The sequence below is a fragment of the Aestuariispira insulae genome (assembly GCF_003385955.1).
GTDB lineage: Bacteria > Pseudomonadota > Alphaproteobacteria > UBA8366 > Aestuariispiraceae > Aestuariispira > Aestuariispira insulae.
Map to the genome: position 1 here is coordinate 511,760 of NZ_QRDW01000002.1, position 83,616 is coordinate 595,375.

Consider the following 83,616-nt stretch of genomic DNA (forward strand, 5'->3'; position numbering starts at 1 on the left):
GCCTCGGTCCATGATATGGAGAGCCGCCTGAAATCATTTGAAAATGACCGGTTGGCGGTCGTGATGCTGATGATGCGACGGCATGAAAAGGATTTCCTGATGAGGCTTGACCCTAAATATGTCGATCGGATGGGCGTGCGGGAGGCGGAGTTTCTGGATGCCTTGAGCCGATCAGATATCCCTCAGGCGGATCAGGCTGAAATTGCCGGTTTGATGGCAAGCTATCTGGAGGATTTTCGCGCGCTGGCGGCGTTGCGCCTGACGGTGGAGGCGGAGACCGGCAAGCTGAGCGCGCTTTTTGCGCAATCGGAACCCCGGTTTGACGCTCTCTTGGCCGATAGCGAGGCAAGGTTGCAGGCAAGCCAACAGCAGGCGGAGAACAATGCCGCCTTAACCAAACAGATTATCGCTGTTTCCATGACGCTTACCGCATTGCTCGTAATGGGGCTCTGTCTGGTGATCGGGCGGGGCTTCTCGCGCCCAATTCGCGATATGGCGGCCGTGATGACCGATCTGGCGGGCGGTAATAAGCATGTGGAGATCCCAGCCGTCGATTATGCCAACGAATTGGGGGAGATGGCGCAAGCGGTTCAGGTCTTTAAGGAAAATGCCATCCAGATGGAAAAACTGGAGGCAGACCGGAAACTGGCTCAGAAAGCGGCTGAATTGGAAAAACGGGTTTGGATGGCCCAGATGGCCGACGAATTTGATGAGAGGGTCGGCGGGGTTATTACGGCCGTGACTGCGGCCTCCGGCCAGGTGTAGGATTCAGCACAGCATATGTCGGCTTCCGCCACCCAGACCAACAGCCAGGCCGAGACGGTTGCGTCCGCCGCGGAAGAGGCGAGCAGCAATGTTCAAACCGTCGCAGCCGCTGCAGAGGAGCTTTCAGCCTCAATCGCCGAGATTGACCGTCAGGTCCAGGAATCGACACGGGTGACGTCCGAAGCGGTGGAAAAGGTCCGTCAAAGCGATGAAACCGTGCGGGATCTGGCTGTTGCTGCGGAGAAAATCCAGGAAGTGGTCGCGATGATTTCCGAGATCGCGGAACAGACCAACCTGCTGGCCTTGAATGCCACCATTGAGGCCGCCCGGGCGGGTGAGTCCGGAAAAGGCTTTGCCGTGGTGGCATCGGAAGTGAAAACCCTGGCCGGGCAGACCGCGCGGGCAACCGATGAAATCTCGGCCCAGGTCCGTACGATCCGGGGCCGCAGTCAGGATGCGGTGGATGCGATCAACGGTATTTCCTTCACCATGAATAATGTCAGTCAGATCTCCAACGCCATTGCGGCGGCGGTCCAGGAACAGACCGTCACAACCCAGGAAATCGCCCGCAATACCCAGCAGGCGGCCCAGGGCACGGAAAAGGTTTCGGGCGTTATCTGCGGGGTGACCCAGGCGGCAGGCAAATCCGGGCAGATGTCTTCGGAGATGCTGGATGCTTCAGACGCGCTCTCAAAACAATCGCATATCCTGCGCAATGAGGTGGACCGGTTCCTGTCGGAAGTCCGCCCGGAGGAAGAGAAGGAAACGGTCATAGCTGCGGCAGACTGACAGCCTGTCTCTCTCAATGAATTTATCAGTTTGTATGGTAAGACCTTGCCACACTGGGCCCGGATTTCCGGGCCCGTTTTTTTGCAGATTTCTAATCCTGGGCCTATTTCTTACGGCAATGCCCAGCGGTGGGCTGGACAGTGGCTGTGCGACAGGGTAACTAAACCCGTTAATTTGCGGCGATGCGGCAAAAAACGCAGGACGAAGCAAACAGGCCTCAAGACTAAGCAGAAACGGTAGTGTCAGCCATGATCACGGCAAATGAAATCCGCACCACTTTCCTGAATTATTTCCAGAAGCACGGGCATGAGATCGTTGATTCTTCACCTCTGGTGCCTCGGAATGACCCGACCCTGATGTTCACCAACGCGGGCATGGTCCAGTTCAAGAATGTGTTCACCGGCCAGGAAGCCCGTGATTACAGCCGTGCGACCACCTCGCAGAAATGCGTGCGCGCCGGGGGCAAGCATAATGATCTTGAAAATGTCGGTTATACCGCGCGCCATCACACTTTCTTTGAAATGCTGGGCAATTTCTCGTTCGGGGATTATTTCAAGGATGATGCGATCAAATTTGCCTGGGATCTGGTGACCGGCGAATATGGCCTGCCGAAGGAAAAGCTGCTGGTGACCGTCTATTCCGAGGATGAAGAGGCTGCCGGTATTTGGAAGAAGGTCGCAGGCCTGTCTGACGACCGGATCATCCGCATCCCGACCTCGGATAACTTCTGGCAGATGGGCGATACCGGCCCCTGCGGGCCTTGTACCGAGATCTTCTTTGATCATGGCGAAGGCATCCCCGGCGGCCCTCCGGGCAGCCCGGATGAAGATGGCGACCGCTTCATCGAGATCTGGAACCTGGTCTTCATGCAGTATGAGCAGCTTAACCCTGGTAACCGGGTCAACCTGCCGAACCCGTCCATCGATACCGGCATGGGCCTGGAACGCATCACCGCCGTCTTGCAGGGCAAACATAACAACTATGATATCGACCTGCTGCGCCATATCATCGAGAGCTGCGCGGATATCACCAATGTGGACCCCGATGGTCCGCAGGCGGTCAGTCATAAAGTGATCGCCGACCATCTGCGCTCGGCCGCCTTCCTGATCGCTGACGGGGTTCTCCCGGACAAAGTCGGCCGCGGCTATGTGTTGCGCCGCATCATGCGCCGCGGTATGCGCCATGCCCATATGCTGGGCGCGCAGGAGCCTTTGATGCATAAACTGGTGCCGAGCCTGATTGACAAGATGGGCGGGCATTTCGGAGAGCTGAAACGGGCCGAGGCGCTGATCACCGAAACCCTGAAACTGGAAGAGACCGGTTTCCGCCGCACGCTGGACCGCGGTCTGCATATGCTGGAAGCCGAAACCGCCAAGCTGGGCGATGGCCAGGCGCTGGACGGCCGGGTGGCCTTCACCTTGTACGATACCTACGGTTTCCCGCTTGATCTGACCCAGGATATCCTGCGCGGCCAGAACCGGGCGCTGGACGTGGCCGGTTTTGACGCCGCCATGGAAGAACAGAAAGAAGCCGCGCGTTCCAAATGGAAAGGCTCCGGCGAACAGGCGACCGACGCGGTCTGGTTTGATGTGCAGGACAAGGTCGGCGCGACCGAATTCCTGGGCTATGAAACCGAAACGGCTGAAGGTGTTGTCACCGCCATCGTCAAGGATGGTGCGCCTGTGGAAGAAATCAGCCAAGGCGACGAAGCCATCCTGCTGGCCAGTCAAACCCCGTTCTATGGCGAATCCGGCGGCCAGATGGGCGACAAGGGCCATATCGAAGGTCCCGATGGCGCGCTGTTTGAAGTGACTGACACGCTGAAGAAAATGGGTGAGCTGCATCTTCATGTGGGCAAGGTGGTCAAAGGCGGTTTCAAAACCGGTGACGAGCTTTCCCTGCATGTGGATGGCGATCATCGGGCAAGGCTGCGGGCCAACCATTCTGTGACCCATCTGGCCCATGAAGCGCTGCGCCGTGTCCTGGGCGAGCATGTGACCCAGAAAGGTTCGCTGGTAGCGGCTGACTTCATGCGTTTTGACTTTGCCAATCCGAAAGGCATGACACCGGAACAGATTGCCGAGGTCGAAGCCATCGTCAATGCCCAGATCCGGGCCAATATCGAGGTTGCCACCCGTTTGATGACGCCGGATGCGGCGATCGAGGCTGGTGCCATGGCGCTATTTGGCGAGAAATATGGTGACGAGGTCCGGGTTGTCTCCATGGGCTTGGAAACCGAGGCGGACGGCAAGGATTATTATTCCACCGAGCTGTGCGGCGGCACCCATGTGAAACGTACCGGTGACATCGGCTATTTCAAGATCATTTCTGAGGCTGCCATTGCCTCCGGCGTGCGCCGGATCGAGGTGGTGACCGGCCAGGCGGCGATTGATTTCGCCAACGCCAAGGAAGCCAGCCTGAAGGAAACGGCCTTCATCCTGAAAGCGCAGGAAGCCGACGTTCCGGCCCGTGTGGCCAGCCTGGTGGATGAGCGTAAGAAGCTGGAACGCGAGGTTTCTGAGTTGCGCCGCAAACTGGCCGCGGCAGGCAGTGGCGGCGGGGCGAGCGCTCCCGAAGCCAAGGAAATCAATGGCGCAAAATATGCAACCCGCCTGTTGGATGGGGTTCCGGCCAAGGAATTGAAACCCTTGGTCGATGCCTTGAAAAAAGAGCTGGGCTCCGGCGTGATTGCTGTGGCTGCGGTCAATGACGGCAAGGCCTCACTGGTGGTGGGCGTGACCGATGACCTGACCGACCGGTTCAGCGCGGTGGATCTTGTCCGTGTGGGCTCTGCCGCCATGGGTGGCAAGGGTGGCGGTGGCCGCCCCGACATGGCCCAGGCCGGTGGCCCGGACGGGGCGGTTGCCGGCAAGGCGCTGGAAGCCATCGAAGCGGCCATGGCAGGTTAAGCATCAGACAAAAGGGCAGGGGCATGCAGTTCCAGGGCACGAAGGATTATGTGGCAACCGAGGACCTCAAGGTTGCGGTCAATGCGGCGATTACCCTGGAACGCCCTTTGCTGATCAAGGGCGAGCCCGGCACTGGCAAGACGGTGTTGGCCGAACAGGTTGCCAAGGGCCTGGGCCGCGATCTGATCGAGTGGCATATCAAATCCACCACCAAGGCCCAGCAGGGCCTTTACGAGTATGACGCAGTCAGCCGCCTGCGCGACAGCCAGCTGGGCGATGAAAAGGTCCATGACATTGGTAATTATATCGTCAAGGGCAAGTTGTGGGAGGCTTTTGAGCGCGATCAGGCGCCGATCCTGCTGATCGATGAGATCGACAAGGCCGACATTGAGTTTCCCAACGATCTGCTGCTGGAACTCGACCGGATGGAGTTTCACGTCTATGAGACCCAGCAGCGCGTGGTCGCCAAACAGCGGCCCCTGGTGATCATCACCTCCAACAATGAAAAGGAACTCCCCGACGCCTTTTTGCGCCGCTGTTTCTTCCACTATATCCAGTTCCCGGATGCCGAGACTATGGCCAAGATCGTGGCTGTCCATTATCCGGACATCAAAAAGACCCTTCTGCGTGAAGCCTTGAATATGTTTTTCGAGGTCCGCGAGGTCCAGGGTCTGAAAAAGCGTCCTTCCACCTCGGAATTGCTGGATTGGATCAAGCTGTTGATGGTTCAGGATATCGACCCGACCGTGCTGCGCGAGACCGATCCTTCTAAGGCGATCCCGCCGCTCCATGGCGCGCTGCTCAAGAACGAACAGGATGTGCATCTTTTCGAACGCCTGGCCTTCATGGCCCGCCAGCGGCGTTAAGAGGCTGGCGGCCCACAAAAGACCGCCAGCAAACCCGTCAGGCATAGAAAGGCGAATACATATCACGACTGGCGGTTTCGGTAACTGAAGCGTCAAAGACCCTTGTATAGAAAGCGGCATTCAGCTTGCGCGCTGTCTCCGGAAAGCTTTTCAGGGCGAAGGCTTTGGCATTTTCCACTGTATCAAAAGCATCGATGCCGCCGATGGTGTTGGTATGCAAACCGCTCAGCCAGGTCTTGGTGATCAGGCCGGGCTCCTGTTTGAGGATCCGGTTGCGCTTTGCCCAGGGAAACCTCTTGAAGGGCATGTTGAGCTGTACTTCCGTATAGACGAATGCCCCTGGCTTTGCCGATGGTTCAACACCGAAGAATGGTGATCCCAGATCCATGCTGGCTTCGCGAACAATAGGGGCATCAAAGACGCGGGTGTTATGGGCGGCATCAAAGCTGCCGGCTTCCTCCGGAAAATAGCCGGTGACGAAATTCTGCGCATTTTCAATGCTGTCGAAGGCATAAATCCCGCCAAGGGAATTGGTTTTCACGCCTGACAGCCAGGTTTTGTTCAGGAAGCCCGGCTGTTTTTTGATGTCTTCGTTGATCTTCGGCCAGGGAGCCTGATCAAACGGGACAGAAATCTGGACTTCGGTATAAACAAAGGCACCGGGGGTGCTGGCGGCAGAGGAAATGCCAACAGCACTTGCGGCGTTGGAACCAAGGATCGACACTGAGCCGACCGTCACCGCCGCCGCAGACGAGGCGGCAATCAAGCCAAGGGCTTCGCGGCGGTTCAGATCATTTGATTTTTCATTGTCAGTCATGTGAGAAAATCCCGTTCTATCTGTCGGTTTGATAAAAGCTTGCGAAATGCAAGTTAATTAAATGTTGGGCGATTGCTTTCAAAATGCAAGTGATAAATTGCCAGTAATCGGGGAGTTCGCCCGTATGGGAACGGGAAATCCGCAGAAATACTTGCATTTTGCAATTAAAATAAATATCTGTTGGATATGAGAAACACTGACAAACAACGCCAATCCGGCTGTCCGGTCGCTTTTGGACTGGATACCTTCGGTGACCGATGGAGCCTGCTGGTGATCCGGGAACTGATGTTCAACGGCAAATCCACCTATGGCGAATTCCTGGAGATGGAGGAAGGCATTTCCACCAATATCCTGGCGGATCGGTTGAAACATCTCGAGGCCGAAGGGATCCTGGAAAAGGAACAGGATCCTGAGAACCGCCGCAGTTACCGCTATCGCCTGACGAAAAAGGGCCGGGATCTGGCACCGGTGATGATCGAAATCATCGCCTGGAGCGGCCGACATGATAAAAGGCCCTTTGCGCTCAGAGCAATGGTTGAGAAGGTGGCGAGGAACCGGGTCCAGGTGGAGCGGGAGGCTCGTTCTGTCGGCTGATCACTGCACCAGATCCAGGAAGGCACGCAGTAAGGAAAGTGCATGCCTGCGATCCAGATAGAGAAGATAATCAGTGATTTCTTGTTTAGGTTCCACCAAGGGCAGGGGGTGCAAGATGTCGTCCTCTGGAAGCTCACCTGATAAGACGATCCCAATCCCCAGCCGCTGGCGCACCAGTTCTTCGACCGTTTCCCGGCTGCCGGCTTCGATGACGCTGTGTGGGGTGAAATCGTGTTGCTTGGTAGCCTCTTCAAACAATCGACGGGTTACGGACCCTTTTTCCCTCAAAATCAAAGTTGCCTGTTCCAATTGCCACAGATTGATCGGCCCGTTTTGTGCGGCCATGGGATCATCGCGATGGCAAAAGGCGATCAATTGATGCTGTTGGAAGGGAAGGCGGGTGATGCCGTCCATTTCGGGGGCTTCGGTCTGGATGGCAAGATCGGCCTGTTCGGCCAGCAGCATTTCCTCAACATTCTGGAAATTGCCGGGCAGAAGCTGTATCTCGATGCCGGGATAGCGCTTGCGGAACCGTTTCAGCAACGGCGCTATGCCATAAGGGCTGCCGATGGCCAGGCGCAGCTTGCCGGTTTTTAGATCCTGCGCGCCTTCGAGATAATCCGCGGCTTCCTCTTCCAGGGCGAACAGGCGCTCGGCAATCCCAAGCAGATGATCGCCCGCATGGGTCAGGCTTATCTTGCGGCCCCTCCGGTGAAACAGGGGCACACCATGGCGCTCTTCCAGGGCGGAGATACTGGCGGTCACTGCCGGCTGGCTGATACACAGCCGTTCCGCGGCCCTGGTGAAGCTGCCGGATTTTGCCACCGCATGAAAAGCTTTGAGCTGGGTCAGGTTCATGAATAATTTCAAATTATAATTTAAATAACTTAAATCAATTTGTCTTATGTGAATTCTTTCCGCAAGACTGCATTTCCACAAACCCTCCCGATGAAAGGATTTGTATGATGCAGGAAGATACGGCCCCCGCCGGTGCCGAAGGCGATGTGAACTCTTCCCCCAACCGGGCCACCTGGGCGGCGGATTATATTGAGCCGGAGGCAAGGGCGCTGCTGGACCGGGATGAGGCGGCTTTTCTGCATCAATCCGTTTCCACCCCCTGTCTTTCGGTCATAAAGAAAGCGGAGGGTATCTGGATCGAGGATGCGTCGGGTCGCCGTTACATGGATTTTCACGGCAACAATGTCCATCATATCGGCTATGGCCATCCAAGGCTGATCGAGGCGGTGACGAAACAGATGGCGGATCTGCCTTTTGCCCCTAGGCGGTTTACCTGTGAACCGGCGGTGACTCTGGCAGAGAAATTGGGCGCGATCACGCCGGGGGATTTGTCCAAGGTGCTGTTTGCCACCGGTGGATCAGACGCGGTAGAGATCGCGCTCAAGATCGCGCGGATGAAAACCGGGAGGTTCAAGACATTAAGTTTCTGGGATGCGTTCCATGGGGCCGGGTTTGGGGCCAGCTCGGTCGGTGGGGAAGAAATGTTCCGCGGCGGCCGCCACGGGCCGTTGTTGCCGGGCACGGAACATGTGCCGCCCTTTGGCGATTACCGCAATGCCTGGGGCGTGCGCGAGGGCAGCGCGGAGATCTGCGCCAATCAGATCCGATATATCCTGGAAAAGGAAGGGGATATCGGGGCCTTCATCGCAGAGCCGACCCGGGCGGTGCCCTATATACCCGATCCGGGTTTCTGGCAGGCGGTGCGCCAGGCCTGTGATGATCATGGCACCTTATTGATCTTTGATGAGATCCCGACGGGCCTGGGCAAGACCGGACGCATGTTTTCCTGTGAATATGAAGGCGTGGTGCCGGACATCCTGCTGCTGGGCAAGGCGCTGGGCGGCGGCATGCTGCCAATCTCGGCGGTGGTGGCAAAGCCGGAGCTGGATGTCACCGGCGACTATGCCATCGGCCATTACACCCATGAGAAAAATCCGGTCACCACCAGGGCGGCCCTGACCACGATCGAGATTATCGAGGAAGAAGGCCTGGTCGAGCATGCGGCGGAACTGGGCGGCTATGCGCTGGAACGGTTGCGCGAAATGCGGCAGCGCCATGCGCTTATCGGGGATGTCCGGGGAAGGGGCTTCTTATTCGGAGTGGAATTGGTCATGGATCGGGACAGCCGGGCACCGGCCGGAGAGGCAGCGGATCAGGTTCTGTATGCCGCCCTGGCCAAGGGGCTCAGCTTCAAGACCACCATGGGCAATGTCCTCACCTTCACCCCCTCCCTGGTCACCAGCCAGAGCGAGATGGATCTCGCCCTAGATATTATTGAGGCAAGCCTGGGTGAGGTCGGACAGAGGCTGGGCTTTCACTGACAAGCTGGCGCAGGCCGGAGATCTGAACCAAGGCGAAGGCCAGGACGGCAAGCGCAGCCGCAGCAGTGAAGGTTAGTCCGGCCAGGGTCAGATAATCGGGCGCCAAGGCAATCAAGGCGGCGCTGCCCAGCACCCAGCTGAAATCGGCGGCGATAATCAGCTTCGACCAGAGCGGTGCCATGTTCCCTTGCCGGGCGGCGGCAAAAACCAGACTTGCAAAAATGAGGATCAGGAAACCCATGATCCGAATGACATCTGCCGGACCGGCGGCGAAAAGAGTGAATTCTTCTGCCACAAACCATTCCGCCAGCACTGCCGGCAAGGTCAGGAAGATCAGGCCGGAAACCAGGGAGAAGGATGAATTGGCATAAAGGGCTTTTCTCAAAAGGGTTTTTTCACTTGTATTCATCCTGTTAAATCCTTGGATTAATGAAGATTGTGCTATTGCTAACCGGAGGAGGGTATGATCTCAATTACCTGTCGGGTTATTGTCTTGATTACGTATAGGCGGGCATAAAGGGGGCATGATGATGAGCAATTTCGGTAATCTTGTTAAATCCTGGCGCGCCAAACATGGCGTCAGCCAGCTTGAGCTGGCAATGCGCTGTGACGTAAGCCAGAAACATATCAGCTTCCTGGAAAACGGGCGCAACCGGCCCAGCCTGTCCATGGTGCTGACCTTGTGCGAAGGATTGAATATCCCGCTGCGGGATCGCAATCAGATGCTGATGACGGCAGGATTTGCCCCGCAATATAAGGAAAGCAGCCTGGATGCTCCGGAGTTGGAAATGGTCGATCAGGCATTGAACATGATCCTGCAGGCCCATGAACCCTTTCCTGCCGTGGTGATGGATGGCGGATGCAATCTGGTCCGGGCCAATAGCGGGGCCTTGAAGATGCTGATGTTCCTTTATGATGTTGATCATGTACAGAATCTGCCCGAAGACGGTGCCAATCTGATGCATAATCTGTTCAAGCCGGACGGCTATCGCCGTTATGTTGTCAATTGGGAGGAAGTCGCGGTCAAACTTTTGCGCCGGATGCAGGGTGACGTTCATGCGCTGGGTGGCAATGACGAGTTGCAGGAACTGGTGGATGAGTTGGCCTCCTATCGTGGTGTCCCCCGCAACTGGCGGCAAGTAGCGCCTGGCGACTGGGAAGTGCCGATGATGACCATCGACTTTGAGAAAGAAGGTCACCGGCTGAGTTTCTTCACCACATTGGCCACTCTTGGCACGCCTCAGGATATCAGCTTGCAGGAAATCAAGATCGAATCCTTCTTCCCTGCTGATGAGGCCACCTCAGCCTTTTTCATGAATAGCTGACCACAGAAAAAGGCGGCTGTCGAACTGTGGTAAAAAAACGGTAATCAAACTGTAAATGATCACCTCTATCGTCTCGCAATTCCATTCACAGGTGCCTCGGGATGTTCCGCAGGAATATCGCATTAAAAACAAGGCATCATCCCAGCGATCAAGGGTAGAGGACTATGACCAGCGAGAATTTCAAATACGAATCCATCGATGATTTTGATGAGGCGGTGAACCCGCCGCCGGCGGAAACCGATTTCGATCGTGTCGTAGAGGCCCGCATGAGCCGTCGTAACTTCCTGGGCGGTGCTTTGGCCATGGGCGCGGCCGCAGGTCTGTTGGGCAGCACGGCACTGACCCGTTCCGCTGAAGCGGCGACCTCCCGTCTGGCGTTCGATCAGGTTGCAGCCAATTCGCTTGATACCATCACTGTGCCGGCGGGTTACAAATGGCATGTCCTGGCCAGCTGGGGCCAGCCATTGTGGAGCAACGGCGAGGAATTCAATCAGGCGAGCCGCGGCACCGGCAGCAGCCAGGAACTGGCGTTTGGCGACAATACCGATGGCATGGCGCTGTTCCAGAATCAGGGCCGTAACATTCTGGCGGTCAACAACGAATATACCAACCGTGATATCATTTATGGCAACCGGGAAAGCAAACTGCCGGAAACCGCTGATGATGTGCGCAAAGGCAAGGCGGCACATGGTGTGACCGTGATGGAAGTGGTTTCCAAGGATGGCAAATGGGAAGTTCTGAAGGATTCGCCGTTCAACCGCCGCATCACCGCTGACAGCCCCATGGAAATCACCGGTCCGGCCCGGGGCCATGACCTGCTGAAAACAAAGGCGGATCCGACCGGTACCCAGTCTCTTGGCACCTGGAACAACTGCGGCAACGGCCGCACACCGTGGGGCACCTATCTGACCTGTGAAGAGAATTTTAACGGTTATTTCTCTTCCTCGGACGAGAATTTCGAAATTCCGGCGGCATTGAAGCGCTATGGCGTCAGTCACAAGGACTGGGGCTATAACTGGGCGATGACCGATGAGCGATTCGACATCTCCAAAAACGTGAATGAACCGAACCGCGCCGGCTACATCGTGGAAATCGATCCGATGGATCCGAAATCCACCCCGAAAAAACGCACGGCCCTTGGCCGCCTGAAGCATGAAAATGCCGAACTGGTTGTGGCCAGCAACGGCCATGTGGTTGTCTACATGGGCGATGATGAACGCGGTGAGTATCTCTATCGCTTTGTTTCCAAAGACAAATACACGGTGGGTGGTGATCATTCCAAACTGTTGGAAGAAGGCACCCTTTATGCCGCGAAATTCAACGATGACGGCACGGGTGAATGGTTGGCCCTGACCCCGACCACCACCGGCATGAAGGACATGGCCGAGATCTGCATCCATACCCGCATGGGCGCATCGGCTGTGAAAGCCACCACAATGGACCGTCCGGAATGGGTTTCCGCCAACCCGAACAAGGTTGAGGCTTATTGCTGCCTGACCAACAACAAAAACCGTGGCAAAAAGCCCAATGCCGGTGGCGATGACACCTCCGTCAATGCGGCCAACCCGCGCGAAGCCAACAAATATGGTCAGATCGTTCGTTGGGAACCGATGAATGAAGACCATTCCGCTGACAAATTCACCTGGGACTTGTTCGTCCTGGCCGGCAACCCGAAAGTTCACAAGGATGATCGCAAGGGGTCTGCAAATGTGAATGAAGATAATATGTTCAACAGCCCGGACGGTCTGGCATTCGACAGCACCGGCCTGCTGTGGATCCAAACCGACGGCAACTATAAAAACGAAGGCGATTTCGAAGGTCAGGGCAACAACCAGATGCTGGTTGGTGATCCGGAAACCGGCGAAATCAAACGTTTCCTGGTTGGACCGAAAGGCTGTGAGGTTACCGGGATCACCTGGTCCGCAGACCGTCGCACGCTCTTCATCGGGATTCAGCATCCGGGTGAAAAAGACACCGGCAGTCATTTCCCGGATGGTGGTGATACAACGCCGCGCTCCTCGATTGTCGCGATTGCCCGTGAGGACGGTCAGACCATCGGCTAAGTCCGGACGGACCCAATAGAATGAAGAAGGGGCGGCTGATTACAGCCGCCCTTTTTTTGCCTGGAAAACTTGTTCCGGATAGGAACCGGATGTCAGTCAGCAACCCGCATGGGCGGCATCTGAACCAGGCCGGCCTGTGGGGTGAAGGCGCTCAGATCTCCCAGCACTGATTCGGCCTGGCTTTTTACCGTCTGGTGGATCGCTTTGGTGGCGATCCATTGCAGCGGGTCGTCAGATCCCAGAAGCATCTCCAGGCGTTCCAGCGCGCTTGGCTGAGCGGGCAGGACCGTCCTGGAAAGCGGGCTGTCTTCTTTCAAATTCATCAGCCGGGTGAGTGCGCGCTCTGCTTCGGCCATGCCACCCAATTCATCAACCAGGCCGATCTGAATGGCATCTTCCCCGGTCCAGATCCGGCCACGGGCAGCTTTGTCAATCTGAGGCATGCTCAATTCCCGATCCTTCGCGGCCTTGCTGGTGAAATCCTGATAAACGAAATCCAGAAACTCTCTGAATTTGGCCAATTCGGTTGGGGTGAAGTCGGAAACCATGCTCCACATGCCGGCATTTCGGCCGCTTTGCACCCGGTCCCACTGAATGCCCAGGCTATTCCATAGGCCTTCGGTGACGAATTTACCGGAATAGACGCCGATTGATCCGGTGACCGTGCCAGGCCGGGCCACCACATAATCGGCGGCCATGGCGGCAAAATAACCGCCGCTGGCGGCAACATCCCCCATAACCGCAACCACGGGCTTGCCCGCGTCCCGCAACTGTTTGATCTCGCGCCAGACCATGTCCGCCTGGGGATAGGCACCGCCGGGGCTGTCAATGCGCATCAAAACCCCTTCGATGGTGGCATCCTCGCGGGCCTCGCGCAGGGCCTGGGCCACTTCATAGGGGCCAAAGGTACTGTCATTCCAGGCACCGTCGCCGCCTTCGTCCGGCATGATGGTACCGACACCGTAAATCAGGGCAATGTGAGTTGCCGGTCGGAAGTTGCCGTTTTCATCCTTTGGCTGGAACCCGTTGGCGGCCAGATATTCGCCAACCGTCATGGCATCCAACAGGTCCATATTGAACCGATTGCGGATTTCCGTTTCCCATTCATCCGGATAAGCCAGTTTGTCCACAAGGCCGGTGGTCCAGGCATCATGCGCTAGATAAGGGCCGTTATCGATCAGGCTGGTAACTTGGCCGGTCAATTTGGGCCGGTCCGTTTCCAGATCGCGTACGATCTGGGCCATCCAGCCGTCGACCATCCGCTCCATGCTTTGCCGAACCGGCAGGGACATGCCGGTTCTGGTGAGGGATTCCGCGCCGCCTTTATATTCATGGCGTTGTTCAAAACGCGGGGTGATGTCCAGTTTCTCTAAAGCCCCGGCGAAATAGGGGCTTTCCAGGGCCAGGCCGGTCAGGCCGACACCGCCGGAGGGTTGAACCCAGATTTCCGAAAAGGCACTGGCTAGGTAATAATCAAGCATGCCCCCACCGAAACTGCCCAGATCTTCCGAATAGATCAGCGCCGGTTTCCCGGACTCGCGGAATCGAGAGATCGCCTCACGCAATTCTTGGGTTCTGCCGACACCAAGCCCGGTCTGGCCCAATTCTGCCACGACAGCCTCGATCCGATCATCGTTCCGGGCATGCTCCAGGGCTTCAATTACATCCAGTAAAACAGGTTCCTGGACGGAAGAGGGCAGGAAGCCGCCGCTGTCGCGCTTTTCACTGAGCGGGGTCGACAAGTCCAGCATCAGCACGGTCTTGTCCGGGACTTCCGGGGCCGCTGGCTGAAACCGGGTGGCCGCCACAATAATCCCCGCCAGACCGAGCGCCACCAATGCGCCGATCGATGCGAAGAGCCAGAGGAAAAAACGGCCGAACTTTGCCATGGGTCTTCATTCCTTGAGTTGGTATTATTGCCGAAGGGCGTTAAAGGTCTCGTGTTACCGGTTTTTTGTGTGGTATTCGCGGTTCGGCATCATGTCTAATCCATGTGCCATCCTGTTGGTATAGTTGAAAAAACCGATGGTTTCACAAATGTCGAAATAGGATTCTTCATCAAAGCCAGCAGATAGGAGCGCCTGCCGGTCGGCCTCGGTGGTCGCCGCGGGCGTCTCGGTCATTTTCCAGGCAAAATCCAGCATCGCACGCTGTTTAGCCTCCAGCGGGGCCACCCGATAATTCATCACAAGCATTTCCCCCAGTTCCGGATCGCCGCTCAGTTCCCGCACGGCCTGGCCATGGGCGACAAGGCAGTAGTAACAGCGGTTGCAACTGCTCACCACCACGGCAATCATTTCCCGCTCCAGTTTACTGAGTTTCGATTCCGCCAGCATGACCTCATTATAATGGTCAATGAATTTGCGCAGACGTTCGGGGCGGAAGGAATAGGATTTCAACACATTGGGCACCAAACCCAGTTTTTCCTCGCAGATCGAGAGATATTTCTGCAAGTCCGCGTCCAACTCGCCGGTTTCGGGAATGGGCAGGATATGAATATGGTCAGGTTGCGGCATGGGACCCCCGGCTAGATTGGTTGATGATCCAGAAAAGAATATAAGGCAGGTCGGGTGAGAATATAACCACCTGCAGGAAACAGGGGCGTGTTAAATCTCGGTTAATCCGAGGCGGCCTTGCTGGCGATGGCAATGCGTTTTTCGGCATTGTCCAAACCAATTGACATACGTTCCAATAATGCCTTGGGCATGATTGGTTTGGTCACCACGGTATCAGCCCCGGATTTAAGTGCCTCCATAATGGCGGTCTCATCCTCAACCCCGGTGACCATGATGATGGGCAGATCACGCGGCAATCCATCCTTGCCGTCGCTGTTGCGCAGCATCTGGACAAATTCGATCCCGCCCATGGGCTTCATGCGGATATCAACCAACGCCATGTCGGGCGCAAAATCGGTCAGCACCTTGATCGCTTCACGACCGTCGCCAACCTCTCGGATATGCGCGACCGCAACGGTTTTCAGGATGGATCGGATCAGCCGGCGAATGGGTTCATGATCGTCCACGACCAGGATCTTCATTCCCTTGAAGCGCGACAGATCCATAAAAATTAACCTCCTAACCGATTGATATCTGGAATTTTAGCGGTGATTCTTGTCCCCGGCCAAGGGGTAAGTTGGTCACTTTTGCGGGATCGGGTTTCGAGAATCACGATCGTTTGGCATGGATGAGAAATTCCACATTGCCCTGCGGCCCGGTGATCGGACTTTCCGTCAGCCCCTGAACCGACCAGCCGTCCAGGCTGTTCAGCCAGTCGCGCACATCGTCACAGGCTTGTTGATGCAGGGCCGGATCCCGGACAACACCGCCTTTGCCAACCTGTCCCTTGCCGACTTGAAACTGCGGCTTGATGAGGGCCAACAGCCAACCGCCGGGTTTGACCAATGCGAGGGCGGCGGGCAGCACTTTTTCCAGGCCGATGAAACTGGCATCGCAGACAACCGCATCAATTGGATCGGGTACGGTCTCTGCATCCAATGTCCGGGCATTGGTGGATTCCATCACCACAACCCGGTCATCGGTGCGCAGTTTCCAATGCAACTGGCCGCGGCCAACATCGACCGAATAAACCTTGGTCGCGCCATTTTGCAGCAGCACATCGGTGAACCCACCGGTTGAGGCCCCGACATCCACAGCGATCAGGCCCGTTGGATCGAGGTCAAATTCATGCAAGCCCTTTTCCAGTTTCAACCCGCCGCGACTGACCCAGGGATGGTCCTGGCCACGCACTTCAAGCGGTTTGTCATCGGCGAGCTTGTCACCGGGTTTGGCTATCTTTTGTTCGCCGCTAAAGACCTTACCCGCCATCACCAGGGCCTGGCCCTTCGTGCGGGTCTCCACCAGACCGCGATCCACCAGTAACTGGTCGACACGGATTTTCTTGGGCTTGGCAGGTTTGGCAGTCTCAGTCATCGAACAATCGCTCATCAGCAGTCTTGAAATAGAAGCGGATCATATAGGCGAGCGCCGCGGTAACCAAGCCCAGTGCCATGCCCCACCAGATTCCGATCACACCGGCCTCCAGATAAAAGCCGAAGAGAACTGCGGCGCTGATACCGATGCCCCAATAACAGACCAGCCCGATCATGGAAGCGGCCAGCATATCGGAAATGCCATTCAAGGTGCCGGCCATGATCAACTGTAGGCCATCCGTGATCTGGAACAGGGCCGCGACCGCGAGCAATGATGCCGCCAGCATCAATACCTGCTGAGCGTCAGGGGTTTCCGGATCCAGGAAAACCTGGGACAGCTCATAGGGAAAAAAGGTGAAGAGCAGGGCAAAACAGCCCATGAAGCCAAGCGCCATGAAAAGCGAGCTCAGGCACGCCCGGCGAATTCCGGAGACATCTTTGCGGCCCATGAAAAAGCCCGCCCGCGTGCTGGCGGCACCGGAAAAACCGAGCCCCACCATATAGGCAATTGATATCCATTGCAGCGCAATGGCATGGGCGGCGACCTCGATCGGGCTGAACAGGCCCGCCAGTAGGGTGCCAGTGGAAATCAGCCCCTCTTCGGCCAGGCCGGAGGCGATCATGAAGGCAACAGTGACAATATTCATGGCGATGGCATGGGCAGCGGTTTCATTGGGGCCGATGCTGCCCGCGGTCAGAGTGGCGGCGGAAAACATGCCCTGTTCCAGCATGAAGCCGATGCCGATTGGAACACCAAGCTTAAAAATCTGACGATAGAGGGACCAATCCGGACGCCAGAGACGACCCAATATGTGATAACGCCGATAGGGCAGACGGGTATAGAGGATCGACAGGCAGATCAGGAACATGGTGGCATTAACCAGCAGGCTGGACAGCCCCGCGCCCGGTAGCCCCATTTCCGGCAGGCCCAGATTGCCGAACAATAGACCGTAATTCAGCACTGCATTCAAAATGATGCCCACAATCGTGATATAGAGTGTCGGGCGTGCCCGGCCCAGCGCAATCATGAAACAGCGCATGGCATCATACATCAGGGTGAAGACCATGCCCCACATGAAGAAATGCATATAGCCGGTGGCCCGGCCGATCAGGCGCTGATCCTGGAACAAAATGTTCAAGACCCAGTCAATCTGCCAGAGCAGGATCATGGCAGGAACCGCCAATGTCAAAGCGACCCAAATTCCCTGGCGAACTGCCCGGCGCGCCATGCGCGGATCGCCGGCACCCAGGGCCTGGGAGGCAAGCGGTGTCACTGCGATCACCACGCCCATGCAAAACATGTAAAATCCGTAATAGACACTGATTGCAACGGCGGAAGAGGCCAACTCTTCTGCACCCAGTCGCCCGATCATCAAAACATCAGTGGTGCCGATGGCGATATGGCCGACATAGCTCAATGCCAGAGGCCAGGAAATCCCGAGCAGGCGACGCACTTCCCCGCGCGCTTCGCCAAGGGGCGAACCGAACATAGAATAGAGGGGCGCAGGCGCAGTCATGACCTGACTCCTTAAACAAGAGGGACAAACAGTTTTTGCTAGGGTTGAAACGAGTCCGGGCGTTTTGCCGGGCCGGGCAGGCTAGCAGAATGTGATCAAAATTGTAAAGAGGGAGAAAATGCCAGAATCACTGCTCAGTAACCCAGATACTGTTCACCAAACACCTTCGGATAACAGCCGACATAGTCCCGTTAGATCCGTTTCAGCGTGCCTTGGCGGAATATAGATAGAAGCTGGTATTTCCGAATCTCAGAAGGGCAAAAAACAAAGAGTGCCCTTTTAATCGGCGGGGGTTTGGGCCGCCTGGCTCTGGGCACCGTCCGGCTTGCGGCTGGGTTTGCTAAGGATATACCAGGCAATGGCGGCCATCACGACGGCGGCGCAGGAAACCGCCCAAAGCGGCACCTTGAACAGGAAGATCATCATCACCAGGGATCCGGCCATGGCGGCACTGGACCAGATTTTTCCCCAGATCGGCACGACACGATATTGATCCCAGTCGCGCAGGATCGGGCCGAAAGATTTATGGCTGTAGAGCCAGTTATGGAATTTCTCGGAGCTTTTGGAAAAGGCCCAGAGTGCCACGATCAGAAACGGGACCGTCGGCATGATCGGCAGCAGGATGCCGACAAAGGCAAGGCCCACAGCGATGAAGCCGATAAGAAGATAAACGAGGCGCAGGCTCTTTCGGGTCATTTCACCCCATGGCGGAAAGCGAGACTATCCCCAAATGAAGGGAAGGCAGCCTTGAAATGCAATGATCTGTCGGCAGAAGCGATCAGTTTCTGATCCTCTTGTCTTTGGTATCAAGCGCTTGTTCGATTCCCAAGGCCTGAAGCGCGGCGTCACAGATGGCCGCAGCATCCAGGCTGGCTTTGGCATATTGGACGTCCGGCTTGTCATGATCCAAAAACATGTCCGGCATGTAAAGCGGCCGGACTTTCAGCCCCTGTGTCAGGTCATTCTTCACCAGGAAATCGGTGACAAGTGCACCAAAACCACCAATGGAGCCCTCTTCAATCGTGATCAGGACATCATGTCTTTCTGCCAGTTCACGGATCAGGTCTTCATCCAGCGGTTTGGCAAAGCGTGCATCGGCCACCGTGGTGCTGATGCCCCGGGCCGATAGTTCTTCTGCGGCTTTCAGGCTTTCCTGCAACCGGGCGCCAAAGGACAGGATCGCCACGGTATTGCCGTCGCGCACGATCCGGCCCTTGCCGATTTCAAGTGGTTCCGGCTTTTCCGGAATATCGACGCCAACGCCCTCGCCACGGGGATAGCGGAAGGCGATCGGCCCTTGGTCATGATGGGCTGCGGTCGCGGTCATGCGCGCCAGCTCCGCCTCGTCACTGGCGGCCATGACCACCATGTTGGGCAGGCAGCAAAGATAGGCAATATCAAACGCCCCGCAATGGGTCGCGCCATCGGCACCGACAAAACCCGCACGGTCGATGGCAAAGCGCACCGGCAAATTTTGGATCGCCACATCATGGACAATCTGGTCATAGGCGCGCTGCAGGAAGGTGGAATAAATGGCTACGAACGGGCGGTAACTCTCACAGGCCAACCCGGCGGCAAAGGTCACCGCATGCTGTTCGGCGATCGCCACATCAAAGGTGCGGTCGGGGTGGCGTTTTTCGAAAATGTTAAGTCCTGTGCCGGATGGCATGGCCGCCGTGATGGCGACGATCTTGTCATCCTCATCAGCCAGCTTGGTCAGGGTCTCGCCGAAAATGGCGGTATAGCTGGGGGCGTTGGCTTTGGCCTTATGCTGGGTGCCGGTGACCACATCAAATTTGGAAACACCGTGATATTTATCGGCGGCTTCTTCCGCCGGGGCGTAGCCCTTGCCCTTCTGGGTCACCACATGGACCAGGAAGGGGCCGCGTTCTTCGCCGTCGCGCACATTACGCAGCACGGGGAGCAGATGATCCAGGTTATGGCCATCAATCGGGCCGACATAATAGAAGCCCATCTCTTCAAACAAAGTACCGCCGGTCATCATGCCGCGGGCAAACTCCTCGGCGCGCGCAGCGGCTTTTTCCATGGGGTCGGGGAATTTATGGGCAATCTTTTTCGCCACTTCCCGAAGCGATAGATAGGATTTCGACGATAGCAGCTTGGACAGATAGGCGCTCATGGCACCGACCGGCGGCGCGATCGACATATCATTGTCGTTCAGGATGACGATCAGGCGGGAATTCATCGCGCCCGCATTGTTCATTGCCTCATAGGCCATGCCGGCACTCATCGAGCCGTCGCCGATCACCGCGATCACATTGCCATGCTCGCCATCCAGGCTTTTGCCAACCGCCATGCCGAGGCCGGCGGAGATAGAGGTGGAGCTGTGCCCGGCGCCAAAGGCGTCATATTTGCTTTCGGCCCGTTTGGTGAAACCGCTCAAGCCCCCGCCCTGGCGCAGGGTGCGTATACGGTCGCGCCGTTCGGTCAGGATTTTATGCGGATAACATTGATGGCCCACATCCCAAATCAGGCGGTCCTGTGGGGTATCAAACAGGTAATGCAGCGCAACTGTCAGTTCAACGACCCCTAAACCCGCGCCCAGATGGCCGCCGGTATGGGACACCGCATGAATGGTCTCTGCCCGCAGGTCGTCAACAAGAGCATGCAGCTGATTTTCATCCAGCTTGCGCAGCTCTTCGGGGCTGTTGACCAAATCCAGTACCGGTGTTTCCAGTTTCACCTTATGACTCCTTGGCCCTGAGGCCGGACGCGAGGCTGCAGAATGCCTCTAATTACCTTAACAAATTGCCAATCAACTGCGACGATCCACGACAAATCGGGCAACTTCGCGGAGGAAATCAGCCTTTTCGTCGAAAATCGCCAAATGGTCAACCGCCTGGTCGGCCAGCATGCGGGCCTGATCGCGGGCGCGTTCAACGCCCATAATGGAAACGAATGTGGCTTTTCCTGCCCCTGCATCCTTGCCAACCGCCTTGCCTGTTTCCGCCTCGCGCCCTTCCACATCAAGCAGATCATCTGCGATTTGGAAACAGAGGCCCAAATCCTGGGCATAGCCGCGCAGGGCCTCGCTGGCTTTTTCCTGGGCGTTGCCCAAAATGGCACCGGCCCGGCAGGAAAATTCGATCAATCGGCCGGTTTTCAGCCGTTGCAGACGGGTAATGGCATGAATATCCAGTTCCTGATCCTGGGCGCGCAAATCAATCATCTGACCACCGACCATACCATGGCCGCCGGAAGCCCGTGCCAAGGCGTGGACCAGGTCACAGCGGATCCGGGCATTGGCGTGGGTGTCCGGATGGGAAAGAACTTCGAAAGCGAGTGTCAGCAAGGCGTCGCCCGCCAGAATGGCGGTTGCGTCATCAAACTGCTTGTGAACCGTGGGCAACCCGCGCCGCAGATCATCGTCATCCATGGCCGGCAGGTCGTCATGGATCAGCGAATAGCAATGGACCAGCTCGATCGCGGCGGCGGCGCGCAGCGCGGAGGATGGCGAGACCGAAAACAGCTTGGCGGATTCGAGCAGCAGGAACGGTCGGAACCGTTTGCCGCCGTTCAGGCTGCCATGCCGCATGGCGGCGATCAGCTGCTGTTCCGGCGCTTCATGGACGGCCAGCAGCCGGTCCAATTCGGTTTCCACCTTGTCCGCCGCGGCGGCCATTGCATCTTTGAGTGTGAGCATATCCGTCATCAATACCTTCAATAGAGCGAATCACAAAGGAGAAACCGCCCAGCAGTGCGGTGGTCAGGCGATGATTGATTATTCGATTTCGGCGGAAACGGCCTGGGCCTTGCCGTTGGAATCGAGGGAGATTTTCTCCACCCGCATCCGGGCTTCCGCCAGTTTGGTTTCACAATGACGCTTTAGTTGGGCACCGCGTTCATAGGCATTGATGGATTCATCCAGGGAGACGTTGCCCCCTTCCAGGTCTTTGACGATCATTTCAAGCTGCTTGAGCGCGTCTTCGAAACTGAGCGCGGAAATTTCCTGGGGAATTGCATCTGCCATTTTATAGAACTCCGGATCTGAAACAGGCGGCGAGTGTAATGCCTCTCTCCAGTGAGGCCAAGATGGTTATGCCCTTCATGTGCAAGGTTTTTTAACCGGGACATGGAAGGCTGGCGCAATCATTATATTTAAAATTAAATTCCGCTTTTGTTTCAGCGGTTTATTGCTACACTCGTCCGGCATTTTTCTGACGCGGGTCGCATTTTTCGGGCTCGGCCTTTTGCCGGGCAGAGAGTCCTTGGGGGAGGGGGCAAAAATGACCTTGTTATTCACGCATGATAATTGCCGCCGCCATGATATGGGGGCGGGCCATCCGGAACAGCCAGCCCGGATTGATGCGATACTGCAGGCTTTGTCAGGTGAGGAGTTTCAGGATCTGGAGCGCCGGGAGGCGCCGCTGGCGGATCGCGCGACGATCCGTCTTGTGCATCCGGGCCGCTATGTGGATGACCTATTGGATGCTGTGCCCGATGACGGGCGGCATATGCTGGATGTGGATACCAGCCTGTGTCCGCGATCGGGCGAGGCGGCGCTTCGTGCGGCCGGTGCGGTCACAGCGGCGGTGGATGCGGTGTTGAAGGACGAGGATCAAAACGCCTTTTGTCTGGTCCGGCCGCCGGGCCATCATGCGGAACCGGACCGGGCCATGGGGTTTTGTCTGTTCAATAATGTCGCGGTCGGTGCGGCCCATGCCAGGGCCATATATGGGGTCGACCGGGTGGCGGTAGTGGATTTTGACGTGCATCATGGCAATGGCAGCCAGGCGATGTTCGAGGGGGAGGCTGATTGGTTTTATGCCTCGAGCCATCAAAGCCCCCTTTACCCGGGAACAGGGCGGGATTTTGAAACCGGGGTGGCCGGCAATATTTTGAATGTGCCCTTAAGTCCCCATACGGGATCCGATGGATTTCGCGCGGCGTACCAGGGTAGGATCTTTCCGGCATTGAAAGAACACCGGCCGGACCTGATATTCATTTCGGCCGGTTTCGATGCCCATCGGGATGATCCCCTGGCCCAGCTTGCTTTGACGGATGACGACTATTTCTGGGTGACGCAGGAATTAATGGCCGTGGCGGATGAATGTTGTGGGGGCAGGATCGTTTCAACCCTGGAAGGGGGCTATGATCTCGCCGCGCTGGGACGGTCTGCAGCAGCGCATATCCAGGCGCTGATGGGGCGGGAATAGGCCTGTTGACCCGGATTTGTGCCGGGGCAGAGTAAATGACATATAATAGGTGGATAATATCCGTGTGGAACGGGTCAGTGAAGGATGGGATGATGACGGTATCTGGATTGAAACGGGTGATGGGGGTGGCCACGGTTGCCGCGGTCGCAATGCTGTTTGCTGCCCCGGCACTGGCGCAGGGCAAGGGATTTCCTGCCCTTGTGGATGTGGATACGGTGATCAGCCAGCCCTTGTCCCAGACCATGCCGGTGATCGGGCGGTTTGTTGCGCGTGAGCGCGGTGTGGTTTCCAGCCTGACCGCAGGCCCGGTTGCGGCGGTAGAGGTCGAGGTCGGGGAGCGTGTAGAAGCGGGACAGGTGCTGATTCGTCTTGATGATGCGGTTATCACTCAGGAACGGAATCTTGAGGCGGCCGCTGTCAAGCAGAGCCGCGCCGAGCTCTCGACCGCGAAAGAGGCGCTGGGCCTGGCACTGCAGGAACAGAAACGACTTGAGCGGTTGAAAGGATCTGCGGCTTTCTCCCAGGCGCGCCTGGATGACAAAAAGAAGGAAGTGGCGCGCCTGCGGTCCGAACAGGCGGAAGCTGAAGCCGCGGTCGCGAAGTCCCAGGCCAGCCTGGCGCTGGCCGAAATTGATTTGAAACGGACCCGTGTTCTGGCGCCCTTTAACGGTGTGGTGATCGAACGGCACACAGAAAGGGGCGCATATCTGAGTGCTGGCGGCAATGTGGTCACCCTGCTCAATGATGAGGATATGGAAGTTGAGGCGGATGTGCCGGCGAATCGGATTGCGGGCCTGACGCCAGGCCGTCTGGTCGAGATAGAATTGGTGGCGGGCGAGAACCAGCAGGCCATCGTACGTGCGGTGGTGCCGGATGAAAATGTTTTGACCCGGACCCGTGCGGTCCGTTTCACACCGGCGGCCAAGGCAACTGAACCAGGCGCACTTGCGGCGGGGCAGTCCGTGACGGTCTTTATTCCCGTCGGCACCGCCCGCGAGATCGTATCGGTTCACAAGGATGCGGTCCTGCCCCAGGGCGGCCGGAACCGGGTTTATGTTGTGCGCAACGGTGTGGCCGAGATCCGGGAAATCACCTATGGCGAGGCTGTCGGCGACCGGTTGGAGGTGCTCTCCGGCCTCGAACCCGGCGATGTCACGGTGATTCGTGGCAATGAACGCATCCAGCCCGGCCAGGAAGTCACCTATCAGGGCATGCCCGGCAATGGCACAGGCGGTTGATCCGCAAAGCAGTCCCTGATCTTTAACCGTTAATCTTTAGGCGTTGGCGTCATGAATTTGATTTCCCTTTCCATTCAGCGGCCGGTCGCGGTGATCGCGGCGGTTTTGATGGCGGTGATGTTCGGGGCGGTGGCCTTGACCTCCATCCCGATCCAGTTGGCGCCGGATGTATCCCGTCCCGTGATTACGGTCAGCACCAACTGGCCGGGGGCTGCCCCTGCTGAGGTGGAGCGGGAAATCGTCAATGAGCAGGAAGATGTGCTCAAAGGGCTGGAAGGCATGAAATCCATGACCAGTTCGGCCAGCAACGGGCAGGCGCGCATTACGTTGGAGTTTGATGTCGGCCAGGATATGGGGCGGGCCCTGCTGTTGACGGCCAACCGCCTGGATCGAGTCAGCGGCTATCCGGACGAAGCGGATGAACCGACCCTGGCAACGGTCGGATCGGAAGATAATGCCATTGCCTGGTTTCGGATTCGCAAAACGGATAATGAAACCGGTCCGGCGATTGGAACCTATCGCGATTTCGTGGTCGATGTGGTCAAAGAGCGGATCGAGCGTGTTCCCGGCGTCAGTGAGGTCAATGTTTATGGCGGCGGTGAACGGGAGATGCAGGTGGTGGTCGAACCGGCCCTGCTGGCGCGCTATGGCCTGACCGTATCCAATGTGCTGGATCGATTGCGGGCGGCCAATGCCTCTGTCACCGGTGGCAAGGTTGATGAAGGCAAGCGCCGCTATGTGGTGCGCACGGATAATGAATTTTCCAGCCTCGATCAGGTGCGACGGGTGGTGTTGCGTTCTTCTCAGGACAGCGTGAGTGGCCGGACGGCGCGGGTGACCGTTGGCGATGTGGCAACGGTCACAATGGCTTACAAGGAACCCGGCGCAGATATTCGTTCAAGCGGTTTTGAAGCTGTTGCTGTTAATGCCACACGGGAAACCGGGGCCAATGTAATCGAGGTGATGACCGCCATTCGTGCCGCCGTTGCGGAACTGAATGCCGATGCGTTGCCCGATCGCGGGTTGCTCATGGAACAGCTGTATGATGAGACGGTCTATATCAATTCCGCGATTGATTTGGTGACCCAGAATATCTGGGTCGGTGGCATTCTCGCTGCGATCATCCTGTTGGTGTTTTTGCGCTCAGTCCGGGCGACCCTGGTGGTGGCGCTGGCTATTCCGGTGTCGGTTGTGGCTTCATTCGTGGCCATGGCGGCTATGGGCCGGTCGTTGAATGTGGTCTCGCTTGCGGGGATTGCCTTTGCTGTTGGCATGGTGGTGGATGCAGCCATTGTGGTGTTGGAAAATATCTACCGCCTGCGTCAGCAGGGCCAGCCGATCGGCAAAGCGGCCTATCACGGTGCCGCCCAGGTCTGGGGGGCGATTTTGGTTTCCGCCCTGACTACGGTGATGGTCTTCATCCCGATCCTGATCATGGAGCTGGAGGTGGGGCAACTATTCCGCGACATTGCGGTGGCGATCTCGGTCGCGGTGCTTTTGTCGCTGCTGGTTTCCATCACGGTGGTTCCGGCGCTCGCCAATTGGTTACTGTCCCATGATATCGCTGATCCGTCCCGGCGGCTGGTCAGCCTTCCTCTGGTGGATGCCTTCGGTAAGGCCTTCATGAAACTGGTCAACCGATTGACACGCGCCATGGTGAGCAGCCGCCGGCTGGCGTTGGTTATGGTGGTTTCTGTCACCGCGGTCGCGGGAACGGTCACATATATGCTGATCCCAAAATTGGAATATCTGCCTGAAGGCAACCGGAATTTTGTTTTTGGCATGCTGTTCCCGCCGCCAGGTTACAATCTGGAAACCATGAAAGAGATGGCGGGGCGGGTCGAAACAGCGGTCCGACCGCTCTGGGCCTCGGAAACCGGTCCGGAATCCGCGCCGGGCGAGCCGCCGAAAATTGAGAATTTCTTCTTTGTGGCAACCAATAACCGTACTTTCATGGGCGCGAGTGCAGTAGATTCCCAGCGGGCTGGTGAATTGTTGGGGCCGCTGACCGGGCCGATTTATCGAGAGCCCGGTACCTTCGGATTTTTCACTCAACCATCCATTTTCGGTCGGGGTGTTGGCGGGACGCGTGCGGTGGATCTTGATATCACCGGGCCGGATCTGGAACAGGTGATTGCGATCGCTCAGCAGGCGGCAGGAATGGTGTCCCAAATCCTTCCGACCAGCGAAGGGAACCAGCTGCGTCCTCGCCCGGGGCTGGAGCTGGGGGCGCCGGAAATCCGGGTCGAGCCGGACGCGGTTCATCTCTCGGATAACGGTGTAACGGCGCGTGAGTTGGGTCTGACCGTGGATGCCTTCAATGATGGGCTGCGGGTCGATGAGATCACTTATGAGGGAAAATTGATTGATTTAATGCTGACCGGCCCGGACCGCTATGCCAGCCGCACCCAGGGAATCAACAATCTGCCCGTGGTAACCTCGTCGGGCACGATTTTGCCACTTAGCTCGCTGGCCAGGATCGATGTGACGGCGGGACCGACAGAAATTCGCCACACAGAACGTGTGCGGACGATTACATTGACCATCCGTCCAAACAGCGCGATCCCCCTGGAAACCGCTCTGGAAAAGATAGAGGCGGAGGTGATCAAGCCCCTGAAAGCGCAGGGCCTGCCGGATGGCGTCCGGTTGCAAATGACCGGCACGGCTGAAAAATTGGCGGCGACCTGGGCGGAACTGCAAGTGGATCTGCTGATTGCGCTGGTGATTGTCTTCCTGGTGATGGCGGTCTTGTTTGAGAGCTTCTTGTATCCGCTGATCATTATGTTTGCGGTGCCGCTGGCAACGGCGGGCGGGTTGATCGGCTATTCCATTCTGGCGGAATTCCGATTCCAGACATTCAACATGCTTACCATTCTGGGCTTTGTGATTTTGATCGGGATCGTGGTGAATAATGCGATTTTGATTGTACATCAAACCCTGCATCACATAAGGGCCGAGGGAATGGCTGCGGCGGAGGCGATTGTGGAGGCGACCAACAACCGGGTGCGGCCGATCTTCATGTCCACCCTGACCAGTGTCGTTGGCATGCTGCCGTTGGTGGTGTTCCCCGGGGCCGGTTCTGAAATTTACAGCGGTTTGGGATCTGTTGTGGTGGGCGGTTTGGCGCTGTCCGCCGTGCTGACTTTGACCATTGTGCCGCCGCTGATGACATTGATCATTGGCTTGATGGAGCGCCCGACCAAGACCGCGCCTGCTGTTGCCGACTAGGGCCTCGCAAGGGGGCGGCAGACGGACAAATGCAGGCACGCATTGGCATTAGTGAACTATTCAAGTAGTCTGATGTTGGCGGCGGGGTGAGGCTGCCGATGAAAAACAGGGTGTAAACAGGCTTAGGCGGGGTGTCATGAAGCCTTCGGATATGGAAGCGAATGTCAGGCAGGCCAGCCTGCTTTTGAAGGCCATGAGCAATGAAAAGAGGCTCATGGTCCTGTGTTATTTGTCTCAGGGAGAAATGTCTGTTGGGGCATTGGAGAAAGTGATCGGTGTCAGCCAGTCGGCACTGTCGCAGCATCTGGCGCGGCTGCGCCGGGATGGATTTGTCCAGACCAGGCGTGAGGCTCAAACCATTTATTATTCCCTAAGGGGCGAAGAAACCATCGCCGTGATTGGAGCACTGCACGATTTATACTGTGCTTCCTGACATTTAGGTGATTGGTAATCCTGAGCCTGAATATGGTTCGTATTTTATCTAACTTCCTGTTGGTTTTTTTCCGTTGAAATCGCCTAGGGGGCAGGTAAAGTTTTTGAACGCCTCGGGCAAACCTATTGGAAAAGAGTGAAAATTTTCGTCCTTTTCAAGGAATAGGGCGCATCGTTCAGAAAATTGCTGTATGATAGGCGGATGGATTTTGGGGCATTGATGCAAGGAAAGACCATAGTATGGCGGGAAGCTTAAGCGCAGAAGATGTAAAACGCCTGATGGAAGATCCTTCCGTCGACAACCGGGCGGAAACGGCCACCAAAGTGGCCAGCCGGTTCGGCGATGGCAAATTATCAGATAATGAACGGGCGCTCGCGCAGGATATTTTCCGCATCATGGTCCGTGATGTCGAGGAACGTGTCCGGGTGGCGCTGGCGGAAAATTTGAAAGCCGCGCCGAATATTCCCAAGGATGTGGCCGTATCCCTGGCCGAGGATGTCAGCGATGCCGTGGCCCTGCCGATTATTCAGTTTTCCGAAGCGCTCAGTGATGAAGAATTGATCGCAATTATCCGGACCCAGTCCGTGGACCGCCAGGTGGCGGTTGCCTCTCGGACGGATGTCTCGGAGGCGGTGGCGGACACATTGGTTGAAGAGGGCGACAAGCGCGCCGTTGTCACCCTTGTTTCCAACGATGAAGTCAGTCTTTCGGAAGGCACCTTGAACAAGGTGGTCGACCAGTATGGCGATGATGTCGAGGTTCAAAGCCCGCTGGTGCATCGCTCCCAATTGCCGCTCAATATTGCCGAGCGTCTGGTGACCAAGCTGTCGGAAGACCTGCAGCATCATCTGGTCACCCATCATGAGCTTGGCAATGAAACCGCGACGGATCTTATCCTGCAGGCGCGGGAACGGGCGACCATAAGCCTGGTTACGGCGGGTGCAGACGAGCATGATGTAGAAACCCTTGTGCGCCAGCTTCACACGAATAAGCGGCTGACCCCTTCCATTATTCTCCGTTCCCTCAGTGTTGGCGATTTGGCGTTTTTTGAAACATCGCTGGCGGTGATGGGCGGGATCCCGCTCAACAACGCCCGGATCCTGATCCATGACGAGGGGGAGTTGGGGTTCAAGTCGCTGTTCAGCAAGGCGGGCCTGCCAAAGCAGCTTTTTGGCGCGTTCCAGACTGCCGTGTCGCTGGTCCGGGATGCGGAAGGCGAACGCTATGACGGCAATCCGGACGAACAGATGCGCCGTATGCTGGAACATATCCTCACTGTTCACGAAGATATTGTTGATGAATATGGCGGCGAGAATGTCGAGTATCTGCTGGCTAAGTTCAATGCCTTGGCACAAGAAGGGCAGGCCAATCAGGCTTGAGTCTTTTCGCCGGTTCGTGACCGGTTTATAGTTTGTTGAAGGGCCGGCCTCGACCGGCCCTTCGGCTGTTTGCTGTTTTTCCTTTTTTTCGCCACCTTCGATACCTACATTGCAGATCATGATTAAGAATAGCTTGCTGAATCGGGTTGCGGCCCTGTCCCTGATTTTTCCTCTGGTATCCCTGCCGGTCGTGCCCGGTAACGCGGCTGACGTGCCGCAGAGCCGGGAACAGATCCAGCTGTCTTTTGCGCCGTTGGTGAAGAATGCATCACCTGCGGTGGTGAATATCTATGCCAAGAAGATCGTACAGCAGCGCCGTCGCGGTGCGCTTTTTGACGATCCGCTGTTCCAGCGTTTCTTTGGCAGGCAAGCCCCTCTGGGACGGCAGCGCCAGCGGGTGGAAAACTCCCTGGGTTCGGGCGTGATTGTGCGCGAGGGGGGCATCGTCATCACCAACCATCATGTGATTGGTGATGCGCAGGAGATCCGCGTGGTAATGGCGGACCGGCGTGAGTTTCCCGCTGAATTGCTGCTCAAGGATGAGCGTACAGATCTAGCGGTTTTGCGTCTGGTTGGCGCGCCTGAAGATTTGCCGGTACTGGAATTCGGTAATTCGGAAGGGCTGGAAGTGGGCGATCTGGTGATTGCCATCGGCAACCCGTTTGGGGTCGGCCAGACGGTCACCAGCGGCATTGTTTCAGGCCTGGCCCGTACATCTGTCGGGATCACGGATTTCCGATCCTTCATCCAGACCGATGCGGCGATCAATCCCGGTAACTCGGGCGGTGCCCTGATTAATCTTTCCGGCAAAGTGATTGGCATCAACACGGCGATCTATTCCAAGACCGGCGGCAATATGGGGATCGGTTTTGCCGTGCCGGCCTCCATGGCCAATGCGGTTGTGGAAAGTGCCATATCCGGTAAGCCGTTGGTTCGGCCCTGGCTCGGCTTCAGCGGTCGGGATGTGGATTATGAAACCGCCGAGGCGCTGGGCATGGACAGGCCTGGCGGGGTTTTGGTTGAATCGATTTATGACGGCAGCCCCGCTGCGGATTCAGGCATCCGGCCCGGAGACGTGATTCTGGAGGTGGATGCGCAGGAAGTGGAGGATGCGCAGACGCTCCGGTTCAAACTGGCAACCAAGGGTGTCGGCGGCCGGTCGGAGCTCGGCATTCTACGTTCGGGCGACCGGGAAACCATCGGCTTTGATTTGATTGCACCGCCGGAAGACCCGCCGCGTGATACCTATCAGGTGGGAGGGCACGGCCCGCTTGCCGGGACGGAAATTGTCAATCTGTCACCGGCTGTGGCGGATGAGGTCGGCCTGCCCACTGACCAGAGGGGTGTCATGGTGATGCGCGTGGCGGGACGGTCGCTGGCCAACCGCCTGCAGATCAAGCCTGGGACAAAAATCCTGAGCGTGAACGGCGAAGAGATTACCTCGGTTGATGATGTGCGCGCCGTTGTTGCAGACCCGCCAGGCGAATGGCATCTGGTGGTGGAACAAAATGGCCGCAAACGTGTAATTGAGGTCCGGTAAAATGTCGGACTCGGACGGATTATTCGGCGGTGGCTTCTTCGAAGCCGATGCGCCCCGCCCCCTGGCGGACAGACTCAGGCCCAAGACGCTTGAGGAAGTTGTGGGCCAGGACCATCTTCTGGGCGAAGAGGGGCCGATCCGCCGGATGATCGATCAGGGGCGTTTGACCTCTATGATCCTGTGGGGAACACCCGGCTGCGGCAAGACCACCATGGCCCGGCTGCTGGCGGATCAAACCGACCTGGCCTTCGAACCGTTGAGCGCGGTATTTTCGGGTGTTGCGGACCTGCGCAAGGTTTTTGACCGCGCCCGGGACAGGCGCATGGGCGGCAAGGGCACCTGTCTGTTCGTGGACGAGATCCATCGTTTCAACAAGGCCCAGCAGGATGGATTTTTGCCCTATGTAGAGGATGGCACGGTCATCCTGGTGGGAGCGACCACGGAAAATCCCAGTTTCGAGCTGAATGCGGCTTTGCTGTCGCGCTGTCAGGTCTTTGTGCTGAACCGGCTGGATGAAGAAGCGCTCAACCTGATGGTTGGCCGGGCCGAGGATTTGGAAGGGAGGCCCATTCCGCTTAACGCGGAGGCGCGCGCCAGCCTGCTCGGCATGGCCGATGGTGACGGTCGCTATCTCTTGAATATGGTCGAGGCGCTTTATGCGCTGGGTATTTCCAAACCCATGGATCGGGATGAACTGGCCAAGGTGGTCCAGCGCCGCCTGCCGGTTTATGACAAGGGTCAGGACAGCCACTATAATCTGATGAGTGCGCTGCATAAATCCCTGCGTGGTTCTGATTGTGATGCGGCGCTCTATTGGTTCGGGCGGATGCTGGCCGGGGGAGAAGACCCGCTCTATATTGCAAGGCGCCTGATCCGGTTCGCCTATGAGGATATCGGCATGGCCGATCCGGCGGCAGCCGTGCAGGCGCTGGCCGGATGGGATACCTATAAGCGGCTGGGATCACCGGAAGGGGAATTGGCCTTGACCCAGGTGGTGATCTATCTGGCGACCGCGCCGAAATCCAATGCGGCATACAAGGCCTTCAAAACCTGCCAACGGGTGGCCAAGGATACGGGATCGCTGGCACCACCGAAACATATTCTGAATGCGCCGACCAAGATGATGAAAGATCTGGGCTATGGAGCCGACTATGCCTATGATCATGATTCCGAAGACGGGTTTTCCGGGCAGAATTTTTTTCCTGAGACGATGAAACGGGAAAATTTCTATCAGCCGGTGGAGCGCGGTTTTGAACGTGAAATCCGCAAGCGGCTTGATTACTGGGACAAATTACGCAAAAAGCGCAACCAGAGTTAACGCAGACCAGGGATGTATCGGTTCACATGAAGATGATCATGGCCATTGCCGCCGGCGGCGCGGTGGGGGCGGTTGCCCGGCATTTTGCCGCCCATTGGGTGGCGCTGCATACCGGTGCGCCCTGGGGCATTTTCGCTGTGAATATCCTTGGGGCCGTGATCATGGGCGCGCTGGTTGAAATCTTCGGCCTTTTCTGGTCGCCTGCGCCGGAGATGAGGGCATTTCTGGCCGTCGGTATCCTTGGCAGCTTCACAACCTTTTCCACCTTCGCGCTGGATTCGGTTCTGTTGCTGAACAAGGGGCATTGGGGAACGGCGATGACCTATATGGTTCTCTCGGTTGTCTTATCCGTCGCGGGCCTGAAGCTTGGCATGCAGGCCACCAAATATTTGATCCTGAATTGATCGCCGCTGTGGCGTGTTTATGTATAGTTTTTAAGTGAGGCATTATGAGTGGGGTTCAGACCCGTTACGTCGCCCGGAACGAGGCCGATATGCGTCTCGACCGCTGGTTCAAACTGCATTTCCCGGAACTGCCTTTTGGCAAGCTGCAAAAGATCGTGCGCAAGGGCGAGGTCCGGGTCAATGGCAAGCGCGCCAAGACCAGCCAGCGCCTTGAAGTGGGCATGGCGATCCGTATTCCGCCGCTGGGGGATGCGGCGACCACGAAGGCTCCAAGCGGTGAAAAGCCGAAATATGTGCTCACCGATGCGGATCGGAAGCTGGCGCAATCCCTGGTGATTTATAAGGACAAAGATGTTCTTGCGATCAACAAACCCTCGGGCCTGGCGGTGCAGGGCGGCACCAAGATGGAGCGCCATTTGGACGGCATGCTGGAAGCGTTGACATATGATGCAGAGGAAAAGCCGCGCCTGGTGCACCGTCTGGACAAGGATACCAGCGGCGTGATGCTGCTGGCCCGAAACCGGCAGAGCGCATCGGACCTGGGCAAGGTCTTCAAGGGGCGGGAAACCCGCAAGATTTATTGGGCAATACTGGTCGGCCTGCCGGAAATGGACAGCGGTACGATCACCCTGCCGCTCGCCAAACTGCCGGGCAAGGCCGGAGAGCGCATGGTGGTGGATACCGAGGAAGGCAAGCCCTCTGTAACCGAATTCCGGGTGCTGGAGCGAGCGGGCAAAAGGCTTTGTCTGGTGGCGCTCTGGCCGAAGACCGGGCGCACTCATCAGTTGCGTGTCCATATGGCGGCGCTTGGCACGCCGATCCTAGGCGATGGCAAATATGGCGGCCAGGACGCCTTCATTGATGGCGACGAAATTGAAAAGCGCCTGCATCTTCATGCGCGCGAGATTGATATTCCTGGCAGCAATGCCCGGGTGAAGGCTCCCTTGCCGGATCATATGAAAACCACATTTAAGTTGTTTGGTTTCGATGGGTCCGACTGGTTGAATGAAGATCCGTTTGAAGATCTGATTGATTAACGCCTAGGCAGGTTTCTATGGCCCTATCCACGTTGCGTTTCGTGGTTTTTGATTGTGACGGCACCCTGGTGGATTCTCAGTATGGGATCTTTGCCGCCATGGCATTCGCCTTTGAACAGGCGGGGTTGCCGGCTCCCGCCCGGGCCGATGTGACGGCCCAGGTGGGATTACCACTGGAAGAGGGGGTGGCCAATATGCTGCCGGGTGAGAGCGCGGACCTTCACCGGAAAATCGGCCATGATTTCCATGCCGCCATCTATGAGCATAAGCTTCCGGCCACACGGCAGGCGCGTCTTTTCCCCCATTGCCGGAAAATACTGCATACCCTCAATGACGAAGGATATGTGCTGGGCATCGCCACCGGTATGGGGCGGCGCGGGTTGGAACGCACGCTTGGTGAACAGGATCTGGAGGGATTGTTCACGGTTACGAAAACCGCTGATGATGGCCCAGGAAAGCCCAATCCCGCGATCTTGCAAGATGCCATCGCGGAGGTTGGAGCGGACCCAAAAGATACGGTGATGATCGGGGATACGGTTTTCGATATTCAAACAGCTGTGAATGCCCGCACCCTCGCAATTGGCGTGGACTGGGGATATCATGGTACCGATGCCCTGAAACGGGCCGGGGCGCGGATGGTTGTTAGTGATTTCCGGGAGATCCCGGATTGCCTTGAAAAGATTTGGGTTGGCTGAGATGAAAAAATTTTTCAAGATTATCAGTGGTTTGTTTGTGGTGTTCCTGGCCATGGCCGGGATTGCGGTCGCCGTGGTTTTGAACCTGGATTACAACGAATACCGTTATCTGGTGGAAGCGGAAGTGCGCGAAGCCACCGGCCGGGATCTTGAGATCCGGGGCCGGATGGATGTGGATCTATCCCTGACGCCGTCCATCCAGCTGAATGATGTGCATTTTGCCAATGCGGATTGGGGCAGTGAAAAGGAAATGGCCAGCCTGAAACGGCTGGATGTCAAACTGGACTTGATGCCGTTGATCCTGGACGGTGTTGTCGATATCCATACCATTGAAATCGCCGGTTTGCGCATGCTGGTGGAAAAGGCGCCTTCCGGTAAAACCAACCTTGAATTTGAACCCGCGAAAGGCGGTGGTAAGTCCTCTGGTGGCAGCCAATCTTCCGGCGGCGGTTCCGCCGGTGAGGCAGGTCTGTCTCTGCCGATCCTGCGCAATGTGGACCTGTCCGACGTGAAGGTACGCTACAAGGATCTGGCCGCGGCGGAGGAGCGCTCACTGGATCTCGCCAATCTTCTGATTACCGGCAAGGGACCGTTTGATCCCCTGGCGGTCAGCCTGGAGGGCCGCGCGGATGATATCCCGATCACCTTTGCCGGTGAACTGGGCGCGCCCAATGACATGCTGAATGCGGACCGCCTATGGGTGATTGACCTGGCCGGTGATCTGGCCGGGACCAAGATTGGCCTGTCGGGTGGCATTGATGAGCCGGCCACCGGCCGCGGCATGAATGTGTTTGTCTCCGTTGAAAGTGCCGAGATCGGTACGCTTTCCCGGATTACCGAGCCACTGACCGGGGAAAAGGTCCCGGCGCTTGGCCCGTTGAATCTCTCCCTGCTGTTGAAGGGGGATGCGGACCGGTCTTTGGCAGCCAATGATATTGCAATCGACCTTGGCCGTGATCAGCTGATCAAGGCACGCATTAATGGCGATGTAGCGGATATTTTTTCACAAAAAGGGATTGCGCTGAACGCAGATCTGGCGGTGGCTTCCACCGAGCAGCTGGGTCGTGTATTGGGGCAGGAATTGCCGGATCTTGGCAGAGTGAAGGCGGCTTTCAAGCTGTCCGGCCAGCAGGAGCGCCTGGCCCTGAGCAATCTTGATCTCAATCTCTCCGGCGGCAACATCCAGGGCCAGGTCTCCGGTACGGTGGCGGACCTGCTAAAACAAACCGGCATTGCGTTGGATGTGAACGCGCAGGTGGCCAGCCTAGCCGATATCACGGAAATTCCGGATCTGGTCCTACCTGATCTGGGCCGGGTCACCCTGACAGGCACAGTAAGCGGTGATGTTGACGGCAACTTGGCAGCGAGCGGCGTGGACCTTCAGGTCGCCAGGGGCAAGGATTGGAACATCCGCACCACCGGCAGCATTGCCAATGTGAAGGATGTGCAAGGCATCGCGATGGATGTCGATATCGAAATTGCGGACACCACGCGCCTGCCGAAAATTGAAGGCGTCGAAATCCCGGATCTGGGCAAGGTCTCCGCCAAAGGCCGCCTGACCGGTGATCTGGACAAGGCCATTGCGCTGTCCAACCTGCAGGCGGAAGTGAAGCGGCGCAATGATATCGCTCTGGTCGCGACCGGATCGATCGGTGACCTGATGAAACAGCAGGGGATTGATCTGGATGTGAAGGTGAAGTCCTCCAATCTTGGTCAGATTGCTGACATTGTGCAGACCTCTGTGCCGGCGTTGGAAAATCTTGCGCTCGCCGTGCTGGTTTCCGGTGACAATGGCGGCACGATCCGGGTGCCGAGCCTGGATCTTTCGGTTGGCAAGAGCCAAGTCAAAGGCCATATCAATGCTAATCTGGCCGAGGATCGTGTGGATGTGGACGGGGCCTTGGACAGTCCTGTCCTTTATCTGGCGGACCTGAAAAAGCAGATGGTTGAACCGCCGGTTAAAACAGGCGGCAGTGATACGGCGAAAGCGGTCACAACTTCCAGCAGCAAGCAGAAATCCAGCGAAGCCGAAGCACGGGTTTTCTCAGCCGAGCCATATGACCTGGCGTTTATCAGGAAATCGCGCGCGCGCTTTGACATGAATCTGGAAAAGCTGATCATGCCCAATGGCGAGGTCCATGCGATGACCTTCAACCTGGAAGCCATGGACGGCCTGATCACCATTTCCAATATGGCGCTCAAGGACCCGGAGGCGGGGGTTCTTTCCGGCAGTTTCACCTTTGATGCCCGCAAGGATATCCCGACCATGACGGCGGTGGTGAAGACCGATGGTTATCCGATGGAGAATTTGACCAAATTCACCGATTATGACGGCCTGATCCAAGGGCCGTTCCTGCTGGATATCAACCTGCAGGCGGCGGGCAAGTCGCCTGCGGCCATGGCGGCCAGCCTGCAGGGCCATATGAAGGCGTCTGCGGTAGATGCATTGGTCGACCGCAAGAGCGCCTTGCAACTGATGGCCGGTGGGCCGTTGCTGGCTGCGGTGGTGCCGGGCGAAACCAGCGCACCATTGTCCTTACAGGAAATTGTCAGCGTGGTCCCCAATCTCTTGAGTGCGGCAACCCGTGACAAAGAACTGCCGGAACAGTTGAAGTTGCATTGCATGGTGGCGGATTATTCAGTCACCAAGGGCGTTGTGAATACCAATAACCTGTTGCTGGACAGCAAATATTTCACCAGCACGGGAACCGGCACGGTAGATCTGGGGCGTGAAACCCTGGATTTGACCATCACGCCGCAGCGCTTGTTTGGTGTATCGGAAGTAGCGGTCAGCCAGCATGTGACCGGTACCCTGAACAATCCGGTTTCCAGCACCGATGTTCTGGGGTCTGCGCTTGGCACGCTCGGGAACTTACTGAAGCTGCCGATCAATACCATGCAGGCGGTTGGTGTGCCGGTGGGCGAGGAAAGCCCCTGCGTCAACCTGCGGCCCAGCAACCAGAAAAAGCAGCAGGCCACCCAGCCCGCGGCCCAGCCGCAGCAGCAGGAGCAGAATGCGGAGCCCAAAAAGCCGAAAGAACAGTTGAAGGATGCGGGTAAGGAATTATTGAAAGGCCTGTTTGGCGGATAATTTCAACGGCTTGCCGGATATTGGCAGGATTGAATTGAAAAATGCGGTCGCCAATGGCAAAAAGCGGCCGCATTTTTCTTTTCCCATCCGGAGCCAGAACCGTTGAAAAAGATCTTCAAACTCGCCGAAACCAAGCCGCTGGAGAATGGCAGCCATACCGTGACCCTGGATGGCCGTGTTTTGAAGACACCGGCCAAGGCGGCCTTGGAACTGGCCAGCCTGGCCCTAGCAGAGGCGGTGGCTGAGGAATGGAATGCGCAGGAAGAGAAAATCGACCCCGCGACCATGCCCATGATGACCTTGGCCAGTACGGCGATCGATCGGGTGGGCACCCAGATGGATCATGTGGCGGAAACCATCAGCGCTTATGGCGGAACCGATCTTCTTTGTTACCGCGCGGATGAGAACCAACCCGATCTGCATGAAAAACAGGTCAAACAATGGCAGCCCTGGCTGGATTGGGCGATGACCGCTCTGGATGCGCCGCTCACCTCCACGAGGGGGATCATGCATGTGACGCAACCGGAAGAGAGCCTGGCCGCCCTGTCGCGTGTTGTTGCGCAATGTAACGCCTTTGAAATGGCCGCATTGCATGAGTTTACCACCATGACCGGATCACTGGTGCTGGGGCTGGCGGTGCTGCGTGAGGAAATAAGTGCTGCCGATGCTCTGGAGGTGAGCCTCTTGGATGAGCTGCATCAGGCAGAGCTGTGGGGCGAGGATGAAGAAGCCGCAGCGGCGCGCGAAAAACGGCAGGGCGACATGGCTAATGCCGAACAGTTCCTGAAACTGGCCCGGGCCTGACGCCTTTCATCAAAGCGATTCGCGTCTGCTGAGGATCGCTGACCGCTAAATGCAGCAATCATACCCTTTTGCTGTTTGCGTCCCCGCTCTTGGCGGAGGCCGTCGGTGCATGTGAGTCCTTCAATGCAGATATTGTAACTGTCTGTTAAAATGGAATTTATTTGTTTTTCCATACGCATGCGTATGTTTTTTCTTGCGTTCTTCAATCCGGTTGCGTAAATAAATCACAGAAAACCATACGCATGCGTATGTTATTATGCTCAACTTGGGCGGCTGACTATGCCATCATGGCGGCCCAGACAAATTACGATAAATCGCACCGAGCGGGAGAGTGTTCATGGAAGAAATCATCCGGCAGCTTGAGGAAAAGCGGGATGCCGCGCGCCTGGGCGGCGGGCAGAAGCGCATCGATGCCCAGCATGCCAAGGGCAAGTTGACGGCGCGTGAGCGGATCGAGTTCCTGCTGGATGAAGACTCTTTTGAAGAATGGGACATGTTCGTCGAACATGACTGCACCGATTTCGGTATGGAAAACAACAAAGTGCCGGGTGATGGCGTGGTTACCGGCTATGGCACGATCAATGGCCGGCCGGTATTCGTCTTCTCCCAGGATTTTACCGTTTTTGGCGGTTCGCTCTCGGCGGCTCATGCGCGCAAGATCTGCAAGGTCATGGAACAGGCCATGAAGGTGGGGGCGCCGGTGATCGGATTGAACGATTCCGGTGGCGCGCGCATCCAGGAAGGCGTGGCCAGCCTTGGCGGTTATGCCGATGTGTTCCAGCTGAATGTGCTGGCGTCTGGCGTGGTGCCGCAGATATCCATGATTATGGGGCCTTGTGCCGGCGGCGCTGTTTATTCCCCCTCCATGACCGACTTCATTTTCATGGTCAAGGACAGTTCCTACATGTTCGTGACCGGCCCGGAAGTGGTCAAGACGGTCACCAACGAAGATGTCACTCAGGAAGAGCTGGGCGGGGCGATGACCCATACCTCGCGCTCCGGCGTTGCCGACAAGGCCTTCATGGATGATGTGGAAGCCCTGACCCAGCTGCGCCGCTTCATGGGCTTTGTGCCGTCCAACAACCGGGAGAAAGCCCCGGTCAAGCCGACCGCCGACCCGGCCAACCGGCCGGAAATGTCGCTTGATACATTGGTGCCGAAAAACCCGAACAAGCCCTATGACATGAAGGAACTGATCTTCAAGGTCGTGGATGAGGGTGATTTCTTCGAGACCCAGCCGGAATATGCCGCCAACATCATCACCGGCTTCGGTCGCATCGAAGGCCATCCTGTCGGCATCGTCGCCAACCAGCCGATGGTCCTGGCGGGATGTCTGGATATCTCCAGCTCCATCAAGGCGGCGCGCTTTGTGCGCTTTTGTGATGCTTTCAATATTCCGCTGGTGACCTTTGTTGATGTGCCGGGCTTCCTGCCCGGAACGTCCCAGGAATATGGCGGTATTATCAAACATGGCGCGAAGCTGCTTTATGCTTATGCCGAGGCCACCGTTCCCAAAGTCACCGTGGTGACCCGGAAAGCCTATGGCGGGGCCTATGATGTAATGAGTTCCAAACATTTGCGCGGGGATGTGAATTATGCCTGGCCCAACGCGGAGATTGCCGTGATGGGCGCGAAGGGGGCTGTAGAGATCATTTTCCGGGCCGACCGGGATGATCCGGAAAAGATCCAGGCGCGCACGGACGAATATCAGCAGAAATTTGCCAACCCCTTTGTCGCCAGCGCCAAGGGCTTTGTCGATGACATTATCCGGCCGCATAATACCAGGCCACGCCTGGCCCGTGCCCTGCGTATGCTGAGGAACAAGAAACTGGACAATCCCTGGAAGAAACATGGGAACATCCCCCTGTGACGCCATTGCGCCTGCATATTGGCGGCAAAGAGCCGAAAGCGGGCTGGACGATCCTGAACGCGCAGCCGGGCGATCATGTCGATATCGTCGGGGATTGCCGGGATCTTAGCCAGTTTGCCGATGGCAGTGTGGCGGATATTTATATCAGCCACACCTTGGAGCATTTAAGTTACGCGGGGGAGTTGGTCCCGACCTTGAAAGGGTTTCACCGGGTCATGAAACCGGGGGCCAGGTTGTTGATCAGTGTGCCGAATATGGATGTTCTCTGCCGGATGATCACCCATGAAGGAACCGACACCAAGATGCGTTACCAATTGATGCGCATGCTGTTCGGCGGCCAGGTGGATGATTGGGACTATCATAAGGTCGGGTTCACGCCGGACCTGCTGGCGGCCTTCCTTGGGGAGGCCGAGTTTGAAACTGTTGAACAGGTCCCATTTTTTGGCCTGTTCCAGGATGCCAGTGAATTGAAGATCGGCAATGTGCCGATCAGCCTGAATGTGATCGCCTATCGGTGATCATGCGGGTGAATGACGAGATATAGCAACAGGGGCTCAGGGAAAGATATGTTCAAAAAAATCCTGATCGCGAACCGCGGTGAAATTGCGTGCCGGGTCATCAAAACCGCCCGCAAAATGGGGATTGCAACCGTTGCCATCTATTCAGAGGCCGATGCGGATGCTTTGCATGTGAAAATGGCCGACGAAGCGGTTTGCGTGGGCCCGGCGCCCAGCGCCGAAAGTTATCTGGTGATTGATAATATCCTGGCGGCGATCCGCCAAACCGGGGCTGAAGCGGTGCATCCGGGCTATGGATTCCTGTCCGAAAACCGGCATTTTGCCGCCGCGCTGAAAAAGGAAGGTGTTGCCTTCATCGGCCCGCCGGAAGGCGCGATCCAGGCCATGGGCGATAAGATTGAAAGTAAGAAGATTGCTGAGGCCGCGGGCGTCAACACCGTGCCGGGGCATCTGAAAGCCGTTTCCGACCCGGAAGAGGCAGTGCAGATTTCCAACGATATTGGCTATCCGGTGATGCTGAAAGCCTCTGCCGGGGGTGGGGGCAAGGGCATGCGCCTGGCCTGGAATGATGATGAGGCGCGCGAGGGCCTGGTCTCGGCCATGAATGAGGGGCGTAATTCCTTTGGCGATGATCGTGTTTTCATCGAAAAATTCATCGAGGAGCCGCGCCATATCGAAATCCAGGTAATGGCCGACAGCCATGGCAATGCCATTTACCTGGGTGAGCGGGAATGCTCGATCCAGCGCCGACACCAGAAAGTGCTGGAAGAAGCGCCAAGCCCGTTCCTGGATGAAGAAACACGCGCCGCCATGGGCGAACAGGCGGTGCAATTGGCCAAGCAGGTGGATTATTGTTCCGCCGGCACGGTGGAATTCATCGTCGATAAGGACCGCAATTTCTATTTCCTGGAAATGAATACCAGGCTCCAGGTGGAGCATCCGGTGACCGAACTGGTGACTGGCCAGGATCTGGTGGAATTGATGATCCGGGTGGCCGATGGGGAAAAACTGCCCCTGGCCCAGAAGGATGTCACCCTGACCGGTTGGGCGCTGGAAGCCCGGCTTTATGCCGAGGACCCGGAGCGCGGCTTCCTGCCCAGCACCGGGCGTCTGGTGGATTATCTGCCGCCGGAAGAAAAGGATAATGAGGTTCGGGTCGATACTGGCGTGGTCGAGGGCGCGGAAATATCCATGTTCTACGATCCTATGATCGCCAAGCTGATCACCTATGGCGATAGCCGCGAGCAGGCGATCGACAATATGCGCGAAGCGCTGGACCGTTATTATGTGCGCGGGCTTTCCACCAACCTGGCCTTCCTGGCACAGCTGTGCCGCCATGAGCGGTTCCGCAGCGGGGCCATGACCACCAACTTCATCGCCGAGGAATATCCGGACGGCCTGACCCCGGAATTGCTGGTGCCGGAAGATCCCAAACTGTTTGCCGCGATCGCCGCTGTCATCCAGTCCCGTGTTGATGAGGAAGACGGCAATATCTCGGGCCGGATCACCCCGGCGGCCCCGCTTCGGGCGACGGAATATAGCGCCTTCCTGGGCGACCAGGACCGACCGGAGCTGGAACTGGTTGTCAATCGGGTGGAAGATCGCGACCGGATCGAGGTGGAAGGCCGGGTGATAGAGGTCTCCAGCGGCTGGAAACCGGGTGAGGGACTGTTCCGGGGGCTGGTGGATGACCGCAAAGTGGTGATGCAGATCGACCGCCATGACAGTGGGGTGATTTTGACCCATGACGGGGCCCGCACCCGGGTGCAGGTGGTGCCGAAACGCCTGGCCCATCTGGTTCGGCTGATGCCTTACAAGGCCCCGCCGGACATGTCGAAATTCCTGATCTCGCCCATGCCGGGCCTGTTGGTCAAACTATCGGTCGCGGAAGGTGATCAGGTCAAGGCCGGGGCGGAATTGGCGGTGATTGAGGCGATGAAGATGGAAAATGTCATGCGCGCCAGCCAGGATTGCGTGGTCACCAAGCTTCATGCCAATACAGGTGAAAGCCTGGTTGTCGACCAGAAGATCATCGAATTTGAATGATCGTCCGTGCATTGTTGGAAAGTGGCCCCGTTCCGGATCCGGCGCGGGGCCACTTTACGTCTGTTAGATCCAATCATCTTCCGGTGCGGTGCGATCGCCACCGGCATTGCCGGTATTCAGGGTGCCTTTCGGTTCGATCAAGAGGATTTGGGCTTCCTGTTCCGCAAAAGGCTTATGCTCGACGCCCTTGGGCATGACAAACATCTCGCCAGCCTTAAGGGTGATCGCCCCGTCACGGAAATCGATCCGCACCTCGCCATCCAGCACAATGAAGGTTTCATCGGTTTCCGGATGGTCATGCCAGATGAAATCCCCCTCGATCTTGGCCAGCTTGAACAGATAGTCATTCATGGTGGCGATGTTTTTCGGGCTCCAATGGCGGTCGATCAGCTTTTGTTTGTCCGCCAGGTTGATTGCTTGATAAGGCATGGTGTTTTCCTTCCTTTGTCCTGTGTATTTCTTATGGTCTGGCTTGTGCCTGCTCCTTATGTACGGATCCTTGTGATTGCGGAACAGATACAGATTTTGTAAATCTCATACGGAACAGATTGAGGGATGACCGATGCAGGGCGAAAACAGTTTCAAATATGAGGCGGCAGCCGCGCGCATCCTGGACATGCTTTCCAGTGGCCTGTTGGGCATCGGTATGAAGGCGCCATCCTTGCGGGAATTTTCCCGGCAATCCGGCATTGCCATGTCGACCGCCATGCAGGCCTATCGCCTGCTGGAGGACCAAGGCGTTCTGGAATGCCGGCCGAAATCGGGTTTTTATGTGCGTGGCTTGGGCGAGGGCGGACCGGATCTGCCGCGCCCAGCCGGCCCGCCAAAAATCATCGATCTGATCGACAAGTCTGGCTCAATCCAGAATCTGCTGGTCCATGCATCGGACCAAAAGCTGCTGCCATTGGGTTGTGCCATACCAACCACGGAAATCCTGGCCTCGGAAAAGTTGGACCGCTGCCTGGCGCGTGCGGCACGGGTCGGCAGCACGGATTTCAATCTCTATACGGTACCCAAGGGCAACCCGGATCTGAGCCAGGAACTGGCGCGGCGGGCTTTGGAATGGGTCCAGGTGGTCGACCCGGAGGATATGGCCATCACCTGCGGCGCAACCGAGGCAATCTACTTGGCACTGAAATGTGTGACCAAACCGGGGGATCTGGTGGCGGTCGAATCGCCGACCTAATTCGGACTTTTGCAAATCATCGAGAATCTGGGTTTGAAAATCCTGGAATTGCCGACGGATGCGGGAAAAGGCCTGGATCTAACGGCGTTTGAAGCGGCACTTTCCCGGCACCCGGTCAAGGCCTGCCTGTTTGCTTCCTGTTTCAGCAATCCGTTGGGCGCAGCGCTTTCCGAGGCGGACAAAAGGCGCGTGCTGGCGATCCTGGCGGAAAAGGGTGTTCCCCTGATCGAAGATGATGTTTACGGCGATCTTCATTTCACCGGCAATCGGCCAAAGCCCTATATGGCGCTTGGCGGCGAGGCGGATGTGATCTATTGCGCATCCCTATCCAAGACACTGGCCCCCGGCTACCGGATTGGCTGGGTTGTGAGCCATCGGCATATCCATCAGTTGGTCGAATTGAAGCTGGCCATGACGTTGAGCGGCGTGACCTTGGCGCAAATGGCGGTGGCGGATTATCTAAGTCGCGGCGGCTATGATCAGCATTTGCGCCGCCTGCGCCGGATCTTTTCGGGCAATATCACGAAAATGAGCCAGGCCATCGCGCATTATTTTCCGGACGGCACCCGGATCAGCCGTCCGCAAGGTGGCTTTGTGCTCTGGGTGGAAATGCCGGAGGGTTATCGGGGGCGTGATTTATTTGCAGATGCACTGAAGCGGGGAATCTGCATCTCACCAGGTGACGTCTTTTCCGCTGCTGACAGGTTCGAAAATTGCATCAGGATCAGCTGCGGCCATCGCTGGGGCGATCATATCGCCGGTGCTGTAAAAGCACTCGGGGGCCTCATTCAACGGTGACGGTCAAGAGGTAAGCGGCTGTAGAAGTTGACGTATCTTTACAAAAGTTTAAAAGCTTTGCGCGAAAGTAGTAACAAGGCTGCGCAATACATCTCCGTTTCTAATTAGACGGTTTTATGTAGAAGTGAGTGGAACATGGTTAAGACAGTATCCGTTATCATCGAGGGTAAGGTACAGGGCGTTTGGTATCGCGGCTGGACCGAGGCCACAGCCCGGGAGCTGGGCTTGAGCGGCTGGGTCCGCAACCTGTCCGACGGATCGGTCGAGGCGCTGTTTTCCGGAGCGGAAGCGGCAGTGGAAGATATGCTGGAACGCTGTTGGCAGGGACCGGAACCGGCGATTGTCACGGCGGTTAACGCGAAATCGGGCGAAGCGCCAGAAACCGATGATTTCGTGGTGCGCAGCACAAAATGACACGGAAGTTGCCATTATTGGCAACAGGCATGTCATTCATTCAGTAAGAAACTGAAATCATTCAATGATTCTTGAGAGCCGCTTTTGCAGCTCGCGGATATTGTCGTTGGTGACATCCAGGCTGCGCAGGTCCATGCCGGTGGCCAGGACATCGGCCATGTCGCGGATCTGCTCGGTTGTGCGGCGCACATGATTATGGCCTTTAGCGGTGAGATCCAGCAGCTGAGAACGCTTGTGCCGGGGGTTGTTGATGAACTGCGCCAATCCTTGTGCCACCAGATCATCGGCGATCTTTTGCATGCGCTGGCGGGCCACGGGGCGGCGCTTGGCCAATTGCGGTACGGTTTGCGGTCCTTCGATCTGGATGGTGCGCATCAGGGACCAGGTGCCGCTGCCCCAGCCGGCTTCTTCGCTCACCTGTTTCCCCGCGGCGCGAAGCTTGAAGAAAGTCGCCATCAGATTGCTGATCAGATCAAACATGGCATCCCCTTCCGGGGGGTGGCGGCGGCTAAACTCAGTCATATGGACAGCACCCATTACTTTTTTATTGTGAGATGACAATTATGCTGTCGATTCGCACATTCTTGGCAAGTGGATGTGTTATCCCAGTTCGAAACTGGTGATGCCGAAGGTATGGTCCCAGGGCAGGTCTGGCATGCCGCCCTTATACATGCGTGCGGTCTCAAAACAGGGCTCAAGGCCGTATCGCTGGGCCAGGGCCATGGCGGCGCCATTGGGTTGGGGCACGTCCAGATAAACCTGCTCACCGGGATGCAGGGCGCAGAGGGAGCGAAACAGCTGGTCGGCGGCAGCACTGTTTTCCGCAAAGAGCGGCCCGATCTTGAAACCTTCGCGACAGGGGCGGATGGCTCCAAAACCGAGCAACCTGTCACCATCCTTGAGCGCATGGGCGGTAACCTTGGGATGTTTGATCCAGGCTGCCAGGAAGGCTGCGCGAGGCCCGGCAAAGAATGCACTGTCATAGGCGGTGATGGCGGGATCGGCATAATCCAGGGGCAGGATGTCGGCTTCGGTGGGGGCTGATACGGTCACCTCTCCGCCAAAGCGGATGTTATTCTGTTCCAGCCTAAATCCGGACTGGGCATAATTATCCTGTTGGTCGACAACCCCGTCCAGGCCAATCACCCGGTCGCCCAGATAATCAATCGCTGCCTGCCAGAGGCGGTAGCCATAACCGAACCCCCGGAAATCCGGATCGACTATGTAAAAGCCGATAAATCCAAATCTGTCGCCATAGCGCACGGCGGAGATGGAGGCGATCATGCGGCCGTCCAACCGGCCTGCCAGAAAACCCTGGTCATCGGCGGCAAAGAAAGCATCCGCATCGGCCAGGCCCGGGTTCCAACCCTCTCTTGCGGCCCATTCGACCATCCGGTCCACTTCCTCACGGCTGGCAATGCCGATTTCATAACTCATGACAGCAATCCTTATCCTCACCAGTCAGCCGAGATAGTCCCGGATGGCGGGATCGGCCGGTTCCACCAGAATATCCGAAGGCGGGGTAAAGGCCAGTATCATTCCATCGCGGATGAAGGCGCATTGGTCGGCAATGCGCAGGGCATCTTCCGGCGCATGGCTGGCCATGACCACAGTGAGGCCAGAATCGCGCTGCAAAGCCTGGATCAGATCCAGCATGCGCGCGCGTCTTCCCGGATCAAGTGCGCTGAAGGGTTCATCCAGCAGCAACAGCGGGCGGCGTCGAACCAGCGAGCGGGCAATAGCGACCCGCTGGCGCTGGCCGCCGGACAGCGCACCTGGCTTGCGTCCGCCAAGGCCATCCAGGCCAACCTGTTTCAAGGCCTGATCAATCTTGTCCCGGTCCGATGGGGTGAGTTTTAGGCCTGGATGGATGCCAAGCCCCACATTATCCGCCGCGGTCAGATGCGGGAACAGATTGTTTTCCTGAAACAGCATGGTGACCGGACGCTCATTCGGGGCCAGGGCGGTGATGTCCACGCCATCAAATCTGATCGTCCCGGACAGGGGCCGGTCAAATCCCGCGATCAGGTTAAGCAGGGTTGTTTTGCCGCCACCGCTGGGTCCGACCAGAGCCAGGCATTGGCCGGATCCCAAGGACAGGTCAAATGCCATCTGCATGGCATCATAATCAAAGCGGAGTGCGGTGATCTCAAGCATGTTTCCGGCCTCCCAGGCCGCGTTCGATCAGTTGGAAAATCACGAAAGAAAGCAGGATCAGGACCAGCGCCGCAACCGCCGCCTGATCCATGCGATAGGCTCCCATGGAGCGGAAAATATAGAGCGGCAGGGTGGTGAAATCCTGGCTGCCAAAGAGCGCGATCACGCCAAAATCACCAAAGGAGAGTGTGGTGGAGAGGGCGAGGGCCAGAGCAATCGGGCGACGAAGAACCGGCCATTCGGCCAGACGAAACCGGTTCATCCCCCTGAGATCCAGGCTGCGGCACAATCGGTCCCTTTCGTTGCCAATCTGGTGGAAGGCCGGGCCAACCACCCGCAGAACAAAGGGCAGGGCCATGCAGCCATTGATGACCACCACCAGGAAAGGCCCCATGGAAAAAATATCTGTATATCCCCGTAACAAGATGAAAAGGCCGGTCGCCAGCACAAAGGGTGGCACTACGAGAATGAGTGCTCCGGTATTTTCAACCAGCCTGGCGCTTCTTGTCCGATAAAGCCGGATGGCCAAATGACGGCTGGTGAAAAGGATGGCCGTGCCCAGCGTCAGTGCCAGCATGCCAGCGGGCAGCGCGACCGCCAGGCTGGTTGCGGCGGCCCGGTAAAATGCGGGATCCTGTAAAACTTCGGGCAGGCGGTCATTCATACCACCCACCGCAACGGCAGCCAGCGGCGGCAGGACCAGTCCGGCGGCGATCAGCAGAAAGGCACCGTCGAACCATCGGGCGAACCGGCCGTCGGGCAGGGGCGCACGGAGCTTCCTGTTCAGCGCCAGTTCGCTTTCCGGATTATGGCCGCGCCCCAGCAGCAATAACGCGGCCCCGCCGCAGAGCATGATCTGGATGAGGGCCAGGGCGACCGCGGTCGGGATATCAAAATCGAACCGCAGAGCCTGATAGATGGCAACCTCTGTGGTGGTGGCCTTTGGTCCGCCACCCAGCGCCAAAACCACGACAAAGCTGGTGAAACAGAGCATCAGGACCAAACCGGCCAGGCCGGGCAGGGCGGAACGCAGGGCCGGCCATTCGATCAGTCGGAAGGATTGCAGGGGCGTCATATCCAACTGCTGGGCCAGGCGCCAGCTTTCGGCGGGAACCGCTTCCAGACTTTGCAATAAGCCACGGGCCACCAGCGGCATATTGAAAAACACATGGGCCAGAAGGATCCCGCCTAGGCCATAAAGATAATGGCCCGCATCCAGGGAAAAATAGCCAAGAATATGATTAAGCCAGCCGTTTTTGCCATGGATCTGTATGATGCCGAGCACGGCCACCAGGGTCGGCAGGACCAGACAGATGCCAAACAGGCGGATGAAAAACCCACGGCCGGGAAACCGTCGCCGGTGCAGCGCGCGGGCAACCGGAATGGCGATGACGACACTGACCAATGTGGAAAGCCCGGCTTGCAGCAGGGTAAAACTGGTCACCCGCTGGATATAGGGGTCGGCGAGCAGGCGGAAGGGATTGGCTGAGCCGGATAGTGCCAGCAAGCTGGCGATTGATCCGCCGATCACGGCCAAGAGAAAGCAAATGGCAAGCGCACCGGGGATCAGGGATCGCCCGGCGCGCCATGCTGGATCTTTCATCGGTTTCAAGAAGGATCCCTTACTGGCTCATGGCATTGAGCCATTCGCCGGTCCAGTCCTTGCGCTTTTCGGCGACTTCCTCCGGCGCGTGGATAAGGGATTTCGCCGGCTTCACCAGGGACCCGAAGGAATTGGGCAGGCTGTTGGTGTCGGTGACCGGGTACATCCAGTTGCCGGTCGGGATCACGCTCTGGAAGCCTTCGGACAGCATGAAGGCCAGGAACTGGTCTGCCAGCGCCTGGTTCGGGCTGTTTTTCAACTTTGCCGCCACTTCCACCTGCATGTAATGGCCCTCTGCAAAGGCGGCAGCCTTGTATTTTTCTTCGCTCTCAACCTCGATGTGATAGGCGGGCGAGGTGGTATAGCTCAGCACCATATCTGCTTCGCCTTCCAGGAACATGGAATAGCCTTCATACCAGCCTTTGGTGGCGGTGACGATCTTCCCGGACAGTTTTTTCCAAGCCTTGGGTGCTTCATCGCCATAGACCTCGCGGACCCAGAGCATCAGGCCGAGCCCGGGTGTGGAGGTGCGTGGATCCTGGATGATGATTTTGAGATCATCAGGAGCCTCAATCAGGGCTTTCAGGCTGGTGGGCGGTGTGTCCATCTTTTTGGAATCATAGATGAAGGCAAAATAGCCGTAATCAAACGGGATGAAGGTTTTATCCTGCCAGTCGATCGGCAGGGACAGGCCTTTGGCGGCAACATTGGTCTCGGCAAAAAGGCCGGTTTCCTTTGCCTGCTTGACCAGATTGGTATCCAGGCCAAGCGCAATGTCGGCTTTGCTGCCGCTGCCTTCCAGCTGGATCTTGGAGAGGATGGAAATGGAGCTGTCGACGGCGACCCAGTTGAGGGTGCAATCGCATTCCGCTTCGAAATTCTTCTTGATCTGCGGTCCAGGTCCCCATTCGGCAGTAAAGGAATCATAGGTGTAGACCGTCAGGGTCTTTTCGTCCGCCTGGGCGGCGGTTGCAGCCAGGGCCATCAGGGCCGCCAGGCTCATAGTCTTCAGGGATTTCATAATCGCGCTCCATACGGATGAAGGGTATGGGGCGGCGGAGTGGTCAGGTTTTGGGCAGATACAGCTCAATTCCCTCCGCCGGCATGACCCGGTTCAGGTTCGACGGGTTGGCCAGATCAGCCTCTCAGCGCCGTCAATGGCGCACCCCGTTGAGATGGACGCACAATAAACCTGCCGAGGTATGAGGGCAAGCCAGCTTTCAGAAGCGAGATGATGTGAGTATAGTGTGCTCCCCAAAATTCCAGAACCAAGCTTGGTGTCTCATGAAAAAGAAACTCTCCCCCCAGATCCAGAAACAAATCATGGATGCTTTCGGCCTTCGGGATCATGGACGTTTCGGGGAGAGCCGTAAACTGGCCGAAAGGATTTTGCAGCAGGTTCCCCGTGAGCCGCACTGCCATTATCTCTTGGGGTCGCTTGCCCTGCAGGCGGGTGATCTGCCCGGGGCAGAGAAATCTTTCCGAGCCGGCATTGACGCCGATAAGAAAGGCCATATGAACCAGGGGGGCATGGGGCTTTTGCTTTTGCGTAGAAATGAGGCGGGTGAAGCTTTGAGATGGCTTAAGCTTGCACATCAGAAAGCGCCGAAAGATCCTTCGCATTTATGTAACCTGGCATTGGCCAACGAATTGACGGGGCAGCCAAACAGAGCGATCAATCTGTTCAGGAAGGCCGTTACGCTGGCCCCAAACTATCTGCCGGCAATCTATCATCTGTCCCGATTGTTGCTGAATGACGGGCAATATTCGGAATGTTCTGTTTTGCTGACCGAAGGATTGAAGCGGTTTCCGGCAGACGAAGGTCTTCTTTCAACCGCGGCGAATTTGCAATCAACATTGGGAAACCTGGAAGAGACAGAGAAACTGTATCGCCAGCTCAACACCCTTGCGCCGAACAAGGTTGAGGTCCAGCGGAAATTGGTGGCGATTGCCATTCAGAAAGGGCAGTTGGAGGAAGCGGAACAAGGGTTGAGTGCGTTGTTGAAACGCAATCCCCATGACCTTTTTGCGCTTGCCACAGCAATCCGCCTAAAGCGGGCCGATTCTATTCTCGCCGAAGGTCTTCGAGCAGCGATCGATGGAGCGCTTGGGCTTATAGAATGTGGGAAGGGGCAAAAGGACTGGTCTGAGGACGAGTTTTACCATGCGTTTGTCGTTGCGGATTTTGCGGATGAAACCCAAGTCGCTTTTAAGGCTCTTGAACAGGCAAATAAGATCAGGCGGGAAGCCTTGAAGAAATATGGTCATAGTTATGATCGTCGCGATCAGGAAAGATATGTAGAGGCGTTGAAGGCTTTTCCGGGGTGGCGGCAGCTATTGAACGAAGCGGTCGGTAGCCAGGACGAGAGACCGGTTTTCGTTGTCGGGATGCCCCGAAGTGGCACAACACTTGTCGAACAGGTGGTTTCCGCACATGCCATGGTGGCTGGGGCTGGCGAGCGCGAAGCACTAAAATTGGCTGTTCATGCTATTGCCCCTCAGCCAGCGGGGATTCAATGCAGTTCTAACTGGATGGAGAATTTGTTAAAAGCCACACCGGAAAAGCGACAGGAAATCGCGGCCGGTTATTTGACGGAGTATGACAAAGCATTTCCTGGTGCCTTAAGGGTTGTCGACAAGATGCCCCATAATTTTACCTATCTGGGTTTTGCGGCTGCCCTTTTTCCAAATGCACGATTCATTCATTGCCGTCGGTCCAAAGTGGCGACTGGATTTTCCATTTTCCAACAGAATTTCGCATCCAATTATCTTTTTGATACCGATTTGTCCGATATTGCTCATGCCCAGAATATTCAGGAAGAACTTATGGATTTCTGGAAAAGCCTCATGGGAGAGAGAATATATGACGTTAGCTACGAGTCTCTGGTCTCAAATCCGGAGCAGGAGATTCGATCTCTGATCAATTTCCTCGGCGTGGCGTGGGATGATGCTTGCCTGAAACATCATGAGCAGAAAAATACCGTCATAACAGCGTCTCAGCACCAGGTGCGCCAACCCATCAATATTGCTTCGCGGGATCATTTCCATCGTTATGCGGATTTTCTCGGGCCGTTGATGAATTGACTTGAAACGGTCTTTGTTAGTCGCTGATGGTGATCATACTGAATGCGGCATTTGGTAGGAAACCATGTTCATGCCATCGATCTGTCTGTTATCCACTGGGATCAATCCGATTTTTTCAGCGACTTTTTGCGATGCAAAATTTTCTGGATGAATGTCTGCAACAATTTTATTCAATCCCAGGGAATAGACCGCATGATCGAGCGCTGAAGCGGCAGCCTCAGTGGCGTAACCCTGTCCCCAGTTTGCTTTTGCAAAACGCCAACCGATTTCAACCTCGTTCTCGAACCAATGATAGGGAAGCAGCAGGATCCAGCCTAGGAAACAATCCGGCTGCCGAAGCTTTGTGACAGTCCAATACCCCAAACCATCGGGGTAATCAGACCGCATGCGCTCCAGGATGAATGCGCGATGCTCGTCCGGCTCATCCCAGGGGCCATCGACAAATTTTGTCACTTCCGGATCCCGGTCCATGGCTAGGCAGCTTTCCAGGTCATCCAGAGTTCTCGGACGCAGGAGCAACCGTTCGGTTTCAATATGAGGTAGGGTCATCTCTGTTATAGGCTCCGGCAAATGCAGTGAGGTGGGCTTAGGTTAATATGCGGGGGAGAAGGGGCTTTTTCCAGGAAATCAAACCGGATTTGAAATTGGAACGGCGGGGCTGCAGGAGATTGGTTCCGTTTGCCACTGGGATCATGTAGAATGCCGATCATCCGAGATTGCGCTGCCAAATGCTGGAACATACACATGTCAGTCCTGATCCGCATCGTTACGTCTGCAATCTTGTTGCTTATTGCACTATGCTCATTTTCCTGGGCGGATGATCTCTGCAGCAAAAAGCTTAGAATAAAATCCACCAATCATTAAGCCCCCTTTATTTCCACCACGCCGGATGGTGCTGTCGTGGGGTTGGATATTGAGCTTGTCACGGCGGTATTGAACAGGATCGGCTGTCGGTTTTCCTTTGTGCCACTTCCTTGGAAACGGGCATTGGTTGAGTTGGAACTGGGGCGGGTCGATATTGTGCCTACAGCCTCCTACCGAGAGGAGAGGACCGTATTCTCTCTCTATTCAAACCCCTATCGTTATGAAACTGTTGGTTTAGTGGTGCGCAACGGTGAAGCGAACCTCTATCCGGTTGAGCGGCTGGAGGATTTCCTGAAATTGCGGGTCCGGATCGGCATTTTGCGTGGTGCGTGGCGCGGCGATGCTTTTGAGGCATTTGAAGCCGATGATCGGGCTGGCCATATCCTGATGAATCTCAATACGACGCAACAGGCCATACAGATGCTGTTACGCAATAGGATTGATTTCTACGTTGAAATGCCGGCCATCGTTTTAAGTGAAGCGGCGGAAATGGGACAGGAAGCGGGCCTGGAGGAGCATCCGTTCGTGATACATAAAGATCCCGTGCATTTCATTTTCAGTAAGAAAACAGTTCGTCCCGAACTGGTGAGACGGTTTAATGCAGCTTTGTCGATCCAGTTGCAGCGGAAAGAATATAAGGCCGCCTTTGGCAGTGCGGCCTTAAATGAGAAACCTGCGATGTGACTTAATTTTTACCGGCGGGCGTTTTAATGGTCTGACGTCATATAACGCCCAAGGATTTTTTCCAGACTGCCATCTTCGCGCATTTCATCCAAAATCTGTCGGAAGACCACAATGATCCGCCGATCGGTTCGTTTGTTGAAAGCGAAATAATATTCCCCCTGTCCCAATATGTAGCGGGCGGTCAGGCTAGAGCGGTTGCCGGATTGGTTCAGGTGCCAGGAGACTACAAGCTGATCATAAGCCCAATAGTCCACCTCGCCGCTATTCAGCAGTCCGATGGCTGTTTGCGGGGAACTGATCAGTTGAATGCCGGTCGGATCAAATCCCTGTTCCAGAAGCAGTTGATGGCCGACATCGTTATTAACCGCCGCTATGCGTGCACCCGATAGCTGATCAAGGGATTGCAGGGGCTGATCGTTGGATTCCCGGCCGATCAGAACGATCGAGGTTTTGGCAATAGGCCCGACCCAATGAAACTGCTGCTCCCGGTTTTTTGCGCGCACCATGGCGAAAAGAGCACTGTTGGGTCGGTTTTGAACGGTCACATAGCCCTGGTCCCATGGCACGACCTTGATGCTGTCCCGGTTTTGATTTGCCCCGGCGCGTTTCAGCATTTCTTCCATCAGATCAATGGATATGCCCGTCAGGCGGCCGTCCTGGATAAAATTTAGAGGCGCATAATCTTCCGTATAGAGGGAAAGCTTGTCGATTGTTTCATGGCCGTTGGCTGTCAGCGGCCAAACCAGGACCGTCGCGATGATCGAACGTTTCAGCTTCTGAAACAGGCGCATGGGGCTCTCCTCGAAAAACGGCAATCAAGTATTCCACCAAAAAGTAAAGGGCCGACTAACGGGGCCTTATTCGGTTCGGAAGGCGTCCGGAAATGTTTTTTCCAGGGCGGCATCCAGATCATGCATGGTTACCGGCAGACCGAGGTCCACCAGGCTGGTCACGCCCAGTCTCTCATCACCAATGCCACACGGCACGATGCCCTGGAAATGCGATAGATCCGGTTCCACATTGATGGCAATTCCATGAAAACTGACCCATTTGCGCAGGCGTACGCCGATGGCGGCAATCTTATCCTCATAACCGTTGCCGCGATCAACCCAGATGCCGACTCGGCCTTCACGGCGTTCACCGGCCACATTAAACTCCGCCAGTGCCCGGATCACCCAGTCTTCCAGGGCCGAGACATACCATCGGACGTCCGGCTTGCGTTTTTTCAGATCCAGCATCACATAGGCAATGCGCTGTCCCGGTCCGTGATAGGTATATTGGCCGCCACGGCCGACGTCATAGACCGGGAATCGCTCCGGTTCCAGCAGGTCTTCGCGCCGGGCGCTGGTACCGGCGGTATAGAGCGGCCCATGCTCCAGAAACCAAACACATTCCGGGGCAGAACCGTCTCTGATCTGGGCTGCACGGTCATCCATGAAAGCTGTTGCCGCCTCGTAATCCACTAGGCCGGGACTGGCTTTCCACTCGATATCTGAAAATAATTCACTCATGATGGCATTTATATGCAACAGACGGGCTTGATCCGCCAGACCCATTCTGTTACATCACCATCCGCCCGAGGGAATTCGGGCCTACCAAATACGATGCGGTCGTGGCGGAATTGGTAGACGCGCAGCGTTGAGGTCGCTGTGGTAGAAATACCGTGGAAGTTCGAGTCTTCTCGACCGCACCAAAAACCCCTGATCCGGGCAATACCCGGACAGGGGTTTTCTCTTTTTTTGCGGAATGTTATTGGCTGTTCTTAAGCCAATTCATAAAAAACTTTATCCGAATGGATTGTACCAGAGACCTGTTTCATCCAAGGGGGTTTTTTCCGGGAGATAAGGGTTTCTCAACTCGATCAGCCTGCGACCCGTTAAGTTGAGTTCCTCTATATGCTGCCCAAAATGCTTCAACAGTAATTTTTCCAGCCGGCCATCTTCTTTCAGCCGCCTCAAGCCCAACTCCACACGCGCCGCCAGATCAGGTGCTGATCCGGCAACAAAGAAATAGACCGGGAACGGATAATGCAGCAGCAAAGCCCTGTCAGCGGCCAGATTGGGATAGCGGGCGCGGCGGCTTTCCAACTCGGGCAGGATCTCGTTTACGCCGCGTGGAAAAAAGTCGAAGCGGGATTGGGCCAGCATGCCAAACAGACTGTCGTAAGTTGGCGCTCTTTCAACCTTCAGGCCGTTGGCCTCAAGAATCGGTATGTCGTTCCAGCCATTGCCCTGGCCAAGGGTGTATTGGGTCAGGTCTGCGGCGGTTTGGACCGTGTCATACTTAGGTTGGTCCTCCGCGCGTATCATCAGCACACGATAGCCAAGCAATCCTTTCATGATTGGGATCCGGATGGGCAGGGCGTTGCGCTCCAGATGATCGCTGGTTGGGGATCGCATGATATTGATCCTCATGCCGGACAAAATCTCGCGCTGGGTCCGCTTTGTGGTCATGACCAGTTTTGCCGTCCGGATTTCATATCGTCCGAAAAAGTCGCTCGAAGCCTTTAAAGCAAGATCGAGAAGTTCCCGGTCATAGCGGTAGCGTACATCCTGTTCCGATTTCGGCTTGGGCAGGATGGCAATATTGTCGGCAAGGGAAGGGGCGGCCTGAAGCGTCAGACAGAGCGCAGGCCAAATGAGGAACCGAAACAACAAGACAGCAACTCGCACCAATACAGATTTCCTTCGAACTTCATATGCAGTTATCACCGTTGCGGTTGCGCAACAAATGAAATTTTATGGCTTTTGGCATCAGACTTGAAGGATGCATCACCGCTCCCGCCTGCCGCCATTCCCGATCACATAATCGGTCCGGCACAATAAAGGACGGTCCTAAATTGCGATCCAGGTCGCCATATTCTGCCGCATCATGTCAGCAATTGGCATCCGAAACCTTATCAGACAGGAGATGATGCGATGTTTGGGCTGAAACAAAAAATTCTGGCACTTTTCTACTTGGCGGCTTTCAGCCCGCTGGCAATATTCACCGAAACAGCGGCGGGACCGACCCAGGCGGAACGGTTGACCATGATCCTGGAAGATCCCGCGCTTGCGTCAGCGCTGGCTCTGTCCAAAGGCATCGTTGTTGTGCCTCGGGTAACGCAGGGGTCCCTGCTGATGCTGCAGGGGGCGGTTGGCAACGGAGCGGTCATCATGCGTGATGAGGGGAGCGGTCTTTGGTGTGCGCCTGCCGCTGTCCGGTTTTTGTCCGGCGGCTTTGAGGGCAGAAGCATCGGGGTCGGGCGAAAGGGGCCGGTGATCCTCTCTGTGCAATCTGGTTTTGTGGCGAAACAGCTATGGGCCAGGTTGGATCTGGTCAGCGACACCGTACGCATGGACGATATGCCTGGAGGGGATGCAGAGGCGGATATTCTCTATCTCGGGCCGGATCCAATCCGCGGCTTTGTCATCAATTCCGGCAGCAGTTTCCTGGATGATCTGTTCGGCAGTGCAGAGATTGAAACACCCTGTTCTTATTATGCGCTGGCGGATGTGATGAAGCTCTTGGATTGATGGTGATGGCGTCTGGGAGCATCCCTTTTGAAACAACCCAGCATATCACCATGCGTGAAAAGCATGAATGCGCCGGAAAGCCCCTGTTTTGCGTCTTTTTCTTTTCGGCAAAATGCTTATGGTAGGCCGGACAAGGGATAATCAGCCGCCGCCGGTTGGCAGGCAGGCGAACCATCAGAGAGAACGAGGTCCAACGTGGCGGAAGATATCGAAAAGGAAGCGCTTTATTATCACCGGATGGCTCCGGCCGGAAAGCTGAGCGTTCAGGCGACCAAGCCGCTGGCCAACCAGCGCGATTTGAGTCTGGCCTATTCCCCCGGTGTGGCTGCGGCTTGCAACCTGATCAAGGATGATCCCAACGAGGTCGCCTCTGTCACCGCGCGCGGCAATCTGATCGGTGTGGTCTCCAACGGCACGGCCGTTTTGGGGCTGGGCAATATTGGGCCGCTCGCCTCGAAACCGGTGATGGAAGGCAAAGCGGTTTTGTTCAAGAAATTTGCCGGGATCGACGTATTCGATATCGAGGTCGATCAGACCGATGTCGACAAATTCTGTGATGTGGTCGCCGCCCTGGAGCCGACCTTTGGCGGCATCAACCTGGAAGATATCAAGGCGCCCGAGTGTTTTGAGATTGAAAAACGCCTGCGCCAGCGCATGAATATCCCGGTCTTCCATGATGATCAGCACGGCACCGCGATCATTGTCGCAGCGGCGGTCTATAACGGCCTGGAAATTGTCGGCAAGAAATTTGAAGATGTGAAGATAGTATGTTCCGGTGCGGGAGCAGCGGCACTGGCTTGCCTGAACATGTTGGTTTCCATGGGCGCCAAGCGTGAGAATATCACCGTCTGTGATATCGAAGGCGTGGTCTATAAAGGCCGAGAAGCCCTGATGGACGAATATAAGGGTGTATACGCACAAGAAACAGACGCGCGCAGCCTGGATGATGTGATTGGCGAAGCGGACGTCTTCATGGGGCTGTCCGCGCCCCGGGTGCTGAAACCCGAAATGGTCAAGAAAATGGCCAAGGATCCCTTGATCCTGGCACTGGCCAATCCGACCCCTGAGATTCTTCCCGAGGAGGCGCTGGCGGTTCGGCCCGATGCCATTATGGCCACCGGCCGCTCGGACTATCCCAACCAAGTCAATAACGTTCTTTGCTTCCCCTTTATCTTCCGTGGCGCGCTGGATGTTGGCGCGACCGAGATCAATGAGGAAATGAAGGTTGCCTGTGTGAAGGCGATCGCGTCGCTGGCTAGGAAAGAAGCTTCTGATATTGTCGCCAATGCCTATAAGTCTGACGACCTGTCCGGTTTTGGCCGGCAATATCTGATCCCGAAACCCTTTGATCCGCGCCTGATCCTGGAAGTTGCACCGGCGGTTGCAAAAGCGGCGATGGATAGTGGCGTTGCCACCCGCCCGATTGAAGATATGGAAGCCTATGAGCAAAAGCTGAGCGGTTTTGTCTATCGCTCGGGGACGGTGATGAAGCCGATTTTCGACCGGGCGATCCGAAATCCCAAGCGAGTGGTCTTCACCGAGGGTGAGGAAGAGCGCGTCTTACGTGCGGTCCAGTTCATTGTTGATGACGGCATTGCCAAACCGGTTCTGGTCGGGCGGCGCGATGTGGTCGCCAATCGTATCGAAAAGCTGGGGCTGCGCCTGAGAATTGATGAGGATTTCGAACTCTGTGATCCGCAGAATGATCCGCGCTACCGCGAATATTGGCAGCTTTATCATCAGCTTTTGGGCCGGAACGGCATTTCGCAGGATTTTGCCCGTACTGTTGTGCGCACCCGAACCACGGTGATCGGCTGTTTGATGCTAAAACGTGGCGAGGTGGATGCCATGATCTGCGGCACCATCGGTCTTTTTGGCAAACATCTGCGCCATGTTCAGGAAGTGATCGGTACCGCGGAAGGCGTGCGGGATTTGTCGACCATCAATATGCTGGTTTTGAACAAGGGTATTGTTTTCATCTCCGACACCCATGTGACCGAAGAGCCGACAGCCGTCGAGCTGGCGGAAATGGCGGTTCTTTCGGCGAAAGAGGTGAAGACCTTTGGCATCGAGCCCAAGATCGCCATGCTGTCCCATTCCAATTTCGGCTCTTCGAAAAAGGCATCTGCGGTCAAGGTGCGCGAGGCGGTGGAAATCCTGCAGCGGGATTATCCGGATCTGGAGGTCGAAGGTGAGATGCATGCGGATACGGCGCTGAATGAAGAATTGCGCGAGAGCTTCCTCTCCGATTCGAAATTGAGCGGTGAGGCCAATCTGATGATCATGCCGAATCTGGATGCCGCGAATATTTCATACAATATGCTTAAGATGCTGGGCGACGGATTGTCTGTCGGGCCGATCCTGGTCGGGGCGGCGCAGCCGGTCCATATTCTCACACCGTCCTTGACGGTGCGCGGGATCGTCAATATGACGGCAGTAGCTGTGGCGGATGCGCAGAAACACGAGATGGATCAAAGCTGATCCGGACATAAAAACAACCGACCGACAGGGGAGGGGCCCGTGGACGCAACAGAAACTGCGCAGGAAATTGATGTTGATGCGCTGGATCGATACGGCCTCTCCGAGGAACTGATCGACGATATCGAAGTAGGCCTGCTGGAAAGCAAGCCGGTCGATTACTTCCAGGCCTTGCTGGAACCCCTCCACGCGGCGGATATTGCCGATCTGCTGGAGCAATTGTCGGGTGGCGAGCGTGAACAACTCATCGAACTGATGGGGGATTTGTTCGATGCGGAAGTCTACAGCCATCTGGATTATACCGTCCGAGAGGATGTGGTCGAGGATCTCGATACCGAAAAGATGGCCGAGATCGTCAATGATCTGGCCTCCGATGATGCGATCGACTTCCTTGAGGATCTCGATGAAGAAGAACAGCGGGAGCTGCTGGATGCCATTCCGGCGGAAGACCGCGCCTTTTATGAAAAACATCTCTCTTATCCGGATGAATCCGCTGGGCGTCTGATGCAGCGCGAAGTGGTCACGGTGCCAAGCTTTTGGACCGTGGGGCAGACCATCGACCATATGCGCGACAAGAAAATCGAACTGCCGGATGATTTCTACAACCTGATCATTGTGGATCCATCTCACCATCCGGTGGGTATGGTGAAGCTTTCCAAGCTTTTGCGCACCAAACGCCCGACCCCGATTGCCAATATCATGTGGGAGGATATGAAGATCATCCCGGTCAATATGGACCAGGAGGATGCGGCCTATCTGTTCCGGCAATATGGACTGGTTGAAGCTCCTGTGGTGGAAGAGGGCGGCCGCCTGGTCGGGGTGATCACGGTGGATGATATCGTCGAGGTTCTCGATGAAGAGCATGAAGAGGATATCCTCAAGCTTGGTGGGGTGAAGGAGGATGACCTTTATTCCGACGTGGTTGAGACAACCCGTCTGCGCTTTTCCTGGTTGCTGGTCAATCTGGGCACTGCGATTGCGGCCAGTCTGGTGATCGGACTGTTTGAAACAGCGCTGGAAAAGGTGGTGGCCCTGGCCATCCTGATGCCGATCGTGGCGTCCATGGGCGGTAATGCGGGCACTCAGACCCTGACGGTTGCCGTGCGCGCGCTGGCCACCAACGAACTGACCACCTCCAACGCCTTCAGGATTGTCGGCAAAGAGGTTCTGGTCGGCGGCATTAACGGTATCTTGTTTGCAATCCTCATGGGGCTGGTCTCCTGGGCCTGGTTCCAGGATCCCGCCCTTGGCGGTGTGATCGCCTGTGCCATGGTGGTTAATATGCTGGCAGCCGGCCTGGCCGGCACCCTGATCCCGTTGGGGCTGGAGAAGCTGGGCAAAGACCCGGCCATTGCCTCGACTGTCTTCCTGACCACCATCACCGATGTGGTCGGTTTCTTTTCCTTCTTGGGGTTGGCGGCCTGGGTGCTTTTGTAACGGTTTGAAAAGGCGGTAATCTTAGCCATCTGGCAGGGTTGTTGCTTGTCTCCTTACCATACAGAAGGAGATAACCCATGGAACGCAGCAATGCAGAAGTAATGCGCGTGGCCACCCAGTTCGAGGCAATGCGCCGCACGGTTTCCGTTGATCCCGACAATGCCGATATGACGCGGCAAAAGGGCCGCGAAGAATTCTATAATTCCTTTATGGGCCGGTATGGCCTGCCGGGATCGGCGAAGGATCCGGCAATCACAGATTTGCCGGGCCTGGCGGAGGCCTATGATCTTTCCAGCATGTCTGTGCGCGAGGTGATCGCGCTGGCGGGGGATTTGATGAAGGCCGGTATGGGCCAGGGGTTGGAAACCAGCCTGCTCGGATTTGATTTTTCTAATCTGCCCTTTGCCGAGGATCCGATTTTTCACCAATCGCCACTATTTTTCATCAACAGCACGCTCGGGCTGCCCGGACGCCGGGACCGTAGCTATGATTGGATCATGGAATATGAGGCCCAGCTTAAGCATCTGACGGAAGAAGGTGGCGATGCCAGGGCGATTGACGCTACCCGCAATGTGCTGGGTCAGTTGCGCAAGCTTCAGGCGGAACGCAATATGTATGCGGCCATGGGCCTGGATGGGGGTGATGACGAGGATGTCGGCCAGGATGGTTTTTATAACCAAGGCCTGTTATCCCCGGCGCTGACCATGCTGGCGGCAGAGATGGATCGCTGACACCTCTGGCGGCTTGCTCCAGTTAGATCGGTTGGTGGTGGGGTCAAAAAACACTTTACGTTAACGTAAAGGTAAATTAATGTTCCTGTCACAGGGCGCACATGCCTGCGCAGACAGGAAGGATTTCATGGCTTCGGAATATACGATCCGCGATCTGGCCTCCGAGTTCGAGGTGACCACCCGGACCATCCGCTTTTATGAGGATCAGGGGCTGTTGATGCCTGAACGGCGTGGCCAGCACCGGATATTTTCCTTGCGGGACCGCATTCGTCTGCGCCTGATCCTGCGTGGCAAGCGTTTGGGATTCTCATTGGCAGAGATCCGTGAAATCATCGATATGTATGACGAGCAGCCGGGCGAGGTGGGGCAGTTGGAGCATTTCCTGGAGAAGCTGGAAATGCGCCGCGCCGATCTGCAGGAAAAACTGAATGATATCGAGATGACGCTCTCTGAGCTTGATGCGGTGGAGGCTGTCTGCCGTCAGCGCCTGACCGACATGAAAAAGGGGAAGGCGGCAGAATGAGCGATGAAATCCTGACTTTTAAGGGAACCGTCTACCCCTGGCATTGCGACCATATGGGGCATATGAATGTGATGTGGTATGTGGGCCGGTTTGACGAGGCCACCTGGCATTTTCTGGCGGAATTCGGCCTGAGTAATGAGGCGTTCGAAAGCCGCAATATCGGCATGGCGGCGCTTGAACAGACCGTTCAATATAAGCGCGAATTGCATGCCGGTGCCCAGATTGAAATCTGGTCCCGCCTGATCAGCGTTACGGAAAAAGTGATCGAGTTCGAGCACCGCATGGTGAACAGCAATTCCCGTGACGATTGTGCCTTCATCCGCAACACGGCGATTTGTCTCGACCGGATTGAGCGCCGGGGCTGCAAATTCCCGGATGAGATATACATCCGACTGCGTGCCGGGCTGGAGGCTGCGGGCCATGCCTGACTTCAAGACCCGCAATCCGGATTTCGCCAAACGTGTGGCGGAGAGCTTTCAACGTCAGAGCTTCATGACAACGCTTGGCGCGGAATTGACCTCTGTGGAGGCCGGGGGCGTTGAGATCCGGTTGCCTTACCGGGACGATCTCTGCCAGCAGCATGGCTATTTCCATGGCGGCGTGATCGGAACGCTTGCGGATAATGCGGGCGGCTATGCGGCCTTTTCCCTGATGGGGGCGGAGGATTCGGTCCTCACTGTTGAATATAAAATGAATATTGTCGCGCCGGGCGATGGAGAGCAACTGGTTGCGCGGGGCCGTGTCTTGCGGGCCGGTCGGACCTTGACGGTCTGCCAGGCCGATGTCTTTGCCGTCAAGGACGGGCGGGAGAAGCTCTGTGCCACGGCGCTTTGTACCCTGATGACCATGGCGGGGGCCTCAGACGGGCCGTCGCCTGCGAAGAGCAACTGAATTTTTTTTGATGATATGATCCTTTGGAGCTCCAGACATGATCCCCAATGAATATCCAAGCCTGAATTTCGATCTGGGTGACACCGCCGAGATGATCCGTGACACGGTCAAATCCTTTGCCGCGGACGAGATTGCGCCGCGTGCGGCTGAAATTGACCAGGTGAATGATTTCCCCGCCGACCTGTGGCAGAAAATGGGTTCCCTCGGCTTGCTGGGAATCACTGCGAAAGAGGAATATGGCGGGTCCGGTATGGGCTATCTCGAGCATGTGATCGCGATGGAGGAAATCTCCCGTGCCTCCGCCAGTGTGGGGTTGAGTTATGGCGCGCATTCCAATCTCTGTGTGAACCAGATCCACCGAAACGGCACGGAAGAGCAGAAACAGAAATACCTGCCGAAACTCATATCGGGTGAGCATGTGGGGGCACTGGCCATGTCCGAGCCTGGTGCCGGTTCCGACGTGGTTTCCATGAAGCTGCGCGCGGAGAAGAAAGGCGACCGCTATGTTCTGAACGGCACCAAAATGTGGATTACCAACGGCCCGGATGCCGACACATTGGTGATCTATGCCAAGACCGATCCGGAGGCGGGCAAACGTGGTATTACTGCCTTCCTGGTGGAGAAAGGCTTCAAGGGTTTTTCCGTGGCGCAAAAACTGGACAAGCTGGGCATGCGCGGTTCCAACACTGGTGAATTGGTGTTTGAGGATTGTGAGGTTCCTGAAGAAAATATTTTGGGGGGCCTTGGCAAGGGCGTTAATGTTCTGATGAGCGGCCTTGATTACGAGCGCGCGGTTCTTTCCGGCGGGCCGACCGGGATCATGCAGGCGGCCATGGATGTGGTGCTGCCCTACATACATGAACGCAAACAGTTTGGTCAGGCGATCGGCGAATTTCAGCTGATGCAGGGCAAGATCGCGGATATGTATACCACGATGAATGCCACCAAGGCCTATGTCTATGCGGTGGCCAAGGCCTGCGATCGGGGCGAGACCACCAGGAAGGACGCCGCCGGTGCGATCCTCTATTCAGCGGAAAAAGCGACCTGGATGGCGCTGGAGGCAATTCAGATCCTGGGTGGCAACGGCTATATCAACGAATATCCGACAGGCCGCCTTTTACGTGATGCCAAGCTCTATGAGATTGGCGCAGGCACATCCGAGATTCGCCGCATGCTGATCGGCCGGGAGATTTTCGAAGAAACACGTTAAGGGCGGTTACAAAAGGGGCGGTGTTTTTTGGATTTCGCCCCCCTTTTTTGCTATAATACCTGGAATCGTGGGCACACGAAGACCGGTAACGTCACACAGGAGGCCAGCGGCAGATGAAAGCTTGGGAAAAATTGGAACGTCGGGATAGTGAAGATCGCCGCGGTCTGCAACGCAGCTTTGGTGGACAGGACCGCCGCAGCGGCATTGATCGCCGGGAACATCCGGAAGCCTGGGATACCTATTGGAGCGCTAAAGAAAGCGTGAATGGGAAAACACAATAATCATTGGATGAAACCGCATTTGCCTGCCTATAGTCTTGTCTGGATGTCAGGATCAGGCGGGAATAAGTGATGATACGGGGACTTTCCTTCAAAATACGTATCTTGCTGATCCTGGTCAGCTTGGGAAGCATGTTTCCCGGCACGGGAATGGCGGAAGAGATCCGGCTTGTCGGGGCTGATATAAAGTCGGCCCTGGAAAACCGGACGGCGCTTTATGATGATGGTGCCAAACAGTATTTCGATGACAGGGGCGGCACGCTCTATGTCAGTGCATCCGGTCGGCGCGAACAGGGGCGTTGGCGGGTTGACGGTGATGAATATTGCTCTCACTGGGGGCGGGGCTGGGACTGTTATGAAATGACCGGTTCCGGCGATCGGGTCAGCTGGCGGGCGAGTTTTGGTAAAGAATACAAAGCGGAAATGGTGGCAGGAAACCGGCTCTAGGGGGCCTGGCGTCAACCGCGGGGATTGACTTTAACGGGGGTGGGAATGCCGACAATTTTGATCACGGGTGCCAATCGTGGGATTGGCCAGGCTCTGGCGACCAGTTATCAGGCCGCCGGTTGGAAGGTTTATGCCGCCAGGCGTTATGGCGGTGCGGTTGTGCCGGAAGGCACGCATCCCGTGCGCTTGGATGTGGGGGACGAGCATTCCATCAAAGCGCTGAAGGATCAGCTGGGGGATGAGCCGATTGATGTTCTTTGGAACAATGCCGGTGTCTTCCTGGACAAGGGCAAGGATCTGGCAAAGCTGCCGGATGAAGACTGGCTGGAAAGCTTCCGGGTGAATTGCGTGGCCCCCATTCGACTGGCGGAGATGTTGATCGACAATGTGGCGGCGTCTGACCGGCGCGTGATGGCCTTCACCAGCACAAAGATGGCTTCCCTGGCGAGATATGGCCAGGGCTCAATTGCCTACCGGTCATCAAAAACGGCCTTGAATATGGCGGTGCGTTGCCTGTCCCACGATGTGGCGCCGCGCGGTATCTCTTGCATTATGCTGCATCCGGGCTGGGTGAAAACGGATATGGGCGGGGAGGCCGCTGATATTGACGTGGAGACCAGTGTTTCTGGCATGCGCAAGACCGTCGATCAGGCGGGCCCCGGTCAGCAGGCGGATTATAACGGCCGCTTCTTTGATTATGATGGCTCGGCCATAGACTGGTAACCGTTTCGAACAAAAGGTCTGATCCCGATGATCCTTACTGAAGAACAGCAGATGGTCCGCGATATGGGGCGTCAGTTTGCCCAGGAACAGTTGGCCCCGAATGCCGCCCGGTGGGATGAGCATTCAGAATTTCCCGCCGATGCACTCCAGGCGATGGGTGCGCTTGGCATGATGGGCATGCTGGTGCCGCCGGAATATGATGGGGCCGGCACCGATCATGTGGCCTATGCCATGTGCCTGGAACAGATCGCGGCCGGGGACGGATCGGTTTCGACCATCATGAGCGTTCATAATTCCGTCGGTTGCATGCCGATCCTGAAATTTGGCACGGAAGAGCAGAAAGAACGGTTTCTGAAACCGATGGCCCGGGGCGAAAAGCTGGGGGCCTTCTGCCTGACCGAACCCCATGCGGGATCGGATGCCTCCGCGATCAAGACCCGAGCACGTAAGCATGGCAATAAATGGGTGCTTAATGGAACCAAGCAATTCATCACCAGCGGTAAAAATGCCGATGTGGCCATTGTCTTTGCGGTCACCGATGAAGCGGCGGGCAAGAAGGGGCTGAGCGCCTTTATCGTGCCGACCGATACGCCCGGATACACGGTTGCCAGCGTGGAAAAGAAGCTGGGTCAGAAAGCGTCAGACACCTGCATGCTGGTTTTTGAGGATATGGAGCTGACCCCGGACCTGATGTTGGGCGAAGAAGGGCAGGGATACCGGATAGCGCTTTCCAACCTGGAAGGCGGCCGGATCGGGATTGCTTCGCAGGCGGTTGGCATGGCCCAGGCGGCGCTGGATCATGCGGTTGCCTATGCCAAGGAACGTGTGACCATGGGCAAGCCGATCATCGAGCATCAGGCAGTTGGTTTCCGTCTGGCGGAAATGGCGACCCAGGTTAATGCCGCGCGCCAACTGGTCCTGCATGCGGCCAGTCTGCGGGACGCCGGCCAGCCCTGTATCGAGCAGGCATCGATGGCAAAACTGTTTGCGACCGAGATGGCTGAACGGGTGGTGTCGGATGCGATCCAGGTTCATGGCGGCTATGGCTATCTGAAGGATTTCCCGGTCGAGCGGATCTATCGCGATGTCCGGGTATGCAAGATTTATGAAGGCACCAGCGATATCCAGAAAATGGTGATCGCGCGCGGCCTGTCCGCGGATTGAATAAGAGGGAGTTTCCAATGTCAGATCCCATCGAGTTTTACTATGACCTCTCATCTCCCTATGGCTATATCGGCGCCCATCTGATTGAGGATGTGGCGGCGCGTCATGAGCGCGAGGTTTTATGGAAACCCTTCATGTTGGGAGCCGTTTTCAAGGAAGAAGGCACCCAGCCACTGGTTTTCTATCCAAAGAAAGGGGCCTATGCCCGCCATGATATGGCCCGGACAGCAAGGTTACACGGCCTGCCGCTCAATTTCCCGGAAAAATTCCCCCAGCTAACGGTGAATGCCGCCAGGATTATCCTATGGGCGGGCCATCAGGATCAGGCAGAGCGCAAGCGCCTGTCTCTCGCCTTTTATCACGGGATTTTTGGGGAAGGGCACGATATCAGTGACAAAGCGGTGATCCGAAACATATGCGAAACCCACGGCATCGACTGGGCGGAAGCGGAGGCGGCCATGGCTGATCCGGCGATCAAGGATCAGTTGAAGGAAGAAACTCAGGCTGCCTTGGATCGCGGTGTTTTTGGTGCGCCCTATTTCATCGTGGGTGACGAACCATTTTGGGGTGTCGACCATCTGCCGCAGCTTGAAAAATGGTTGGAGTCGGGCGGCTGGTAGTTAGGCCGGGCGTAACTGCGCGCTGACTACTGATTCGCAATAGACCTCCTTTCAAACCGGTCGGTTATCCAATCATCTGACGGGTTAAGCCAGCAAGCCGTTTGGCCTGTATTCTGGCATCGGGTTTGAGATAGGGGGCGGTGACGCAATACCCTTCCAGCAGGGCAATAAGAAGATCCACGATCGCGGTGACATTGCTTTGGTCGGTGTTGTCGGGAAGAATGTTGGCCAACCATTCAAGCAGCAAGCCATGTAGTTTGCGGTAATGTCGGCAAAGCTGTTCCCGGCAGGTTTCGTCCCGATGTGAAAGCGCCCAAAGCTCCTTGAAGACAATGGCGCACTGCTCACCGGTCTCCAAGGTCAGCATCTTTTCAAAAGCATCTTCCAGACTGGCTTCCGGAATTTTCTGCAAATTGTCGTGACAATCTCTAAAAAAATCATCCAGAAACCGGTCGGCCAGCACTTCCAGGATCTCCGGCCTGGTTTTGAAATGATATTGCAGATTGCCCAGGCTGATCCCGGCTTGGTCGGCGATCATGCGCATGGACATGTTTTCCAAACCGCCGCGGTGTAACAAGGTCATGGCCGCCGACAAAATCTGCTGGCGCTTTTCTTCTGCTTTGGAACTACGTCTTTGTTTTTGAAGTGGTTTTTCAGAATTCATAACTAATTCAGTTTTGTATGTTGTAAAATAGGTCGAATGACCTAAATAAGGATCATCTTAACTCATTCAGCGAGGGAACTATGAAAGGATTGATCCGAGAAGAAAAGGGTCGGATGGCTTTGGTTGATAACCTGGAAAGTCCGGAGCCCGGCGAAGGGGATGTTCTGGTGCGGGTTCATACGGCCAGTGTTAATCCCTATGACCGGGAGAGTGCAGACGGTGTTTATGATGGTTATTATGATGAATTTGGCGTTCAGGAGCCGGTGCGGACGGGGCTGGAATTTTCCGGTGAAGTGGTTAGCCAGGGCGCGGTTTTTGGCGCGGGTGACAGGGTCTATGGTTATGTGCATCTCATTACCGGCTGGAAAACCCATGCGGAATTCATCACTGTACCGGAAAGCTATCTAGCCCCTATTCCCGAGGGCCTGAAAGAGACAGAGGCGGCAGCATTACCGCTTGGCATTTTGACATCGCTCAATGTGTTTGAAGATATGCGCCCCGTAACGGGTGCGGGCAGGGTGTTGATCATCGGCGCGGCCGGAGGCATCGGTGTATATGCGGTGCAGGTGGCCAAGGCGCTGGGTTACGAGATCACGGCCCTTTGTTCCCCTGTGCAGCGTGATTTTGTTGCTGAATTAGGGGCGGATCATTTACCGGATTTTGATCCGGAGACCTTGGACGGCCTGCCCGGCAACTATGATATCATCCTTGATCTGTCGACGCGTTTTCGCCTGGATCAATGCGAATCACTGTTGTCCAATGTAGGCAAATTCGTGCCGGCCCTACCCGATGATGCCAATGGCGGCAATTCTGAAAGCGTTAAGGTTGGCTATCTCATGGTCATGGAAGGCGACGGCAAACGCCTGGAGAAAGCGGCTGATTGGATCGCATCCGGCGATATCAAACCAGTCATTGATCAGGTCTATTCCTTCTCGGATCATCTGTCGGCATTCGACCGGCTTAATGTTCGGGGTAAAAAGGGCCGGATCATTATGACTTGGGCGAAATAGCGGTGCATGTGCAAAGGACGAGATAAGGGACAACCCTGTCTCGCCCTTTGCTATTCTTTCCTGGATGATGGGGACAAGAGCGTCGATTGCCTAAAAAATCGATAGAGGCGACCGATTTCTCTCGTTGGGCTGGCTCCAATTATCCTCGCAATAAAATTACCCGTTTTCCCGATTTTATCTTTACGTTAACGTAAACTGCGGATAGAAAGTCAGAAGAAGATTGATGGCAGGGCGGCGTATCTGTGGAATGATCTCCATGGCGCTGGTCCGGGCATGTTTGAGAGGGAAAACAGATGTCGGCAATCCATTCCAAGATCAATCCGAGATCCGATGATTTCGAAGAGAACCGGAAGGCCATGCAGGCCCTGGTGGAGGATCTCGAAGCCAAGGTGGCGGCGATCAAGCAGGGTGGAGGCGATAAGGCGCGCGACAAACATCTCTCACGGGGCAAGCTTTTGCCCCGGGACCGGGTGCGCATGCTCCTTGACCCGGGATCCCCCTTTCTGGAGTTTTCTCAACTGGCTGCTCATGGCATGTATGACGCCAATATTGCGGCGGGTGGGGTGATCACCGGGATCGGCCGGGTCGCGGGCCGGGAATGCGTGATCGTGGTGAATGATGCCACCGTCAAGGGCGGCACCTATTATCCGATCACGGTTAAGAAACATGTGCGCGCCCAGGAAATTGCCGACCAGAATAACCTGCCCTGTATCTATCTGGTGGATTCAGGGGGCGCCAACCTGCCGAACCAGGATGAGGTCTTCCCGGACCGGGATCATTTTGGACGGATTTTCTATAACCAGGCCAATATGTCGGCCAAGGGTATCCCGCAGATCGCGGTGGTGATGGGATCCTGCACGGCAGGCGGCGCCTATGTCCCGGCGATGAGCGATGAAAGTGTCATTGTGAAAGGCACGGGCACGATTTTCCTAGGCGGGCCGCCGCTGGTGAAGGCGGCAACCGGAGAAGAAGTTTCGGCCGAAGATCTGGGCGGCGCGGATGTCCATTCCAGGACATCCGGCGTAACCGACCATTATGCCCAGGACGATACCCATGCGCTCTCAATCGCGCGCAAAATTGTCGGCACGTTGAACCGGCCCAAGCAGGTCAGCCTGGAGGTTTCTGAACCTCGCGAACCGCTTTATGATCCGAGCGAGCTCTATGGCGTGATCCCGGCGGATTCCAGAAAGCCCTTTGATGTGCGCGAGGTAATCGCCCGCATCGTGGATGGATCCGAATTTGATGAATTTAAACAGCTTTACGGCACCACCCTGGTTTGTGGCTTTGCCAAGCTTTGGGGGTATCCGGTGGGGATTGTCGCCAATAACGGCATCCTGTTTTCCGAAAGCGCGCTCAAAGGCGCTCATTTTGTCGAGCTCTGTTCTCAGCGCGGCATTCCACTGGTCTTCCTGCAAAACATCACCGGTTTCATGGTCGGCCAGAAATATGAAAGCGGCGGTATCGCCAAGGATGGCGCCAAGCTGGTGACCGCAGTTGCCACCACCAATGTGCCGAAATTTACTGTGGTGATTGGTGGTTCCTTTGGGGCCGGTAACTATGGCATGTGCGGACGCGCCTACAGCCCGCGCTTCATGTGGATGTGGCCCAATGCCCGGATTTCCGTCATGGGTGGCGAGCAGGCGGCCAGCGTCCTGGCCCAGGTCAAGCAGGATGGTATGGAGGCCCGGGGCGAGAGCTGGTCAGAGGAAGAGCGCGAGGCTTTCATGAACCCGATCCGGGCGCAATATGAGCATCAGGGCCACCCCTATTATGCCAGCGCGCGCCTTTGGGATGATGGCATCATTGATCCAGCGGATACCCGCACCACCTTGGGGCTCGGCATTTCCGCGGCGCTCAATGCGCCGATCGAGCCGACCAAGTTCGGCATCTTCCGGATGTAAAAGGGGCGAGCGATGATCGAACAGAAATACAAAGTCACCAAGGATGGCGCGGTTGGCCGCATCACCTTGTCCAACCCGGACAAACATAACGCCTTTGACGATGAATTGATCAAAGGCCTGACCGGGGCCTTCACTCTGCTTGGCAATGATGAGGAAGTCCGCGTGGTTGTGCTAGCCGCCGATGGGAAAAGCTTCTCCGCCGGGGCGGATCTCAACTGGATGAAACGCATGGCGGGCTATGACCGGGCGGAAAATCTGGAAGATTCCCGTGCCTTGGCCCAATTGATGAAGGTAATCAATTTTCTGCCCAAACCGGTGATTGGCCTGGTACAGGGGGCGGCTTACGGCGGCGGTGTCGGTCTGGTGGCTTGCTGTGACATTGTCATTGCCTCGGACCGGGCAAGTTTTTGTCTGTCGGAAACCAAACTAGGCCTTATTCCCGCTGTGATCAGCCCCTATGTGGTCAGCGCAATCGGCGCACAGGCGGCACGGCGTTATTTCCTGACCGCCGAGCGTTTTGATGCTGTGACCGCGCACCGTCTGGGGTTGATCCATGAGATGGTGACCGGGGATGCATTGGAGTTAAAGGGTGAAGAGATCATCCGTGCACTTCTGGCGGCAGGTCCAAATGCGGTTGGGGCGGCCAAGGACCTGATTTTTGCTGTCGACCGGCCGATCAGCGCGGAAGTCATTGAAGACACCGCCAACCGGATCGCGGATATCCGCGCCAGTGACGAAGGCAAGGAAGGCCTGAGCGCTTTTTTAGAGAAACGCAAACCCGCCTGGGTGGAAGGGGATAACTAATGTTTGAAAAAATCCTGATTGCCAACCGGGGCGAGATTGCCTGCCGGGTCATTGAAACAGCACAGTCGATGGGGATTGCCACCGTTGCGGTCTATTCCGATGCTGACTGTGGCGCGAAGCATGTGGCTCTGGCGGATGAAGCGGTTCATATCGGCCCGGCCCCGGTACGGGAAAGCTATCTTTTGGGTGAACGGATTATTGAGGCGGCCAAACAGACCGGTGCGCAGGCTATCCATCCGGGCTATGGGTTTCTTTCGGAAAATGCCGGTTTTGCTGATCTGTGCGCCAAGAATGACCTGATCTTCATTGGGCCGCCGGCGGATGCGATCAGGGCCATGGGATCCAAAAGCCAGGCCAAGGAGATCATGGATAAGGCCGGGGTACCGTTGGTACCGGGCTATCATGGTGACAACCAGGATCCGGATTTCCTGGCGGCGGAGGCCGATAAGATGGGGTATCCGGTCCTGATCAAGGCGTCGTTGGGCGGTGGCGGCAAGGGCATGCGGCTAGTGGAAAAGGCCGCTGATTTTGCCGCGTCCCTGGAAAGCTGCAAGCGTGAGGCGGTCAACGCTTTTGGTGATGATCATGTCCTGGTCGAGCGGTTTGTGACCCGCCCACGCCATATCGAGATGCAGGTCTTTGCCGACAGCCACGGCCAGGCGGTCCACCTGTTCGAACGTGACTGTTCAGTGCAGCGTCGCCATCAAAAAGTCCTGGAAGAAGCGCCTGCACCGGGTATGAACGAGGAATTACGTGCCGAGATGGGCAAAGCCGCAACCGATGCGGCGCTGGCCATCGGCTATCAGGGGGCTGGCACGGTGGAGTTTATCGTGGAAACCTCCGAAGACGGCGTTCCTGGTGCCTTCTTCTTCATGGAAATGAATACCAGGCTTCAGGTGGAACATCCGGTGACTGAGATGATCACCGGCGAGGATCTGGTGGCCTGGCAGTTGAAGGTGGCCAGCGGAATGCCGCTACCGAAAGCCCAGTCCGAGATCACCTGCACCGGCCATGCGTTGGAAGCCCGTCTTTATGCCGAGGATCCGGCCAATGATTTCCTCCCGGCGATTGGCAGGCTGCACCATTTTAAAACGCCGAATGCGATCGCGCGGATCGATTCCGGGGTGCGTGCCGGGGATGAAGTTTCCATGCATTATGACCCGATGATCGCCAAGGTGATCACCCACGGGGCGGATCGGTCGGAAGCGATCCGCAGAATGGTTCGGGCGTTGGAACAGACTGAGGTGGCTGGTCTGGTCACGAACCGTGATTTCCTGAAAAAGGCGGCGGGCCATCCGGCTTTTGGCTCTGGTCTGTTGGATACCTCTTTCATCGAAAAATATGAAACCGACCTTCTGCCGAATGAAGGCGAAGGGGCATCGGTTCATGATCTCGCCTTTGCCGCTCTGGCTCTGTTGCGCCAGCGGGACCGGCAGGCGCGGAGCGAAGCTGACCATTCGGCAGACCCTTGGTCGCCTTGGGGCCGGACAGACAATTGGCGCTTGAATGATACCAGCAACACCGATATCCGCCTACAGCCAATGGGAGCATCGGAACCGGTGATGGTCCATGCGGAGATTGACGGGCAGGACTATCATTTCCGCATCGCGGATGAGGTGTTGAGTTTCGCCGCGGTAAGGGAAGAGGGGCTGGATCTCACTGCCCAGGTTAATGGTGTGAAGGCAAAACGTGCCGTCCATCTGCGCGAAAGCGCTCTGACCGTGATCGGCGCCGACCGGACCCAGCGTCTGACCCTGATTGATCCGATGGCGGCTGCCGGTGAGGAAGAAGGCGGCAGTGGTCGTATGACGGCCCCGATGCCGGGCAAGATCACGGCCGTTAAGGTGAATGCAGGTGAGAGCGTTGAGGAAGGCCAGGCTCTGATGGTGGTAGAAGCGATGAAGATGGAGCACACGATTGCGGCACCCCATGATGGCGTGGTGGCAGAGGTGCGCTTTGCTGTCGGCGACCAGGTGGCCGAAGGGGATGAGCTGATTTCTTTTGAAGAGGTTTGAGGATAAGTGGCGCATACTCTGTCCTCATTGCGCAATATCGGTCCTTCCAGTGCGGCCCTATTGAAGGAAGCGGGCATTGAGACGGTGGCTGATTTGCGCGAGATGGGGGCGGCGGACGCCTATGGAAGGCTGAAATTCATGTTCCCGGACCGGGTCAGCCTGAATATGCTTTATGCGTTGAATGGCGCGCTGGCGGATATTCCCTGGCGGGCGATCACCCCGGAAATGCGGCAGGTCTGGCGCAGGCAGGCGGGGTTGGAGGATTAACAATGGCATTGCCGGATTTTGTGAAAATTGTTGAGGTCGGCCCCCGGGATGGCCTGCAAAATGAACAGGCCGAGGTGACAACGGCGCAAAAGGTGGAATTGATCAACCGGCTGTCCGCCAGTGGTCTGAAAGCCGTGGAGGCCGGCAGTTTTGTCTCCCCCCGATGGGTGCCGCAGATGGCTGACAGTAAGGATGTTTTGCAGGGCATCAACCGCCTGGACGGGGTCGCCTATCCCTGTCTGACCCCCAATATGGTCGGTTTTGATGCCGCTATGGCCTGTGATGTTCGGGAAGTGGCCATTTTCGGGGCGGCCTCCGAATCCTTTTCCCAGAAGAATATTAACTGCTCCATTGCCGAGAGCCTGGAACGGTTCCAACCGATCATGGAGGCGGCCAGCGCACATGATGTCCGGGTTCGTGGCTATGTATCCTGTGTGCTGGGCTGCCCCTATGAGGGTTCCATCGACCCGGTGAAAGTGGCGGAGGTTGCCAAGACCCTGTTGGATATGGGCTGTTATGAGATTTCCCTTGGCGATACGGTCGGGGTCGGCACGGCCCAGGAAACAAAGCGGCTGATCGAAACGGTCGGGCAAGACGTGCCGGTCGATAAACTGGCGGGCCATTTTCATGACACTTATGGCCAGGCGCTCGCCAATATCTATGCGGCGATGGAAATGGGGGTCAGCGTTTTTGATTCCTCGGTGGCCGGGCTCGGCGGCTGCCCCTATGCAAAAGGGGCGTCGGGAAATGTTGCAACAGAAGATGTCTTGTATATGCTCCGGGGCTGCGGGGTGGAAACGGGTGTTGATTTTGACGCGCTGGTGGCGGCTGGCCGCTATATATCCGAAATCATCGGCCGTCCGCCGGTCTCCAAGGTATCCCGGGCGCTCATGGCCAAAGGCTGAGGCCCTTATTCTCAGGTAGTTCATTTCCATGGCTAAAGACGCTGATTTTGTTCCAGGCTCACTGCATCTTCGCAAATTGAGTGTTGGCTCGGAATCGGTGGACAGTATGATCGCCTGGCAAGATATGATGCGCGCGCGGCGTGGCGGCCATATCTGGCATGTGACTAGGTCCTGGCCTAAGCGTGCTGAAGAACTGCTACAGGGCGGATCGCTCTATTGGATCATTAAGGGCGTGATGGTCGCGCGCCAGCCGATCATCGGCTTTGAAGAGCATCCGCCGGAAAATCCAGAAGACAAACCCTATTGCCGGATCATGCTGGGAGATGAGGTGATTAAGACCCATCCCTGGCCGCACCGGCCATTTCAGGGCTGGCGCTATCTGAAGGCGGAAGATGCACCGCCCGATCTGGACGGCGCGGGCGGCGACGATCAGATGCCGCCGGAGATGGCGGCAGAATTGAAGGCATTGGGGCTGCTCTAGGCTTCTAACCCTTTGGCGCGGTTTCCTTGGCCAGCCAGGCGCTGGCCCGGACAGAGAGTTTTCCGGCCAAGGCATCCCGAACATTAGCGTGATAGCGGTTCAGCCAGCGGATTTCGGCCAGGTCCAGCAATGACCAGTCAATCAACCTGCTTTGGATTGGAATCAGGGTCAACGGGCGGAAGGCCATGAAGCCGTCCATCTCCTGCACGATCTCCACTTCATTTTCGATCCGGATACCGAAGGCACCGCCACGGTAGTAACCGGGTTCAATAGTGACCACCATACCCGGGCGTAAATCCACCGGATTGTGGGGTTTGCCGATCCGTTGAGGCTGTTCATGAACGCTCAGGCAATGGCCGACCCCGTGGCCGGTGCCATGGTCATAATCCAGCCCATGTTCCCATAGGGGCCTTCTGGCGACGGCATCGATATGATGGCCTTGGGTGCCTTTGGGAAAACGCAATGTGGAAAGGGCGATGAACCCTTTCAGGACCAAGGTATAGAGCTTGGCATATTCGGCGGCGGGATTGCTGCCGAAATAGAAGGTCCTTGTGGCATCGGTGGTGCCATCGGCATATTGCCCTCCGGAATCCACCAGATAAATCTCGTCCAGGGAGAGCACGCGGTCGCTTTCCCGGGTCGCGGCATAATGGCAAAGCGCGCCATGGGGCCCGGATGCGGAAATGGTGTGGAAACTGGGATTCAGATAGCCGGGCCGTTCCTTTCGCTGACGCTCGATCATTGCTTCCGCCTGGCGCTCGGTGACGTTGATCCCGCGCGTGACCAGGTCATTCAGCTCCGCCAGAAACTCACACCAGGCAATGGCATCTTCCAGATGGGTCCGGCGCATGCCAGCCAGTTCGGCCTCGTTTTTGACCGCTTTTTGCATGGTTATAGGGTTTCGTTCGGATAAAATTTCGCCCCCAGCATGATGGACGGCCATCTCCGCCGCATAGGGGCTGTAATCCGGGTCGATCCAGACCCGGTGACTGGATGCTGATCGTTCTGCCAGCCGGGGCAGGAACAGGTCCGGCCCGCGCATGTCGACCTCTGTCAGTTCAAAGCCGGACCGGTCCTGGGGCAGTTTGGCGGGATCGACAAACCATTCGAGGGCACCATCGCTGTCCAGCAGCAGGAAGGAATGGGGGACGGGGATATAGTCGGCGTCACTGCCGCGCAGATTCAACAGCCAGCCGATATTATCGGGCTGTGTCTCGACCAGCAGATCGACCCCTTTGTCCCGCAATTTTCCTGCGATCAGAGATGCCTTGGCCGCGACGCTATTGCCGGTTTGCTCGGGGGAGAGGGGAAAGATCGATCCTTGTGGCCGGCGGGGTTGGTCTTTCCAGACCGCATCCACGGGGTTCCCCTCAACCGCGATCAAGTGCGCGGACACGCTGTCTGAGGCATTTAAAAAGCGCTTTTGCCAGGCGGGAGGGATCAGCATCGGATCAAACCCTAGCCGGTCACCCGTCTGCAGATTTTCAGCAATCCAGTTTTCCGGTGGCGCTTCTTGGAGATGACGGAATCGGATCCAGTCCGGATCACATTCATCGGCTGCTTGAACCGTATAGCGTCCGTCAATGAAGAGAACCGCTTTTTCCATAGTCACAATCGCAAGCCCGGCGGAGCCTGTGAAACCGGTGAGCCAGGCCAAACGTTCATCATGGGGCGCAATATATTCGCCTTGATGGGCATCAAACCGGGGAATGACAAAACCGCTCAGCTGACGGGCTGAAAGCTCGGCCCTGAGGGCGGCGAGTCTGGTGCCGGTGATGCTGTCCGGATGCTGGGGTTCACTCATTGTTTTCTTTCTCCAACGCTTGTCTCGGCATGGTGACAGGCGGCCTGTCCGCCGCCGGGAAGCGGTTTCAAGAGGGGTTTTTCGGATGTGCACCGGGCCGTTGCCAGGGGGCAACGGACATGGAAGGGGCAGCCGGCCGGCACGTTAAGCGGGCTTGGCAGTTCGCCGCTGATGGCCGGCTTATCATGCCGTTCTTCCGGGTTGAGCGAGGGGGCTGCTGAAAGAAGCGCCTGGGAATAGGGATGGGTCGGTGCCCTGAAGAGGGTTTCCGACGGGCCGATTTCAACAATCGATCCCAAATAGATCACCGCCACCTGATGACTGACATGGCGGACCAGGCGTAAGTCATGGGCGACGAACAGCACCGTCAGGCCAAGCTCTTCCTGCAATTCCAGCAGCAGATTGACAACCTGTGCCTGGACCGAGACATCCAGCGCGGAAACCAGCTCATCCGCCACCAGGCAGATCGGCTCCACGGCCAGCGCGCGGGCAATGCCGATGCGCTGACGCTGGCCACCGGAAAACTCATGGGGCAGCTTTTCCGCCGCATTGCGTGGCAAGCGCACCAGATCAAGCAATTCCGCGATCCGGGCAGGGCGCTCTGTCTCGGGCCGCATCTCATGTACCCTCAAAGCCTCGTCCAGGATCTGCCCCACGGTCATGCGCGGGTTGAGCGAGGAATAGGGGTCCTGAAAAATCATTTGGACCTGGCGGTTATAGGTCTGGCGTTCCGTGCCCTTGAAATTGGCAATATTCTGGTCCTGGAACCGGATCGTGCCACTGGTCGGATCCAACAGTCGCACCAGGCAGCGTGCCAGTGTGGATTTCCCGCAACCGGATTCGCCGACGATCCCTAAGGTCTCCCCCTGGCTGATTTCCAGGTTGATACCGTTCAGAGCGCGGACTTCACGTGCGGGCTGTCGCAGCACCAGATCGGCCAGGCCGCGTGTCAGCGGAAAATGCAGGGTCAGATCCTGGATGGAGAAGAGTGGGTTGGGGTGCAGGGTCATTTGTTTTCTCCAAGGGAAGGGCGGGCCGTTTCCAGGATATGGCAGGCGGCTGCATGCCCACTGCCGACCAAAGAGAAATCTGGTGCGCTTTCTAAGCATGTGCCTTGCGCCTGCTGGCATCGGGGGGCAAAGGCACAGCCTGTCGGCATATCATCCAGCGCCGGCGGGGTGCCATCGATGGAAAAGAGTGGCGTGCGCGGTGGCTGATCCTGCGGGACCGACTGCAGAAGGCCCAAGGTATAGGGATGTTGGGGGGCTTTCAAAATGGTGCCGACGGATCCACTCTCGATGATCCGGCCGGCATACATGACCGCGACCCGGTCACAGCTTTGCGCAACCACGCCCAGATCATGGGTGACCAAAATCACCGCCATGTTCAACTCTGTGCGCAGATCCATGATCAGGCGCAGGATCTGGTCCTGGATGGTTACATCCAGCGCGGTGGTCGGTTCGTCCGCCAGCAGCAATTCCGGGTTGGAGGCCAGCGCAATGGCGATCATGACGCGCTGGCGCATGCCGCCGGAAAACTGGTGGGGATAATCATCAAGCCTGGAGGCGGCGGCAGGAATGCCAACCAGGTCCAGGAGCTCGATGGCGCGTTTCTGCCGTTCCTGTCGGCCCAATGAAGTATGGGCCTTCAGGTTTTCCGTGATCTGCAGGCCAATGGTCAGCAGTGGGTTGAGCGACGACATCGGTTCCTGGAAGATCATGGCGATCTCACGCCCCCGGATTTTGCGCAGCTGGGGCTCATTCATCGTCACCAGATTCCGGCCTTTCCAAAGCACACTGCCGTCAATCCGGCCTTGGGGTCGGACAATGCCGATCAGGGAACGGAGGGTGATGCTCTTGCCGGATCCTGATTCTCCGACCAACCCCAGGATCTCGCCTGGGGCCAGGTCGAAAGAGACATTATTGACCGCCTTCAAGTCACGCCCCTGTTTGGTGAAGCTTGTGCTGAGGCCCTGGACCGAGAGGGCGGGCCTGTTTGCCGTTTCGGGAAGGGCATTTTCCCGGGATTCTCGTTGGATCAATCCGCTCATGATGGTGTTCATCCTTTCGGTCGCAGCATATCGGCGACGGCATCGCCCAGGAGGCTGAAACCCAGCCCGGTCAGCACGATGGCGATGCCGGGACAGAGGCTCATCCACCAGGCGGTGAAAATGAAATTGCGCCCCTCCGCGATCAAGACACCCCATTCGGCTAGGGGAGGCTGGGCACCAAGCCCCAGATAACCCAGGCTGGATCCCAGCAGGATTGCCAGTGCCATATCTGTCATCCAGAAGGTCAGCACCGGCGTGATTGCGTTGGGCAGGATATGGCGGAAGATGATCCGGCCGCTGGAATAGCCCATTACCCGTCCGGCACTGACATAATCATGGGCGGTCTGTGTCATCACTTCGGCCCGCATCAATCTGGCGTAATAAACCCAGTTCACCAGGGTGATCGCGACAAACATATTGATCAAACCCGGCCCCAGCATGGCAACGACCGCAATAACCAGCACCAGAAAGGGGAAAGTGATGACCGCATCCACACAGCGGCCGAAGATCGTGTCGGCCCAGCCGCCGTGATAGCCGACCAGGGAGCCGGCGGTCACGCCGATCAAGAGGGCGAAGATGGTGGCAAAGAGCGCGATCATCATGTCGATCCGATAGGCCCAGATCACCCGGGACAGGATATCCCGGCCGAAATTATCCGTGCCAAACGGATGGGCCAGGCTGGGTGGCTGCTGGATGGCCGCATAATTGAAGGCGAGCGGATCATAGGGGGCAAAAGCTGCGGGAAAGAGCGCGAACAGCGTAGACATCAGGATGATGCCGCCGCCGATCAGGAAAGCCGGGCGCGCCAGGGCCTGGAGGACCGGGGCGGGTAAGCGGGAAAGGGTCAGAGCGGTCATGATTTACGCAACCTCGGATCCAGCCAGGATTGAAACATGTCGGTCGCCAGGAAAACCAGCGAGACCAGAACGGCGAAGGTCAGGGTCAGGCCCTGGATCAGGGGATAATCCCGGGCAAAGATGGCATCGAGCATCAGCCGGCCCAGGCCCGGCACCGCGAAGACGGTTTCGGTGACCAGGGTGCCGCTCATCAGGTTGCCGATGGACAGGCCCAGCAGAGTGACGGTCGAGATCAGTGCGTTGCGAAACACATGGCGGAACAACACCAGACGCTGCGGCAGGCCCTTGGCCCGGGCGAACTGGATATATTCCGCATCCAGCACCTCAATGACAGAGGTGCGCAGATTGCGCAGGATAATCGCAGAGCTATAAAACGCGATGGTCAGGGCCGGCAGCAGCAGATGGCTGAAATGTTCAGCCCAGGTTTCCCCGTATCCGCCAACCGGCAGCCATTTCAGCCGTGCCGCCAAAATGCTGAGCAGGATCAGCCCAATATAAAAGACCGGCATGGAAAGGCTGATCTGAAATATGCTTCGGATCAGAAGGTCTGGCAGGCGGTCCCGGTAGAGGGCGGCGACAAAGGCCAGCGGTACGGAAAAGAGGATCGCCAGCGCCATGGAATAGCCGGCCAGGAATAGTGTCACGGGCAGGCGATCCTGTATCACGGCCAACACCGGGGCCTTCTGCAGGATGGAATTGCCCAAATCCCCGGTTAGCACATTGCCGACAAATTTGGCAAACTGGATGGGCATGGGTTGGTCCAGGCCCAAATTATGCCGGATCTGTTCGAGCTGGGCTTCGGTGGCTTTGGCATCGGCCATGGCTATGGCCGGGTCGCCGGGTAGCAGGCGCACCAGCAGGAAAATGAAGATCATGACCAAAAGAAAGGTCGGCACGATCTGCAACAGGCGTGAAAAGAGATAGCTGATGGAAGACATGGAAGATCCGTTCGGAAAAGAGATCCCCCAGGGGAGCCGGCAGGGAGGTGGCCGGCCCCCGGGGGATGACCGGCCCTTAGCGTTTCAGCCAGGCCTTGGAAAACTCGTTATTGCCGAGCGGTGATTGGCGATAGCCTTCCACCTGCTTGCTCAGAGCAACCGAAAACGGTGTTTCATAGAGAAAGAGAAGCGGCGCGGAGGCTGCGTAAATCTCCTGCATCTCCTTATATTGTGCGGCCCGCTTTGCCGGGTCGGTTTCGCTGCTGGAGGCTTCGAACAATTTGTTGAAGCGTGCATCATTCCAGCCGGTGCCAACCGCCTTGCGCGTCGGGTAATAGCCCAGCCAGCCGGTGACCTGGGCCGGATCGTTGACATCATTGACCCAGCCATAGGTGTGAATCTGGAATTCGCCGCTACGGTTTTTGGCCCCCCTCGTCGGGTTGTCGACCTGCTCTACCTTGGCTTTGACACCAATGGCCCCCCACATCTGCTGCAGGGCGGTGAAAAGGGTCGCGTCATCGGCGCTGCCGGCCAGGGTGGTGATGGTCACGTCAAAACCGTTGTCATAACCGGCTTCCGCCAGCAACGCTTTGGCTTTGGCCGGGTCATAGGGATAGAGCGGGTCCGGGCCGTAATGCAGTTGGGTTGCCGAGGACATCAGCGAGGTCATCGGCTTGCCGTTGCCGTAATTCACCAGTTTCAGCAGGGCTTCTTTGCTGGTGGCCAGGTTCAACGCCTGGCGTACTTTGGTGTCGGCCAGCGGATTGGGGCTGCCGTCCGCCAGCTTTTCCCGGGTGTTGATCGGCATATAGTTGATCCGGGTGGAATCGAACAGCTCCACCTTGAGGTTCGGATCCTGTCGCAATTCATCGACCCGGGAGAAGGGAATGAATTCCGCGCCGTCAATTTCACCGGCCTGCAGTTTCAGGACCCGCGTTGCATCATCCGGGATGATGACAAATTTAACCGCGTCCAGATAGGGCAGCGGCTTGCCATCTTCGCCTTTGCGCCAGTAATGCGGGTTACGGGTCAGGGTCATGGAAGTGCCGCGCTTATGGCTTTCCAGGACGAACGGACCGGAACCTACTGGCAGATTGGCATAAAAGGCCTGGGCTTTTTCCTGATCTGTCTGGCCGGGTTCAGCCTGGAAGGCGGCCTTGGGCATGATGGCGGTGCAGAAAGTTGCCAGGATTGAAGGCAGGGCGGGGTCGGGTGATTTCAGTTTCAGGGTGACTTTGTCACCTTTTGCTTCGATTTTCTCCACGGAGGAAAGCAGACCGGACCAGGCGCCAAGTTCCGGGTTGCGTGCCCGTTCTAAGGAAAAGAGCACATCATCTGCGGTTATGGCGCTGCCGTCAGAGAATTTGAGCCCACTTTTCAATGTGAGAGTCATGATCCTGCCGTCTTGAGACCATTCAAAGCCCGTGGCCAGTCCGGGTTCCAGGCTTTTACCGTCTTCTCCGGTGCGCAACAGCGTGTCATAGAGATTGGAGACCATCCAGATATCCGGATTGCGGTCGGCATAGATCGGATCGATCAATGTTGAATCGTCATAACGGGCAAAAGAGAGCGTGCCACCGCGTTCCAGTGCGTTGGCGGGGATGGCTGCCGCGGTAATAGCGGTCGCGATGATGCCGGTCAGGAAACCGGTCCTTAGATGTTTGATCATTTCATGTCTCCGAAAATGTGACGTCCCTACGATTGGCTGGCGCCGGTGCAATGCCGGTGCTTCTGATGTTTGCATATATATTGCAGATATATCAGATGAGTTCAATAAGATATACCAATGATATATCAGAAGTTGACTATGTAATCACGCCATATGATTGATGTGTCGAGGGTTCTTAAATGGGAGAGAGGGTGGGGTGGTTTTCTTCCTCATGGGCAGCTTCGCTTTCTCGCCTTGATGGTTCCGGGCGGCTGGGATTCCTGCAATTCTCCTCTGGTGGGTAAAATCGATGTCGGTCTTAAGGCTTCTTTAACTTTCATCCGTGCGGCGAGTCTCTGATTAAATAATTGAAAACATTGAATATTCATAAAAATTACATTTTTTCTGAATTTTTCCCTTGCGCACCTTTCTCCAGGGGCCTATAAACCGCCCCACGCCAGACGGGGACACAAACAAAACGAACCGCTGAGCGTCACATCAAAGCCCTTCACGGGGTTGCGGTCACCAGATCGAAGAGTTATAATTTCTAATTGTGTCGGATGCGAATCGGATACAGGAAAGAGCTCTACGGTCGGTTTTTCTGGCCGCGGGTTATTGAACAGAGTGAATATGCAAATGGAAGGGATACGCGGTCGGCGTTGAGCCAAGATTTAGGCCTGAGGGTTTAGATTGATCGTGTATCTTGGGAACTCGTTAATTCAGGTAATTTGAGTTGGATCACGTTCATAAGTCTTCGGACGAATGAACCTGAGAG

The 83,616-nt window shown here is 56.7% G+C and carries 77 protein-coding genes, 1 tRNA gene and 1 riboswitch (1 of these 79 running past the window's edge); of the genes, 49 read left to right on the top strand and 29 right to left on the bottom strand.

The genetic code is table 11. The features are described 5' to 3' along the window. The 4 genes from DFP90_RS08455 to DFP90_RS08470 all read left to right on the top strand — a co-directional run. Positions 1-765, top strand: the 3' portion of a protein-coding gene (locus tag DFP90_RS08455; RefSeq protein ID WP_181905254.1) for a HAMP domain-containing protein. Its footprint begins 444 nt before the window's first position; the window shows 765 of its 1,209 coding nt (coding positions 445-1,209); the start codon falls outside the window, past its left edge; it ends in the stop codon at positions 763-765. A gap of 15 nt (positions 766-780) precedes the next feature. Next, complete coding sequence (locus DFP90_RS08460; RefSeq protein WP_115936015.1) at positions 781-1,554, top strand: methyl-accepting chemotaxis protein; 774 nt, start codon at positions 781-783, stop codon at positions 1,552-1,554. Between the two features lie 248 nt (positions 1,555-1,802). Continuing rightward, positions 1,803-4,463 carry an alanine--tRNA ligase gene (gene alaS / locus DFP90_RS08465; protein WP_115936016.1) on the top strand — a complete coding sequence of 887 codons (2,661 nt, stop codon included), beginning with the start codon at positions 1,803-1,805 and terminating at the stop codon, positions 4,461-4,463. Between the two features lie 23 nt (positions 4,464-4,486). Continuing rightward, positions 4,487-5,329 (top strand): AAA family ATPase, encoded by an 843-nt coding sequence (locus DFP90_RS08470; protein ID WP_115936017.1) that lies wholly within the window; start codon positions 4,487-4,489, stop codon positions 5,327-5,329. 37 nt (positions 5,330-5,366) lie between these two features. On the opposite strand, the gene DFP90_RS08475 is transcribed toward DFP90_RS08470, so the two are convergent. Further along, a complete protein-coding gene (locus DFP90_RS08475; RefSeq protein ID WP_115936018.1) occupies positions 5,367-6,146 on the bottom strand; it encodes a YdhR family protein in 780 nt (259 codons plus the stop codon). Between the two features lie 186 nt (positions 6,147-6,332). Between DFP90_RS08475 and DFP90_RS08480 the strand changes: the two genes are divergently transcribed. Then, the gene (locus DFP90_RS08480) at positions 6,333-6,740 is read left to right on the top strand and encodes a winged helix-turn-helix transcriptional regulator (protein WP_115936115.1); all 408 of its coding nucleotides are present in this window, start codon (positions 6,333-6,335) and stop codon (positions 6,738-6,740) included. Here DFP90_RS08480 and DFP90_RS08485 read toward each other — a convergent pair whose 3' ends face one another. Then, entirely contained in the window at positions 6,741-7,598 is an 858-nt protein-coding gene (locus DFP90_RS08485; RefSeq protein ID WP_115936019.1) for a LysR substrate-binding domain-containing protein, read from the bottom strand. A gap of 104 nt (positions 7,599-7,702) precedes the next feature. On the opposite strand from DFP90_RS08485, the gene pbfA reads away from it, so the two are divergent. Continuing rightward, positions 7,703-9,079: a (R)-1-hydroxy-2-aminoethylphosphonate ammonia-lyase gene (gene pbfA / locus DFP90_RS08490; RefSeq protein WP_245957001.1), complete on the top strand. Its 1,377-nt coding sequence runs from the start codon at positions 7,703-7,705 to the stop codon at positions 9,077-9,079. On the opposite strand, the gene DFP90_RS08495 is transcribed toward pbfA, so the two are convergent. Next, on the bottom strand, positions 9,030-9,488 hold the full coding sequence (locus tag DFP90_RS08495; RefSeq protein ID WP_115936021.1) for a hypothetical protein: 459 nt from the start codon (positions 9,486-9,488) through the stop codon (positions 9,030-9,032). The two genes, pbfA and DFP90_RS08495, sit on opposite strands and share 50 nt — an antisense overlap. Positions 9,489-9,603: 115 nt before the next feature. On the opposite strand from DFP90_RS08495, the gene DFP90_RS08500 reads away from it, so the two are divergent. Both DFP90_RS08500 and DFP90_RS08505 read left to right on the top strand, forming a co-directional pair. Further along, positions 9,604-10,404, top strand: a complete 801-nt coding sequence (locus DFP90_RS08500) for a helix-turn-helix transcriptional regulator (protein WP_115936022.1) — start codon at positions 9,604-9,606, stop codon at positions 10,402-10,404. Between the two features lie 164 nt (positions 10,405-10,568). Beyond that, positions 10,569-12,467, top strand: a complete 1,899-nt coding sequence (locus tag DFP90_RS08505; RefSeq protein ID WP_115936023.1) for a PhoX family protein — start codon at positions 10,569-10,571, stop codon at positions 12,465-12,467. A 92-nt stretch (positions 12,468-12,559) separates the two neighbouring features. Here DFP90_RS08505 and sppA read toward each other — a convergent pair whose 3' ends face one another. The 9 genes from sppA to DFP90_RS08550 all read right to left on the bottom strand — a co-directional run bounded on the left by sppA (position 12,560) and on the right by DFP90_RS08550 (position 21,903). Then, entirely contained in the window at positions 12,560-14,356 is a 1,797-nt protein-coding gene (sppA, locus tag DFP90_RS08510) for a signal peptide peptidase SppA (RefSeq protein ID WP_115936024.1), read from the bottom strand. A 54-nt stretch (positions 14,357-14,410) separates the two neighbouring features. Next, the gene (locus DFP90_RS08515) at positions 14,411-14,983 is read right to left on the bottom strand and encodes a peroxidase-related enzyme (protein ID WP_115936025.1); all 573 of its coding nucleotides are present in this window, start codon (positions 14,981-14,983) and stop codon (positions 14,411-14,413) included. Between the two features lie 101 nt (positions 14,984-15,084). Next, on the bottom strand, positions 15,085-15,528 hold the full coding sequence (locus DFP90_RS08520; RefSeq protein WP_115936026.1) for a response regulator: 444 nt from the start codon (positions 15,526-15,528) through the stop codon (positions 15,085-15,087). 103 nt (positions 15,529-15,631) lie between these two features. Continuing rightward, entirely contained in the window at positions 15,632-16,396 is a 765-nt protein-coding gene (locus DFP90_RS08525; protein WP_245957002.1) for a TlyA family RNA methyltransferase, read from the bottom strand. After that, complete coding sequence (locus DFP90_RS08530; protein WP_115936028.1) at positions 16,389-17,912, bottom strand: MATE family efflux transporter; 1,524 nt, start codon at positions 17,910-17,912, stop codon at positions 16,389-16,391. The genes DFP90_RS08525 and DFP90_RS08530 overlap by 8 nt, the downstream gene beginning before the upstream one ends. A gap of 279 nt (positions 17,913-18,191) precedes the next feature. Further along, the gene (locus tag DFP90_RS08535; protein WP_115936029.1) at positions 18,192-18,608 is read right to left on the bottom strand and encodes a YbaN family protein; all 417 of its coding nucleotides are present in this window, start codon (positions 18,606-18,608) and stop codon (positions 18,192-18,194) included. 82 nt (positions 18,609-18,690) lie between these two features. Then, on the bottom strand, positions 18,691-20,616 hold the full coding sequence (dxs, locus tag DFP90_RS08540; RefSeq protein WP_218044616.1) for a 1-deoxy-D-xylulose-5-phosphate synthase: 1,926 nt from the start codon (positions 20,614-20,616) through the stop codon (positions 18,691-18,693). Positions 20,617-20,688: 72 nt separating this feature from the next. After that, positions 20,689-21,585 carry a polyprenyl synthetase family protein gene (locus tag DFP90_RS08545; protein WP_115936030.1) on the bottom strand — a complete coding sequence of 299 codons (897 nt, stop codon included), beginning with the start codon at positions 21,583-21,585 and terminating at the stop codon, positions 20,689-20,691. 69 nt (positions 21,586-21,654) lie between these two features. Further along, positions 21,655-21,903 (bottom strand): exodeoxyribonuclease VII small subunit, encoded by a 249-nt coding sequence (locus DFP90_RS08550; protein WP_115936031.1) that lies wholly within the window; start codon positions 21,901-21,903, stop codon positions 21,655-21,657. A 256-nt stretch (positions 21,904-22,159) separates the two neighbouring features. Here DFP90_RS08550 and DFP90_RS08555 point away from each other — a divergent pair, with 256 nt between their 5' ends. From DFP90_RS08555 to DFP90_RS08625, 15 genes are all read left to right on the top strand, one after another. Then, positions 22,160-23,089, top strand: a complete 930-nt coding sequence (locus DFP90_RS08555; protein WP_115936032.1) for a histone deacetylase family protein — start codon at positions 22,160-22,162, stop codon at positions 23,087-23,089. Positions 23,090-23,178: 89 nt separating this feature from the next. Further along, the gene (locus tag DFP90_RS08560; RefSeq protein WP_181905255.1) at positions 23,179-24,327 is read left to right on the top strand and encodes an efflux RND transporter periplasmic adaptor subunit; all 1,149 of its coding nucleotides are present in this window, start codon (positions 23,179-23,181) and stop codon (positions 24,325-24,327) included. 51 nt (positions 24,328-24,378) lie between these two features. Further along, entirely contained in the window at positions 24,379-27,555 is a 3,177-nt protein-coding gene (locus DFP90_RS08565; protein WP_115936034.1) for an efflux RND transporter permease subunit, read from the top strand. A gap of 136 nt (positions 27,556-27,691) precedes the next feature. Continuing rightward, on the top strand, positions 27,692-27,988 hold the full coding sequence (locus DFP90_RS08570) for an ArsR/SmtB family transcription factor (RefSeq protein WP_115936035.1): 297 nt from the start codon (positions 27,692-27,694) through the stop codon (positions 27,986-27,988). Between the two features lie 239 nt (positions 27,989-28,227). Next, entirely contained in the window at positions 28,228-29,367 is a 1,140-nt protein-coding gene (gene spbR / locus DFP90_RS08575) for a SpbR family protein (protein WP_115936036.1), read from the top strand. 118 nt (positions 29,368-29,485) lie between these two features. Further along, positions 29,486-30,907: a Do family serine endopeptidase gene (locus DFP90_RS08580; protein ID WP_115936037.1), complete on the top strand. Its 1,422-nt coding sequence runs from the start codon at positions 29,486-29,488 to the stop codon at positions 30,905-30,907. A 1-nt stretch (position 30,908) separates the two neighbouring features. Then, positions 30,909-32,225 (top strand): replication-associated recombination protein A, encoded by a 1,317-nt coding sequence (locus DFP90_RS08585; RefSeq protein ID WP_115936038.1) that lies wholly within the window; start codon positions 30,909-30,911, stop codon positions 32,223-32,225. Positions 32,226-32,251: 26 nt separating this feature from the next. After that, a complete protein-coding gene (gene crcB, locus DFP90_RS08590; RefSeq protein WP_115936039.1) occupies positions 32,252-32,629 on the top strand; it encodes a fluoride efflux transporter CrcB in 378 nt (125 codons plus the stop codon). Positions 32,630-32,673: 44 nt separating this feature from the next. Next, on the top strand, positions 32,674-33,666 hold the full coding sequence (locus DFP90_RS08595) for an RluA family pseudouridine synthase (RefSeq protein WP_115936040.1): 993 nt from the start codon (positions 32,674-32,676) through the stop codon (positions 33,664-33,666). A gap of 17 nt (positions 33,667-33,683) precedes the next feature. After that, complete coding sequence (locus DFP90_RS08600; RefSeq protein ID WP_115936041.1) at positions 33,684-34,361, top strand: HAD-IA family hydrolase; 678 nt, start codon at positions 33,684-33,686, stop codon at positions 34,359-34,361. 1 nt (position 34,362) lies between these two features. After that, the gene (locus tag DFP90_RS08605; RefSeq protein WP_115936042.1) at positions 34,363-37,452 is read left to right on the top strand and encodes an AsmA family protein; all 3,090 of its coding nucleotides are present in this window, start codon (positions 34,363-34,365) and stop codon (positions 37,450-37,452) included. 102 nt (positions 37,453-37,554) lie between these two features. After that, positions 37,555-38,256 (top strand): ATP12 family chaperone protein, encoded by a 702-nt coding sequence (locus tag DFP90_RS08610; protein ID WP_181905256.1) that lies wholly within the window; start codon positions 37,555-37,557, stop codon positions 38,254-38,256. Between the two features lie 337 nt (positions 38,257-38,593). Next, a complete protein-coding gene (locus tag DFP90_RS08615; protein WP_115936044.1) occupies positions 38,594-40,126 on the top strand; it encodes an acyl-CoA carboxylase subunit beta in 1,533 nt (510 codons plus the stop codon). Continuing rightward, positions 40,123-40,644: a class I SAM-dependent methyltransferase gene (locus DFP90_RS08620; protein ID WP_115936045.1), complete on the top strand. Its 522-nt coding sequence runs from the start codon at positions 40,123-40,125 to the stop codon at positions 40,642-40,644. The genes DFP90_RS08615 and DFP90_RS08620 overlap by 4 nt, the downstream gene beginning before the upstream one ends. A gap of 48 nt (positions 40,645-40,692) precedes the next feature. Next, the gene (locus DFP90_RS08625; RefSeq protein ID WP_115936046.1) at positions 40,693-42,690 is read left to right on the top strand and encodes an acetyl-CoA carboxylase biotin carboxylase subunit; all 1,998 of its coding nucleotides are present in this window, start codon (positions 40,693-40,695) and stop codon (positions 42,688-42,690) included. 63 nt (positions 42,691-42,753) lie between these two features. Here the strand turns inward: DFP90_RS08625 and DFP90_RS08630 are convergent, their stop codons facing one another. Then, positions 42,754-43,119 (bottom strand): cupin domain-containing protein, encoded by a 366-nt coding sequence (locus tag DFP90_RS08630; RefSeq protein ID WP_115936047.1) that lies wholly within the window; start codon positions 43,117-43,119, stop codon positions 42,754-42,756. A gap of 133 nt (positions 43,120-43,252) precedes the next feature. On the opposite strand from DFP90_RS08630, the gene DFP90_RS08635 reads away from it, so the two are divergent. The 3 genes from DFP90_RS08635 to DFP90_RS08645 all read left to right on the top strand — a co-directional run bounded on the left by DFP90_RS08635 (position 43,253) and on the right by DFP90_RS08645 (position 45,088). Further along, positions 43,253-43,876 carry a GntR family transcriptional regulator gene (locus DFP90_RS08635; RefSeq protein WP_115936048.1) on the top strand — a complete coding sequence of 208 codons (624 nt, stop codon included), beginning with the start codon at positions 43,253-43,255 and terminating at the stop codon, positions 43,874-43,876. Between the two features lie 9 nt (positions 43,877-43,885). Then, positions 43,886-44,674: an aminotransferase-like domain-containing protein gene (locus DFP90_RS08640; protein ID WP_115936049.1), complete on the top strand. Its 789-nt coding sequence runs from the start codon at positions 43,886-43,888 to the stop codon at positions 44,672-44,674. A 135-nt stretch (positions 44,675-44,809) separates the two neighbouring features. Beyond that, complete coding sequence (locus tag DFP90_RS08645; protein ID WP_115936050.1) at positions 44,810-45,088, top strand: acylphosphatase; 279 nt, start codon at positions 44,810-44,812, stop codon at positions 45,086-45,088. Between the two features lie 57 nt (positions 45,089-45,145). Here the strand turns inward: DFP90_RS08645 and DFP90_RS08650 are convergent, their stop codons facing one another. The 5 genes from DFP90_RS08650 to thiB all read right to left on the bottom strand — a co-directional run bounded on the left by DFP90_RS08650 (position 45,146) and on the right by thiB (position 49,869). After that, positions 45,146-45,610: a MarR family winged helix-turn-helix transcriptional regulator gene (locus DFP90_RS08650; protein ID WP_181905258.1), complete on the bottom strand. Its 465-nt coding sequence runs from the start codon at positions 45,608-45,610 to the stop codon at positions 45,146-45,148. 78 nt (positions 45,611-45,688) lie between these two features. Continuing rightward, positions 45,689-46,525 (bottom strand): GNAT family N-acetyltransferase, encoded by an 837-nt coding sequence (locus DFP90_RS08655; RefSeq protein ID WP_115936052.1) that lies wholly within the window; start codon positions 46,523-46,525, stop codon positions 45,689-45,691. A 24-nt stretch (positions 46,526-46,549) separates the two neighbouring features. After that, positions 46,550-47,245 (bottom strand): thiamine ABC transporter ATP-binding protein, encoded by a 696-nt coding sequence (gene thiQ, locus DFP90_RS08660; RefSeq protein ID WP_115936053.1) that lies wholly within the window; start codon positions 47,243-47,245, stop codon positions 46,550-46,552. After that, positions 47,238-48,848, bottom strand: coding sequence for a thiamine/thiamine pyrophosphate ABC transporter permease (thiP, locus tag DFP90_RS08665; protein ID WP_115936054.1), 1,611 nt, complete (start codon positions 48,846-48,848; stop codon positions 47,238-47,240). The genes thiQ and thiP overlap by 8 nt, the downstream gene beginning before the upstream one ends. Before the next feature lie 19 nt (positions 48,849-48,867). Continuing rightward, positions 48,868-49,869 carry a thiamine ABC transporter substrate binding subunit gene (gene thiB, locus DFP90_RS08670; RefSeq protein WP_115936055.1) on the bottom strand — a complete coding sequence of 334 codons (1,002 nt, stop codon included), beginning with the start codon at positions 49,867-49,869 and terminating at the stop codon, positions 48,868-48,870. Positions 49,870-49,921: 52 nt separating this feature from the next. Beyond that, a riboswitch (TPP riboswitch) is annotated at positions 49,922-50,028 on the bottom strand. Between the two features lie 143 nt (positions 50,029-50,171). On the opposite strand from thiB, the gene DFP90_RS23190 reads away from it, so the two are divergent. After that, positions 50,172-51,932, top strand: coding sequence for a tetratricopeptide repeat-containing sulfotransferase family protein (locus tag DFP90_RS23190; protein WP_425452152.1), 1,761 nt, complete (start codon positions 50,172-50,174; stop codon positions 51,930-51,932). A gap of 33 nt (positions 51,933-51,965) precedes the next feature. On the opposite strand, the gene DFP90_RS08680 is transcribed toward DFP90_RS23190, so the two are convergent. Next, complete coding sequence (locus DFP90_RS08680; protein WP_218044617.1) at positions 51,966-52,481, bottom strand: GNAT family N-acetyltransferase; 516 nt, start codon at positions 52,479-52,481, stop codon at positions 51,966-51,968. 324 nt (positions 52,482-52,805) lie between these two features. Between DFP90_RS08680 and DFP90_RS08685 the strand changes: the two genes are divergently transcribed. Next, complete coding sequence (locus DFP90_RS08685) at positions 52,806-53,480, top strand: substrate-binding periplasmic protein (RefSeq protein WP_115936057.1); 675 nt, start codon at positions 52,806-52,808, stop codon at positions 53,478-53,480. 23 nt (positions 53,481-53,503) lie between these two features. Here the strand turns inward: DFP90_RS08685 and DFP90_RS08690 are convergent, their stop codons facing one another. Continuing rightward, on the bottom strand, positions 53,504-54,271 hold the full coding sequence (locus DFP90_RS08690; RefSeq protein WP_115936058.1) for a substrate-binding periplasmic protein: 768 nt from the start codon (positions 54,269-54,271) through the stop codon (positions 53,504-53,506). A 66-nt stretch (positions 54,272-54,337) separates the two neighbouring features. Next, positions 54,338-54,991 carry a lipoyl(octanoyl) transferase LipB gene (gene lipB, locus DFP90_RS08695; RefSeq protein ID WP_115936118.1) on the bottom strand — a complete coding sequence of 218 codons (654 nt, stop codon included), beginning with the start codon at positions 54,989-54,991 and terminating at the stop codon, positions 54,338-54,340. 95 nt (positions 54,992-55,086) lie between these two features. Between lipB and DFP90_RS08700 the strand changes: the two genes are divergently transcribed. After that, positions 55,087-55,173: transfer RNA gene (locus DFP90_RS08700), tRNA-Leu, on the top strand. 91 nt (positions 55,174-55,264) lie between these two features. Here the strand turns inward: DFP90_RS08700 and DFP90_RS08705 are convergent. Then, positions 55,265-56,155 carry a substrate-binding periplasmic protein gene (locus tag DFP90_RS08705; protein ID WP_218044618.1) on the bottom strand — a complete coding sequence of 297 codons (891 nt, stop codon included), beginning with the start codon at positions 56,153-56,155 and terminating at the stop codon, positions 55,265-55,267. 243 nt (positions 56,156-56,398) lie between these two features. On the opposite strand from DFP90_RS08705, the gene DFP90_RS08710 reads away from it, so the two are divergent. The 13 genes from DFP90_RS08710 (at position 56,399) to DFP90_RS08765 (ending at position 67,497) form a co-directional block, all read left to right on the top strand. Beyond that, positions 56,399-56,995 carry a lipid-binding SYLF domain-containing protein gene (locus tag DFP90_RS08710; protein WP_115936060.1) on the top strand — a complete coding sequence of 199 codons (597 nt, stop codon included), beginning with the start codon at positions 56,399-56,401 and terminating at the stop codon, positions 56,993-56,995. A gap of 195 nt (positions 56,996-57,190) precedes the next feature. Further along, on the top strand, positions 57,191-59,476 hold the full coding sequence (locus DFP90_RS08715; RefSeq protein WP_115936061.1) for an NADP-dependent malic enzyme: 2,286 nt from the start codon (positions 57,191-57,193) through the stop codon (positions 59,474-59,476). A 39-nt stretch (positions 59,477-59,515) separates the two neighbouring features. Next, positions 59,516-60,910 (top strand): magnesium transporter, encoded by a 1,395-nt coding sequence (mgtE, locus tag DFP90_RS08720; protein WP_115936062.1) that lies wholly within the window; start codon positions 59,516-59,518, stop codon positions 60,908-60,910. Positions 60,911-60,987: 77 nt separating this feature from the next. Then, positions 60,988-61,641 (top strand): hypothetical protein, encoded by a 654-nt coding sequence (locus DFP90_RS08725; protein ID WP_115936063.1) that lies wholly within the window; start codon positions 60,988-60,990, stop codon positions 61,639-61,641. A gap of 127 nt (positions 61,642-61,768) precedes the next feature. Then, on the top strand, positions 61,769-62,164 hold the full coding sequence (locus DFP90_RS08730; RefSeq protein ID WP_115936064.1) for a MerR family transcriptional regulator: 396 nt from the start codon (positions 61,769-61,771) through the stop codon (positions 62,162-62,164). Further along, the gene (locus DFP90_RS08735) at positions 62,161-62,592 is read left to right on the top strand and encodes an acyl-CoA thioesterase (RefSeq protein ID WP_115936065.1); all 432 of its coding nucleotides are present in this window, start codon (positions 62,161-62,163) and stop codon (positions 62,590-62,592) included. The genes DFP90_RS08730 and DFP90_RS08735 overlap by 4 nt, the downstream gene beginning before the upstream one ends. Next, the gene (locus DFP90_RS08740; protein WP_115936066.1) at positions 62,585-63,055 is read left to right on the top strand and encodes a PaaI family thioesterase; all 471 of its coding nucleotides are present in this window, start codon (positions 62,585-62,587) and stop codon (positions 63,053-63,055) included. The genes DFP90_RS08735 and DFP90_RS08740 overlap by 8 nt, the downstream gene beginning before the upstream one ends. Before the next feature lie 37 nt (positions 63,056-63,092). Then, on the top strand, positions 63,093-64,265 hold the full coding sequence (locus DFP90_RS08745; RefSeq protein ID WP_115936067.1) for an isovaleryl-CoA dehydrogenase: 1,173 nt from the start codon (positions 63,093-63,095) through the stop codon (positions 64,263-64,265). A gap of 113 nt (positions 64,266-64,378) precedes the next feature. Continuing rightward, positions 64,379-64,546 (top strand): hypothetical protein, encoded by a 168-nt coding sequence (locus DFP90_RS22805; protein ID WP_181905260.1) that lies wholly within the window; start codon positions 64,379-64,381, stop codon positions 64,544-64,546. A 69-nt stretch (positions 64,547-64,615) separates the two neighbouring features. Beyond that, the gene (locus DFP90_RS08750; RefSeq protein ID WP_115936068.1) at positions 64,616-64,990 is read left to right on the top strand and encodes a hypothetical protein; all 375 of its coding nucleotides are present in this window, start codon (positions 64,616-64,618) and stop codon (positions 64,988-64,990) included. 45 nt (positions 64,991-65,035) lie between these two features. After that, positions 65,036-65,713, top strand: a complete 678-nt coding sequence (locus tag DFP90_RS08755; protein WP_115936069.1) for an SDR family oxidoreductase — start codon at positions 65,036-65,038, stop codon at positions 65,711-65,713. 27 nt (positions 65,714-65,740) lie between these two features. Further along, a complete protein-coding gene (locus tag DFP90_RS08760; RefSeq protein WP_115936070.1) occupies positions 65,741-66,877 on the top strand; it encodes an acyl-CoA dehydrogenase family protein in 1,137 nt (378 codons plus the stop codon). Between the two features lie 17 nt (positions 66,878-66,894). After that, positions 66,895-67,497 (top strand): 2-hydroxychromene-2-carboxylate isomerase, encoded by a 603-nt coding sequence (locus DFP90_RS08765; RefSeq protein WP_115936071.1) that lies wholly within the window; start codon positions 66,895-66,897, stop codon positions 67,495-67,497. A 64-nt stretch (positions 67,498-67,561) separates the two neighbouring features. Here DFP90_RS08765 and DFP90_RS08770 read toward each other — a convergent pair whose 3' ends face one another. Next, complete coding sequence (locus DFP90_RS08770) at positions 67,562-68,161, bottom strand: TetR/AcrR family transcriptional regulator (protein WP_115936072.1); 600 nt, start codon at positions 68,159-68,161, stop codon at positions 67,562-67,564. A gap of 113 nt (positions 68,162-68,274) precedes the next feature. Between DFP90_RS08770 and DFP90_RS08775 the strand changes: the two genes are divergently transcribed. From DFP90_RS08775 to DFP90_RS08805, 7 genes are all read left to right on the top strand, one after another. Next, a complete protein-coding gene (locus tag DFP90_RS08775) occupies positions 68,275-69,171 on the top strand; it encodes an NAD(P)-dependent alcohol dehydrogenase (RefSeq protein WP_218044619.1) in 897 nt (298 codons plus the stop codon). 293 nt (positions 69,172-69,464) lie between these two features. After that, positions 69,465-71,072 (top strand): carboxyl transferase domain-containing protein, encoded by a 1,608-nt coding sequence (locus DFP90_RS08780; protein ID WP_115936074.1) that lies wholly within the window; start codon positions 69,465-69,467, stop codon positions 71,070-71,072. A 12-nt stretch (positions 71,073-71,084) separates the two neighbouring features. After that, entirely contained in the window at positions 71,085-71,876 is a 792-nt protein-coding gene (locus DFP90_RS08785) for an enoyl-CoA hydratase/isomerase family protein (RefSeq protein WP_115936075.1), read from the top strand. Further along, on the top strand, positions 71,876-73,891 hold the full coding sequence (locus DFP90_RS08790; RefSeq protein WP_115936076.1) for an acetyl-CoA carboxylase biotin carboxylase subunit: 2,016 nt from the start codon (positions 71,876-71,878) through the stop codon (positions 73,889-73,891). Before DFP90_RS08785 ends, DFP90_RS08790 begins: the two co-directional genes overlap by 1 nt. Before the next feature lie 6 nt (positions 73,892-73,897). After that, positions 73,898-74,158, top strand: coding sequence for a TfoX/Sxy family protein (locus DFP90_RS08795; RefSeq protein ID WP_115936077.1), 261 nt, complete (start codon positions 73,898-73,900; stop codon positions 74,156-74,158). A gap of 2 nt (positions 74,159-74,160) precedes the next feature. Further along, on the top strand, positions 74,161-75,063 hold the full coding sequence (locus DFP90_RS08800; protein WP_115936078.1) for a hydroxymethylglutaryl-CoA lyase: 903 nt from the start codon (positions 74,161-74,163) through the stop codon (positions 75,061-75,063). A gap of 28 nt (positions 75,064-75,091) precedes the next feature. After that, complete coding sequence (locus DFP90_RS08805; RefSeq protein ID WP_115936079.1) at positions 75,092-75,544, top strand: DUF1489 family protein; 453 nt, start codon at positions 75,092-75,094, stop codon at positions 75,542-75,544. Between the two features lie 4 nt (positions 75,545-75,548). Here DFP90_RS08805 and DFP90_RS08810 read toward each other — a convergent pair whose 3' ends face one another. The 6 genes from DFP90_RS08810 to DFP90_RS08835 all read right to left on the bottom strand — a co-directional run bounded on the left by DFP90_RS08810 (position 75,549) and on the right by DFP90_RS08835 (position 82,862). After that, a complete protein-coding gene (locus DFP90_RS08810; protein ID WP_115936080.1) occupies positions 75,549-77,348 on the bottom strand; it encodes an aminopeptidase P family protein in 1,800 nt (599 codons plus the stop codon). Then, positions 77,345-78,358: an ABC transporter ATP-binding protein gene (locus DFP90_RS08815; RefSeq protein ID WP_115936081.1), complete on the bottom strand. Its 1,014-nt coding sequence runs from the start codon at positions 78,356-78,358 to the stop codon at positions 77,345-77,347. The genes DFP90_RS08810 and DFP90_RS08815 overlap by 4 nt, the downstream gene beginning before the upstream one ends. Further along, complete coding sequence (locus DFP90_RS08820) at positions 78,355-79,398, bottom strand: ABC transporter ATP-binding protein (protein ID WP_115936119.1); 1,044 nt, start codon at positions 79,396-79,398, stop codon at positions 78,355-78,357. Before DFP90_RS08820 ends, DFP90_RS08815 begins: the two co-directional genes overlap by 4 nt. An 8-nt stretch (positions 79,399-79,406) precedes the next feature. Next, positions 79,407-80,255 carry an ABC transporter permease gene (locus tag DFP90_RS08825; RefSeq protein WP_115936082.1) on the bottom strand — a complete coding sequence of 283 codons (849 nt, stop codon included), beginning with the start codon at positions 80,253-80,255 and terminating at the stop codon, positions 79,407-79,409. After that, positions 80,252-81,193, bottom strand: coding sequence for an ABC transporter permease (locus tag DFP90_RS08830; RefSeq protein WP_115936083.1), 942 nt, complete (start codon positions 81,191-81,193; stop codon positions 80,252-80,254). Before DFP90_RS08830 ends, DFP90_RS08825 begins: the two co-directional genes overlap by 4 nt. 76 nt (positions 81,194-81,269) lie before the next feature. After that, the gene (locus tag DFP90_RS08835) at positions 81,270-82,862 is read right to left on the bottom strand and encodes an ABC transporter substrate-binding protein (RefSeq protein WP_115936084.1); all 1,593 of its coding nucleotides are present in this window, start codon (positions 82,860-82,862) and stop codon (positions 81,270-81,272) included. Positions 82,863-83,616: the final 754 nt, after the last annotated feature.

Bases quoted from the DNA above. Each gene is read 5' to 3' on its own strand.
- DFP90_RS08505 (WP_115936023.1), top strand. From the start codon at position 10,569: ATGACCAGCGAGAATTTCAAATACGAATCCATCGATGATTTTGATGAG.
- DFP90_RS08485 (WP_115936019.1), bottom strand. From the start codon at position 7,598: ATGAACCTGACCCAGCTCAAAGCTTTTCATGCGGTGGCAAAATCCGGC.
- DFP90_RS08825 (WP_115936082.1), bottom strand. From the start codon at position 80,255: ATGACCGCTCTGACCCTTTCCCGCTTACCCGCCCCGGTCCTCCAGGCC.
- pbfA (WP_245957001.1), top strand. From the start codon at position 7,703: ATGATGCAGGAAGATACGGCCCCCGCCGGTGCCGAAGGCGATGTGAAC.
- DFP90_RS08730 (WP_115936064.1), top strand. From the start codon at position 61,769: ATGGCTTCGGAATATACGATCCGCGATCTGGCCTCCGAGTTCGAGGTG.
- DFP90_RS08630 (WP_115936047.1), bottom strand. From the start codon at position 43,119: ATGCCTTATCAAGCAATCAACCTGGCGGACAAACAAAAGCTGATCGAC.
- DFP90_RS08585 (WP_115936038.1), top strand. From the start codon at position 30,909: ATGTCGGACTCGGACGGATTATTCGGCGGTGGCTTCTTCGAAGCCGAT.
- sppA (WP_115936024.1), bottom strand. From the start codon at position 14,356: ATGGCAAAGTTCGGCCGTTTTTTCCTCTGGCTCTTCGCATCGATCGGC.
- DFP90_RS08460 (WP_115936015.1), top strand. From the start codon at position 781: ATGTCGGCTTCCGCCACCCAGACCAACAGCCAGGCCGAGACGGTTGCG.
- DFP90_RS08785 (WP_115936075.1), top strand. From the start codon at position 71,085: ATGATCGAACAGAAATACAAAGTCACCAAGGATGGCGCGGTTGGCCGC.
- DFP90_RS08615 (WP_115936044.1), top strand. From the start codon at position 38,594: ATGGAAGAAATCATCCGGCAGCTTGAGGAAAAGCGGGATGCCGCGCGC.
- thiQ (WP_115936053.1), bottom strand. From the start codon at position 47,245: ATGCTTGAGATCACCGCACTCCGCTTTGATTATGATGCCATGCAGATG.
- DFP90_RS08820 (WP_115936119.1), bottom strand. From the start codon at position 79,398: ATGAGCGGATTGATCCAACGAGAATCCCGGGAAAATGCCCTTCCCGAA.
- DFP90_RS08565 (WP_115936034.1), top strand. From the start codon at position 24,379: ATGAATTTGATTTCCCTTTCCATTCAGCGGCCGGTCGCGGTGATCGCG.
- DFP90_RS08725 (WP_115936063.1), top strand. From the start codon at position 60,988: ATGGAACGCAGCAATGCAGAAGTAATGCGCGTGGCCACCCAGTTCGAG.
- DFP90_RS08535 (WP_115936029.1), bottom strand. From the start codon at position 18,608: ATGACCCGAAAGAGCCTGCGCCTCGTTTATCTTCTTATCGGCTTCATC.
- DFP90_RS08805 (WP_115936079.1), top strand. From the start codon at position 75,092: ATGGCTAAAGACGCTGATTTTGTTCCAGGCTCACTGCATCTTCGCAAA.
- DFP90_RS08520 (WP_115936026.1), bottom strand. From the start codon at position 15,528: ATGGATCTGTCGCGCTTCAAGGGAATGAAGATCCTGGTCGTGGACGAT.
- DFP90_RS08635 (WP_115936048.1), top strand. From the start codon at position 43,253: ATGCAGGGCGAAAACAGTTTCAAATATGAGGCGGCAGCCGCGCGCATC.
- DFP90_RS08625 (WP_115936046.1), top strand. From the start codon at position 40,693: ATGTTCAAAAAAATCCTGATCGCGAACCGCGGTGAAATTGCGTGCCGG.
- DFP90_RS08600 (WP_115936041.1), top strand. From the start codon at position 33,684: ATGGCCCTATCCACGTTGCGTTTCGTGGTTTTTGATTGTGACGGCACC.
- spbR (WP_115936036.1), top strand. From the start codon at position 28,228: ATGGCGGGAAGCTTAAGCGCAGAAGATGTAAAACGCCTGATGGAAGAT.
- DFP90_RS08645 (WP_115936050.1), top strand. From the start codon at position 44,810: ATGGTTAAGACAGTATCCGTTATCATCGAGGGTAAGGTACAGGGCGTT.
- DFP90_RS08765 (WP_115936071.1), top strand. From the start codon at position 66,895: ATGTCAGATCCCATCGAGTTTTACTATGACCTCTCATCTCCCTATGGC.
- thiB (WP_115936055.1), bottom strand. From the start codon at position 49,869: ATGAAATCCCTGAAGACTATGAGCCTGGCGGCCCTGATGGCCCTGGCT.
- DFP90_RS08735 (WP_115936065.1), top strand. From the start codon at position 62,161: ATGAGCGATGAAATCCTGACTTTTAAGGGAACCGTCTACCCCTGGCAT.
- DFP90_RS08530 (WP_115936028.1), bottom strand. From the start codon at position 17,912: ATGACTGCGCCTGCGCCCCTCTATTCTATGTTCGGTTCGCCCCTTGGC.
- DFP90_RS08830 (WP_115936083.1), bottom strand. From the start codon at position 81,193: ATGTCTTCCATCAGCTATCTCTTTTCACGCCTGTTGCAGATCGTGCCG.
- DFP90_RS08475 (WP_115936018.1), bottom strand. From the start codon at position 6,146: ATGACTGACAATGAAAAATCAAATGATCTGAACCGCCGCGAAGCCCTT.
- DFP90_RS22805 (WP_181905260.1), top strand. From the start codon at position 64,379: ATGAAAGCTTGGGAAAAATTGGAACGTCGGGATAGTGAAGATCGCCGC.
- DFP90_RS08595 (WP_115936040.1), top strand. From the start codon at position 32,674: ATGAGTGGGGTTCAGACCCGTTACGTCGCCCGGAACGAGGCCGATATG.
- DFP90_RS08655 (WP_115936052.1), bottom strand. From the start codon at position 46,525: ATGAGTTATGAAATCGGCATTGCCAGCCGTGAGGAAGTGGACCGGATG.
- DFP90_RS08560 (WP_181905255.1), top strand. From the start codon at position 23,179: ATGATGACGGTATCTGGATTGAAACGGGTGATGGGGGTGGCCACGGTT.
- DFP90_RS08555 (WP_115936032.1), top strand. From the start codon at position 22,160: ATGACCTTGTTATTCACGCATGATAATTGCCGCCGCCATGATATGGGG.
- DFP90_RS08770 (WP_115936072.1), bottom strand. From the start codon at position 68,161: ATGAATTCTGAAAAACCACTTCAAAAACAAAGACGTAGTTCCAAAGCA.
- DFP90_RS08810 (WP_115936080.1), bottom strand. From the start codon at position 77,348: ATGAGTGAACCCCAGCATCCGGACAGCATCACCGGCACCAGACTCGCC.
- DFP90_RS08800 (WP_115936078.1), top strand. From the start codon at position 74,161: ATGGCATTGCCGGATTTTGTGAAAATTGTTGAGGTCGGCCCCCGGGAT.
- DFP90_RS08680 (WP_218044617.1), bottom strand. From the start codon at position 52,481: ATGACCCTACCTCATATTGAAACCGAACGGTTGCTCCTGCGTCCGAGA.
- DFP90_RS08650 (WP_181905258.1), bottom strand. From the start codon at position 45,610: ATGACTGAGTTTAGCCGCCGCCACCCCCCGGAAGGGGATGCCATGTTT.
- DFP90_RS08815 (WP_115936081.1), bottom strand. From the start codon at position 78,358: ATGACCCTGCACCCCAACCCACTCTTCTCCATCCAGGATCTGACCCTG.
- DFP90_RS08745 (WP_115936067.1), top strand. From the start codon at position 63,093: ATGATCCCCAATGAATATCCAAGCCTGAATTTCGATCTGGGTGACACC.
- DFP90_RS08545 (WP_115936030.1), bottom strand. From the start codon at position 21,585: ATGACGGATATGCTCACACTCAAAGATGCAATGGCCGCCGCGGCGGAC.
- DFP90_RS08570 (WP_115936035.1), top strand. From the start codon at position 27,692: ATGAAGCCTTCGGATATGGAAGCGAATGTCAGGCAGGCCAGCCTGCTT.
- DFP90_RS08710 (WP_115936060.1), top strand. From the start codon at position 56,399: ATGTTTGGGCTGAAACAAAAAATTCTGGCACTTTTCTACTTGGCGGCT.
- DFP90_RS08690 (WP_115936058.1), bottom strand. From the start codon at position 54,271: ATGCGCCTGTTTCAGAAGCTGAAACGTTCGATCATCGCGACGGTCCTG.
- DFP90_RS23190 (WP_425452152.1), top strand. From the start codon at position 50,172: ATGGATGCTTTCGGCCTTCGGGATCATGGACGTTTCGGGGAGAGCCGT.
- DFP90_RS08835 (WP_115936084.1), bottom strand. From the start codon at position 82,862: ATGATCAAACATCTAAGGACCGGTTTCCTGACCGGCATCATCGCGACC.
- DFP90_RS08525 (WP_245957002.1), bottom strand. From the start codon at position 16,396: ATGACTGAGACTGCCAAACCTGCCAAGCCCAAGAAAATCCGTGTCGAC.
- DFP90_RS08500 (WP_115936022.1), top strand. From the start codon at position 9,604: ATGATGATGAGCAATTTCGGTAATCTTGTTAAATCCTGGCGCGCCAAA.
- DFP90_RS08740 (WP_115936066.1), top strand. From the start codon at position 62,585: ATGCCTGACTTCAAGACCCGCAATCCGGATTTCGCCAAACGTGTGGCG.
- DFP90_RS08605 (WP_115936042.1), top strand. From the start codon at position 34,363: ATGAAAAAATTTTTCAAGATTATCAGTGGTTTGTTTGTGGTGTTCCTG.
- DFP90_RS08780 (WP_115936074.1), top strand. From the start codon at position 69,465: ATGTCGGCAATCCATTCCAAGATCAATCCGAGATCCGATGATTTCGAA.
- DFP90_RS08750 (WP_115936068.1), top strand. From the start codon at position 64,616: ATGATACGGGGACTTTCCTTCAAAATACGTATCTTGCTGATCCTGGTC.
- DFP90_RS08470 (WP_115936017.1), top strand. From the start codon at position 4,487: ATGCAGTTCCAGGGCACGAAGGATTATGTGGCAACCGAGGACCTCAAG.
- alaS (WP_115936016.1), top strand. From the start codon at position 1,803: ATGATCACGGCAAATGAAATCCGCACCACTTTCCTGAATTATTTCCAG.
- DFP90_RS08755 (WP_115936069.1), top strand. From the start codon at position 65,036: ATGCCGACAATTTTGATCACGGGTGCCAATCGTGGGATTGGCCAGGCT.
- crcB (WP_115936039.1), top strand. From the start codon at position 32,252: ATGAAGATGATCATGGCCATTGCCGCCGGCGGCGCGGTGGGGGCGGTT.
- thiP (WP_115936054.1), bottom strand. From the start codon at position 48,848: ATGAAAGATCCAGCATGGCGCGCCGGGCGATCCCTGATCCCCGGTGCG.
- DFP90_RS08790 (WP_115936076.1), top strand. From the start codon at position 71,876: ATGTTTGAAAAAATCCTGATTGCCAACCGGGGCGAGATTGCCTGCCGG.
- lipB (WP_115936118.1), bottom strand. From the start codon at position 54,991: ATGAGTGAATTATTTTCAGATATCGAGTGGAAAGCCAGTCCCGGCCTA.
- DFP90_RS08550 (WP_115936031.1), bottom strand. From the start codon at position 21,903: ATGGCAGATGCAATTCCCCAGGAAATTTCCGCGCTCAGTTTCGAAGAC.
- DFP90_RS08760 (WP_115936070.1), top strand. From the start codon at position 65,741: ATGATCCTTACTGAAGAACAGCAGATGGTCCGCGATATGGGGCGTCAG.
- DFP90_RS08515 (WP_115936025.1), bottom strand. From the start codon at position 14,983: ATGCCGCAACCTGACCATATTCATATCCTGCCCATTCCCGAAACCGGC.
- DFP90_RS08580 (WP_115936037.1), top strand. From the start codon at position 29,486: ATGATTAAGAATAGCTTGCTGAATCGGGTTGCGGCCCTGTCCCTGATT.
- DFP90_RS08775 (WP_218044619.1), top strand. From the start codon at position 68,275: ATGGCTTTGGTTGATAACCTGGAAAGTCCGGAGCCCGGCGAAGGGGAT.
- DFP90_RS08480 (WP_115936115.1), top strand. From the start codon at position 6,333: ATGAGAAACACTGACAAACAACGCCAATCCGGCTGTCCGGTCGCTTTT.
- DFP90_RS08495 (WP_115936021.1), bottom strand. From the start codon at position 9,488: ATGAATACAAGTGAAAAAACCCTTTTGAGAAAAGCCCTTTATGCCAAT.